General features: G+C 69.7%; 75 protein-coding genes and 4 tRNA genes. 19 read left to right on the top strand and 60 right to left on the bottom strand.

The window, feature by feature from the left end:
• The 7 genes from MTQ12_RS07130 to MTQ12_RS07100 all read right to left on the bottom strand — a co-directional run.
• The coding region (locus tag MTQ12_RS07130; protein ID WP_247425435.1) for a cbb3-type cytochrome c oxidase subunit I at positions 1 to 277 on the bottom strand (277 nt) is incomplete at its 3' end.
• Between the two features lie 256 nt (positions 278 to 533).
• Positions 534 to 953 carry a nucleoside-diphosphate kinase gene (gene ndk, locus MTQ12_RS07125; protein ID WP_247425432.1) on the bottom strand — a complete coding sequence of 140 codons (420 nt, stop codon included), beginning with the start codon at positions 951 to 953 and terminating at the stop codon, positions 534 to 536.
• A 163-nt stretch (positions 954 to 1,116) separates the two neighbouring features.
• Positions 1,117 to 1,488 (bottom strand): DUF4233 domain-containing protein, encoded by a 372-nt coding sequence (locus MTQ12_RS07120; RefSeq protein ID WP_137319459.1) that lies wholly within the window; start codon positions 1,486 to 1,488, stop codon positions 1,117 to 1,119.
• Entirely contained in the window at positions 1,485 to 2,999 is a 1,515-nt protein-coding gene (locus tag MTQ12_RS07115; protein ID WP_247425430.1) for a folylpolyglutamate synthase/dihydrofolate synthase family protein, read from the bottom strand. Before MTQ12_RS07115 ends, MTQ12_RS07120 begins: the two co-directional genes overlap by 4 nt.
• Positions 2,996 to 6,322 carry an isoleucine--tRNA ligase gene (gene ileS, locus MTQ12_RS07110; protein WP_247425428.1) on the bottom strand — a complete coding sequence of 1,109 codons (3,327 nt, stop codon included), beginning with the start codon at positions 6,320 to 6,322 and terminating at the stop codon, positions 2,996 to 2,998. The genes MTQ12_RS07115 and ileS overlap by 4 nt, the downstream gene beginning before the upstream one ends.
• A gap of 481 nt (positions 6,323 to 6,803) precedes the next feature.
• Positions 6,804 to 7,556 carry an SDR family oxidoreductase gene (locus MTQ12_RS07105; protein WP_137319456.1) on the bottom strand — a complete coding sequence of 251 codons (753 nt, stop codon included), beginning with the start codon at positions 7,554 to 7,556 and terminating at the stop codon, positions 6,804 to 6,806.
• A 179-nt stretch (positions 7,557 to 7,735) separates the two neighbouring features.
• Positions 7,736 to 8,905, bottom strand: a complete 1,170-nt coding sequence (locus tag MTQ12_RS07100; protein ID WP_247425426.1) for an acyltransferase family protein — start codon at positions 8,903 to 8,905, stop codon at positions 7,736 to 7,738.
• Between the two features lie 82 nt (positions 8,906 to 8,987).
• On the opposite strand from MTQ12_RS07100, the gene valS reads away from it, so the two are divergent.
• On the top strand, positions 8,988 to 11,648 hold the full coding sequence (gene valS / locus MTQ12_RS07095; protein WP_247425424.1) for a valine--tRNA ligase: 2,661 nt from the start codon (positions 8,988 to 8,990) through the stop codon (positions 11,646 to 11,648).
• A gap of 89 nt (positions 11,649 to 11,737) precedes the next feature.
• Entirely contained in the window at positions 11,738 to 12,427 is a 690-nt protein-coding gene (locus MTQ12_RS07090) for an AIM24 family protein (protein ID WP_247425422.1), read from the top strand.
• A 70-nt stretch (positions 12,428 to 12,497) separates the two neighbouring features.
• On the opposite strand, the gene clpX is transcribed toward MTQ12_RS07090, so the two are convergent.
• The 4 genes from clpX to tig all read right to left on the bottom strand — a co-directional run bounded on the left by clpX (position 12,498) and on the right by tig (position 17,180).
• The gene (clpX, locus tag MTQ12_RS07085) at positions 12,498 to 13,778 is read right to left on the bottom strand and encodes an ATP-dependent Clp protease ATP-binding subunit ClpX (RefSeq protein WP_247425420.1); all 1,281 of its coding nucleotides are present in this window, start codon (positions 13,776 to 13,778) and stop codon (positions 12,498 to 12,500) included.
• Between the two features lie 246 nt (positions 13,779 to 14,024).
• Positions 14,025 to 14,672, bottom strand: a complete 648-nt coding sequence (locus tag MTQ12_RS07080) for an ATP-dependent Clp protease proteolytic subunit (protein ID WP_137319451.1) — start codon at positions 14,670 to 14,672, stop codon at positions 14,025 to 14,027.
• Between the two features lie 20 nt (positions 14,673 to 14,692).
• Positions 14,693 to 15,316, bottom strand: coding sequence for an ATP-dependent Clp protease proteolytic subunit (locus tag MTQ12_RS07075; RefSeq protein ID WP_295687608.1), 624 nt, complete (start codon positions 15,314 to 15,316; stop codon positions 14,693 to 14,695).
• A gap of 298 nt (positions 15,317 to 15,614) precedes the next feature.
• Positions 15,615 to 17,180, bottom strand: a complete 1,566-nt coding sequence (tig, locus tag MTQ12_RS07070; RefSeq protein ID WP_247425418.1) for a trigger factor — start codon at positions 17,178 to 17,180, stop codon at positions 15,615 to 15,617.
• A gap of 302 nt (positions 17,181 to 17,482) precedes the next feature.
• Here tig and MTQ12_RS07065 point away from each other — a divergent pair, with 302 nt between their 5' ends.
• Positions 17,483 to 18,529: an NAD(P)-dependent alcohol dehydrogenase gene (locus MTQ12_RS07065; RefSeq protein ID WP_247425416.1), complete on the top strand. Its 1,047-nt coding sequence runs from the start codon at positions 17,483 to 17,485 to the stop codon at positions 18,527 to 18,529.
• Positions 18,530 to 18,599: 70 nt separating this feature from the next.
• Here the strand turns inward: MTQ12_RS07065 and MTQ12_RS07060 are convergent.
• A tRNA-Pro gene (locus MTQ12_RS07060) sits at positions 18,600 to 18,673 on the bottom strand.
• A gap of 129 nt (positions 18,674 to 18,802) precedes the next feature.
• On the opposite strand from MTQ12_RS07060, the gene MTQ12_RS07055 reads away from it, so the two are divergent.
• Positions 18,803 to 18,873 (top strand) — tRNA-Gly (locus tag MTQ12_RS07055).
• 71 nt (positions 18,874 to 18,944) lie between these two features.
• On the opposite strand, the gene MTQ12_RS07050 is transcribed toward MTQ12_RS07055, so the two are convergent.
• Both MTQ12_RS07050 and MTQ12_RS07045 read right to left on the bottom strand, forming a co-directional pair.
• A complete protein-coding gene (locus tag MTQ12_RS07050) occupies positions 18,945 to 20,540 on the bottom strand; it encodes a sodium:solute symporter family protein (RefSeq protein ID WP_247425414.1) in 1,596 nt (531 codons plus the stop codon).
• Positions 20,541 to 20,572: 32 nt separating this feature from the next.
• Positions 20,573 to 22,171, bottom strand: a complete 1,599-nt coding sequence (locus tag MTQ12_RS07045; protein ID WP_247425411.1) for an amidohydrolase — start codon at positions 22,169 to 22,171, stop codon at positions 20,573 to 20,575.
• 124 nt (positions 22,172 to 22,295) lie between these two features.
• On the opposite strand from MTQ12_RS07045, the gene MTQ12_RS07040 reads away from it, so the two are divergent.
• The gene (locus MTQ12_RS07040; RefSeq protein ID WP_348983853.1) at positions 22,296 to 23,141 is read left to right on the top strand and encodes a CPBP family intramembrane glutamic endopeptidase; all 846 of its coding nucleotides are present in this window, start codon (positions 22,296 to 22,298) and stop codon (positions 23,139 to 23,141) included.
• Positions 23,142 to 23,355: 214 nt separating this feature from the next.
• Here MTQ12_RS07040 and MTQ12_RS07035 read toward each other — a convergent pair whose 3' ends face one another.
• Together MTQ12_RS07035 and MTQ12_RS07030 are read right to left on the bottom strand one after the other, a co-directional pair.
• Positions 23,356 to 23,823: a ribose-5-phosphate isomerase gene (locus tag MTQ12_RS07035; protein WP_247425408.1), complete on the bottom strand. Its 468-nt coding sequence runs from the start codon at positions 23,821 to 23,823 to the stop codon at positions 23,356 to 23,358.
• A 67-nt stretch (positions 23,824 to 23,890) separates the two neighbouring features.
• On the bottom strand, positions 23,891 to 24,496 hold the full coding sequence (locus MTQ12_RS07030) for a DsbA family protein (protein WP_247425405.1): 606 nt from the start codon (positions 24,494 to 24,496) through the stop codon (positions 23,891 to 23,893).
• A gap of 168 nt (positions 24,497 to 24,664) precedes the next feature.
• On the opposite strand from MTQ12_RS07030, the gene pepN reads away from it, so the two are divergent.
• The 3 genes from pepN to MTQ12_RS07015 all read left to right on the top strand — a co-directional run bounded on the left by pepN (position 24,665) and on the right by MTQ12_RS07015 (position 29,097).
• A complete protein-coding gene (gene pepN / locus MTQ12_RS07025; RefSeq protein ID WP_247425403.1) occupies positions 24,665 to 27,325 on the top strand; it encodes an aminopeptidase N in 2,661 nt (886 codons plus the stop codon).
• A gap of 178 nt (positions 27,326 to 27,503) precedes the next feature.
• Positions 27,504 to 28,577: a mechanosensitive ion channel family protein gene (locus MTQ12_RS07020; protein ID WP_247425401.1), complete on the top strand. Its 1,074-nt coding sequence runs from the start codon at positions 27,504 to 27,506 to the stop codon at positions 28,575 to 28,577.
• 46 nt (positions 28,578 to 28,623) lie between these two features.
• Positions 28,624 to 29,097, top strand: a complete 474-nt coding sequence (locus tag MTQ12_RS07015) for a globin (RefSeq protein WP_137319441.1) — start codon at positions 28,624 to 28,626, stop codon at positions 29,095 to 29,097.
• Positions 29,098 to 29,142: 45 nt separating this feature from the next.
• On the opposite strand, the gene MTQ12_RS07010 is transcribed toward MTQ12_RS07015, so the two are convergent.
• On the bottom strand, positions 29,143 to 29,841 hold the full coding sequence (locus MTQ12_RS07010) for a hypothetical protein (RefSeq protein ID WP_247425399.1): 699 nt from the start codon (positions 29,839 to 29,841) through the stop codon (positions 29,143 to 29,145).
• Between the two features lies 1 nt (position 29,842).
• A complete protein-coding gene (locus tag MTQ12_RS07005) occupies positions 29,843 to 30,379 on the bottom strand; it encodes an acyl-CoA thioesterase (protein ID WP_247425397.1) in 537 nt (178 codons plus the stop codon).
• A 242-nt stretch (positions 30,380 to 30,621) separates the two neighbouring features.
• Here MTQ12_RS07005 and MTQ12_RS07000 point away from each other — a divergent pair, with 242 nt between their 5' ends.
• Positions 30,622 to 31,503, top strand: coding sequence for an acyl-CoA thioesterase II (locus tag MTQ12_RS07000; RefSeq protein ID WP_137319438.1), 882 nt, complete (start codon positions 30,622 to 30,624; stop codon positions 31,501 to 31,503).
• A gap of 123 nt (positions 31,504 to 31,626) precedes the next feature.
• Here MTQ12_RS07000 and ettA read toward each other — a convergent pair whose 3' ends face one another.
• The 5 genes from ettA to MTQ12_RS06975 all read right to left on the bottom strand — a co-directional run bounded on the left by ettA (position 31,627) and on the right by MTQ12_RS06975 (position 38,177).
• Complete coding sequence (gene ettA / locus MTQ12_RS06995; protein WP_247425395.1) at positions 31,627 to 33,309, bottom strand: energy-dependent translational throttle protein EttA; 1,683 nt, start codon at positions 33,307 to 33,309, stop codon at positions 31,627 to 31,629.
• 66 nt (positions 33,310 to 33,375) lie between these two features.
• A complete protein-coding gene (locus tag MTQ12_RS06990; protein ID WP_247425393.1) occupies positions 33,376 to 34,047 on the bottom strand; it encodes a hypothetical protein in 672 nt (223 codons plus the stop codon).
• A 77-nt stretch (positions 34,048 to 34,124) separates the two neighbouring features.
• Positions 34,125 to 34,748: a single-stranded DNA-binding protein gene (locus tag MTQ12_RS06985; protein WP_247425391.1), complete on the bottom strand. Its 624-nt coding sequence runs from the start codon at positions 34,746 to 34,748 to the stop codon at positions 34,125 to 34,127.
• 136 nt (positions 34,749 to 34,884) lie between these two features.
• Entirely contained in the window at positions 34,885 to 36,468 is a 1,584-nt protein-coding gene (locus MTQ12_RS06980; RefSeq protein ID WP_247425389.1) for a GTPase, read from the bottom strand.
• Complete coding sequence (locus MTQ12_RS06975) at positions 36,465 to 38,177, bottom strand: dynamin family protein (protein WP_247425387.1); 1,713 nt, start codon at positions 38,175 to 38,177, stop codon at positions 36,465 to 36,467. Before MTQ12_RS06975 ends, MTQ12_RS06980 begins: the two co-directional genes overlap by 4 nt.
• Before the next feature lie 212 nt (positions 38,178 to 38,389).
• Here MTQ12_RS06975 and MTQ12_RS06970 point away from each other — a divergent pair, with 212 nt between their 5' ends.
• Positions 38,390 to 38,599: a hypothetical protein gene (locus MTQ12_RS06970; RefSeq protein WP_247425385.1), complete on the top strand. Its 210-nt coding sequence runs from the start codon at positions 38,390 to 38,392 to the stop codon at positions 38,597 to 38,599.
• 193 nt (positions 38,600 to 38,792) lie between these two features.
• Here the strand turns inward: MTQ12_RS06970 and MTQ12_RS06965 are convergent, their stop codons facing one another.
• The 6 genes from MTQ12_RS06965 to MTQ12_RS06940 all read right to left on the bottom strand — a co-directional run bounded on the left by MTQ12_RS06965 (position 38,793) and on the right by MTQ12_RS06940 (position 44,526).
• A complete protein-coding gene (locus tag MTQ12_RS06965) occupies positions 38,793 to 39,752 on the bottom strand; it encodes an HNH endonuclease (protein WP_247425383.1) in 960 nt (319 codons plus the stop codon).
• 273 nt (positions 39,753 to 40,025) lie between these two features.
• Positions 40,026 to 40,098, bottom strand: a tRNA-Arg gene (locus MTQ12_RS06960).
• A gap of 95 nt (positions 40,099 to 40,193) precedes the next feature.
• A complete protein-coding gene (locus MTQ12_RS06955; protein ID WP_247425381.1) occupies positions 40,194 to 42,041 on the bottom strand; it encodes a pyruvate kinase in 1,848 nt (615 codons plus the stop codon).
• 158 nt (positions 42,042 to 42,199) lie between these two features.
• Positions 42,200 to 42,511, bottom strand: coding sequence for a thiamine-binding protein (locus tag MTQ12_RS06950; protein WP_247425379.1), 312 nt, complete (start codon positions 42,509 to 42,511; stop codon positions 42,200 to 42,202).
• A gap of 41 nt (positions 42,512 to 42,552) precedes the next feature.
• Positions 42,553 to 43,740 (bottom strand): acetyl-CoA C-acetyltransferase, encoded by a 1,188-nt coding sequence (locus MTQ12_RS06945; RefSeq protein ID WP_247425377.1) that lies wholly within the window; start codon positions 43,738 to 43,740, stop codon positions 42,553 to 42,555.
• A gap of 291 nt (positions 43,741 to 44,031) precedes the next feature.
• Entirely contained in the window at positions 44,032 to 44,526 is a 495-nt protein-coding gene (locus MTQ12_RS06940) for a DNA starvation/stationary phase protection protein (RefSeq protein WP_247425374.1), read from the bottom strand.
• A 336-nt stretch (positions 44,527 to 44,862) separates the two neighbouring features.
• Between MTQ12_RS06940 and MTQ12_RS06935 the strand changes: the two genes are divergently transcribed.
• A complete protein-coding gene (locus MTQ12_RS06935; protein ID WP_247425371.1) occupies positions 44,863 to 46,464 on the top strand; it encodes a cell division protein in 1,602 nt (533 codons plus the stop codon).
• Between the two features lie 99 nt (positions 46,465 to 46,563).
• On the opposite strand, the gene MTQ12_RS06930 is transcribed toward MTQ12_RS06935, so the two are convergent.
• Positions 46,564 to 46,869, bottom strand: coding sequence for a hypothetical protein (locus tag MTQ12_RS06930; protein ID WP_247425370.1), 306 nt, complete (start codon positions 46,867 to 46,869; stop codon positions 46,564 to 46,566).
• 29 nt (positions 46,870 to 46,898) lie between these two features.
• Here MTQ12_RS06930 and nucS point away from each other — a divergent pair, with 29 nt between their 5' ends.
• The 3 genes from nucS to MTQ12_RS06915 are packed head-to-tail and all read left to right on the top strand — an operon-like array spanning position 46,899 to position 49,076.
• On the top strand, positions 46,899 to 47,594 hold the full coding sequence (nucS, locus tag MTQ12_RS06925) for an endonuclease NucS (RefSeq protein ID WP_247425369.1): 696 nt from the start codon (positions 46,899 to 46,901) through the stop codon (positions 47,592 to 47,594).
• 28 nt (positions 47,595 to 47,622) lie between these two features.
• A complete protein-coding gene (locus MTQ12_RS06920; protein ID WP_247425368.1) occupies positions 47,623 to 48,690 on the top strand; it encodes a pirin family protein in 1,068 nt (355 codons plus the stop codon).
• Entirely contained in the window at positions 48,687 to 49,076 is a 390-nt protein-coding gene (locus MTQ12_RS06915; RefSeq protein ID WP_247425367.1) for a GNAT family N-acetyltransferase, read from the top strand. The genes MTQ12_RS06920 and MTQ12_RS06915 overlap by 4 nt, the downstream gene beginning before the upstream one ends.
• Positions 49,077 to 49,153: 77 nt before the next feature.
• Here MTQ12_RS06915 and MTQ12_RS06910 read toward each other — a convergent pair whose 3' ends face one another.
• From MTQ12_RS06910 to MTQ12_RS06800, 23 genes are all read right to left on the bottom strand, one after another.
• Positions 49,154 to 50,086, bottom strand: coding sequence for a hypothetical protein (locus MTQ12_RS06910; RefSeq protein WP_247425366.1), 933 nt, complete (start codon positions 50,084 to 50,086; stop codon positions 49,154 to 49,156).
• A 273-nt stretch (positions 50,087 to 50,359) separates the two neighbouring features.
• Positions 50,360 to 51,664, bottom strand: coding sequence for a UDP-N-acetylglucosamine 1-carboxyvinyltransferase (murA, locus tag MTQ12_RS06905; RefSeq protein WP_247425365.1), 1,305 nt, complete (start codon positions 51,662 to 51,664; stop codon positions 50,360 to 50,362).
• On the bottom strand, positions 51,664 to 52,128 hold the full coding sequence (locus MTQ12_RS06900; protein ID WP_137319423.1) for a DUF2550 domain-containing protein: 465 nt from the start codon (positions 52,126 to 52,128) through the stop codon (positions 51,664 to 51,666). The genes murA and MTQ12_RS06900 overlap by 1 nt, the downstream gene beginning before the upstream one ends.
• Positions 52,129 to 52,148: 20 nt before the next feature.
• Positions 52,149 to 52,406, bottom strand: a complete 258-nt coding sequence (locus MTQ12_RS06895; RefSeq protein ID WP_137319422.1) for a F0F1 ATP synthase subunit epsilon — start codon at positions 52,404 to 52,406, stop codon at positions 52,149 to 52,151.
• 4 nt (positions 52,407 to 52,410) lie between these two features.
• Complete coding sequence (atpD, locus tag MTQ12_RS06890; protein WP_137319421.1) at positions 52,411 to 53,865, bottom strand: F0F1 ATP synthase subunit beta; 1,455 nt, start codon at positions 53,863 to 53,865, stop codon at positions 52,411 to 52,413.
• Positions 53,866 to 53,900: 35 nt separating this feature from the next.
• Positions 53,901 to 54,848, bottom strand: coding sequence for a F0F1 ATP synthase subunit gamma (locus MTQ12_RS06885; protein WP_247425364.1), 948 nt, complete (start codon positions 54,846 to 54,848; stop codon positions 53,901 to 53,903).
• Positions 54,849 to 54,885: 37 nt separating this feature from the next.
• Positions 54,886 to 56,544: a F0F1 ATP synthase subunit alpha gene (atpA, locus tag MTQ12_RS06880; protein ID WP_137319419.1), complete on the bottom strand. Its 1,659-nt coding sequence runs from the start codon at positions 56,542 to 56,544 to the stop codon at positions 54,886 to 54,888.
• Positions 56,545 to 56,646: 102 nt separating this feature from the next.
• Positions 56,647 to 57,453: a F0F1 ATP synthase subunit delta gene (locus MTQ12_RS06875; protein WP_137319418.1), complete on the bottom strand. Its 807-nt coding sequence runs from the start codon at positions 57,451 to 57,453 to the stop codon at positions 56,647 to 56,649.
• Positions 57,453 to 58,013 carry a F0F1 ATP synthase subunit B gene (locus tag MTQ12_RS06870; RefSeq protein ID WP_137319417.1) on the bottom strand — a complete coding sequence of 187 codons (561 nt, stop codon included), beginning with the start codon at positions 58,011 to 58,013 and terminating at the stop codon, positions 57,453 to 57,455. Before MTQ12_RS06870 ends, MTQ12_RS06875 begins: the two co-directional genes overlap by 1 nt.
• 21 nt (positions 58,014 to 58,034) lie before the next feature.
• Positions 58,035 to 58,268 carry an ATP synthase F0 subunit C gene (gene atpE, locus MTQ12_RS06865; RefSeq protein ID WP_137319416.1) on the bottom strand — a complete coding sequence of 78 codons (234 nt, stop codon included), beginning with the start codon at positions 58,266 to 58,268 and terminating at the stop codon, positions 58,035 to 58,037.
• Positions 58,269 to 58,353: 85 nt separating this feature from the next.
• A complete protein-coding gene (gene atpB / locus MTQ12_RS06860) occupies positions 58,354 to 59,145 on the bottom strand; it encodes a F0F1 ATP synthase subunit A (protein ID WP_247425362.1) in 792 nt (263 codons plus the stop codon).
• A 271-nt stretch (positions 59,146 to 59,416) separates the two neighbouring features.
• The gene (locus MTQ12_RS06855) at positions 59,417 to 59,830 is read right to left on the bottom strand and encodes a hypothetical protein (protein ID WP_247425360.1); all 414 of its coding nucleotides are present in this window, start codon (positions 59,828 to 59,830) and stop codon (positions 59,417 to 59,419) included.
• Complete coding sequence (locus MTQ12_RS06850; protein ID WP_247425358.1) at positions 59,827 to 60,933, bottom strand: MraY family glycosyltransferase; 1,107 nt, start codon at positions 60,931 to 60,933, stop codon at positions 59,827 to 59,829. The genes MTQ12_RS06855 and MTQ12_RS06850 overlap by 4 nt, the downstream gene beginning before the upstream one ends.
• Positions 60,934 to 61,584, bottom strand: coding sequence for an L-threonylcarbamoyladenylate synthase (locus tag MTQ12_RS06845; protein ID WP_137319412.1), 651 nt, complete (start codon positions 61,582 to 61,584; stop codon positions 60,934 to 60,936).
• Complete coding sequence (gene prmC / locus MTQ12_RS06840; RefSeq protein WP_247425355.1) at positions 61,584 to 62,468, bottom strand: peptide chain release factor N(5)-glutamine methyltransferase; 885 nt, start codon at positions 62,466 to 62,468, stop codon at positions 61,584 to 61,586. Before prmC ends, MTQ12_RS06845 begins: the two co-directional genes overlap by 1 nt.
• Positions 62,469 to 62,474: 6 nt before the next feature.
• Positions 62,475 to 63,569, bottom strand: a complete 1,095-nt coding sequence (prfA, locus tag MTQ12_RS06835) for a peptide chain release factor 1 (protein ID WP_137319410.1) — start codon at positions 63,567 to 63,569, stop codon at positions 62,475 to 62,477.
• A gap of 3 nt (positions 63,570 to 63,572) precedes the next feature.
• Positions 63,573 to 65,618 (bottom strand): transcription termination factor Rho, encoded by a 2,046-nt coding sequence (gene rho, locus MTQ12_RS06830; protein WP_247425353.1) that lies wholly within the window; start codon positions 65,616 to 65,618, stop codon positions 63,573 to 63,575.
• A gap of 362 nt (positions 65,619 to 65,980) precedes the next feature.
• A complete protein-coding gene (gene thrB / locus MTQ12_RS06825; protein ID WP_137319408.1) occupies positions 65,981 to 66,961 on the bottom strand; it encodes a homoserine kinase in 981 nt (326 codons plus the stop codon).
• Positions 66,961 to 68,049 carry a threonine synthase gene (thrC, locus tag MTQ12_RS06820; RefSeq protein WP_137319407.1) on the bottom strand — a complete coding sequence of 363 codons (1,089 nt, stop codon included), beginning with the start codon at positions 68,047 to 68,049 and terminating at the stop codon, positions 66,961 to 66,963. Before thrC ends, thrB begins: the two co-directional genes overlap by 1 nt.
• A gap of 43 nt (positions 68,050 to 68,092) precedes the next feature.
• Positions 68,093 to 69,403: a homoserine dehydrogenase gene (locus MTQ12_RS06815; RefSeq protein WP_247425351.1), complete on the bottom strand. Its 1,311-nt coding sequence runs from the start codon at positions 69,401 to 69,403 to the stop codon at positions 68,093 to 68,095.
• A 7-nt stretch (positions 69,404 to 69,410) separates the two neighbouring features.
• A complete protein-coding gene (gene lysA, locus MTQ12_RS06810; RefSeq protein WP_247425349.1) occupies positions 69,411 to 70,847 on the bottom strand; it encodes a diaminopimelate decarboxylase in 1,437 nt (478 codons plus the stop codon).
• Positions 70,848 to 70,849: 2 nt separating this feature from the next.
• Positions 70,850 to 72,487, bottom strand: coding sequence for an arginine--tRNA ligase (gene argS, locus MTQ12_RS06805; protein ID WP_247425348.1), 1,638 nt, complete (start codon positions 72,485 to 72,487; stop codon positions 70,850 to 70,852).
• A 154-nt stretch (positions 72,488 to 72,641) separates the two neighbouring features.
• Complete coding sequence (locus tag MTQ12_RS06800; RefSeq protein WP_247425346.1) at positions 72,642 to 73,463, bottom strand: DUF4352 domain-containing protein; 822 nt, start codon at positions 73,461 to 73,463, stop codon at positions 72,642 to 72,644.
• Between the two features lie 166 nt (positions 73,464 to 73,629).
• Between MTQ12_RS06800 and MTQ12_RS15175 the strand changes: the two genes are divergently transcribed.
• From MTQ12_RS15175 to MTQ12_RS06785, 3 genes are all read left to right on the top strand, one after another.
• Complete coding sequence (locus tag MTQ12_RS15175; protein ID WP_175406935.1) at positions 73,630 to 74,910, top strand: histidine kinase; 1,281 nt, start codon at positions 73,630 to 73,632, stop codon at positions 74,908 to 74,910.
• A 14-nt stretch (positions 74,911 to 74,924) separates the two neighbouring features.
• Positions 74,925 to 75,623 carry a response regulator transcription factor gene (locus MTQ12_RS06790; protein WP_217494842.1) on the top strand — a complete coding sequence of 233 codons (699 nt, stop codon included), beginning with the start codon at positions 74,925 to 74,927 and terminating at the stop codon, positions 75,621 to 75,623.
• A gap of 215 nt (positions 75,624 to 75,838) precedes the next feature.
• Entirely contained in the window at positions 75,839 to 76,654 is an 816-nt protein-coding gene (locus MTQ12_RS06785) for a hypothetical protein (protein WP_247425344.1), read from the top strand.
• A 134-nt stretch (positions 76,655 to 76,788) separates the two neighbouring features.
• On the opposite strand, the gene MTQ12_RS06780 is transcribed toward MTQ12_RS06785, so the two are convergent.
• The 5 genes from MTQ12_RS06780 to MTQ12_RS06760 all read right to left on the bottom strand — a co-directional run bounded on the left by MTQ12_RS06780 (position 76,789) and on the right by MTQ12_RS06760 (position 82,266).
• Positions 76,789 to 76,864, bottom strand: a tRNA-Arg gene (locus tag MTQ12_RS06780).
• Positions 76,865 to 76,960: 96 nt separating this feature from the next.
• Positions 76,961 to 77,914, bottom strand: coding sequence for a M15 family metallopeptidase (locus MTQ12_RS06775; RefSeq protein WP_247425342.1), 954 nt, complete (start codon positions 77,912 to 77,914; stop codon positions 76,961 to 76,963).
• A gap of 293 nt (positions 77,915 to 78,207) precedes the next feature.
• A complete protein-coding gene (locus MTQ12_RS06770) occupies positions 78,208 to 79,263 on the bottom strand; it encodes a hemolysin family protein (protein WP_137319400.1) in 1,056 nt (351 codons plus the stop codon).
• A complete protein-coding gene (locus MTQ12_RS06765; RefSeq protein ID WP_137319399.1) occupies positions 79,260 to 80,579 on the bottom strand; it encodes a hemolysin family protein in 1,320 nt (439 codons plus the stop codon). The genes MTQ12_RS06770 and MTQ12_RS06765 overlap by 4 nt, the downstream gene beginning before the upstream one ends.
• 232 nt (positions 80,580 to 80,811) lie before the next feature.
• Positions 80,812 to 82,266 (bottom strand): GuaB1 family IMP dehydrogenase-related protein, encoded by a 1,455-nt coding sequence (locus MTQ12_RS06760; RefSeq protein WP_247425340.1) that lies wholly within the window; start codon positions 82,264 to 82,266, stop codon positions 80,812 to 80,814.
• A 98-nt stretch (positions 82,267 to 82,364) separates the two neighbouring features.
• Between MTQ12_RS06760 and MTQ12_RS06755 the strand changes: the two genes are divergently transcribed.
• A complete protein-coding gene (locus MTQ12_RS06755; RefSeq protein WP_247425338.1) occupies positions 82,365 to 86,225 on the top strand; it encodes a multifunctional oxoglutarate decarboxylase/oxoglutarate dehydrogenase thiamine pyrophosphate-binding subunit/dihydrolipoyllysine-residue succinyltransferase subunit in 3,861 nt (1,286 codons plus the stop codon).
• Positions 86,222 to 86,830 carry a GDSL-type esterase/lipase family protein gene (locus tag MTQ12_RS06750; protein ID WP_137319396.1) on the top strand — a complete coding sequence of 203 codons (609 nt, stop codon included), beginning with the start codon at positions 86,222 to 86,224 and terminating at the stop codon, positions 86,828 to 86,830. The genes MTQ12_RS06755 and MTQ12_RS06750 overlap by 4 nt, the downstream gene beginning before the upstream one ends.
• A 295-nt stretch (positions 86,831 to 87,125) precedes the next feature.
• Here the strand turns inward: MTQ12_RS06750 and rsrA are convergent, their stop codons facing one another.
• Together rsrA and MTQ12_RS06740 are read right to left on the bottom strand one after the other, a co-directional pair.
• Positions 87,126 to 87,419: a mycothiol system anti-sigma-R factor gene (rsrA, locus tag MTQ12_RS06745; protein ID WP_137319395.1), complete on the bottom strand. Its 294-nt coding sequence runs from the start codon at positions 87,417 to 87,419 to the stop codon at positions 87,126 to 87,128.
• Positions 87,412 to 88,050: a sigma-70 family RNA polymerase sigma factor gene (locus tag MTQ12_RS06740; RefSeq protein ID WP_175407042.1), complete on the bottom strand. Its 639-nt coding sequence runs from the start codon at positions 88,048 to 88,050 to the stop codon at positions 87,412 to 87,414. The genes rsrA and MTQ12_RS06740 overlap by 8 nt, the downstream gene beginning before the upstream one ends.
• Positions 88,051 to 88,160 lie beyond the last annotated feature (110 nt).

Here is an 88,160-nt window from a genome sequence, read left to right as displayed (position 1 = left end):
GCAGCATGATCGTGCCGTGCATGGTGAACAGCTGGTTGTACTGCTCCTTCGTCTCGATGATCTGCATCCCGGGCTCGAACAGCTCGAGCCGGATGAGCAGCGCCATGACGCCGCCGATGCAGAAGAACGTGAAGGACGCGATGAGGTACATGTACCCGATGGTCTTGTGGTCCGTCGAGGTGATCCACTCGACGAACGGTGCGCGCCGTCGCACGGGTGGCCGCTCGGGTGTCGGTGTGCGTCGTCCGGTGTCGGGGATCTCGGTTGCGCTCGTCATGACCGCGCCTGCTTCCATCGGCTGGAATGTGCGCGACGGGTCGGCGGTGGCCCTCCTCGCGCGGCCCGGAGATCGACCGGGGGCCATTCCGGTTCCTCGAGCTTCCCACCCGGGCACCGGCCGGTCTACGGATCGGACGCCTCGGACGCGAACTGCGCGGTATCCCGCAGAAACCGCGCAATGCCGCGCAGTTCGTGGGATACCGCGCAGTCCGGCGCGGGGCCGGCGCATGAGTGCGCGCCGGCCGGTGGGCGTCTCAGCCCTCGGGGAACCAGATCGCGATCTCGCGCGCGGCGGATTCGTCGGAGTCGGAGCCGTGGACGAGGTTCTTCTGCACGTTCAGCCCCCAGTCGCGGCCGAGGTCGCCGCGGATGGTGCCCGGGGCCGCAGTCGTCGGGTCGGTGGTCCCGGCGAGCGAGCGGAAGCCCTGGATGACCCCGTGGCCGGATGCGACGAGCGCGACGAGCGGCCCCTCCGACATGAACTCGACGAGCGGCGGGTAGAAGGGCTTGCCCTCGTGCTCGGCGTAGTGCGCGGCGAGCTGTTCGGGGGTGGCCCGGAGGAGCTCGAGGCGTTCGACGGTGTAGCCCTTGGTCTCGATGCGGGCGATGATCGCTCCGATCAGTCCGCGTTCGACGCCGTCGGGCTTGACGAGCACGAGAGTGCGTTCGGTCACGAGGGGTTCTCCTTCAGGGATCTCGGTTTCGCAGGCGGCGGCCGGTGTGCGGCGCCGCGATCAGTCTAGGACATGCAGGGCCCGGCGCACCGGGCGAGACGGCCTCGGGCCGGTGCACCGGGCGAGACGGTCCCGGTCGGGCGCACCGGGGCCGCGCCGGCGCTCAGCGGCCCCAGGCGGTGAGCTCGCGATCCATCCGCCGCCCCCAGTAGACGGCGACCGCCCACATCACCCCGAACACGGCCCCGACGAAGAACAGCGAGGTCATGACGAATCCGGCGGCGAGGATGAGGATCTGCGCGAGCCAGCCGAGCGCGATCCCCGCGCTGCGCTGTCCGCGACGCCGTGGCAGGGTCGCCACCGCAAGGATGCACAGTGCCGCGAGCGCAGTCGCACCCCCGATCACCCAGCCGAAGGGCACGGGCCGCAGCCCGAAGCCGGCGAGCGCGGCGAAGTAGATGACGAGCACCTCGGAAACGAGCACGGTCGCGCACAGCAGCGGGATCTTCGACTTCTGGGCGGCCGCGCCGGTCATGAGGCGTCCTTCCGGCCGAGCAGCGTGCGCGCCTCGGCGACGGTGGTGAGCGAGCCGGTGACGACGATGCCGACTCCCGGTTCGCCATCGGCGAGTGCGAGGTCGATCGCCTCCATGAGGGCCGCGTTCATGTCCTCGGCGCCGATGACATCATCGGGGTCCCACCATTCGCCCGCCGCCGCGGCGAGCTCCTCGCGCGGCAGTGCGCGTTCGGAGCGGGCCTCGGTGACGACCACCCGGTTGGCGAAGCGGTGGACGTGCTCGAGCACGCCGTGGAGGTCCTTGTCGCCGAACATCGCGAGCACGGCGACGACCTCGCGGAAGTCGAAGGCCTCCTCGATGGTGTCGGCGAGGACGCGGGCGCCGTCCGGGTTGTGCGCACCGTCGACGAGGATCGTCGGCTCGCTCCGGAGGATCTCCGCGCGTCCCGGCGAATCGACCTGGGAGAACCCCTGGGCGACGGTCTCCGCATCGAGCGGCTTCTCCCCGTCGGACAGGAACCGCTCGCAGATGGCGAGCGCGAGCGCGGCATTGTGCACCTGGTGCGCTCCGTGGAGCGGGAGGAACAGGTCCGGGTTGATCCCGAACGCGCCGCGGAGCGTGACGAGCTGGCCGTCGACCGCCTGCTGCCGGGAGATCACGGCGAAGTCGCTGTCCTCCCAGGCCGCGCTCACTCCGCGCTCCTCGATCTGCGCGGTGAAGGCGGCTGCGGCCTCCGGGTCCTGCCGGGCCAGCACGGCAACCGGGTCCGGGGCCGGACTCGGGTCGACGGTGCGGTCGAGGATCCCGGCCTTCGTCGTGGCGATCGCGGTGAGATCGGGGCCGAGGAACGCGGTGTGGTCGAGGCCGACGGGGGTGAACCCGCACACCTGGGCGTCGGCGACGTTCGTCGAGTCCCATTCCCCGCCCATCCCGACCTCGAGCACCATGACGTCGACGGGGGCGTCGGCGAACACGGCGAGGGCGAGGACGGTGAGGGCCTCGAAGTACGTCAGCCGGGCCCGGCCGGCCGCCTCGAGCTCGGCGTCGACGACGGCGAGCACCGGCGCGATCTCGTCGTGCACGCGCACGAACACCGGTTCGGGCACCTCGGCGGAATCCACCGCGATGCGCTCGGTGACCCGGTGGAGGTGGGGGCTGGTGAAGCGGCCCACGCGCAACCCGTGCGCGGTGAGCAGCGCATCGACCATCCGGACGGTCGAGGACTTGCCGTTCGTGCCGGTGATGGTGATGACCGGCGCCGCGGTGTGGACGTCGCCGAGCAGCTCGCAGGCCCTGCGCGTCGCGTCGAGCCGCGGTTCGACCATCGTCTCGCCGGCCCGCGCGAGCAGCTCGGCGTAGACGCGGGCGAGGTCTGCGGTGCCGCGCGCGTCGGCGGGTAGCGGGCGGTCCTCGGAGGTCCCCGTCACCGCCTCGACGGCAGGGGCGTCCGGGTCGTCGGGCAGGAGCGGGGCGAGCTCGCCGCCGGGGAGACCGTCGGGAAGCTCCTCGGGGAGGTGCTGATCCGTCATGCGCGGCTCACCTGCAGGCGCGCATCGGGGTGGAGCTCACCGGCCGGGAACACGCCCTCCTCGGACTCCGGCAGCGGTGCGGCGGTGAGCTCGAGCCGCTCGGTGAGCGTCTCCCCCTGCACCAGCTCGGTATGGGCGCGGAGGTGGTCGAGCGCGGGCTCGGGGGCGGAGATCGTCACCCGGATGCGGTCGGAGACGTTGAGGTCGAGCTGCTTGCGGGCGTTCTGGATCGCGCGCACGGTGTCGCGCGCCGCACCCTCCGCCTCGAGCTCGGGGGTCACGGCGGTGTCGAGGGCGACGAAGCCGGAGTCCATCGCGGCGAGCGCGGCATCGGCGCCCCCGGCGTCGGCGACCTCCTCGAGCGTGTACTCGCCGTCGACGAGCTCGATGCCTCCGGCGGTCACGACCCCGTCGACCACCGACCAGTCGCCGGTCTTCGAGCCCTTGATCGCCTGCTGCACCTGCTTGCCCAGGCGCGGGCCGGCCGCGCGGGCGTTGACGGTGAGCTTCTGCTCGAGGGTGAAACCAGCGGCCGCAGCCTTCTCGAGCGGCAGCACGGTGACCTGCCGCACGTTGAGCTCGTCGGCGATGATCGCGGTGAAGTCCTCGCCGAGCGCGGTGTCGGTGGCGACGGTGAGCCCGGCCAGCGGCAGCCGCACGCGCAGGCTGTTCGCCTTCCGCAGGCTCGAACCGGTGGAGCACACGTCCCGGGTCCGGTCCATCGCGGCCACGAGCTCGGGGTCGGCGGTGAACAGGGAAACATCCGGGTAGTCCTGCAGGTGGACGGAGCGCTCGCCGGTGAGGCCGCGGTAGATCTCCTCGATGGTGAACGGGATGAGCGGGGCGGCGGCACGGAGGAACGCTTCGAAGCACGTGTAGAACACGTCGAAGGACTCGCGCGTGTCCGGGGTGCCGTCCCAGAACCGGCGCCGCGAGCGGCGCACGTACCAGTTGGTGAACATGTCGAGGTGCTCGCGCACCATGTCGCAGGCGCCCCAGATGTCGTAGGTGTCCATGCGGGCCTCGAAGGCGCGGAGGAAGTCGTGCGTCTTCGCCAGCAGGTAGCGGTCGAGCACCCGGGTCGACTCGTAGCGGGGGCGGGCGGCGTAACCGGTCTTCTCACCCGAGTCGGAGTCCGCGGAGTTCGCGTAGGTGGCGAAGAAGTGCCAGGCGTTCCACAGCGGCAGGATGACCTGGCGCACGCCGTCGCGGATGCCCTGCTCGGTGACGACGAGGTTGCCGCCGCGCAGGATCGGGCTCGACATGAGGAACCAGCGCATGGCGTCGGAGCCGTCGCGGTCGAGGACCTCGTTGACGTCGGGGTAGTTGCGCAGGCTCTTCGACATCTTCTGGCCGTCGGAGCCGAGCACGATCCCGTGGGAGATGCAGTTGAGGAACGCCGGGCGGTCGAACACCGCGGTGGCGAGCACGTGCAGGGTGTAGAACCAGCCGCGGGTCTGGCCGATGTACTCGACGATGAAGTCGCCCGGGAAGTGGTGGTCGAACCAGTCGCGGTTCTCGAACGGGTAGTGCACCTGGGCGTAGCTCATCGACCCGGAGTCGAACCACACGTCGAGGACGTCGGTGACGCGGCGCATCGTCGACCTCCCCGTCGGGTCGTCGGGGTTGGGCCGGGTGAGCTCGTCGATGAACGGCCGGTGGAGGTCGGGCTCCCCGGCCTCGTTGCGCGGCAGCCGTCCGAAGTCGGCCTCGAGCTCGGCGAGCGAGCCGTAGACGTCGGTGCGCGGGTGCTCGGGGTCGTCGGACACCCACACCGGGATCGGCGAACCCCAGAAGCGGTTGCGGGAGATCGACCAGTCGCGGGCGTTGGACAGCCACTTGCCGAACTGACCGTGCTTGACGTTCTCCGGCACCCAGGTGATCTGCTCGTTGAGCTCGACCATCCGGTCCTTGAAGGTCGACACCGCGACGAACCAGCTCGACACCGCGCGGTAGATCAGCGGGGTGCGGCAGCGCCAGCAGTGCGGGTAGGAGTGTTCGTAGGTCTCGTGGCGCACGAGCAACGCGCTGCGCCCGGCGAGCGGACCGGTGTGATGCTTGAGGTCGGCGATGATCGGCTTGTTCGCGTCGAACACCTGCTGGCCGGCGTAATCGTCGACGGGGTGCTCGAAGCAGCCGCTGTCATCGACGGGACGCGCCGCCCGGATGCCGTAGGTGTCGGTGAGGACCTTGTCCTCCTCACCGAAGGCCGGCGACTGGTGGACGATGCCGGTGCCGTCCTCGGTGGTGACGAAGTCGGCCTCGAGGATCGTGTGCATCCGCTCGCCGAACTCCTCCTGGCGTCCCTCGAAGTACGGGAAGGGCGGCTCGTAGCGGCGGCCGGCGAGCTCGGGGCCGGGCACGGTGGCGACGACCTCGGGCTCGGCGCCGAGCTCGCTGGCGTAGGCGGCGAGGCGCTCGCGGGCGAGGACGAGGACATGCCCCTGCAGCTCGGGGGCGGCGTCCTCGCCGGGGAGCACGGCGACGTACTCGACCTCGGGGTTCGCGGCGACGGCCTGGTTGCTCGGCACCGTCCATGGGGTCGTCGTCCAGATGAGGACGTACTGCTCGGCGGAGTCGACCTCGGCGCGGCCGGTGCCGAGCTCGACGGGATCGAGGAGCCGGTAGCCGATCGTCACCGAGGGGTCCTGACGCATCTTGTAGACGTCGTCGTCCATCCGGAGCTCGTGGTTGGACAGCGGGGTCTGATCGCGCCAGCAGTACGGCAGCACGCGGTAGCCCTCGTAGACGAGGCCCTTGTCCCACAGCTGCTTGAACGCCCAGATGACGCTCTCCATGTACTCGACGTTGAGCGTCTTGTAGTCGTTGTCGAAGTCGACCCAGCGACCCTGCCGGGTGACGTACTCCTGCCATTCGTCGGTGTACTTGAGGACCGAGGCGCGGCAGGCGGCGTTGAACTCCGCGATGCCCATGTCGGAGATCTGGGACTTGTCGGTGATGCCGAGCTGGCGCTCCGCCTCGAGCTCGGCGGGCAGTCCGTGGGTGTCCCAGCCGAAGCGGCGCTCGACCCGCTTGCCGCGCATGGTCTGGTAGCGCGGCACGACGTCCTTGACGTAGCCGGTGAGGAGGTGGCCGTAGTGCGGCAGGCCGTTGGCGAAGGGCGGCCCGTCGTAGAAGACGAACTCGTTCTCCCCGTTCTCACCGGCGGGCCGGTTGTCGATCGAGGCCTGGAAGGTGCCGTCCTCCTCCCAGAACCGCAGTACATCGGCTTCGATGGCGGGGAACCGCGGAGAGGCGGTGAGCCCGAAGGCGGAGGTCGACTTCTTCGGGTAGAGCGGAGCGGAATCGTGCTGTTCGGTCATGAGCGTCCCTCGGGGTTCGTCCGGTTCGATGGTGTGTCGGTTCGATCCGTGCGAGGACGACATCACTGCCGCGGTACCACCCCGCTTATCCGCGCACCCGCCGGGTCGAACCCGGACCTCCGACCTGCCCGGACCGATGTCGGGGCAGATGATCGGTCCGCGGCTCCGGTGGGGAGCGGATCGCTCATTCCTGCAGGCTGTGACGGGCCCACCCGTCCGGTTCTACTGGGCCGCGGCGCCACGCCCGAGGCGGACGCGCGCGGCTGTTCTTCCGAATGCTCCCCGGTGATGGCCGGATCAGCGCAGTTCCTCAGTCTAGCGCACGGCCGCACGGGGTCCAGTCCACCGTCGCGCCCGCGCGCCCGCTGCCGAACTGCGCGGTATCCGACGACCGCCGCACAATTGCGCGCGCGGATTCGGATACCGCGCAGTTCGAGCCCGCTGGGCCGGCCGGGACCCCGCCCCGGAGTCCATGCGGGCCTCAGAGGCCCTGGTGCCTGGCGACCTTGTGCTGGGCGGCCTGGGCGATCGGGCGGATGACCATGAGGTCCACGTTGAAGTGGTGCGGCCGGGTGAGCGTGTAGACGACGGCGTCGGCGCAGTCCTCGGCGGTGAGCGGGTTCTCCACGCCCTCGTAGACCTTGTCGGCCTTCTCCTGGGATCCCAGCCGCTTGCGGGAGAACTCCTCGGTGGCGACCATGCCGGGAGCGATCTCGATGACCCGCACCGGCTGCCCAGCGAGCTCGAGGCGCAGGGTCGCGGCCGTCGAGTGCGAGCCGTGCTTCGCCGCGACGTACCCGCCGCCGCCCTCGTAGGCCTGGTGGCCGGCGGTCGAGGACATCACGACGATGTCGCCGCGCCCGGACTCGACGAGCGCAGGCAGCAGCGCCTTGACGCACCGCACCACGCCGAGGACGTTGATGTCGAACATCCGCCGCCAGCCGTCGACGTCGGCCTCGGCCACGGTGTCGGTACCGAGCGCGAACCCGGCGTTCGCGACGAGCGCGTTGACGGGGCCTTCGGCGACGACCTGCTCGGCCATCCGGGCGACGTCGGCGTCGCTCGTCATGTCGGCGACGACGACCTCGGCCCCGGTCTCGGCCGCGAGCTCGGCGAGCCGGTCCTCGCGGCGGGCGACGGCGACGACGTCCCACCCCTCCCGGCGGAGGCGGCGGACGGTGGCCGCTCCGATTCCCGAGCTCGCTCCGGTGACGACTGCGCGCAGAGTGGACATGGCTCCTCCGTGTTCCTGGTGGTCGAGTTCCCGGTCACCCGCGGTCACGGGTTCGGCGGTCCTGCGGCCAGCCTACCGGGGTGCGCCGCCGGTGGGCGGAACCGTGCCCGAAGCGCCCGCGGCCCGGCAGGATCCTCGCACGCCCGAGGCGCCCGCACCTCGGCCCCGGCCCGCACGCTTCAGCACCCGGGCGTCCTGAGGTCGGAGGGCCCGACGCCGGTCGACCCGGTGCCCGGCGCACCGTCGGCGCGGGAGTCCTCGGCCGCGAGCCGGCGCATCCAGCGGCGCGGCGGCCGGCCCTCCCCGAACGCCGCGCGGAGGAGCGGGGTCCTCAGCGCGATCATCGTGAGCACGGTGCACACGAGGGTGTAGACGATCGGCATGACGAGGCCGTGGAGCGCGACGTCGCCGAGGCTCGACGGGCCGCCGATGAGCTCGCGCATGGGGAACAGGAGCAGCGGGTGGAGGAGGAACACGCCGAACGAGTACGGGTACAGGCGAGTGAGGAGCCCGAACCCCGAGCGCATGGAGAAGTGGAGGAGGAGGTAGGCGGCGAGCGACATCGCCACGACCATGGGCGAGAGGTACTCGTAGGAGAACTTCCACGGCTTCTCCCCCGGGCCGAACCCCGCCCACAGGAAGGTCGACAGCACACCGGAGGCGAACACGAGTGCGGCGATCACGGCCTGCCGGCGGGTGAGGATCCAGTCGCGCAGCACCCAGCCGAGCACGTAGTAGCCCATCATCGGCAGGAAGCGGGTGGCCGCGTTGGACTCCCCAACCCCGAATGCCGAGGCGAAGATCCCGTCGGCCATCCCGATCCCGAGCAGGATGAGCGCGGTCCCCCACTGGACCCGCCGCGAGCCGTGCGTGGACAGGAGCCGCATGAACGGCGTGAGGAGCGTGAGCCCGGCGAGCACGTAGAGGAAGTAGAGCTGGACGAACGGCGAGCCCGAGGCGATCGCGAGGATCGGATCCCAGTCCGACTCCCGACCGCCCATGTAGTAGAGGCGGAACAGGACATAGATCACGGTCCACACGACGAGCGGGATCCCGATCCGGAAGACCCGCTTGAGGAGGAACTCGCGTGGTCGGCCGCCCTTGGCCGGATCGAGGGCGAGCGCGCCGGCGATCATGAGGAACACCGGGACGGACCAGCGGGCGGAGGAGTCGATCGCATTGGCGAGCCACCACGCGCTCGTCCCGAGATCGGTGTACCGGGTCTCCACGGTGTCGCCGATCGCGTGGATCGCCACGACAGCGATGATCGCCAGCGACCGGGCGGGGTTCATCCAGCCGGTCGAGGTGGGCGGGGGGTTGTCCTCCCCCACGCGTCCGAGCAGTGCCATGCCACCATCGTGCCACGGCAGCGCGCCGCGACGGTGCCGCCTGTTTGGATTGCACCTGCACCGGTGCGAGAATCTGAGCACTATGACTCAACCTGCCTCGCGCACACATGACTCGGTGCATCTCCCGGACAAGCCGGCCCTCGAGGGCCTCAAGGACAAGTGGGACGCGAACTGGGGTGAGTCCGGCGTCTACGCCTTCGACCCCGACACGCAGCGCGACGCCGTCTACTCCATCGACACTCCCCCGCCCACCGCCTCGGGCTCCCTGCACGTGGGGCACGTGTTCTCCTACACCCAGACCGACATCATCGCCCGCTACCAGCGGATGACGGGGAAGAACGTGTTCTACCCGCTGGGCTGGGACGACAACGGCCTGCCCACCGAGCGGCGGGTGCAGAACTACTATGGCGTGCGGTGCGAACCGAGCCTGCCCCACGACCCGGGCTTCGAGCCGCCGGCCAAGCCGGCGAAGAACCCGCGGGACTTCGTGCCGGTGTCCCGGCAGAACTTCATCGAGCTGTGCGAGCAGCTGTCCGCCGACGACGAGAAGGTCTTCGAGGACCTCTTCCGCTCCGTGGGCCTGTCGGTCGACTGGAAGTACACCTACCGCACGATCGACGACACCTCGCGCGCGGTGAGCCAGCGGGCGTTCCTCGCCGACCTGGCGGGCGGCCACGCCTACTCCACCGATGCGCCGACGATGTGGGACGTGACCTTCGGCACCGCGGTCGCCCAGGCCGAGCTCGAGGACCGCGAGAAGGAGGGCGCCTACCACCGGGTGGCATTCCACCCGGCCGCCGCCGACGGCACCGCCGACACCTCCGCCGACCCGATCGTCATCGTCACTTCGCGCCCGGAGCTCATCCCCGCCGTGGTCGCGCTCGTCGCCCACCCCGACGACGAGCGCTACCGGCCGTACTTCGGCACCACGGTGGTGTCCCCGCTGTTCGGCGTGTCCGTCGAGGTCCGCGCCCACGAGCTGGCGAAGGCCGACAAGGGCACCGGCATCGCCATGGTCTGCACCTTCGGCGACCTCACCGACGTCACCTGGTGGCGCGAGCTCGACCTGCCCACCCGCCCCGTGATCACCCGCGAGGGGCGTCTGGCCCGCGAGGTCCCCAAGTGGATCGCGGACTCGCCCAAGGCCGATGCGGCCGAGCTCTACACGCAGCTCGCCGGCAAGACGACCTTCACCGCCCGCAAGGACATCACCGAGCTCCTCCGGGAATCCGGCGACCTGCTCGCCGACCCGGAGCCGATCACCCACCCGGTGCCCTTCTACGAGAAGGGCGACAAGCCGCTCGAGGTCGTCACCAGCCGCCAGTGGTACATCCGCAACGGCGGGCGCTCGGCCGAGCTCCGCGATGCGCTCATCGCCCGCGGCCGCGAGGTCACGTGGTACCCCGGCTTCATGCGCTCGCGCTACGAGAACTGGGTCGAGGGCCTCAACGGCGACTGGCTCGTGTCCCGGCAGCGCTACTTCGGCGTGCCGATCCCGCTGTGGTACCGGCTCGACGCCGACGGCAGCCCGGACTACTCCGCGCCGATCGTGCCCGAGGACGCCGCGCTGCCCGTCGACCCGCAGGCCCAGGCTCCCACCGGGTTCAGCGAGGATCAGCGCGATCAGCCCGGTGGCTTCACCGGCGACCCGGACGTCCTCGACACCTGGGCGACCTCCTCGCTCACCCCGCAGATCGTCGGGGGCTGGTCGCGGGACCAGGCGCTGTTCGACACGGTCTTCCCGTTCGACCTGCGGCCGCAGGGTCACGACATCATCCGCACCTGGCTGTTCTCCACGGTCGTCCGGGCGAACTCGCTCAACGACTCCGTGCCGTGGCGCAGCACCGCGCTGTCCGGCTGGATCCTCGACCCGGACCGGAAGAAGATGTCGAAGTCGAAGGGCAACGTCGTCGTGCCGAGCGACATCCTCGAGGAATCGAAGCCCGGCTTCGGTCCGGACGCGGTGCGCTACTGGGCGGCGAGCGCACGGTTCGGCGCCGACACCGCCTACGACGTCGCGCAGATGCAGATCGGCCGGCGGCTGGCGATGAAGCTCCTCAACGCCTCGAAGTTCGCGCTCGCGCAGGGCGTGCACGCAGGCCTCGTGGGCCGGGCGGACCTCGTCACCGAGCCGCTCGACCGGGCGCTGCTCACCGCGCTGCGGGCGACCGTGGCCGACTGCGGCACCCACATGGCCGCCTACGACTACTCGCACATGCTCCGCGCCGCGGAGTCGTTCTTCTGGGAGTTCACCGACGACTACGTCGAGCTCGTCAAGGACCGCTCCTACGGGGCGGACGGCGAGGCCGCGCAGCTGTCGGCCCACGCCACGCTCGCCACCGCGCTCGACGTGCTGCTGCGGCTCTTCGCACCGATCACCCCGTTCGTCACCGAAGAGGTGTGGTCGTGGTGGCAGGAGGGCTCCGTCCACCGTGCCGCATGGCCCGCGCCGGAGGCGCTGCCGGAGTTCCCCGCCGCCGAGGCGCCGGCCGGCATGCTCGCCGACGTCGCCGCGGTGCTCGGCGAGGTGCGCCGGACGAAGACCGAGGCGAAGGTCTCGCAGAAGACGGAGATCACCCGCGCCGTCGTCACCGCCGAACCGCGGATCATCGAGCTCATCGCACGCGCCGAGGCGGACCTGCGCGCCGCCGGCCGCGTGAAGGACTGGGAGCTGCGTGCCGTCGAGGGCGCGGAGCTCGCCGTGACCGAGGTCGAGTTCGCTGTGGCGGATCCGCAACGCTGAGGTCTCGTCCTCGGGGTTCCGGGGATCTAGTCTGGGGAGTGCGAGCACCTGCTCGCACTCCCCTTCTTTGTCGTCACGAGGAGCCCCTGATGCGAAGCGAACTCTTTGCCAAGCGCAATGCCGAACAGGAGAGCAACCAGCGCTGGACGATGCAGTCGTCCAAGATGCTGCGCGCGCTCGTCACCCCCGATGCCCCGATGGTCGCCACGAAGGGCGCGATGGTCGCCTACCAGGGCAACGTCGAGTTCACCCACCAGGGCTCCTCGTCCGTCGGTCAGTTCCTCAAGAAGGCGATGACGAACGAGGACACCCCGATGATGCGGGTCGAGGGCCACGGTGAGGTGTTCTTCGCCCGGCAGGCCGCGAACATCTTCATGATGCAGCTCGAGGGCCAGCAGGACGCCCTCACAGTGAACTCCTCGAGTCTGCTCGCCTTCGATGCGGACCTCGCCTGGGACATCAAGCGGATCAAGGGCGTCGGAGCGCTCGCCGCCGGCGCCGGCCTGTTCAACCTCGAGATGTCCGGGACCGGCACCGCTGCGGTGTGCTGCCAGGGCGATCCGATGATCCTCGACTGCTCGCGCACCCCGACCTTCGTCGACCCGCAAGCCGCCGTGTGCTGGTCGGCCAACCTCGCGCCGAACATCAAGTCCGCGGTGAGCGTGGGGTCGTTCTTCGGCCGCGGGTCCGGGGAGAGCTTCCAGCTCGTGTTCCACGGTCCCGGCTTCGTCGTCGTGCAGCCCTCGGAGGGCTACGGTCAGGCCGTCGCCACGCAGTAATCCGGGGAGACAGCGGATGCCCGGTGCGGACCGTGCGGTCCACGCCGGGCATCCGTTCTCCGCTGTCCGGTCAGGCGGACTTGGGCCTGCGCTGCTGGGGTTCGGAGTCCTTCTTCGGCACGATCGTCGGGGCGGCGTTGCTCTCCACCACCGCCTTGGTGACGACCACGGAGCCGACGTCGTCGCGGCTCGGGATGTCGAACATCACCGGCTGGAGCACCTCCTCCATAATCGAACGGAGGCCGCGCGCACCGGTGCCGCGCAGCAGTGCGAGGTCGGCGATCGCCTCGAGCGCCTCAGGCTCGAACTCGAGCTCCGCCCCGTCGAACTCGAACATCTTCTGGTACTGCTTGACGAGCGCGTTCTTCGGTGCGGTGAGGATCGACATGAGCGCCTCGCGGTCGAGGTTCGACACCGTGGCGAGCACCGGCAGGCGGCCGATGAACTCCGGGATCAGCCCGAACTTGAGCAGGTCCTCCGGCATGAGCTCGGAGTAGAGGTCGTCCTCGTCCTGCTTGGACTGGATGAGAGCCCCGAAGCCGATGCCGTGCTTGCCCTTGCGGGAGGCGATGATCTCCTCGAGGCCGGCGAAGGCGCCGGCGACGATGAAGAGCACGTTCGTCGTGTCGATCTGGATGAAGTCCTGGTGCGGGTGCTTGCGCCCGCCCTGCGGAGGCACCGAGGCCTGTGTACCCTCGAGGATCTTGAGCAGCGCCTGTTGCACGCCCTCGCCGGACACGTCGCGGGTGATCGACGGGTTCTCCGACTTCCGTGCGATCTTGTCGATCTCGTCGATGTAGATGATGCCGGTCTGCGCCCGCTCGACGTCGAAGTCGGCGGCCTGGATGAGCTTGAGGAGGATGTTCTCCACGTCCTCGCCGACGTAGCCGGCTTCGGTCAGCGCGGTGGCATCCGCCACGGCGAACGGCACGTTGAGGCGCTTCGCGAGGGTCTGGGCGAGGTAGGTCTTGCCGGATCCCGTGGGGCCGACGAGGAGGATGTTCGACTTCGCGATCTCGACGCCGGAATCCGCGTCCGACCCGGAGTCGGTGAGCGCGCGGATGCGCTTGTAGTGGTTGTAGACCGCGACAGCGAGGGCCTTCTTCGCCGGCTCCTGGCCGACGACGTACTCCTGGAGGAAGTCGTAGATCTCGCGCGGGCGGGGCAGCTCCGTCTCCTCGACCTCTGCGGTCGATTCGTTGAGCTCCTCCTCGATGATCTCGTTGCACAGACCGATGCACTCATCGCAGATGTAGACGCCCGGCCCGGCGATGAGCTTCCGGACCTGCTTCTGGGACTTCCCGCAGAAGTTGCACTTGAGCAGGTCAGCACCCTCAGTTCCGCGAGCCACTGTCACAACCTTTCAGCGGGGCATGTGCCCCCACGACTATCCCTGTTCGGATGAACACCTCAACAGCATTCCACATCCCGCTGACACGGCGCCGGACCCGGCTCCGGAGGCGTGTCGAGGAACCGGGCCCGTGGCCGGCGACGGCCGTCTTCGCGACGGCGCCGGGTGCGCGACGGGGCGCGGACCTCTGCGGTCCGCGCCCCGGGTCCCCGGCGCCGTTCGCGGCGTCGGGGAGGAGACCGATCCTCAGCGCACGGCCTTGCGCGAGGTCAGCACCTGGTCGACCAGACCGTAGTCGAGCGCCTGGTCGGCGGTGAGGAACAGGTCGCGCTCGATGTCGCTCGACACCTGCTCGGCCGTCTTGTTCGAGTGGGACGCCAGGGTCTCCTCGAGCCAGGTCCGCATGCGCAGCACCTCGGCGGCCTGGATCTCGATGTCCGAGGCCTGCCCGTGCCCCTGCCCCTGCATGGACGGCTGGTGGATGAGCACGCGGGCGTTGGGCAGCGCGAGGCGCTTGCCCTTGGTGCCCGCCGCGAGCAGCACGGCTGCCGCGGAGGCCGCCTGGCCCAGGCACACCGTCTGGATCTCCGGCTTGACGTACTGCATGGTGTCGTAGATCGCGGTGAGCGCGGTGAACGAGCCGCCCGGCGAGTTGATGTAGAGGGTGATGTCGCGGTCGGGGTCCTGCGACTCGAGGACGAGCAGCTGGGCCATGACGTCGTCGGCCGACGTGTCGTCGACCTGCACGCCGAGGAAGATCACGCGGTCCTCGAACAGCTTGGTGTACGGATCCTGCCGCTTGAAGCCGAACGGGGTGCGCTCCTCGAACTGCGGCATGACGTAGCGCGAGGTCGGCATCTGGCCGGCGGCGGCCCACGGTGAGAGATTCGTCATTCTTCTGACTCCTTGGTTCTTCAGTTGAGCGCGGACTCGCCGGACATGTCCTCCGAGCCGGTGATGACCCGGTCGATGAACCCGTACTCGCGGGCCTCCTCGGCGGTGAACCAGTGGTCGCGGTCGTTGTCCTTGAGGATCTGCTCGAGCGACTTCCCGGTCTGCTCGGCGGTGAGCTCGGCCATCTGCTTCTTCATGTGGAGGATGAGCTCGGCCTGGATCTTGATGTCCGTGGCCGTGCCGCCGATCCCGCCGAGCGGCTGGTGCATGAGGATGCGCGCGTGCGGGGTGGCGTAGCGCTTGCCCTTGGCGCCCGAGGACAGGAGGAACTGTCCCATCGAGGCGGCCATGCCCATGGCCACGGTGCCGACGTCGGGCTTGACGTGCTGCATGGTGTCGTAGATCGCCATGCCGGCCGTCACCGAGCCGCCGGGCGAGTTGATGTAGAGCCAGATGTCCTTGTCCGGGTCCTCCGCGGCGAGCAGCATCATCTGAGCACAGATCATGTTGGCGTTCTCGTCCCGCACCTCCGAGCCGAGCCAGATGATGCGCTCCTTGAGAAGGCGGTTGAAGATGTGGTCATCGAGGCCCAGTCCCCCGGTTCCGCCTGCGGAAACCGGTGAGGCGAACTCGTGTGTGCTCACGTTTCACTCCTGTTGTCTGTTGCTGTCCTGTACTGGACTCTAACCGCTGCATCCGGGGATTTAGTCCCCGACCGTCCGGTGTTCGCCCTCAGCGTGATCGGCCCCGGCGCGGCCGTGACCGGGCCGGACGCTGCACGCGCGGCAGCACGCGCCGAACCGTCCGGAAGGCGTCTGCCCCCGGGCCCGGAATGGGCCAGAGCGAGGTGACACGAGAGTGCCCGGACGACGACGGCGGGCACGGTGTGCACCGTGCCCGCCGTCGGGTGACCGGACCGCCTCGCAGCGGACCGGCGCGAACTCACTCGGAGTCGGAGTCCGCCTTCTCGTCCTTCTTCGCCGCGGCCTTCTTGGCCGCCGGCTTCTTGGCGGCGGCCTTCTTCGCCGGCGCCTTCTTCTTGGGCGCGTCCTCGGCATCGGCCTCGGCGTCGTCCTTCTTCGCGGACTTCTTCGGAGCGGCCTTCTTGGCCGGGGCCTTCTTCTCGGCCTTCTCCTCGGAGTCGGCCTTCTCGCCGGAGTCGGACCCCGCCTCGGCGTCGGTCGACTCGACAGCCGCCTCGACCTCCTCGGAGTCCTCCTCGTCCTCACCCGGGGCGGTGGTGAACGCGGTCATGTCGACGGTGCTGCCGTCGGCATCGACGACCTTCGCCCCGGCGAGCACCTCGGCCAGGGCCTTGCGGCGCGCAACCTCGGACACGATGGCCGGGACCTGGTTGTTCGAGTCGAGCGCCTGCGCGAACTCGTTGGGGTTCATGCCGTACTGCTGGGCCGCGGAGATGATGTACTCGATGAGCTCCGGCTGCGAGACGTCGACGTTCTCGGCCTCGACGACCGCGTCGAGCACGAACTGGGTGCGCAGGGTCTTCTCCGTCTCCGCGGTGACCTCGGCGCGGTGCTCGTCGTCCTCGAGCCGGTTCTCCTGCTCGAGGTGGCGGTGCACCTCGTCCTCGACGAGCTTGGCCGGGACGGGGACATCGAGCTTCTCGATGAGGAGCTCGAGGACCTTGTCGCGCGCCTGCACGCCCTGGTCGAACTCCTTCTGCTTCGCGGCCTGCTCGCGCAGGTCGGCCTTGAGCTCGTCGATCGTGTCGAACTCGCTGGCGAGCTGCGCGAAATCGTCGTCGGCCTCGGGGAGCTCGCGCTCCTTGACGGCCTTGAGGGTGATCGCGACGAGGCCGGCCCTGCCGGCGTGCTCGCCCCCGGCGAGAGTGGACTCGAAGGAGGTCTCCTCCTCGGCGGACAGCCCGTCGAGCGCCTCGTCCATGCCCTCGAGCATGGTGCCGGCACCCACCTGGTAGGAGATGTCGGAAGCCGAGTCGACCTCTTCGCCGTCGACCGTGGCGGTGAGGTCGAGGGTGACGAAGTCGTCCTTCTGCGCCGGGCGGTCGACGGTCTTGAGGGTGCCGAAGCGGCTGCGGAGGTCGGTGAGCTCCTTCTCGACGTCCTCGTCGGAGACCTCGAAGGTGTCGACCTCGACGCTCAGGGTGTCGTAGGCGGGGAGCTCGATCTCGGGGCGGACGTCGACCTCGATGGTGAAGGTGAGGTCGCCCTCCTCCGTGCCGTCGAGGCCGGGGATCGCGGTGACCTCGACCTCGGGCGAGCCGAGCGGGCGGAGCTCGTGCTCGTCGATGGCTTTGCGGTAGAGGTCGTCGAGGCTGTTGTTCACGGCCTCCTGCAGGACCGCCGGGCGACCGACGCGCTGGTCGATGATCCGCGCAGGGACCTTGCCGCGGCGGAATCCGGGGATGGAGACCTGCTTGGCGATCTCCTTGTACGCCGCGTCGATGCTCGGCTTGAGTTCGGCGTAGGGCGCTTCAACGCTGAGCTTGACCCGCGTGGGGTCGATGTTCTCGACGGAGCTCTTCACAGTAAACCTCTCGTTGGGACAGAAGGTAGGGGGATCCGGCTCACTCGCCGGATTGCAGACCGCCCTACAGCCTATCCCAGACCGTTCGACGGGCGAAAATCCGCCGCAGCAGGGTCCGCGGCGGCCACCCGCCCGACCACGGAGTGAACACCGGATGTCGACGATCCGAACGCACGCACACATGCGCATACGTCGCTCTAGGGTGGAGGTGATCGCGGTTCCCGAGCCACCGGGCCCGGCGGCTGCGATCGGGCCGGCGACACCGGCCCGCCCCGGAACGCATCAACAGGAGTGAGGCACCCATGCGCGCGATCGTGTTCGAGGACTACAAGACCTTCCCGACCCTCAAGGAGATCGACCGACCCACTCCGGGCCCCGGGGAGGTGCTGCTCAAGGTCGCCGGCGCAGGCGCCTGCCACTCCGACGTCGCGATCTACGACGTGTTCGAGGCCGACACCCCGGGCCGCGTGCCGCCCTCGTTCGTGCTCGGCCACGAGAACTCCGGCTGGGTCGAGGAGCTCGGCCCCGGGGTCGAGGGGTTCGAGAAGGGCGACGCCCACCTCGTCTACGGACCGGTCGGCTGCGGCCGGTGCAAGGCCTGCTCACGCGGGCAGGACACCTACTGCGAGAACCAGGCGACGAACCCCTACATGGGCATCGGGCTGGGCCGCGACGGCGGGATGGCGGAGTACGTGTCCGTCCCCGCCCGCAACCTCGTGCCGCTCGGGGATGCCGACCCGGTGGCCGCCGCTCCCCTGTCCGATGCCGGCCTCACCCCGTACCACGCGATCAAGCTCGCACTGCCGCACCTGGCCGGCGGCGGGAAGTCCGCGCTCGTCATCGGCCTGGGCGGGCTCGGTCAGATCGGGGTGCAGATCCTCCGCGCGCTCACCGGTGCGACGATCATCGCCACCGACATGAAGCCCGAGGCGATGGCCCAGGCGGAGAAGTACGGTGCGGTGACCGTGCCGGGCGGGGACGATCAGGTCGATCGGATCCGCGAGCTCACCGGCGGTCGCGGGGTGGACGCGGTGTTCGACTTCGTCGGCGCGGCTCCGACGATCGGGATCGCGATGGCCTCGGTCGCGGTGCAGGGCCGGGTGACGATCGTCGGGATCGACGGCGGCGCACACCCCTGGTCGTTCTTCACCGCGCCCTACGAAGCGGAGCTGACGAGCACGTACTGGGGCACGATCGAGGACCTCCACGAGGTCGTCGCGATGTACCGCGCCGGTCAGATCGTGCCGGAGGTCGAGCGCTTCTCGCTCGACGACGGGCTCGAGGCGTACCGGAGGCTCCAGGCCGGCGAGCTCTCCGCCCGCGCCGTCGTCGTCCCGCACGGCGGCTGAGGATCCTGATCGTCGGGAGCCGGCGATGCACGAGGGCCCGCGGACCGTTCGGTCCGCGGGCCCTCCGCCGTCGGGGTGACAGGATTTGAACCTGCGACCCTCTGCTCCCAAAGCAGATGCGCTACCAAGCTGCGCTACACCCCGGGGTCCTCTCGAATCATAGTCAGCGCGCTCTCGATTGCCCTAATCACCCGGGCCGGATCACCCGGGCCGATGGGGATGCAGGTTTTGCCAAACCGCCCGCCTCTGGTCTAGAGTCGGTCTCGCACATTCGGGGATGTAGCTCAATGGTAGAGCCTCAGTCTTCCAAACTGATGGTGCGGGTTCGATTCCCGTCATCCCCTCGCAACAGAAGCGCCGCTGGTGACAGCGGCGCTTCTGCATTCTCGGGTACCCACCTCGGGACCCGGCGGGGTCACTGCGGGCGACGGCCCGGTTCCATGGACGCAGCCGCCGAGGTGCCGGCCGCCCGGCCATCTCCACGCGCACCCGCATCCGTGCCTCCGGTCCCGCTCGCCTCGTCTCCCGCGCCGTCCGACCGCTCGGAATCGAGCACCAGGCGCGTCTCCTCGGGCGGCAGTCCGGCGAACTCGACGAGCCGCCTGCGGTCGACGAAGTGGAACACGAGGTACGTGGCGATCGACAGTGGGAACCCGAGGAACACCGGGTGGATGCCGAACGGCCCGCCCAGCAGGGTCCAGCCGATCGACACGACGAGTCCGACCCACATCGAGATGATGGCCCCGCGGCCCGAGACCCGCGTGAAGTAAAGGGCGACGATGGCGGGGAACAGGAGGCCGGACACGAGCATGGCCGTTCCGGTCACCCACAGCTCGACGAGCACCGGCACCGCGAGCGCGAGGACGAGCGCGATCACCGCAGTGATGACGACCGCGATCCGGCTCCAGCGCAGGAGCGCCTTCTGCGAGGTGTCCTTGGCCAGTCGGGGTTTGATGACGTCGTTGACGATCGACGACGCGCCGCACATGAAGAACGAGTCCGCGCACGAGATCACCGTCGCCATGAGAGCGACGATGAGGATGATGACGACCTCGAAGGGGAGCAGCTCGGCGATGAGCTCGTAGTACACGAGGGTCGGGTCCTCGGATTCGAGTCCGATGCCGAACCGGGCCCAGACGCCGATCCAGATCACCATGACCATCGTTGCGGTCATGAGCGCCAGCGCGATCCAGTACCCCTTGATCACCGTCTTGAGGTCCTTGCCCGCCCAGGCGCGCTGCCACAGGTCCTGCCGGACGAGCTGGTAGGCGCCGACGGTGAGCGCGTAGACGGCCACCTCGGCGAAGCCGATCCCCATCGGATCCATGAGCTGACCGAGCCCCTGGGCCTCGGCGTTGGCCTGCACCTGGCTGAAGTCCCCGGCGACGACGAGGACGAGGACGAACAGCCCGAACACCGCGATGGTCTGCAGGGTGCCGTGGAACGCGTCCTGCCACACCACGGCCTTGAGCCCGCCGAACACCGTCTTGATCGTGAGCATGACGGCGGAGATGATGATCGCCGCGGTCATGGGGATGTTGGCGATGAGGTTGAGGATGAGGCCGATCGACACGAACTGCATGCCGGTGATCGCGCAGTAGGCGGTGAGCACGGCGATCGTCGTCGGGATGCGGGCCGCGGAGCCGAAGCGGTGCGCGGTGAAGTCGCCGATCGTCACATAGTTGTTCTTCTCCCCGAGCACCCGGATGCGCTTGATGAAGAAGACCGCCATGAGCACGCTGGCGAGGATGATGCCGGCGTTGAACCACTGCTGACCCATGCCGAGCGAATAGCCGTTGGTGATGAGGCCGAGCAGGATCGAGCCGCCGATCGCGGTGCCGACGTAGGTGAGGATGAGGGGGAACAGCGTCACGCTGCGCGAGGCGACGTTGTAGTCCTCGTAGGTCTTGATCTGCTTGAGTCCGATCCACACCGAGACCCCGATGAGGAAGAAGAAATAGGCGATGGTGATGACGGTGAGGATGACCTGCTGGTCTCCTGAATAGAGCATGAGTGCGTCCTCTCGGCGGTGTCCGGTGGGCGTCAGTTCGGTGAGACGGGCTCCCCCGCCAGGTACACCCCGGTCGGGGTGAAGTCCTTGAGCTCCTCGACGTCGACCTCGAACGGGCTGCGCTCGTAGACGCCGAAGTCCGCGTGCGCTCCGACGGCGATCGTGCCGAGCGTGTCCTCTTCGAACGTCGCATAGGCGGCGAGCGAGGTGTAGGCGGCGAGCGCCTCGGCCACGGTGATGTTCTGCACGGTGTCGAGCACCTGGCCCGAGGAGCTCTTCCGGGTCACGGCGCCGTAGATCCCCTCCCACGGATTGCCGTTGGTGACAGGGACATCGGAGTTGCCCGGTGCCACGATCCCCCGATCGATGAAGGTGCGGTGGGGGTAGACCCGCTCCATCCGCTCGGTTCCGAGGACGTCGAGGTAGCTGTCGCCGATGTGATAGACGAACCCGACGGAGGAGGCTGCGATGATGCCGTGGCGGGCGAGCGCATCGAGGTTCTCGTCGCTCGGCAGGGTGCAGTGCTCGATCCGCGCCCGCATCTCTTCGACCCGGCCCATCAGGCCGGTGCCCTCGAGCGCACGCAGCGCCTGGTCGATCGCGGCGTCCCCGATCCCGTGGATCGCCGGACGCAGGCCGTGCTCGAGCGCGCGACGCACGGCCGCCGTGATCTCCTCGTCGTCGTAGTAGAGGATCCCGGTCTCGTCGCTGTGCTCATAGGGGCATGTCAGCGCGGCGGTCTGGCCTCCGACTCCCCCGTCGAGCACGAACTTCATTCCCTGGATCCGGACCATGTCGTCGCCGAGGCCCGAGGTGATCCCGGCGCCCACCGCGGCGGACAGGAGCCCCTTCATCCCCATCTGGTCGAGCGCCCACAGCCACGGTCGGACCCGGACGCCGAGCCGGTCGGCGCGGTTGAGGGCGGTGTAGAGGCGCATCTCCGCAGAGCCCGTGGACATGTCGTTGACGGTGGTGACTCCCCATTCGGCGAACTTCGCCTGGGCGAGCGCGAATCCGCGTTCGAGCATCTCCGGGGTGTAGGCGGGAATCTGCAGGAGGTCCTGGGCGGCCTCCTGCAGGATCCCGGTGGGCTCCCCGGTGTCGGGGTCGCGCACGAGCCGTCCGCCCGCCGGGTCCGCGGTGCTCGCGTCGATCCCCGAGAGCTCGAGCGCCTTCGAGTTCGCGAGTGCGATGTGCCGGCAGCCGCGGATGAGGACGACCGGGTGATCGGGGGCGACCGCATCGAGATCCTGCCGGGTGGGGACCCTCCGGTCGTCGAGGTAGCCCTCGAGCCAGCCCGCCCCGCGGATCCAGCCGTCGGCCGGAGGATCCTGTACGGCCGCGGCGACCGCGTCTTGGATCGCGGCGATCGACCCCGCGCTCTGCGGCGTCACATCGACCTCGAGAAGCGTTCGCGCGAGCATCGCAGGATGGCCGTGGCTCTCGATGAAGCCGGGCAGCAGGTACTGCCCGGCGAGGTCGACGGTCCGGGAGTCGGGGTCGGCCCGAGTCCAGTCCGGGGCGGCCTCGTCGATCGAGCGGACCCGGCCGTCGACCACCGTGACGGTCCGCGGTGGCGAGAACGAATCCCCTTCGAACACCCGGGCATTGGCGAAGATCCTGACGGTCACATGCTCTCCTTCGTCGACGTGTGACCAAGGTAACACGGGTGATCCGACCGTCGGAGCACAGTGCTGGGCCGGTGCCGAGGCCCCGGTCGCCGTGCCCGGCGGCCCGACCTGCGACACTGGGACGGTGAGCTCATCCTTCGAATCCCGTACAGCGTCCCCCGGCAGCACACTCCCGAGCCGGCACGGTGCGTTCTCGCTCGGGTCGCTCGCGACCCTGCTGGTCTCCATCGCTGCCGTGCTGCTCTTCGGCTTCATGTCCGACTGGGGCTATCTCCCGCTCGTCGCCGGGGTCGCGCTCGGGTTCGTCGCGGCGGCCTCGCTCGGCCGCGACCTGCTGCTCATCGCGCTCGCGCTCGGCCTCATCAGCCTGATCTCCGTCGAGGCGGACATCACCTGGGGCAACATCGCGCTCATGGGTGTCGTGCTGTCCGGGGCCGTCATCATCCCGTACGTCATCAGCCGGTACGGGTACAAGGACCGGGCGATCGTGTTCCCGCGCCGTCAGGGCCGCCCGTGGTCGAAGCTCGAATGGGGCTGGCTGTTCGCAGTCCTGTTCCTCGGCTGGCTCATCCTGCCGCGCTACTTCATCTCCTCCGGGGTCTATCAGAACTGGCCGGCGGTGGAGACCCCGAGCGAGATCATCCGGCTGTTCCTCGGTGTCAATGCCGTCGGCATCTGGGACGAGCTCTTCTTCATCTGCACGATCTTCGCGCTCCTCTACCGCCACTTCTCGTTCTGGACCGCGAACGTGCTCACCTCGATCATCTTCGTGTCGTTCCTGTGGGAGCTCGGCTACCAGTCGTGGGGGCCGCTGCTCACCATCCCGTTCGCGCTCGTCCAGGCGGTGATCTTCACCCGCACAAAGTCCCTGCCGTACACGATCACGGTGCACCTGCTGTTCGACTTCATCGTGTTCCTCACCATCGTCCACGCCCATCACCCGGAGTGGATCCCGATCTTCTGGTATTGATCGCCTTCCGGGGCGGATCGCCTTCCGGGGCGGAGTGCCATCCGGGCAGAACGCCATCCGGAACTGATCGAGCGGCCAATGATGGCCGCCCCCGCACCGGTTCCCCTCCCCGAAACGGCGATATCCTGCGGTTCCATTCTCAAGAACCGCAGGAAATTGCCGTCTCAGGAACCGCAGGATATCGCCGTTTCGCGGTGGAGCGGGAAGGCCGGGGTCAGACGGTGCCGGTGTCCTCGAAGGAGCGGATGATCCCGATCCGGCGCTCGTGGCGCTCGTCGGCGGAGAACGGCTCGGCGAGGAATGCGTCGACGATCGCGAGCGCCTCGGCCTCGGGGTGCTGGCGGGCACCCACGCTCACCACCCAGGCATCGTTGTGCTGCCGGGCGAGCTGCGCGGTGTCGGTGTTCCAGGCGAGGGCCGCCCGTGCGCCGCGGACCTTGTTCGCCGCGATCTGCTCACCGTTGCCGGAGCCGCCGATCACCACGCCGAGCGAGTCGAGGCCGGACTCGCGGTCGGCCACCACGCCCTGCGCCGCCTCGATGCAGAACGCCGGGTAGTCGTCGAGCGCGTCGTACTCGAGCGCGCCGTGGTCGACGACCTCGTGCCCGCCCTCGGCCAGGTGGCGCTTGAGCGTCTCCTTGAACTCGTAGCCGGCGTGGTCGGTCCCCAGATGAACTCTCATGTCTCCCCCATCGATCGAAGCCGTCGGTCGGGCCGCGGCTCCGCGGTCGTGCGGCCACCGGTGCCGATCAGTCGAAGATCGGGCCCTCGGTCCGGGTGCGCTTGAGCTCGTAGAAGCCGGGCGTGGAGGCCACGGCGAGCACTCCGTCGAACAGTGTACCGGCCGCCTCGCCCTTGGGCGCCGGGGTGACCACGGGGCCGAATAACGCGGTGTCGCCGACCGCGACGACCGGGGTGCCGACGTCCTCGCCGACCTTGGAGATGCCCTCCTGGTGCGAGGCGCGCAGCTGCTCGTCGTAGTCCGTGGAATCCGCTGCGGCGGCGAGCTCGGCGGGCAGGCCGACCTCGGCGAGCGATTCGGCGATGACCGCGGCGTAGTCGGTGCTGCCGCCGGGATGGATCCGGGTGCCCATCGCGGTGTAGAGGGCAGGGACGACGTCCTCGCCGTGCTGGTCCGCGGCGGCGACGATCACGCGCACCGGGCCCCAGGCCCGATCCATCTTGGCGCGGTAGTCCTCGGGCAGGTCCCGGCCCTCGTTGAGCACCGCGAGGCTCATGACGTGGAAGCGCACCTCGACGTCGCGGACCTTCTCGACCTCGAGCGCCCAGCGGGAGCTCATCCAGGCCCAGGGGCAGGTGGGGTCGAACCAGAAGTCCAGGGTGGTCGTCGACATCGATCGGTCCTCTCTGCGGGCCCGCGGGTCCGGCTCTCCGGCCCGCTCCCGCGCGCAACGGTGACGGTGGGTCGCGGGGCCCCGCGCCTCGGCGGCGGCGTCCGCACTTCGTGGAACAATGATCCAGCAGTGATCATTCCACACCCGACCCGCCCGGGAGGCCCATCGATGCCGCAGCACAACCTCACCCGCGCCGAGGCGCAGACCCGCGCCGCGCTGCTCTCCGTCCAGTCCTACGACATCACGCTCGTGCTCGACGGGCAGGGCGAGGACTTCCGCTCGGTGACGCGGGTGACGTTCTCCGCCGAGGAGGGCGCTGCGACGTTCATCGACGCGATCACCACGCACGTCGAGTCGATCACCCTCAACGGCGAGGAGCTCGATCCGACCGCGCTCGTCACCCCGGGCCGGATCGAGCTGCCGGGGCTCGCCGCGGAGAACGTGCTCACCGTCGACGCCCGCTTCGCGTACATGAACACCGGCGAGGGCCTCCACCGATTCGTCGACCCGGTCGACGACGAGACCTACCTCTACACGCAGTTCGAGGTGCCCGACGCCCGCCGCGTGTTCCCGGTTTTCGAGCAGCCCGATCTCAAGGCGTCCTTCTCCTTCACCGTGCTCGCCCCGGACCACTGGACCGTCGTGTCGAACTCCCCCACCCCGCAGGCCGGGGACGCCGCGGAGCCGGCCGCCCGGCTCGGGATCGACGCCACCGGCCTGAGCACCTGGCAGTTCGCCCCCACGCCGCCGATCTCGAGCTACATCACCGCGATCATCGCCGGGCCCTACCGCGGCGTGTTCTCCTCCCTGCGCAGCTCCGACGGGGAGGACGTCGAGCTCGGCGTCTACTGCCGCGCCTCGCTGTTCGAGCACCTCGACGCGGACGACATCCTCGACATCACCCGCGCGGGCTTCGAGTTCTACGAGCGCATCTTCGGCACGCCGTACCCGTTCGAGAAGTACGACCAGCTCTTCGTCCCCGAATTCAATGCCGGGGCGATGGAGAACGCCGGTGCGGTGACCTTCCTCGAGAACTACGTGTTCCGCTCCCGCCCCACCCGGGCGATGGTCGAGCGCCGCGCGGTGACGATCCTCCACGAGCTCGCGCACATGTGGTTCGGCGACCTCGTGACGATGCGCTGGTGGAACGACCTGTGGCTCAACGAGTCCTTCGCGGAGTTCATGTCGACGCTCGCCACCGCGGAGGCGACCGAGTTCACCGATGCGTGGACGACCTTCGCCACCTTGGAGAAGGCCTGGGCCTACCGGCAGGACCAGCTGCCGAGCACCCACCCGATCGTCGCGCCGATCGAGGACCTCGCCGACGTCGAGGTCAACTTCGACGGCATCACCTACGCCAAGGGCGCATCGGTGCTCAAGCAGCTCGTCGCCTGGGTGGGACGCGAGGAGTTCTTCACCGGCGTGCTGCGGTACTTCGAGTCGCACGCCTGGTCGAACACCGAGCTCTCCGATCTCATGGTCGAGCTCGCCGAGGCCTCCGGTCGCGACCTCTCGGCGTGGACGGCCCTGTGGCTCGAGGAGTCCGGGGTCACCCTCATGCGGCCGCGGCTCGAGCGCGCCGCCGACGGCACCGTGTCCGCGCTGTCGATCGAGCAGACGCCGGTCGAGCTGCCGGGGCAGCCCGTGCCGAGCCTGCGCCCGCAGCGCATGGGGGTCGGCCTCTATTCCCTCGGGACCGACGGCATCTTCGCGCGTACGGAGTTCCACGAGATCGACATCGACGGCCCCACCGCGCAGGTGCCGCTCTCCGGGACCGGGGGCACCGGCGCAGAGCGCGCCGGGACCGGGCACGCCGGGGTCGAGGCGGCTCCCGTCGTCGTCGTGGTCAACGACGCCGACCTCGCCTATGCGAAGGTCCGCTTCGACGAGCTCAGCCTGCGCACCGCGATGAAGCACCTCAGCGGCTTCACCGACTCGCTCACCCAGCTCATGGTGCTCTCCACGGTGTGGGACATGGTGCGCGACGGGGAGCTCTCCGCCCGCGCCTACATCGACATGCTGTGCACCCATCTGCCCGCTGTCACCCATTCGACCGGTCTGCTCGTGCAGATGCGCCAGCTCACCACCGCGCTCACCGCCTACCTGCCGCCGGCCGATCGGCCGCAGGCCCGCGCACAGGTGGCCGCCGCCCTGCAGCGGATGATGCATGCCGCGCCCGCAGGCTCGGACCAGCAGCTCCAGTTCTTCCAGGGCTTCACCGCCCACGCCTGCACCCCGGAGCAGCTCGACGAGCTCGCCGCGGTCCTCGACGGGCAGGACGAACCGCTGCCGGGGCTGAGCCTCGACACCGACCTGCGCTGGTCGGTCGTCGTCGCGCTGGCCGCCGCCGGGCGCCTCGACGCCGCCGGGGTCGAACGCTGGCTGGCCGAGGACGACACCGCCACCGGGCGGCGCAGCGCGCAGACCGCACTCGCCGCCCCGGCCACCCCGGAGGCGAAGAGCACGGCGTTCACGCGCCTGGTCGACGACCGGTCGCTGCCGAATGCGACCGCGCAGGCGATCGCCCGGGGGTTCCGCCTGGGCCTGGAGACGGAGTCGGGAGAACCGGTGGCCGCGCTCGCACCGCTCGAACCGTTCGCCGCGGAGTACTTCGACCGCGTCGCCGGCTGGTGGGAGACCCGCACCCTGGAGATCGCACAGCTCTTCACCCTCGAGCTCTACCCGCCGGCCTCGCAGTCCACGGTCATCGCGACGCTCGCGTGGCTTCAGTCGCACCCGGCCGCACCGAAGGGACTGCTGCGACTCATGCGGGAGAACCTCGATACCGCCGAGCGCACCCTGCGCTGCCAGGCGGCGGCCGGAAGCTGAGGCCGGCGGCCGACGCCCGGGGTGAGATCGCTCACGACGGACCCGCGCAGTCCGACCTGCGACCGGCCGTACGGCCTGGTCAGGACGCACGGCCGGGATCCGGACCCAGCGCGTCCTCAGACACCGCGGACCGCGTGCCGCTGATACTCAGAGACCGTCCCTAGAGTGGGTGCACGTTATGCAGACTCCAGCTGAACAGGTCCGCGACGCCGTCACGGACACCGTCGACAAGACCACCGAATTCGACTACTGGGCGTTCTTCCTCGGCACCCCGCTGCGCATCCTCGTCATCGTCGTCGTGGCGATCATCCTCAACGTCGTCGTGCGCAAGCTCATCCGCCGGTTCGCCCAGTCGATCGCCGACGGCTCGACCGCGGCGACGGAGAAGAAGCGGTTCCCCGCCGGGGAGAGGCCCGCCGAGCAGGACCCCTCGGTCCGGGCGCGGCGCGCCCAGCGCGCCAAGACCGTCGGGTCGATGCTGTCGTCGATCGCGACGATCCTCATCACTGTGCTCGCAGTCCTCATGGTGCTCACCGAGCTCGGCTTCAACCTGGGCCCGGTGCTCGCCTCTGCCGGTATCGCCGGTGTCGCGATCGGCTTCGGCGCGCAGACCCTCGTCAAGGACTACCTGTCCGGATTCTTCATCGTCGTCGAGGACCAGTACGGGATCGGCGACTCGGTGGACCTCGGTGAGGCGATCGGCATCGTCGAGGAGGTCGGGCTGCGCACCACCCGGGTGCGCGGGGTCGACGGCACCCTGTGGCACGTGCGCAACGGCGAGATCCTGCGCGTGGGCAACCAGTCGCAGGGCTGGGCACGCGCGGTGATGGACATCCCGCTGCCCTACAGCTCGGACCGCGCGACGATCGATGCGGTCATCGCCGACGCCGTCGCCGCCCTGCGGCGCAATCCCAAGATCGCCGAGGCGATCCTCGAGGATCCCGAGATCTGGGGTGTCGAGGCGATCAGCGGGGAGTCGATGACCATCCGGACGGTGATCAAGACCGAGCCGAACGAGCAGTGGGCCGTCGCACGCGCCTTCCGCGGGGAGATCAAGAATCAGCTCGACCGCCGCGGCCTGCGCATCCCGCTGCCGCAGCAGACGGTGCTGCGCACCCTGCCCGACCCCGCCCATGCCCACAAGGACCCCGATGCGGAGACCGAGTCCGGGGACGTCGGCACGGGGACGACGAGGAAGAGCACGACCGGCTCGGGCGTCGCCGATGGCGGCTCGACGAAGCCGATAGGCTGAGCGGACGTCCCCGCACCGAGGGACGTCGACGACCGGAAGGGCCCCGATGATCGACCACGTGTCGCTGCAGCGACCGGACAGCTTCTTCGCCATGATCGGCGGGCATGCGACCTTCACCGCACTCGTGGACACCTTCTACGCGGAGGTCGCGGCCGACGAGTACCTCATCGCGATGTACCCGGAAGGTCATGAGCTCACCGGCGCCAAGCACCGCCTGCAGACCTTCCTCGAGCAGTATTTCGGCGGGCCGACGACGTACCAGGAGGAGCGCGGCCATCCGAGGCTGCGGATGCGCCACTTCCCGTTCCCGGTGACCCCCAAGGCCCGCGACCACTGGCTGCGCCACATGCGCACCGCGATGGACACGATCGCCCTGCCGCCGATGTACGACGCGATGATGTGGGACTACTTCCAGCGCGCGGCGACCGCGATGCTCAACACGCCGGCCGAACACGACGAGCCGGCCACCGGCACCTGCCCGGCCTCGGGTCCCGGCCCTGGAGGTCCGCAGGACCGCTGAGCCGGCGACCCCGCCGACGGGGCGGGCGCGCCGCGAGGGGCGGCCTCACCCGCGATGACGGGTGAGCACGTGCCCGACCGGGGTGGACAGCCGCAGCCACGTCCCGCAGCCGCGCACCTCGACCGGCGCTCCCTCGACCAGGAATCCGAGCCCGTGGAGCGCGAACGCCGCCCCGGAATCGGGGTCGACCGTGGGGCGCTCCCCGGGCACCGGTCCCGATGCCGCCGTGCCGGCCGCCTCGTGGAGCGACCGCGACCACACGCGTCGGCGCAGTGCGCTCACCGCGGGCCCACCGGCGGCCTCCGGACTGCCGGCGGCGACCTCGGCGATGCCGGCCTCGGCCGCGCGCACGACGATCCCGGCGTCGAGCGACCCGAGCGGCTCCCACGGTCCGCGCGGCGGAGCGATCCCCGCCCACGCGGCGTGCACCTCCTGCGGCGGCACCGGCACGTGGAGCAAGCCCTGTGCCCGGGCCCGGGCGAACCGGTCGGTGAGCGCGGCGAGCGGCACCACGGCATCGAGCCCGTCGAGGTCGGATGCGGGCAGGGGCACGATCCGCATCCCGAGCGTCAGGGGCGTGGTGTCGCCGAGGCCGTGCGGGTACAGCGGGGAGACCGTGAGCACGAGGCGCGCCCCGTGCACGGTGAGGCGCATCGCGCCGTCCGGATCGAGGCGCTGAGCGCGCTGCGTGAATACCTCCCAATCGCGCAGGTCGTGGGCATCGGTGAGTCGGAGATCCGGCATCTCAGCGCCTGCGCAGCGGCACGCGGTCGCCGACGACGGCGCGCAGCTGCACGGTCTCGGACTCCGTGAGCCGGCGCGCACGGCCGGTGTCGGCGTCGACCATCGCGATGACCGATTCCGCCACGGTGTAGGCGCGCGAGCCGTCGGGTTCGGCGATGACATAGCCGACATCGACGGTGGCGGGGCCGACGGCGGAGATCACCGTGTCGACCGCGATCGGGCCGGTCCGGTACGGGATCGGCTCGCGGTACTCGATGCGGTGGGAGAAGACGAGGATGTCGGTGTCGCCCGAGGCGTCGCCGAACACCGGCGGGATGCCCGGCCCCAGGACGACTCCGGAGACTCCGGGGGCGGCCGGTGCGGCGGCGTCCCGGTTCGCCGTGGGCGAGCCGAACGCGCGCACGCGGGCCTCCTCGAGGATGCGGAACTGGGCGACGTTGTTGATGTGCCCGTAGGCGTCGAGGTCTCCCCAGCGCAGCTCGATGAGCACCCGGGTGAAGGGGCCGCGCAGCAGGGGGTCGGTGAGCGTGGAGTCCATTCCCCCATTGTGCCAGCCGCGCACCGACGACACGGCCGTCACCGCACCGCTGTCCTCTCGGCACCGACTCCGGCGGGCAGCGGTGCGGTCCGGAGTCGGGACCCTCGCGCACCACGCGCCGACGGCGCGATTAGACTCGATGTGATCTGCGTTGCAGGACGGCTCCCGCGTCGTCCACACCACCCGTCATGGGCGGCCCGCACCCGAACCGCCGCGGACCGCCCCGAGCCCCCTGGAGCACGATGAATCATTCCGAGAACGTCGCCGCACTGCGAGGCGTCCTGCAGCTCTCCCCGACCGACCCGATCCACGAGAGCCGGGAGACGGAGTTCTTCGAGGGGCAGAGCCAGTTCAAGCCCGACGGCCGGGTGTTCGGCGGCCAGGTGCTCGCCCAGTGCGTCATGGCCGGCGGTCTCACTGTCGCGGACGACCGCCCGATCCATTCCCTCCACGGGTACTTCCTCCGCACCGGCGACGCCACCCGGCCGATCGTGTTCGGGGTGGAGAACCTGCGCGACGGCGGCTCGTTCTCGGCCCGCCGGGTCCACGCATACCAGGACGGGCAGCCGATCATGTCGGTGATGTCGTCCTTCCAGCTCGTGCAGGAGGGATACGACCACGGGGACGACTTCCCCGCCGGGATGCCCGATCCCGAGGACTGCCCGCAGATCAAGGACCTCGTCGGCTCGGTCGACCTCCCGCATGTGCAGGAATGGCTGGTCAAGCGACCGTTCGATGTGCGCCCGGTCGAGCCGTCCCTCTACCTCGCGCATCAGGGCGACGAGGTCTCGCACCAGCACGTGTGGATCCGCGCCTCGGCCGAGTTCCCGGCCGACCCGCTCCTCAATGCCGCCGCCCTGGCGTATGCGAGCGACTTCAATCTCCTCGAGCCCGCGATGCGACGTCACGGGCTCGCCTGGCAGGAGCCGGGCCTGCGGCTCGCGAGCCTCGACCACGCGATGTGGTGGCACCGTCCGATCCGCGTGGACGAGTGGATGCTCTATTCCCAGAACTCCCCGTCGGCCGAGGGGGGACGCGCGCTCGGTGCCGGCCGGATCTTCGCCCGCGACGGGCAGCTCCTCGCCACGGTCGCGCAGCAGGGCATGATGCGCGTCAAGCGCTGACCGGGACGTCGATCCTCGAAGGTTCCTGACCGTCGAACCGCAAGGAATCGACAGGTCACAGCACTGCAGCGCCCCCGGGATCCATAAGGCTCCCAGGGGCGCTGCAGTGCACCACCGAGGTGGTCAGTCGCGGGTCAGGCGACGGTGGGTGACGCGGTGCGGCCGGGCCGCCTCCTCGCCGAGGCGCTCGACCTTGTTCTTCTCGTAGGACTCGAAATTGCCCTCGAACCAGTACCAGCTCGACGGGTTCTCCTCCGTACCCTCCCAGGCCAGGATGTGGGTGGCGACGCGGTCGAGGAACCACCGGTCGTGGGACACGACCACGGCGCAGCCCGGGAACTCGAGGAGAGCGTTCTCGAGCGAGCCGAGGGTCTCGACGTCGAGGTCGTTGGTCGGCTCGTCGAGCAGGAGCAGGTTGCCGCCCTGCTTGAGCGTGAGCGCGAGGTTGAGGCGGTTGCGCTCACCGCCGGAGAGCACGCCGGCCTTCTTCTGCTGGTCCGGTCCCTTGAAGCCGAAGGCGGACACATAGGCGCGCGAGGGCATCTCCACCGCACCGACCTGGATGAAGTCGAGTCCGTCGGACACGACCTCCCACAGGCTCTTGTTCGGGTCGATGCCGCCGCGGGACTGGTCGACGTAGGAGATCCGCACGGTGTCGCCGATCTTGAGCTCTCCCCCGTCGATCTCCTCGAGTCCGACGATCGTCTTGAACAGCGTGGTCTTGCCGACGCCGTTGGGGCCGATGACGCCGACGATGCCGTTGCGAGGCAGCGAGAACGACAGCCCGTCGATGAGCGTGCGGTCGTCGAAGCCCTTGACGATGTCCTTGGCCTCGATGACGATGTCGCCCAGGCGCGGGCCCGGCGGGATCTGGATCTCCTCGAAGTCGAGCTTGCGGGTCTTCTCCGCCTCCGCGGCCATCTCCTCGTAGCGGGCGAGGCGGGCCTTCGACTTGGTCTGGCGGGCCTTCGCGTTCGAGCGCACCCACTCGAGCTCCTCCTTGAGCCGCTTCTGCAGCTTCTGGTCCTTCTTGCCCTGGACCTTGAGGCGCTCGGCCTTCTTCTCGAGGTAGGTCGAGTAGTTGCCCTCGTAGGGGTAGAGGTGACCGCGGTCGACCTCGGCGATCCACTGCGCGACGTGATCGAGGAAGTACCGATCGTGGGTCACGGCGATGACGGCGCCGGGGTACGAGGCGAGATGCTGCTCGAGCCAGAGCACCGATTCCGCGTCGAGGTGGTTGGTGGGCTCGTCGAGGAGGAGCAGATCCGGCTTCTCGAGGAGCAGCTTGCACAGTGCCACACGGCGGCGCTCACCGCCGGAGAGGACGGACACGTCGGCGTCCGGCGGCGGACAGCGCAGGGCGTCCATCGCCTGTTCGAGCTGGGAGTCGAGGTCCCAGGCATCAGCGGCATCGATGGCTTCCTGGAGCTTGCCCATCTCCTCCATGAGCGCGTCGAAGTCGGCGTCCGGGTCGGCCATGAGGGCGGAGATCTCGTTGTAGTGGTCGACCTTGGCCTTGATCTCGCCGACGCCCTCCTCGACGTTGCCGAGAACGGTCTTCTCCTCGTTGAGCGGCGGCTCCTGGAGGAGGATGCCCACGGTGTACCCGGGGCTCAGCCGGGCCTCGCCGTTCGACGGCTGGTCGATGCCGGCCATGATCTTGAGGATCGTCGACTTGCCGGCGCCGTTGGGCCCGACCATGCCGATCTTCGCTCCGGGATAGAACGACATCGACACGTCGTCGAGGATGACTTTGTCACCGTGCGCCTTGCGCGCCTTGTGCATGGTGTAAATGAATTCGGCCATAGTGACACCAGGCTATCGGCTCGGCGAACCGGCGGCGAATCAGGAGCGAGGTACGCGCCCGCCGGATCAGTTGCCGCCGAGCTCCGGAGGTCCGTCTCCGGAATCGCCGGAGCCGCCGTCGGAACCGCGGCCGGAGTCACCGGTGCCGTCGTCGCTCCCCGAGCCGCCGGAGTCCCCGCCGGATCCCGAGCCGCCGGTGTCCTCACCGGGTGATTCCGTGGCCTCGTCGCGCGGGCGGTTGATGTCCTCACCCGGGATGTGGCCGGCGCCGTTGTCGGAGTCGTCCTCGCCGCGCTCCTCGCCGGAGGGCGCGTCCACGCCCTCGGGACGCTCCACCGCACCGTAGAGACAGGTGTCGACGGATTCGCTCGGCGGCATGAGACGAGCGGTGGCCGCTCCCCCGCGGATCTCCCCGACGACGCAGCCGTCCTCGACGCGCACCCCGAACATCTTCGCCGGCACCTCGTTGCCCAGCGGCGATTCGTCGAGGGTCGTCTCGATGTCCTCGGGGTCGTAGCCCGCCTCGATGAGGGCGTCGAAGAGCTCCTGCGAGTTCGGCAGCGATTCCTCGTCCCCGGTCAGCGGTTCGAGCGCGGCGATGACCTCGTCGACGACGGCGGGCTCCTCGGTGGGCTGGGCCGGTCCCGGGTCGACCGGCTGCTGGAACAGGGAGCACCCGGTGAGGGCCAGGGACGAGAGCAGCAGCACTGGTGCTGCCGCACGCGCGTGGAACGTCATGGATCTCCTTCGCAACCGGCACCGACTCGCCTGCACCACTGTAGCGCCTCGGCGGGCCGGCACCGGATCACGGAGTATCAGAACGGCGCGTCCTCGTCCGCGGTCGTCTGCCCTGCCTCCGCGCCGACGAGCACCGGGCCGGAGTCCCCGCCCTCCGCAGGGCGACCCCCGGCACCTTCCGGTGCCCGATTACCGATCGGATCCCCCGTGTCCCCGGCCGGGTGATCGGGTCCGGGCTCCCAGGAGTCGCGGCCGGCGGGAGGGGGCTCGGACAGCCCGCCCCACGCGGTGCCTCCCGAACCGGCTTCCGGTTCCTGGTCCTCAGCACCGGCTGCCCGGCGCCGGGAGTTCCGACGACTGAAGGATCCGGTGCCGAAGCGCAGATTGTGCCCGATGGCGTCGGCGATGAGCTCCACCGCGGTGCCGGACTTCTCTCCCGATGTCCAGTCGCGCACCCGGAGACGTCCGACGACGATGACGGGGTCGCCCTTCGACAGCGAGCACGCGCAGGCCTGGGCGATCGCGCCGTAGGCGGAGACGTCGAACCAGCTCGTCTCGCCGGATTCGTACGAGCCGGTCTCCGCGTTGAAGTAGTCGTGGTTGACGGCCAGCCGGAACCCGACGAAGGGTCGGCCGTCGGTGAGGGTGCCGGTGCGCGGGTCGCTGCCGATGGTGCCGATGAGATGATTCGTGGTCTTCACCGTTCTCGTCCTTTCGAGTGGAGGTGGGTCCACGCTCGCCCAGCGCGCCGGCCGGCGCCAGGGACGGAAACGGCCTGTGGAGGAGCACTCGCTCCTCCACAGGCCGCAGTCACCGAGAACGGCGCGTCATCCCCAGTCAGCGCAAGCCGTCGTAGACCGCCTTGTGCTCGCCGAGGATCGCGGTGATCGGTTCGAGGTAGGAGCCCGCCGCGGCGCGCTGCACCGCCTCGCGCAGGCGCGCATCGACCTCGGCGCCGGCCTCGCGCGCACCCTTGGCGCGCGCCGAGGCGGCGGTGACCGAGGTGATGATCGAGCCGATGATCCCGATCCCGAGCAGCGCCCCGGGGATGATCCACAGCCACGCGGAGCCGTCGAAGAGGACGCCGGAGAACATGAGCACGAGCTGCACCACGAGCCACAGCGCACCGACGACGGTCGCGAGGAAGAACAGGATCTGGAAGAAGCCGGCGACTCCCCACCAACCGGGCGTGCGCCGTTCGATGTCCACGGCGGTGACCGCGGAGTCGAGCGTGTAGGTCAGCTCCGCCGTGCTCTGCTTCTCCGCGTGGGAGACCGCGTGGCGCCACTGCAGCGGGAGCGAGCGCACCGCCTCGGCGACGAGCTCGTGGGCGGCGAGGTTGACCCGCGCGCTCTGCGTGCGCGTGGTCTCCGGGACGGCGGCCCGGATGAGGTCGTCGCGATCGCCTCCGTGCTTGGCGCCGAGCGGGTCGGCCTGCCCGCGCTGGGCCAGGGCGAGCGGCGGGTAGCCGGTCTTCCGGTAGGCGCGGCGCTGGTAGTCGTCCCGCACGGTCTGCGCGACGGCCTCGACGCCGGCGGCGTCGACCATCGCATCGACGAGGCGGTCCGCGCCCGGCAGTCTCGTCGGGTCGGACAGCGGTTCGCCGAGCTCGGAGCGCATCTGTGCGGCGAGGGAGCGCATGTCCGCGAGCAGGCGCTCCGAGGCGGCCTCCTTCGCCGACACCGTCTGCGTCAGGGTCTCGCGCAGCTGCGGGACCCCTTCGCGGGTGACGGCTGAGGCGAGCTGGATCCGCGCCCCGTCGAGCCCGTCCTGGGCGAGCAGCTGCCGCAGGTGGTCGTGGCAGGCCTCGCGCTCGGCGGTGGTGAGCGTGTCGATCTGGTTGAGCACGACGACCATGTTCGTCGTGTGCTCGGCGAACTGGGAGAGGTAGTGCGAATGGAGGGAGAAGTCGGCGTACTTCTGCGGATCGACGACCCAGAACACGACGTCGACGAGTCCGACGAGGCGATCGGATTCGATCCGGTGCTCGGCGGCGGTGGAATCGTGGTCGGGCAGATCGAGGAGGATAAGGCCGTGGAGGGATTCCTCGTCGTCGCCGTCGAGCGCACTCTCGCGCCAGGTCCGGTTGTCGACGGGCACGCCCAGCCAGGACAGCAGCTCCTCGCCGCCCTCGCCCCACACGCAGGCCGTCGGCAGCGAGGTCGTGGGGCGGCGCACGCCGACCCGCGCGATCTCGAGCCCGGCGACGGCATTGAAGAGCGAGGACTTGCCCGAGCCGGTGGAGCCGGCGAAGGCGACGACGGTGAAGTCCTCACCGAGGTTCATCCGGGCATCGGTCTTCTCGAGCAGCTCGCCGGCGCGCTCCACGGTGGCGCGGCCGAGGCGGCCCTCCTCGAGGTCGAGGGCACGGCGGATGCCGGCGGCCAGCCGGCTGATGGCCTCGTGGGTCTGCTGGCTCACAGGGTCTCCTCCAATCGGTCTCCGGCCCCGCGCAGCACGCCGGCCTGGCGCGGCGGCACCGCGGTGTCGGTGAGCGCCTGGTCGAAGGGAGCGCGGTGCCGTTCGAGCACCGTCGTCGCCCGTTCGACGAGCTGCTCGCGGGCGGTCTGCGCGAGGTCGCGGGTCACCTGGTCACCGAAGATCGTGTCGAGGAGCTTGCCGGCGACCACGGCGGTGCCCCCGGCGATGCCGGCCTCGGCACCGGTGAGGCCGCCCGTGCCGGCGAACACGGCGAGCATGAGGACGGCGCTGACGCCGTTGACGCCGAAGGTCAGGATCCGGGCCTTGGCGCGCTTGCTCTGGCCGACCTCGCGCACGAGGTCGTTGACCCCTGATGACCAGTCGGCGACCATCCGGCCGACCTCGGCGTCGAACTGCGGGGGCAGGGCGGCCATCGCCGGGCGGTCCTCGACGAGCGCGGCGCCCTCGGGATAGGCCTGCCAGCGCTCGGCGGTCTCCGCCACGGCGCGCACGGTCTGTTCGCGGATGAGCAGGGCCACACTGCTCTCGATCGCCTGCTCGAGGGGCTCGGCGGCGTCGCGCTTGCCGGTCACGGCGGCGGTGATGCGGTCGCGCACACGCGCGACGGTGGGCTCGAGCCCCCGGAAGAACTGGCCGGTGCCGACGAAGTCCTGCCAGCGGGCGAGGACCTCGCCGCGCAGCACCCGGCCGTCGGCGAGGGACTCGGTGAGCTCGACGGCGCTGCGCCCGAACTCCTCGTCGACCACGGTGCGCAGGCGCTGATGCGCGTCCTCCTGGCCGGACACGATGTCGGCGAGATCCCGGACCCTGGCCGGGACGGCGGCGAGCGCGCCGGTGAGCGTGCGGGAGATGACGCGGTCGCGGGCGGTCGCGTTCATCCCGAGGTTGAGGATCCACGAGCGCACCGGGAACACTGCAGCGTCGGGCAGCAGGCCGTCGGTGAGCTCGAGCTCGGGGATGGTGAAGATCGGGGCGGAGCCGAGGCCGGAGTCCGAGAGGAGACCGGAGAGGTGGTGGCGCACCTCGCGGTTGGCCTGCGGGGGGACGCGGTCGAGCACCATCGCCACCGTCGTGCCGCGCTCGACGGAGGTCTTGAGGAGCTCCCACGGCACGGCGTCGGCGTAGCGGGCGGCGGTGGTGACGAACAGCCAGAGATCTGCCGCGGCGAGCAGCTGCCGGGCCAGGGTGCGGTTGGATTCGAGCACGGAGTCGATGTCCGGCGAATCGAGCAGAGCGAGACCGCGCGGCACCCCCTCGTGGGCGACGAGGCGCACCTGCGGCTGCTCGAGGTCGGTCTCCGCGCGCACGACGCGCTGCAGTGCGGGCAGGATGCGGTCGGAGGTGAAGTACTCCCGATCCTCCGGATTGTGGACGAGGACCGGCCAGCGGGTGGTGGGGCGCAGCACGCCGGGGTTGGACACCTCGGATCCGACGATCGAATTCACCAAGGTCGACTTGCCGGCACCGGTGGAGCCCCCGACGACGACGAGGAGCGGAGCGTCGGTGTCCGACACCCGCGGGAGCAGGTAGTCGGTGAGCTGGTCGTCGATGTCCCGCTGCAGTGCGCGACCGGCCTGCGCGTCCGCGGTCTGCAGGGGGAACCGCGATTCCCGAACCCGTCTGACCAGGTCGGAGAGCGCCGGCGCCACCCCGGGCGCGAGGGCATGGAGATTCGATCGGGTAGTCACGGCTCCACTCTGGCGGTTTTCGGCGCCCGTCACCACTCACCACGCCGTCCGCGCCGATTCGCGCGTTCTCGAGCGGATTCCGCCCGCCGCGTCACGGTTGCCCGATCAGCGCCAAGGGTGTGGTGTGCGTCACAATTTCCAGCGAACTCCCAGGTGCAGAACGATCGTTCGAGCGTAGTGTTCAAGCACCACACCGAAAGGGGTTGATTCCGATGACGGGATCGCGTTTCTTCCAGGCCGCTGCGGCCATGTCCTTCCTCGCCCTCCTGCTCGTCGTGTTCGGCGGGGTCAGCGTCCTCTTCGTCGATGTCGCCTTCTTCATCCAGGCGTTCGCGCTGCTCGCCGCGCTCGCCGGGATCGGCCTCGCGATAAGTGAGCGGCTCGCGTTCTGGGGCAAGCCCGCCAGCCCGTACCTCGCCTGAGGGCACGGCGGGTTCAGAGAAGGCTGCGCGGTCCAGGACTATCGCTGTCAATCGCCCCGGTTCCAGTGATACTTCCCCAATCAGGATTCGACGCTGCGGCATGCAGCAATTATCGGGCATATCGTGCTTAAACATCCGCAAACACTGGATCCGAAGACATGGAATTCTGTTGCATAGAAATCGAACCGTGCGATCATCGATTCGGAACAGGTGCGACCAATGGGGACCCAGGGGTGGGCACCAGTGTGTCTCCGATGAGAGCAAGAAGACCCGCGTCGAACGCTGTGTGATGGTTCGCGCAGAGGATCAGGATGTTTGCTGTAGTCGCAGCCCCTCCTTCAGCGTCGGCTTTGATGTGCGCCGCTTCAAGAACCTGTGGAACTTCGAGACCGCAATACCTACAGCTTGTTCCGTGACGACGGAGTGCAGCTTCTCGCAACTGGCTCTGGTGCAACCGATGTTTCGTAATGCGATAGATATATCGTCGTTCGAACTCAGCATCTTCTTCGGTGTTCAATTCTGTGACTTGGGCAAGACCTGAGGAGTCAGATGAATCAGGTGGAGTTCGGACGCTTAGAAGCTCACCCAGATAAGAATTGTGCCAATCACCGCGCCGTGGACCCCGCCGTTGCCGGAACGTTTTGACAAGCGCATTTCTCGCTCCAGATTCGGAGAGAATGGCATAGAGAAGCCCGAGCGTCTTGCCGTGGATCCCAACGTCCCCATTTTCACTTTCGCTATACAAGAGGTCGTCGATTTCAGGAATTTCATCGGCAAGGCTTGGCGGCACACGAATACCCCATTCATAAACCTTGCCCGAACGAGACTCGAACCACACGTAGAAGAGCTCGATCTTACCACTACTGATCGTCGCGAAACGCTGAAGCTCAGTGGGACCAGCCCAACTGGGCATCGCAGATACCGACCAGTTGTCGGTGTCTGTTAGTCCGATTGCTCCAACGTATGCCCGCAACATGGCGAGCGCGATCGGAGCGTCCGGCATAGAAAGCGCGTAGACGAAAGAGGCATAGGAAGCGGTACCCCCTCGCGAGCCTCGCTTGAAGATCCACGTCTCTTCCCCGATCCCGATTTCCAGATCGGCGATCAGCTTCCTCTCATCCGCAATCAATGAGTCGAGTTGTGATGTGTTCATACTGCATTCTCCAGACCCAGAGCTGTAGATCGTTCCTCCAAAAGATCCATCCATCAGACTACCTATCGGGAACGTGCCTACTTGCGACTGTAATGGCGCCGCACTTCGCGACGCACGAATCCGAGGCAGGAAATTCCCCGCGCATTTGATCATTGCAACGGAACGGCAAAGAACCGAAATCGCTTGATTTGATCATCGCACAGCTGAAACTATGTCGCTTGTGTGTCACACATACTGGATTAGCCGAACGGTCAGGCCTCGTTCCTGGTGCTGCGCCCCCAGCAGGATTCGAACCTGCAACCTACGGATTAGAAGGCCGTTGCTCTATCCATTGAGCTATGGGGGCCGGGCCGCACGGAGCGGCGCCACTCAGGCTACTACACGGCCCTTCCCCGCCGGGCACGGCCTCACAGCGGCCGGGACCTCACGGCGACGACGACCTCACAGCGACCACGACTCGAGCTGCCGGAGCATGTCGCGCTTCTTGCTCGTGTGCTCGCCCATCCGCGACAGGATGTCCGACAGCGCCTCGATCGCCTCTTCGATGTAGGGGCCCTTGTTGAGCATGACGCACTCGGCGCGTTGCGCCATCGCCGCGTCGGTGATCTCAGCGCGCGACGGCAGCCCGGACTTCGCGAGGCTCTCGAGCACCTGGGTCGCCCAGATCACCGGGACGTGCGCGGCCTCGCACAGCCACAGGATCTCCTCCTGGAGCTCGGCCATCCGCTCGAACCCGGCCTCGACCGCGAGGTCGCCGCGGGCGATCATCACCCCCACGTCCTGCCAGCGCATCGCCTCGAGCAGCATCCGCGGCAGCTCCTCGAACGCCGCGACGGTCTCGATCTTGAGCGTGATGTCGACGTCCTCGGCCTGTTCCGCGGCGAGCGCGTCGATGAGCTGGGCGACGTCGGCGGCGGAGCGGACGAAGGACAGGTTGACCATGTCCGCATGCGCGGCGACGAACGGGATGTGGGAGCGGTCGGCATCCGTCAGCGCCGGGATGCCGATCGTCGTGTCCGGCAGGTTGATGCCCTTCTCCGCCTTGAGCTTCGCCCCGCGCGGACCCGCGCTCGTCACCCGCAGCTCGAGCGCGTCGGTACCCCCGGCGGTAACGACGGCGCCGATCCGGCCGTCGTCGATCCACACCTCGTCGCCGATCGCCGCGTCGTCGAACACCTCCGGCAGCGAGCAGCCGATGACGAAGGGCGGGTCGGTGACTGCGGGGCGCGGCTCCATCGAGCGGGTGAGCACGATGGTGTCGTCGAGGTGCACTCGCATACTCTGCTCGACACCGGGCAGCGGGCCGACGGTGAGGACGGCGTCGAGCGCGTGCACCTCGGTCCCGGTCATCCAGTAGATCGTCTTGTCCGCCGACAGCAGGATCCCGGCCGAGCCGCGGGCCTCGATGCGCAGCCGACGGTGCGAATCCCGGGCGTCGGTGAGACGGACCTCATCGCCCTCGTCGAGGCGGGACAGCGCCTCGGTGATCGCTCCCGCGTCCCCGGCGAGCGGCAGCGCCTCGGCGTCGAGAGCGCCCTCGATGCCGCGGGCCGCCTGGTCGTCGACCCTCCCCAACCACACGAGAGAGCGCTCGACGACCCGTCCGGAGACGTCGCGCTCCGGGCGGATCTTGAGGACGGGCGGCCCGGGCAGGAGCGGACCGGTGCGGAGCTTCGGACCGGCGAGGTCCATCGCGATGAGCGGAGGGGATGTGCGACCGGGACCGCGCTGGGCGCGGATCGCTGCGATCATCGCGGTCCACGTGTCCTCGTCGTCATGTGCGCAGTTGATCCGCGCGAGGTCCATCCCGGCGGCGGCCATCGCCGCGACGAGGTCGCCGTCGTGGGCCGACTCGGTGGGCATCGTCACCATGATGCGGGTCCGGCGATCGGCCGGTTCCGGGCCGAGGAGCCGCGCGGTGTCACGCGCCAGGATCTCCCGGCCGGCCACCGGGGTGAGCGCCTGCGGATCCGGGTCCGGAGCCTGTCCGAGCTGGGCGCGCAGCGCGGTGAGGACCACGTCGAGGTGTCCGAGCACCCCGGCTTCCATCCGGCCGAGCGAGGACACCCCGACCTCGGCGAGCCGGTCCTGGAGCCCGCGGATGTCGAGCGCCCGCAGCGCGACGTAGTGCACGAGGTTCCGCGCGGATTCCCGGTGCCGGTCGCGCACGCGGGCGATGAGCTCCGCGCTGCGCGCCTCCGCGGCGAGCACAGCGGCGCGCACCTCGGCGACCTCGCTGATGAGGGATTCGACGCGCTGTGCAGCGGGGATTGTGTGGTCAGTGGTCATACGGCAGCACCTCCAGCACGGGAGCGTAGTGCTCCGAGGTCAACGGGAGGTGAACGGCGCGTGCGCGCGGACGGGGCGGCGCAGGGGACGTCCCCTGCTCCGCCCCGTCCACAACGGCCCGGCGCGAGCGCGGCGAATCGGCGCGAGCGCGCCCCGGTTCAGCCGGCGCGCTCGTCGAGCGCCTTCTCCAGCCGATCGAGCTTGCCGGTGAGCTCACCGGTGTACCCGGGCCGGATGTCGGCCTTGATGACGAGCGAGACGCGCGAGCCGAACGCCCCGACGGCCTCGGTGGCCTCCTTGACCACGGCGAACACCTCGTCCCACTCGCCCTCTATGGTGGTGAACATCGAGTCGGTGCGGTTGGGCAGACCGGACTTCCGCACGACCTCGACGGCCGCGGCGACGGCGTCGTGGACGGAGCCGGTGGGGTCGTCGCCGCCCGAGGGGGCGACGGAGAATGCGAGGAGCATGATCGATCCTTCCTTCGGAGAACGTCGGTACGCGGGGTGCGTCAGGTCGCGGGGACCTCGAGGACGAGCGCGTCGCCCTGGCCACCGCCGCCGCACAGTGCGGCCACGCCCTTCCCACCGCCGCGCCGCTGGAGCTCGAGCGCGAGGTGGAGTGCGACACGGGCGCCCGAGGCGCCGATCGGGTGGCCGAGCGCGACGGCGCCGCCGTTGACATTGACCTTCGAGTCGTCGATCCCGAGGTCCTTAATGCTCGCCAGGCTCACCGCCGCGAACGCCTCGTTGATCTCGTAGAGATCGAAGTCCGCCGGGCTCATGCCCTCCTTCTCCGCGGCGGCCTTGATCGCCTGCGAGGGCTGGTGCTGCAGCGTCGAGTCCGGCCCGGCGGTCCAGGCGTGCGAGCGGATGACGGCGAGGATCGGCAGACCGAGCTCCTCGGCCTTCTCCCGCGAGGCCACGACGACTGCGACGGCCCCGTCCGAGATCTGGGAGGCGGAGCCGGCGGTGATCGTGCCGTCCTTGCGGAAGGCCGGCCGGAGCTTCCCCAGGGATTCGGCCGTGGTGTCCGGGCGCACGCCCTCGTCCTCGCTCACCACGGTGTCGCCCTTGCGTCCGCGGATGGTAACCGGGGTGACCTCATCGGCGAAGCGGCCCTCCTGCCATGCGGCGGCGGCGCGCTGGTGGGACTGCGCGGCGTAGGCGTCCTGCTGCTCGCGAGTGAACTCGCCGTCGCCGCTGTTCGCGGACTCGGTGAGACCGCCCATCGCCTCGTCGGTGAAGGCGTCCCACAGTCCGTCGTAGTCCATGTGGTCGCGGACGGAGATGGTGCCGTACTTGTAGCCCGCGCGCGACTTCTCGAGCATGTGGGGGGCGTTCGTCATGGATTCCTGGCCGCCGGCGACGACGAGGTCGTACTCACCGGCGCGGACGAGCATCGCGGCCTGGGTGATCGCGTTGAGCCCGGACAGGCAGAGCTTGTTGACGGTGATCGCCGGCGTGGACATCGGGATGCCGGCCTGGGCGGCGGCCTGCCGCGCCGGTCCCTGCCCGCAGCCGGCCTGGAGGACCTGGCCCATGATGACGTATTCGACTGCCTCGCGTGCCACGCCCGCGCGGTCGAGGGCGCCGCCGATCGCCTCGGCGCCGAGGTCGACGGCGCTGAGCGATCCGAGTGCTCCGGACATCCGCCCCTGCGGGGTGCGCGATCCGGCGACGATGACGGCTTCGGTCATGTTCTCCTCCTTGAGCAGCCGACCGGCGGGGCGTCCCCGGCGATCGGGCGATGATGGTGGGTGCGTCCGGCACCCGGCCGGCCGCGCGGCGCACCGGCCCTTCGGCGCGCTCCCGTGCTCCGTCCAGGGTATCCGAGGACGTGATGGCCGACACAACCGCCAGCCGAGGCGGCCCGCGGACCGGCACGTGTCCGATCGGGATCAGGCCGGAACCGCACGCACCCGCCCCACCGGTGACGGCGGAACGGGTGCGTGCAGGAAGCGTGGGACGGCCGGGGGCCGCCAGGGCGGTCAGCCCTTGAGGTTGCCGGCACCGTCGTCGAGGTGCGCGCGGAGGAACCACTGGAACTGCTCGAGCTCCCGGGTCTGGGCGGTGAGGAGGTCCTCGCTCATCGGATCGATCTCCGCGGTCGCGGCGACGGCCTCGCGGTGGGCGGCGTTGACGTCGTCGTAGACGGCGTCGAGCGCGGCGATGTGCGCCTGGGTGCCGGCCCGGTCGAGCTCGTACTTCATGCCCGGGCGATCCCAGGCCACGCGGCTCGGCACACCGTTGGGGCTGCTGCCGAGAGCGGCGATCCGCTCGGCGATCTCGTCGGCGAAGCCGCGGACGAGCTCGACCTGCGGGTCGAGCATCTCGTGCACGCCGATGAAGGCGGGCCCGACGACGTTCCAGTGCGCGTGCTTGAGGATGAGGTGCAGTGCGTTCATCGCATCGAGCCGCTCCTGCAGGATGCCGGCGACCTTCTCGCCTTCGGCCTCGCTGAGTCCGGGAAGGGTGTAAGCCATGGGTGTTCTCCTCTGCTGCGTGTGACGGATGGACGGGTGAGCACTTCCGCCGTGGCACTCGAGCGGCCGGCGGCGTCTGCGCTCTCGATCGGTTCAACACGGACCGCGGTGCCGGTATTCCGCCCGCACCGCCCGCCCCCGGGTGAGATCCCTCGCATCCGCACCGGTGACGCCCAGGCCCCGGGTGCGATCCGCCGGGTCGTGGCCGATCGGGCACATCCGCTCGGAGGTCATACCCATGAATCCTCGGTAGAGTGGACCGAGAAGCTGAAGAGCACCGGTGAGACAAGGATGGGAGTCGAGAGCGTGACGCCTCCGGAAGAGTTCCGCACTGCAATGCGCGGATACGAGAAGAATGAGGTCGATGCCCGGATCGGGCAGCTGCAGACCGAGATCGATTCGCTGCGCAAAGCGCTGGCAGATGCACGGAGCCAGGTGATCACCGCCGATCGCGCCAAGCTGCAGATCGCCGGCGAGCTGTCCGAGGCGAAGCAGCAGCTCAAGAAGGCCGCGAACGACAGCGCCGAGGCGTCCGGCCCTCCCGGCAGCCGGATCGACCACCTGCTCAAGATCGCGGAGTCCCAGGCCCGCGAGACCCTCGCGCAGGCGACCGCGGACGCGGAGACGATCCGCAACAAGGCCCGCGCCGATGCCGCGAGCCAGCGCGCCCGGATGCACACCGAGAGCAACGACGTGCTCAACAAGGCCCGCTCCGAGGCCGAGGCGATCACCGCCTCGGCGGAGCTGCGTGCCGAGGAGACGATCAAGGCCGCGGACTCCCGTGCCGAGGAGCTCAAGGCCACCGCTGCACGCGAGGCCTCCCAGCACACCGACTCCGCGCAGGCGGAGGCCGAGCAGAGCCGCGAGACCGTCAAGCGCGAGATCGCCGCGCTGCGTGCGGACGCCGAGAAGGAGGCCGCCGACATCCGCGCGAAGGCGAAGAGCGAGGCGGACTCCATCCTCGCTGCCGCCCACGCCGAGCAGGAGAAGGCGAAGAAGGCCGCGAACGACCTCGAGGTCGAACTCGCCGACAAGCGCCAGCAGGCGGAGAAGTCGGAGAAGGAGCGCTTCGACAAGGCCACGGAGGAGAACGCGAAGCTCATCTCCGAGGCCCAGGCCCGCGCCAAGAAGGCCGACGAGGAGGCCAAGGCCGCCGCAGAGCGCGCGGAGACGACCCGCAAGGAGGCCGTCGAGAAGGCCGACCGCATCATCGCCGACGGACGGAAGCGCTCGCAGGAGCTCATCGCCGAATCCCGTGCCACCGCCGAGGCGACGATCGAGGAATCCGCCGCCGAGGCCAAGCGCAACGTGTCGAGTGCCCAGTCGCAGGTCGACCTGCTCACCAAGCAGCGCCGCACCATCACCGCCCAGCTCCAGCAGCTGCGGTCGATGTTCGCCGCTCCCGGACTCTTCGACGGCGTCGACATGACCGAGGACAAGTCGGATCAGGAGGCCGCCGCCGCGCTCCCCACCGAGAAGATCGCCTCCGGCTCCGAGCTCGACGACCTCACCGCACCTGCGGATGCGGAGAGCGCCGCGGCCGCGGCGCAGGAGTCCGGCACGACCGACGGCTCCGGCTCCTCGGGCGCTGCCGGCACCACCGGCGGCGGGGCGCAGAAGCCCGGGGCGCGGAAGCTCGATGAGAAGCCTGCCGGCACGCCCGGCGCCTCGGGCTCCTCGCAGACCGGCGGCCAGCAGCCGAGCGACCGGAAGAACGACGGTGAGAAGCCTGCCCCCGCGCGGCAGTCCGAGGGCGGAACGAAGGCCGATGGCACCGCGAAGCCCGATGGCACCGCGAAGCCCGCCTCCGGGTCGAAGGGTTCCGCGAGCGGTTCCGGCGGCTCGGGGCCGGCCGGCGCCACGGCGGGTGGAAAGGCTCCGCAGGGCGGCCGACCCGCCCGCGACCCGAAGTCGCGCGACTTCAACCGGCTGCGCTGAGACGGGCGGACACCGACCCGACCCCCGCACCGCGGACGATCCCGCCGTTCATGTCGAACGGCGGGATCGTCGTGTCCGGGGTGTACGGGGCGGCTGTGCTCAGCGGCGCCGGCGGCGGGCGTTGAAGCAGGAGGTGTGCCAGTGGCGCCGGAACGAGACGCCGGCGGCCACCGCGAACTCGTCCTCGGAGCGCCAGGCGACGGTGTGGGCGATCGATGCCGGGAGGTCCTGCCGGCAGCCCGGGCACACGTAGGTCTTCCCCGAGCTGGTCCCGCGGACGTGCTGCACCACCCACTGTCCATCGGGTTCGTCGTGCACGCGGCGCAGGGAGTTGAGGGACAAGCTCAGATCGCGCGGCTCGCGGGACCACTTGTTGGACCGGCGGGAGGAGGACGAACGTGGCATGGCCCGATTCTCTCACGTAGGGTTGCAGGGTGCGTGTGGTGATCGCGAAGTGCAGTGTCGACTATGCCGGAAGGCTGACGGCTCATCTGCCGACGGCTGACCGGGTCCTCATGATCAAGGCCGACGGCAGCGTCCTCGTCCATTCCGACGGCGGATCCTACAAGCCGCTCAACTGGATGACCCCGCCGTGCACCCTGAGCGTGACGGAGCCGGACGAGGACCAGCGGGCAGCCGGGTTCACCGAGATCTGGACGGTGACCCAGGCGAAGACCGACGACCGCCTGGTGATCTCGATCGCCGAGGTGATCTCCGAGACCGTGCACGACCTCGGCGTCGATCCCGGTCTCGTCAAGGACGGGGTCGAGGCGCACCTCCAGGAGCTCCTTGCCGAGCACATCGAATCGCTCGGCACCGGGTACCAGACCGTCCGCCGGGAGTACATGACCGCGATCGGGCCCGTCGACATCCTCGCGAAGGACGCGCTCGGCACCTCGGTCGCGATCGAGATCAAGCGGCGTGGGGGGATCGACGGTGTCGAGCAGCTCACCCGCTACCTCGAACTCCTCAATCGCGATCCCCTCCTCTCCCCCGTCAGTGGGGTCTTCGCAGCGCAGGAGATCAAGCCCCAGGCCCGTGCGCTCGCGGAGGACCGCGGCATCCGCTGCGTCGTCCTCGACTACGATGCGCTGCGCGGGATGGACGACCCCGAGACCCGGCTCTTCTGAGACCGCCGGCCGCTGCCGAAGGAGCCCGATGACGAATCCCGAGATCGACCCGGCTGAGTACGAGTGCGCACACGTCACCTGCGCCGATGCCATCGACATCATCACCGCGCGCGAGGTGCCGCTCGGCGGGCTGCGGGCGATGACCGTGCGCCGCACCCTCCCCCAGCGCAAGCGCTCGCTCATCGGCCCCTGGTGCTTCGTCGACCACTTCGGTCCCGACGATGTCGCCGCCACCGGGGGCATGCAGGTCGCCCGCCACCCGCACACCGGGCTCGCCACCGTGACCCTGCTGTTCCACGGCGAGATCGAGCACATCGACTCCACCGGCTTCTCCAACATCGTGCGGCCCGGCGAGGTCAACCTCATGATCGCCGGCTCCGGCATCTCCCACTCGGAGTTCTCCTCCGATGCCACCGAGCAGCTCCACGGCGTCCAGCTCTGGTACGCGCTGCCCGACGCGCTGCGCAACGGGATGCCGGAGTCCCAGCACTTCGTCCCCACCTGGGCCGAGGTGCCCGGCGGCCGGGTGCTCACCTACCTCGGCTCCTTCGCCGGGCAGAGCTCGCCCGTGGACACCCGTGTGCCCGCGCACGCCGCGGAGATCCTCGTCGATGCGGGGCAGACCGTCGAGGTCGACCTCGATGCCTCCTGCGAGCACGGTGTGCTGCTCGACTCCGGTGCGCTCACGCTCGGCGTGCGCGATCACGAGCAGACGGTGGCGCCGGACGAGCTCGCGTACCTCCCGTCGGGTCCGGATGCGCTGAGGCTCACCGCCGGGCCCGAGGCGCCCGCCCGGGTGATCGTCGTCGGCGGGCGGCCGTTCGGGGAGAGCATCGTCATGTGGTGGAACTTCGTCGGACGCAGCCACGACGAGATCGTCGCCTACCGTCGCGCGTGGCAGACCGAGATCGGTCGCGCCGAGGACGACGGCGCCGCGGAGCCGCTGGGCGACGGCGAGGGCGGTGACACCACCGCCGAGCCTGTGGGCGACGGCGTCGAGGGGCCGCGGTTCGGCACCTTCCCGCCCGACCAGCCCGAGCCGATCCCGGCGCCCCCGCTCCCCCGCGTCCGCATCAAGCCCAGGAGGCAGTCATGAGCGATCCTGTCATCGAAGTCACCGACAACCCTGCCGAGCACCGCTACGACATCACCGTCGACGGCGCGCCGGCGGGGTTCTCGGCCTACCGCGACACCACGGCGCCCCGCGGCGGCGGGAGCGGATCCGGTGAGGGGGACGCCCCCGGCGGGGGTTCCTCGGACCCGGCGCAGCAGCGGATCCTCTACCACACGGTGATCGACGAGGCCTTCTCCGGCCGGGGGCTCGCCTCCCGGCTCACCCGGGACGCGATCGCCGCCGCCGTGGCCGAGGGCTTCCGGATCGTCCCGCTGTGCCCCTACGTCAAGTCGTGGGTGGGCAAGCACGACGAGTTCGCCGACCACATCGACCCGGCCAGCAGCGCCCACCTCGCCCTCTTCTCCTGACAATTTCCGAAGGTTCCTGAGAGCGATTCCGCGCGTCTGTGCGATCTCACGATGCAGGACCTCACGGACCCCCGACCTCATGCCCCGAATCCCCGGACCGTCGGCGAGGCGTCCAGGGCAGCGGCCGTGAGCGCGACGACCTCGGCCTCGGGCATGTCCTTCGTCACCCGGATACGTCGCCAGCCCTCCGACTCGAACGCCTGACCGCGCTCGATGTCGACCGCCCACTGGACGGGGTCGGCCCGGTGGTGCTCCCCCTCGTACTCGACGGCGAGTCGCTGCTCGACGTAGCCGACATCCGGATGGATCGTCCGACCGAGCGCTCGGATGTGGACGGGAGGATGGACGACCGGCTCCGGGAGCCCGCCGTCCACAAGCACGAGTCGCAGAGAAGTCTCGCGCGGCGAATCCACCCCCGGCCGCGCGCGGTCGAGCGCGGCGCGGAAGGTCGACCTGCCGCGGTACCGGACCGGCGCCTCGGCGACGGCGCGGAGCGAATCCAGGGTGGCGCTCGCCTCTCCGTGCCACGTGCCAAGCAGGCAGTCGAGGGCGATGGTCATGTCGCGCACGCCGAGCATCCCGGCGATCTGCCGCAGCGTCTGATCACGTGCGACGATCCGCAGGTCCCACTCCTCGACGACATCGAGCAGCTCCGCCGAATGCCCTTTGACGCCTCGGCGGCGGATCGGCACGACGCCGATCATCGAGGTCACGTGGCTGTGGCGGAGCAGGTGCTGCGGGACCGCCATGCCGTGGAGGACCGCCGCCGAGGTGTGGCTCGCGGCACAGTCCGGCCGCACGTGCTGGAGGCCGAGCTGGCGCAGATGGATGGTCTTCCAATCCTCATCGGCCCAGTCGGGGATCTCGATCGTCTTCCGCCACTCCGGGTGCTCGCGCACGCCGTGATGCGGTGCACGGACATGTCCGCGCGCGGTGACGGAGTACGAGGACAGGTCGTAGGAGTCGTGATCGTCGGGGTTGAAGTACAGGGGGATCCGGTGTGCAGCCATGCCGGCACGCTAGACAGAGCGTCGCCCCGGCACCAGTGCGCGCCCCGGCCTGTGGACTGTTGCGGGCGCCGGCTCACGATTGTGACACCAGGACGCCGCGGCTGTGACCTCGCGACGCGGGCGATGACATCGGGGGCGCCTTCGCCACCGGGGAACTCCACCGGTCGCTGCGCTGCGACCAGCACCCGGACCCGTCACGGGACACAGTCGGCGGCGCGCTGACCTTGCGAAGAATCGCGGAAACGCTCTTAGGAATCTTCGGAAATTGAGGTCTCAGGGGCGGTCGAAGTCGAGGAGATCGGGCTTCTCCACCCGCTCGACCTGCGCACCGAGCGCCTGGAGCTTCTCCACGAAGTACTCGTAGCCACGATCGATGTGATCGACACCGGAGATCTGCGTCTGCCCGGTCGCGGCGAGCCCCGCGAGCACCAGACCCGCCCCGGCCCGGATATCCGAGGCCTCGACCTCCGCCCCGGAGAGCTGCGGCACCCCGGTGATGAGCGCGTGGTTGCCGTCGATCGACACCTCCGCGCCGAGCCGGGCGAGCTCGTTGACGAACCGCCAGCGCGCCTCGAAGAGGTTCTCGGTCAGCAGCCCCACACCGTCGGCCACCGCGTTGAGCGCGATGACGAAGGGCTGGAGATCCGTGGGGAAGCCGGGGAACGGCAGGGTCGACACCCGGATGCTGCGCGGCCGCTCGGTGCCGCGCACCCGGAACGCGCCGCCGGGGTTGTCGGTGTCGCAGTCCGCGACCTCCGCCCCGGCGTCGCGGAGCTTGTCGACGACGATCGGCAGCAGGTCGAGGGACGCGCCCTCGACGGTGAGGTCGCCCCCGGTGATCGCGGCGGCGAACGCCCAGGTCCCGGCGACGATCCGGTCCCCCACGCAGCGGTGCTCCACCGGTTGCAGGCGGGCGACGCCGTCGACGGTCAGGGTCGAGGTGCCGATCCCGGAGATCCGTGCGCCCATCGCCACGAGCATCCGGCAGATGTCGACGATCTCCGGTTCGCGCGCCGCGTTCTCGATGACGGTCCGGCCCTCGGCGAGCGTCGCGGCCATGACGAGGTTCTCCGTCGCCCCGACCGAGGGGAACGCGAGGTGGATGTCCGCCCCGCGCAGGCCGTCGGGCGCCTCGGCGATGAAATATCCGTGGTCGAGGTGGACGGTCGCCCCGAGGAGCTCGAGGCCGGCTTTGTGGAGGTCGAGCCCGCGCGAGCCGATCGCGTCGCCGCCGGGCAGCGCCACGTGGGCGGCGTGCATCCGACCGGTGAGCGGGCCGAGCACGGAGATCGAGGCGCGCATCGCGCGGACGAGCTCGTAGTCCGCCTGGATCCCGGCCTCCTCGGGCACGTCGATCGCGACCGTCCCGGCCTCCGGGTCGTAGTCGATCCCGCAGCCGAGGCGTCCGAGCAGCTCGCACATGATCGACACGTCGAGGATGCGCGGCACATTGGTGATCACGGAACGGCCCGGGGCGAGCAGGGTCGCCGCCATGAGCTTGAGCACGCTGTTCTTCGCCCCGCGGACCTCGACGGAGCCGGACAGCACAGCGGGGCCGTGGACGGTCAGGACCTGCATCAGGTGAATCGTCCCATCGTAAGATTGGAGCCGGGAGGAGCCGACTCGAGCCAGGAGGAGAAGGCCGAGAGCGCCTCGGAGTCGAGGGCGAGGAGCACGTCCCGGGGATCCCCGTCATGGGTGCCGTAGCGGCACGTGATGATCTGAGCATCGGGCAACACCGCGTACTGCTCGTCCGGATCAGGCGCATTCCGCGCGGTGATCTCGAGATCCGAGCGCGGCAGCAGGAAGGCGGGGCGCCGGCCGAGGCTGAACACGGGGTACCACGCGAGAGCGGTGACGGTGAACACCCCGACCCCGAGACGCCAACGTGGGCGACGGGTACCGTCGCCCACGCGGGTGGAGCAGTCGAATGCGCCCGACAGACGGGTGATCGAGCGGCGTCGCATCGAGAACAGTGCGACGACGAGGATCGCCAGCCCTACCAATGAGAGCAGAACAATCAGTAGGGAGGAGGGGTTCACGTCTGCCAGTGTAGCGAAGCTCAGACGAGTTCGGCCTGGTCGGCGACCACGGTCACGCGATCGTTCTCCACGGACAGGAACCCGCCATCGGCCTGCGCCGTGAGGTGCTCGCCGTCCGCGGTCACGATGCGCACCTGCCCGCCGGCCACGATGCCGAGCACCGGCTCGTGGCCGGGCAGGATGCCGATCTCGCCCTCGGTGGTCTTGGCCACGACCCGGCGGGCCTCGCCGGACCACACAGCGTGCTCGGCGGCGACCACGGTGACCTGGAGACTCATCGGATCAGCCCTTCTTCTGGAGCTCGTCGTAGTTGCGCAGCACGTCGTCGATCGCGCCGACGTTGAAGAACGCCTGCTCCGGGATGTGATCGAAGTCGCCGTTGCAGATGCCGCGGAAGCCCTCGATGGTGTCCTTGATCGACACGGTCGAGCCCTCGACACCGGTGAACTGGAGCGCGGTGTAGGTGTTCTGGGAGAGGAACTGCTCGATCCGGCGCGCGCGGTGCACGGTGAGCTTGTCCTCCTCCGAGAGCTCGTCGACGCCGAGGATCGCGATGATGTCCTGCAGCTCCTTGTTCTTCTGCAGGATCTGCTTGACCTCGGTCGCCACGTCGTAGTGCTCCTGACCCACGTAGAGCGGGTCGAGGATGCGCGAGGACGAGGCGAGCGGGTCCACGGCCGGGTAGAGGCCGCGCGAGGCGATGTCACGGCTGAGCTCAGTCGTCGCATCGAGGTGCGCGAAGGTCGTCGCCGGGGCCGGGTCGGTGTAGTCGTCGGCCGGGACGTAGATCGCCTGCATCGAGGTGATCGAGTTGCCGCGGGTCGAGGTGATGCGCTCCTGCAGGACACCCATCTCGTCGGCCAGGGTCGGCTGGTAGCCCACGGCCGAGGGCATGCGGCCCAGCAGCGTGGAGACCTCGGAGCCGGCCTGGGTGAAGCGGAAGATGTTGTCGATGAAGAGGAGCACGTCCTGGTTCTGCACATCGCGGAAGTACTCCGCCATGGTCAGACCGGTGAGCGCGACGCGCAGGCGGGTGCCCGGCGGCTCGTCCATCTGGCCGAAGACGAGCGCGGTCTTGTCGAGCACGCCCGACTCGTCCATCTCGAAGATCAGGTCGTTGCCCTCACGGGTGCGCTCGCCGACTCCGGCGAACACCGACACACCGCCGTGGTCCTGGGCCACACGCGTGATCATCTCCTGGATGAGCACGGTCTTGCCCACGCCCGCGCCGCCGAACAGGCCGATCTTGCCGCCGAGCACGTAGGGGGTGAGGAGGTCGATGACCTTGATGCCGGTCTCGAACATCTGGGTCTTCGACTCGAGCTGGTCGAAGTTCGGCGCGCTGCGGTGGATCGGCCAGCGTTCGGTGATCTCGTAGGGCTCGTCGATCATCGAGCCGTTGAGGACGTCACCGGTGACGTTGAAGACCTTGCCCTTGGTCACGTCGCCCACGGGCACGGTGATCGGGGAACCGGAGTCGACGACCTCCTGGCCGCGGACGAGGCCGTCGGTCGGCTGCAGGGAGATCGCGCGGACGATGCCGTTGCCGAGCTGCAGCTCGACCTCGAGGGTGACCTTGCGGGTCCCCTCGGACAGCGTGACCTCGGTGGTCAGCGCGTTGTAGATGGCCGGCACGGAGTCGAGCGGGAACTCGACGTCCACGACGGGGCCGATGACGCGGGAGATCCGGCCAACGGTCCCCTGTGCCTGGGGGGTTTCCGTAACTGTGGCAGTCATGGTCTTCTTTCTTCTCTGCTCTCGTAGGTGACCGGTCACTCGCCGCCGGAGGCGGCGAGGGCGTCGGCACCGCCGACGATCTCAGTGAGTTCCTGAGTGATCTCGGCCTGGCGGGCCGTGTTGGCCAACCGGGTGTAGGTCTTGATGAGTTCGTCGGCGTTGTCCACCGCAGTGTTCATCGCCTGCTGGCGAGCCGCCTGCTCCGCCGCCGAGGCGTTGAGCAGGGCGGCGAGGATCCGCGAGTCGATGTAGCGCGGGAGCAGCGCATCGAGCACTTCCTCCGCACTCGGCTCGAACTCGTAGAGCGGGAACACCTGATCCTGCTCGAAGCTCGGCGCGGTCGGCTCGGTGCGCACCTCGGGCACGCTCGAGTCGTCCTCCGCCTCGACGACCTCGAGCGGGATGAGCCGACGGTACTCCGGCTCACGGGCGATGCTCGAGATGAAGCGGGTGTAGACGAGGTAGATCTCGTCGACGCCGCCGTCGGCGGTGTCGGTGAGGAACGCCTCGACGAGCTGCTCGCCGATCTCACGGGCGTGAGCGGCCTCCGGCGCCTCGGAGAACCCGGTCCACGCCCGGGCGAGCTCGCGCTCCCGGAAGGTGTAGTAGGTCTCCGCCTTGCGGCCGACGGTGTACAGCGACACCTGCTTGCCGTCCTCGCCGAGCATGCGGACGAGCTCCTCGGCCTCACGGATGACGTTCGCCGAGTAGGCGCCGGCGAATCCGCGGTCGGGGCCGATCACGACCACCGCGGCCCGCTGCGCGTTCTCGGGCTCGGTGGTGAGGGTGTGATCGACGTTCGACTGCGTGGCGACGGCGGACACCGCACGGGTGAGCGCATTCGCGTACGGGCTCGCGGCCTGCACGCGTCCGATCGCCTTCTGGATCCGGGACGCAGCGATGAGCTCCATGGCCTTGAAGATCTTCCGCAAGGACTTCGTGGAGTTGATCTTCGCCTTGAAGACCCTCTGCTGGGCTCCCATCAGATGTTCCTTTCGCTAGCGAGCGTCATGGGGTCGGTCAGGCTTTCTTGGCCGAGGACCCGCGCGACTGCTTGACGATCTTCTCCTGCTGCACCTCGTCGGCCTGGGCGGAGTCGAACTCCTCCGAGCCGGCGTGGATGCCCGCATCCGAGGACGGCTGGAAGCCGGCCTTGAAGTCGGTGATCGCCTGATCGAGCTCGCTGATGATCTCATCGGAGAGCTTGGCGGTGAGATCACGGATCGTGTCGAGCAGATTCGTCTTCCGCTCGAGGTGCTCGTGGAACTCCGCTTCGAACCGCAGCACGTCCTCGACCGGGATGTCGTCGAGGTGACCCTCGGAGCCGGCCCAGATCGACACGGTCTGCTTCTCCGCCGACATCGGGGAGAACTGGTTCTGCTTGAGCAGCTCGGTGAGGCGGGCGCCGCGGGCCAGCTGCTGCTTGGTCGCAGGATCGAGGTCCGAGGCGAACATCGCGAAGGCCTCGAGCGAGCGGTACTGCGCGAGCGAGATCTTCAGCGTGCCCGACACACCGCGCAGCGGCTTCGTCTGGGCGGAGCCGCCGACGCGCGACACCGAGATGCCGACGTCGACCGCGGGGCGCTGGTTCGAGTTGAACAGATCCGACTGGAGGAAGATCTGGCCGTCGGTGATCGAGATGACGTTCGTCGGGATGAAGGCTCCGACGTCGTTCGCCTTGGTCTCGATGATCGGCAGGCCGGTCATCGAACCGCCGCCCATCGCGTCCGACAGCTTGGCGCAGCGCTCGAGCAGGCGGGAGTGGAGGTAGAACACGTCGCCCGGGTAGGCCTCACGACCCGGCGGACGGCGCAGCAGGAGGGAGATCGCACGGTAGGCCTCGGCCTGCTTCGACAGGTCGTCGAACACGATGAGGACGTGCTTGCCCTCGTACATCCAGTGCTGGCCGATGGCCGAGCCCGCGTAGGGGGCGAGGTACTTGAAGCCGGCGGGGTCGGAGGCCGGGGAGGCGACGATCGTGGTGTACTCGAGCGCACCCGACTCCTCGAGGCTGCGGCGCACCGAGGCGATGGTCGAGCCCTTCTGGCCGCAGGCGACGTAGATGCAGCGGACCTGCTTCTTCGGGTCGCCGGACTCCCAGTTGGCCTTCTGGTTGATGATCGTGTCGAGCGCGATCGCGGTCTTGCCGGTCTTGCGGTCGCCGATGATGAGCTGGCGCTGTCCGCGGCCGATCGGGATCATCGCGTCGATGGCCTTGAGGCCGGTCTGCAGCGGCTCCTTGACCTCCTTGCGGTCCATGACGCCGGCGGCCTGGAGCTCGAGCTCGCGGCGGCCGGTGGAGGCGATCTCGCCGAGTCCGTCGATCGGGTTGCCGAGCGGGTCGACGACGCGTCCGAGGTAGCCGTCGCCGACCGGGATCGACAGGACCTCGCCGGTGCGGTAGACGTTCTGCTCTTCGGCGATGCCTTCGAAGTCACCGAGGATGACGGCACCGATCTCGCGCTCATCGAGGTTCTGGGCGAGGCCGAGGGTGCCGTCCTCGAACCGGAGGAGCTCGTTCGCCATCACGCCGGGCAGGCCCGAGACGCTGGCAATGCCGTCACCGGCGGTGATGACCTTGCCGACCTCGGTCTTGTCTCCACCCTGCGGGTTGTACGATTCGACGAACTTCCCCAGGGCGTCCCGGATCTCCTCCGGACGAATTGTCAGTTCCGCCATCTGGTTTCCCTGCTTCCTTGTTTTCGAAGAGCGTCCCCGAGGTGGTCGGGTGGACCGCTCCATACCGTGTATGTGTGCCCGAGGTGCGCGGGCGGTGGTGTGTCAGCCGGCGAGCCGGCGACGGGCGTCTGCCAGACGATCCGAGATCGTCGAGTTCATCACCTCATCGCCGACCTGCACGCGCACTCCGCCGACGACTTCGGGATCGACGTGCACGTTGAGGACCAGCTCCCTGCCATAGGAGGCGGAGAGCGCTGCGGTCAGACGGTCCTGCTGTTCGGGGCTCAACGGCTGGGCGACCGTCACCTCGGCGACGGAGCGCTGCTGGCGCGCCGCGAGCACCTCGGAGTAGGTGTCCAGCGTCTCCGAGACCCGCAGGCCGCGCGGGTGCGCTGCTGCCTGGGAGGCGAGACGGACGGTGTCGGTCGAGGCTTTCGAGCCGAGCAGGTCCGCGACGAGCGCACGCTTGGACTCCGCGGGCGCGGCGGACTCGAAGGCCCAGCCGAGCTCGTGATCGGATTCCAGCAGGCGGCTGAAGCGGAACAGCTCCTCCTCGACCTGCCCGAGCCGGCCGGCGGTCTGGGCCTCGGCCGCGACCGCCGTGACGCCGGCGACCTCGAGCGCGGTGACGTAGTCCTGCGCCCGTGCCCAGTGACGGGCGGCCGCGGCGAGGGCGATGTCGAGCGCGCGCTCGTCCACCGAATCGGCGAACAGGCTCGTGAGCACACCGCGCTTGCGCTCGGCTTCGATCGCCGAGTCCGCCATGGCACGGCGCAGCTGGGTGTTGTCCGCCAGCACCGAGACCATGCCGAGCAGGCCGTCGGCCAGCGCGGCACCGGAACCCTGCCCGAGGGCGGTGTCCAGGTCCTGCAGCGTGAGGGCGAGTGAGCTTCTGCTCGACTGGAGCATCAGTACTCCTTCACCGGCTGAGCCGCAGGGGTCTGCGCTTCGAGGTCGGCGATGAAGCGGTCGACGACGTTCGCGGCGCGCTGGTCGTCGCGCAGGCTCTCGCCCACGATCCGCGAGGCCAGATCGGTGGCGATGCCGCCGACCTCACCGCGCAGCGAGACCATCGCGGCCTGCCGCTCGGCCTCGATCTGCGCCTTGGCCTGCGCGATGATGCGCTCGGCCTCGTCGTTGGCGTTCTGCTTCATCTCTGCCAGGATCTGCGCGCCCTCTTCCTGGGCCTCGGCCCGGAGCCGTGCGGCCTCGGCGCGACCGTCGGCGAGCTGCTTCTGGTACTCGGCGAGGGCCTCGTCGGCCTCCGCCTGCACCCGCTCAGCCTTCTCGATGCCGCCTTCGATGGCCTGTGCGCGCTCGTCCAGGATGTCCCTGAACTTCGGCAGCACGAGCTTCCAGAAGGCGAAGAAGATTATGGCGAAGCAGACCGCTGACCAGATGATGTCATAGGTCGCCGGCAGCAGGGGGTTGGCAGTCTCTCCTGCTGCAAGCACTGAAATCGGGGTCATGTGATCGCTCTGCTTCCGTTATCAGACGGCGAAGATGAAGTGTGCGGCGACGCCGAGGAACGCCAGGAGCTCGACGAACGCGATGCCGAGGAACATGGTGGTGCGCAGCTGACCGGAGACCTCCGGCTGGCGGGCCATGCCCTCGACGGTCTTGCCGACGAGAATGCCGATGCCGATACCCGGGCCGATGGCCGACAGGCCGTATCCGACGGTCGAGATGCTGCCGGAGACTTCGGCGAGAATGGTGGTGTCCACGTGGGTTCTTCCTTCCGATTACTGAAATCCGACTGGTGGGTCGGACTCGTTCCTAGCCGTTGGTTGACAGGTTCAATGGGCCGGCTCAGTGGTCCTGGGACACGCTGAGCTGGATGTAGGCGGCGGTGAGCAGCGCGAAGATGTAGGCCTGCAGGATCGCGACCAGGATCTCGAACAGCGTGAACGCGAAGCCGCCGATGAAGGTGAGTGCGCCGAAGGCCGCCCAGGCCCCGCCGAGCTCGACGATGAAGTACTGGGTGGCCGCGAAGCACAGCACCAGGAGGAGGTGTCCGACGAGCATGTTGAACGTGAGTCGGAGGGTGAGGCTGAGCGGGCGGGCGATGAAGGTCGAGACCGCTTCGATCGGGGTCACGAGGAGGTACATCGCCTTGGGCACGCCGGCCGGGAAGAGCTGGCTCTTGAGGTACTGGCCGCCGCCCTGCGCCTTGATGCCCGCGCCGATCATGACGACGTAGGCGACGAGGGCCATGACGAGCGGCATGCCGATGTTCGCGTTCGAGGAGATGTTGAGGAACGGGATGATGCCGGTGATGTTGAGAGCGAAGACCGACAGGAAGATCACCGCGATGAGCGGGAAGAAGCGGTCGCCGTCCTTCTTGCCGAGCATGTCGTAGGCGATGCCCTTGCGGACGAAGTCGAGCACCATCTCCGCGATCGACTGACCGCGCCCCGGGACGAGCTTGGGGTTGCGCAGGAGCCACACGAAGAGCAGCACGAGCAGCAGGCTCACGAGGATCCGGATGATCATGATCCGGTTGAGCTCGAACGGAGTGCCCGCGAACAGAACTGCCGGTGGATAGAACTCCTCGAGACCGGGGGCGTGGAAACCGCCTCCCTCGCTCGCTGCGAGAAGCATTGTCGGTGACAAGGCAGCTGGAGTGAACAGGGCTGACTCCTGACGACTCGGCGGGGCGAACCGGGCTCCCGATTGACCACCATGGACGAACACTGACCGGCGAGCGCACCTCGATCCCGGACGGGATGGGAGGTGGGGCTGGCGCCTGTGAAATCTGCACGGTGTGCGCTCAGGCACTCCACGGCGATTCCACAGTCACTCTACCAACCGTAGAGGGCCAGACCAAACCGGATCGCCGCTCCGGGCGGGGTGCCCCCGGCCCTCCGGGCGCCTACTTCGGGTCGATGATCGGGAGGCGGGCGCGCTGCACCGTGACGACGTCGACGATGAGGGAGGCGAAGGCACCGACGGCGAGTGTGACGAAGAGCACCCAGGGATCGTAGAAGTCGAGGTTCCGCAGGCTCGCGGTGAGCGCGATGAGGCCGGCGACCTTGAGGAGGAAGCCGCCGAGCACGGCTCCGGCCATGACCACCGGCGAGGAGTCCGCGGTGAGCAGCATGAGGAGCGCGGTGATCGCGAAGAACACGAATGCGGTGGCCGCGCCGATGAGGGCGCCCCACACCCCCGGCATGCCGGCGACGAGATACCCGACGATCGTGGCGATGACGGCGATGACGGCGGTGATGAGCAGACCGCGCACGATGATGCCGCGCATGATCGTCCGGACGGTGTCGTGGGCAGTCATATTTCCTCCTTGGCCCGCAGACGGGCACGCAGCGGGTAGAACGTCAGGATGAGGGTCACGGCGATCGCGACGAGGAGCACGGAGATCACGGTGCCCGGCGGGAGCATGAGGAAGGAGACCGTGCCGAAGGCGAAGATCGCCGTCCACAGGTAGAGCAGGAGCACGGCGCGGGCGTGGGAGTGGCCGAGCCGGAGCATGCGGTGGTGGAGGTGCTTGGCGTCGGCGGAGAACGGCGACTGGCCGGCGAGCATGCGGCGCACCACCGCGAGCATGAGATCGAGCAGCGGCAGGAACATCACCGCGACCGGGAGGATGATCGGGAGGAAGGTGGGGAGGACGCGCTCGCGGCCGAGCAGCGCCGGGTCGACCTGGCCGGTGACGCGGATCGTCGAGGCGGCGAGGAGCAGGCCGATGAGCATCGAGCCGGAGTCGCCCATGAAGATCCGTGCGGGGTTGAAGTTGTGGGGCAGGAAGCCCAGGCAGGCGCCGACGAGCACGGAGATGATGAGGGACGCGAGGTTGGCGTAGCTGTCCGGGCTCGTGTCCACGGCCAGTCCGTAGGAGTAGACGAAGAACGCCACTCCCCCGATCGTCACCACTCCGGCGGCGAGCCCGTCGAGGCCGTCGACGAAGTTCACCGCATTGATCGTCACGAGCACGACGAGCACCGTGACGATGATCGACATCCGGGGCGAGCCGATGATGACCTCGTTGAACGGGATCGAGAGCATCGCGACCCCGTTGAGCGCCATGAAGCCCGCGGCGAGCGTCTGCCCGGCGAGCTTGGTGATCCAGTGGAGGTCCCAGATGTCGTCGATGACGCCGAGCAGGCAGAGCATCGCCGCGGCCCCGGCGATCCCGATGACCGGCGCGGGCTGTTCGAAGAGCTCCTCGAGGAACGGGGTGCGGGAGGCGAAGAGCAGCCCGACCATGACGCCGGCGAAGATCGCGACCCCGCCGAGGCGCGGTGTGGGCACCGAGTGGACGTCGCGTTCGCGCAGGGGCGAGAAGATCAGTCCCCGCTCCGCGATGCGCCGGACCATCGGGGTCACGAGGTAGGTGGTGATCGCAGCGATCACCACGATGAACAGGTAGGCGCGCACTCAGCCGTCCACATCCACGAGGTCCGGCACGACCTCGAGAAGCTGCCCGTGGGTGATCGGGCCGGAGCGGACGAGGCGCGGGGGTCGCGCGGTCATGTCGACGATCGTCGAGGACCTCCCGCCGAGCACCGGGCCGCCGTCGAGGTAGACGTCGACGGCATCGCCGAGCATCGATTCGGCCTGGTCCGCGGTCGAGGCGGCCGGGGATCCCGTGGTGTTCGCGCTCGACACCGCGAGCGGCCCGGTGAGGACGAGGAGCTCGCGCGTCCGGTCCTCGTCGGGCATCCGGATCGCGACCGTGCCGTGGGTGTCGCCGAGGTCCCAGTCGAGGAACGGCTGGGCGGTGCAGATGATCGTGAGCGGACCCGGCCAGAAGCGCTTCGTCAACGTGAGGATGCGTTCGTCGGCGACCTCGGCGAGCCCCATGAGCGCCTCGCGCCGGCCGACGAGGACCGGCGGCGGCATGTCCCGGCCGCGGCCCTTGGCGGCGAGGAGCTTCGCCACCCCCTCCGGGGAGAAGGCGTCGGCGGCGATGCCGTACACCGTGTCGGTGGGGAGCACGATGAGCCCCTGGGCGCGCACGACGCGGGCGCACTCCTCGAACACGAGATCACGGACATCGTCGTTGCGGACGTCGAAGGTGCGTGACATCAGCTCTCTTCCGGTAGTGCGGCGGTCGTGAAGCGGTCCCTGTCAGTGTAATCGCGGTGGGTGCGCGCACCGGTGAAGCCGCTCGCCGTGAGCAGGGTGCGCAGCGCCGCACCCTGGGTGTCGTCGTGCTCGACGACGATCGTGCCGCCGGGTCGGAGCACCCGGACGCCGGCGCGCACCACTGCTGCCGGCAGCTCCATGCCGTCGGCGCCCCCGCCGAACAGCGCGCTCGCCGGGTCGTGCTCCCCGACCTCGGGGGCGTCCGGCGTGCGTCCGGCGGGGATGTAGGGCGGGTTGGAGACGAGGACGTCGAAGGCGCCGATCTCCGGGAGTTCGCGGATGTCGGCGGCGAGCAGCGTGACCGTGCTGCCGGCGGCTGCCACGGCGTGCCGGTGGGTGTCGACATTGCGATGCGCGGCGGCGAGCGCGGCTTCTTCCTTCTCCACCGCGACGACGGTGCTGCCGGGCACCTCGGTCGCGACGGCGAGGGCGATCGCGCCGGAGCCGGTGCACAGATCGAGGATGCGCGGCCGCTCGATGCCGCGGGCGGCGGCGATCACCTGATCGACGAGGAGCTCGGTCTCGGGGCGCGGGATGAAGACCCCCGGGCCGACAGCGAGCTCGAGGTAGCGGAAGGCGGCGGAGCCGGTGATGTGCTGGAGCGGCTCGCGGGCGCAGCGGCGCTCGAGCAGGTCGGCGAGGCGGGCGCGCACGGGCTCCGGGACGGCGGTGCCGCGCAGGGAGCGCAGCCCGAGCTCACCCGGGGTGCAGTCCCAGGCGTGGGCGAGGAGCAGCCGCGCGTCGGCCGCCGGCGAGGGCACTGCGGCCTCACGCAGCCGGTCGGCCGTGACGGCGAGCACGGCGTCGGGGGTGGGAGCGGGCATCAGGGCTCAGCCGATCGCGTCGAGCCGGCGGGCGCGCTCGGCGGCCCGGGAGGACTCGATGACCGGGTCGAGCTGGCCGGACAGCACCTGGTCGAGGTTGTGGGCCTTGTACCCCGTGCGGTGGTCGGCGATCCGGTTCTCCGGGAAGTTGTACGTGCGGATCCGCTCGGAGCGGTCGACCGTGCGCACCTGGGTGCGGCGCAGGTCGTTGGCGGCGGCGGCCGCTTCCTCCGCCTGGCGGGCGAGGATCCGGGCGCGCAGGATGCGCATCGCGGCCTCGCGGTTCTGGAGCTGCGACTTCTCGTTCTGGCAGCTCGCCACGATGCCGGTGGGCAGGTGGGTGATCCGGACGGCGGAATCGGTGGTGTTGACGGACTGGCCTCCGGGTCCCGAGGAGCGGTAGACGTCGATCCGGAGGTCGGAGTCCGCGATCTGGACCTCCTCGGGCTCGTCGACCTCGGGGAAGACGAGCACGCCGGCGGCCGAGGTGTGGATCCGGCCCTGCGATTCGGTCACCGGTACGCGCTGCACGCGGTGCACGCCGCCCTCGAACCGCAGCCAGCCGTACACTCCCCCGTCCTTCGACTTCACAGCGAGGGTGACGTCCTTGCTGCCACCGAGGTCGGAGGCGGTCCGGTCGAGGATCTCCGTCGTCCAGCCGCGGGAGTCCGCCCACCGCTGGTACATGCGCAGGAGGTCGGAGGCGAACAGCGCGGATTCCTCGCCGCCCTCCCCCGCCCGGATCTCGATGAGGGCGTCGCGGGCGTCGTCGGGGTCGCGCGGCACGAGCAGCTCGCGCAGGCGGGCGAGCAGCGCGCTGCGACGCTCGGTGAGCTCCTCGACCTCAGCGGCGAAGGACGCGTCCTCCGCGGAGAGCTCGGCCGCGGCGCCGAGATCGGCGTCGACGGCGGTGAGCTCGCGCCAGCACTCGGCCACCTGGTCGAGCTCGGCGTAGCGCCGGGTCAGGCGCCTCGCCGACCCGGGGTGCTGGTGCACCTCCGGGTCGGCGAGGTCCTGCTCGACGCGCGCGTGCTCGTCGAGGAGCGAGCGCACCGTCTGGGTGAGCGATTCGATGTCCGCGCCGGCATGCCCTGCGCTCATCGATCAGTACTCGTCGGCGGCGGACTTCGGCAGCGGAGTCGTCTTCTGCACCTGCATGAGGAACTCCGCGTTCGAGCCGGTCTCCTTGAGCTTCGACAGGAGCAGCTCGAGCGACTGCTGCTGCTCGAGACCGGACAGCACGCGACGCAGCTTCCACATGATCTTCCGCTCCTCCGGGCTCATGAGGTTCTCCTCACGACGGGTGCCCGAGGAGTTGACGTCCACGGCCGGGTAGATGCGCTTGTCCGCGAGGTGGCGGCTGAGGCGCAGCTCCATGTTGCCGGTGCCCTTGAACTCCTCGAAGATCACCTCGTCCATCTTCGACCCGGTCTCGACGAGCGCGGTGGCGAGGATGGTGAGCGAGCCGCCGCCCTCGATGTTGCGCGCGGCACCGAAGAACTTCTTCGGCGGGTAGAGCGCATTGGCGTCCACACCGCCGGACAGGATGCGTCCGGACGCCGGCTGGGCGAGGTTGTAGGCGCGCCCCAGGCGGGTGATGTTGTCGAGGAGCACGACGACGTCCTGGCCCATCTCGACGAGGCGCTTGGCGCGCTCGATGGCGAGCTCGGCGATCGTCGTGTGGTCGTCCGCCGGGCGGTCGAAGGTCGAGGCGATGACCTCGCCCTTGACCGCGCGCTCCATGTCGGTGACCTCTTCGGGGCGCTCGTCGACGAGCACGACCATGAGGTGCACCGCGGGGTTGTTCGCGGTGATCGCGTTCGCGATCTGCTGCATGATCATCGTCTTGCCGGCCTTGGGCGGCGCGACGATGAGGCCGCGCTGACCCTTGCCGATCGGGGCGACGAGGTCGATGATGCGTCCGGAGATCTGCTTCGAGGTGGTCTCCATCCGCAGGCGCTCCTGCGGGTAGAGCGGGGTGAGCTTGGAGAACTCGACGCGCCGTTTGGCGTCCTCGACGCTCAGGCCGTTGACGGAGTCGAGGCGCACGAGCGCATCGAACTTCTCGCGCTTGCCGGAGCGCTGCTCGCCCTCGCGGGACTGGCGGATCGCGCCGACGACGACGTCGCCCTTGCGCAGGCCGTTGCGCTTGACCATGTTCGCCGAGACGTAGACGTCGTTCGGCCCCGGGAGGTAGTTCGTCGTGCGCAGGAAGGCGTAGTTGTCGTGGACATCGAGGATGCCGCCGACGGGGATGAGCACGTCGTCGGGCCGGAGCTCCGGCTCGTCGAAGTCGTTGCGCCCACCGCGCCGCTTGCGGTCGCGCCCCCGGTTCCGGCCGCGCCGGTCGGAGTCGCGGTCGTGGCGGTCGTTCCCGCGGTCCCGGTTCCGGCCGCCGCGGTCGTTGCGGTCGTTCCGGTCATTGTTCCGGTCATTGCGGTCGTTGTTCCGGTCATTGCCGCGATCGTTGCGATCGTTGCCGCGATCGTTGTTGCGGTCATTGCGGTCGCGGTTGCCGTTCCGGTCGCCGCCCCGCTCGTTGCGATCGCTGTTCCGCTCGCCGCCGTGGTCGTTGTTCCGGTCGTTCCCACGATCACGGTTCCGGTCATCGCTGCGGTCGCTGCCGTGGTCGCGCTTGTCGCCGCCCTGGTCTCCCCCGCGCTCGGCGCGGGAGTCGCCCTGGTCGCGGTTCTCGTCGCGGTCGCCGCCGCGGCGTCGACCGCGGCCGGGCTGCTCGCCGCGCTCCTCGGCGGGGGTGCCGGACTCGGCACCCTGCCCACGGGTCTCACCGGCCTGCGCGGCATCGCCGCCGCGACGGCGCGGCGAGCGGCGCGAGCGCTGCTCGCCCTCGGTCTGCTCGGCACCCTGCATGTTCCCGGTGGGGGCCTCGGGCGCGGAGGCGGGGGTCGTCGGGGCCTCGGGCGCCTCGGCAGCGGGAGCGGCGGGCGCCTCGGCGGCCTGCGAACGGCGGGCCGGGGCGGCGCTCTGCCGTCCGCCGGCGGAGTTGATGGCGTCGATGAGGTCGCTCTTGCGCAGACGCCGGTATCCCTTGATACCCAGACCTGCTGCCATCTCCTGGAGCTGCGGGAGCCGCAGTGCGGTCAGGCTTCCCGTGCGGGCGGCAGAGTCATTGTTCGTGGTCTCAGTCACGAAGGTTCCTTCTCCCTCGTTCGGCTGCGGGGAAGTCGTACATGGATTCCGCAGCGATGGACGGCGCGCATGACACTGCACGCTCTCAATGGAGTACCCTGAAGATTTCAGATGCGGTACGAAGAATGTTCCCGGCGAATCCGCTTCGATACGGTAACGATCCGAGCAGAGCCACGCTCGACGGAGTCGATCCGAACGGACCTGACAGCTCACGACTTCTCGTGAGGGAACGGCTCCAGCCTACACTTCGACACCGGTCAGCGCGAATCGGACCCGCCGTGCACCGCTCGGCTCCCCCACCCTGCTCCCCGCCGGCTGGGCGGCTGGCCTGGGAGCCCTCCGTGGAGCCCCGGGCGGTGTGCTCAGGACTCGTCGACGACCGTGGTGAGGACCCCCACCGGCGCGATCGCGGTCGCGAGGATCCGGGCGGGATCGCCGCGCAGCACGGCGGCCACGCGCTCGGCGAGGTCGTCACCGGTGCCGAGCACCGCGACGGTCGGGCCGGCACCCGACACGACGGCCGCCAGACCGGCGGCACGCAGCGCGTCGACGCGCTCGAGAGACTCGAGCATCGCCGGCCGGCGGTAGTTCTGGTGGAGGCGGTCGACGGTCGCCTCGAGGAGCATCCCCGGGTCATGGGAGATCGCATAGGCGAACAGCCCGGCGATCGCGGAGTTCGCCGCCGCATCGGTGTGCGGGACCGTCTCCGGCAGCAGGGACCGGGCGATCGCGGTGTCGAGCCGGGTTTCGGGCACGATGAGCACCGCGCGCACGCCGTCGGCCACGGGGACCGACACCGACTGCGCGGCACCGCCGATGTCGGTGAAGCTGATCGTCACTCCCCCGAACAGCGCCGGCGCGGCATTGTCGGGATGACCCTCGAAGTGCGTCGCCCAGGCCAGCCGGCCGGCGGCGGTCTCCGGCTCGCATCCGGCGGCCTGCCCGATCGCGTCGGCGATCGCGATGCCGGCGACGACGGCGGAGGCCGAGGACCCCATGCCGCGCGACTGCGGGATGACGTTGCGGGCCTCGAGCTCGAGGCGGTCGCCGAGCTCGAGCCCGCGCGCGGCGAGCACCTCGCGGGCGACCCGGTGGATGAGGTGCGCGGTGCTCCGGGGCAGCACGTCCGCGCCCTCGCCGGAGACGGTGACACAGGCCTCGGGGTCGATGGGTGCGGGCGTGATCCGGGCGCGCACCGCATCGCGGATGTCGAGCGCCATGCCGAAGCTGTCGTAGCCGGCGCCGAGGTTCGCCGAGGTGGCGGGCACCTCGACGAGCACCTCGAGGCCGGCCGGGATCCGGTCACCGCGCACGGAGGAGTCGGCAGGCGTGCCCACCGGCATCAGCCCTCCTCGAGTCCGAGCGCACGGGCTGCCGACACGGCGTCGACCGACACCCGGGTGGGCTCGAGATCCGCGCCGTCGGCGGTGCGGATCGCCCACTGCGGGTCCTTGAGCCCGTGCCCGGTGACCGTGCACACGATCGTCGCTCCGGACGGCACCTCTCCGGCGTCGGAGCGCTTGAGCAGACCGGCGATCGAGGCCGCCGAGCCCGGCTCGACGAAGATCCCCTCGGTCGAGGACAGGAGGCGGTGCGCGGCGAGGATCTCGTCGTCGGTGACGGAGTCGATGAGGCCCTCGGACTCGTCGCGGGCGGCGATCGCCTGCTCCCACGAGGCCGGGTTGCCGATCCGGATCGCGGTCGCGACGGTCTCCGGCTCGTCGACCGGGTGACCGAGCACGAGCGGGGCGGCACCCGCGGCCTGGAAGCCCCACATCCGCGGGCGGGAGTCCGCCAGGCCGAGCTCCGCGTACTCGCGGTAGCCCTTCCAGTAGGCGGTGATGTTGCCGGCGTTGCCGACGGGCAGGACGTGGATGTCCGGGGCCTGCCCGAGCCGGTCGACGACCTCGAACGACGCGGTCTTCTGGCCCTCGATGCGGTCGGGGTTGACCGAGTTGACGAGGTGCACCGGGTAGGCCTCGGAGAGCTTGCGGCACAGGGTGAGGCAGTCGTCGAAGTTGCCATCGATCTCGAGGAGCTCTGCGCCGTGCGCGACGGCCTGGCTCATCTTGCCCACCGAGATCTTGCCGGCCGGCACGAGCACCGCGCACGTGAGCCCGGCCTTCGTCGCGTAGGCCGCCGCCGAGGCCGAGGTGTTCCCGGTCGAGGCGCAGATCACGGCCTTGGCACCGTACTCCACGGCCTTCGAGATCGCCATCGTCATGCCGCGGTCCTTGAAGGAGGCGGTCGGGTTCATGCCCTCGTACTTGACCCACACCTCGGCACCGGTGCGCTCGGACAGGCCGGCGGCGTGGATGAGCGGCGTGCCGCCCTCCCCCAGGGTGACGGCGGCGGTGGTGTCGGCGATGTCGAGGAGGCCGCGGTACTCCTCGATGACTCCCTGCCACTGGTGGCGGTGCTGTGCGTTCATGGGGTTCCTTCCGGACATGTCGGGCGGGCGGGGCGCGGGCGGCTCAGTGGCCCTCGATGCGCAGCACCGAGGTCAGGGCGTTGACGACGTCGAGCGCGGCGAGCCGGTCGACGGTGCGGCGCAGCGCGGCATCGGTGCCCGAGTGCGTGGCGATGACGAGCTTGGCGCGCTGCTCGGTGCCCTCGGGCTCGTCGACGACCTGGGTCTGCTGGACGAGCTCGATCGACACCTGCTCCGAGGCGAACACCTCGGTCACCCGGGAGAGCACCCCGGGCCGGTCGAACACGTCGAGGGTGATCTGGTAGCGGGTGGTGATCGCGGAGATCGGCAGCACCGGACGGCGCACCGCGACCGCGCGCTCGTACTGGCCGCGGCCGCCGAGCACCTTGCGGCGGCCGACCGACACGACGTCGCCGAGCACGGCCGAGGCGGTCGGCGCCCCACCGGCGCCCTGGCCGTAGAACATGAGCTCGCCGGCGGCCTCGGCCTCGACGAACACCGCGTTGAACGCGCCGCCGACGCCGGACAGCACGTGGTCGCGCGGGAGCAGCGCGGGGTACACGCGGGCGGAGACTCCCGGGCCCTCGGGCGAGTCTGCGAGCTCCTCGCAGATCGCGAGCAGCTTGATGGTGAAGCCCTGCGCACGGGCGGTCTCGATCATGTCAGCGGTGACGCCGGTGATGCCCTCGACGTCGACGTCGTCGATGGTGACGGGGGTGTGGAAGGCGATCGCGGCGAGGATCGCGGCCTTCGCGGCGGCGTCGTGGCCGCCGATGTCCGCCGTCGGGTCCGCCTCGGCGAAGCCGAGCTCCTGCGCGGTGCGCAGCGCGGTGTCGAAGTCCCACCCCTCGGAGTCCATCTGGTCGAGGATGTAGTTCGTCGTGCCGTTGACGATGCCCATGACGCGGGTGATCCGGTCACCGGCGAGCGAGTCGCCGACGGGGCGGATGATCGGGATCGCCCCGGCGACCGCGGCCTCGTGCTCGAGGCGCACCTCGGCGGAGTCCGCGGCCTGCATTAGCTCGCCGTAGGACTCCGCGAGCAGCGCCTTGTTCGCCGTCACCACCGAGGCCCCCGAGCGCAGCGCCGCGAGGATGAGCTCGCGGGCGGGTTCGATGCCGCCCATGAGCTCGATGACGATGTCGGCACCGGCGATCGCGGCCTGGGCGTCGGTGGTGAGGAGCTCCGCGGGGATGCCGGGGCGCTCCTTGTCCGCGTCGCGCACGGCGACGGCGGTGAGCTCGAGGCGCGCTCCGGTGCGCTGGGCGAGATCGTCCCCGTTCTCGAGGATCCGGCGGGCGACCTCGGTGCCGACGACACCGCAGCCGAGCATGGCGACGTGCAGAGATTTCATAGGGTTCTCACTCTTCGGGATCGGTCCCGGGCGCGAACCCGGGGTCGGTGGCGAACATGTCCTGATAGCTCTCGGGGCGGATCGCCCAGCGGACCTCGGCGCCCTCGACGGCGAGCACCCCGGGGCGGGGCACGTGGTTGTAGTTCGAGGCGAGCGGTCGGCAGTAGGCGCCGGTGCCGGGCACCGCGATGAGGTCGCCGGCGGTGATGTCGGCCGGCAGGTACTCGTCGCGGACGACGATGTCCCCGCTCTCGCAGTGCTTGCCGACGACGCGAACGACGACGGGCGGTTCGGCCGAGGCGCGATTGGCGAGCGTGCACGAGTAGTCGGCGTCGTAGAGGGCGGTGCGGATGTTGTCGCTCATCCCGCCGTCGACGCCGACGTAGCAGCGCACTCCGCTGCCGGTGTCGACGGGTTTGACCGTGCCGGCCCGGTAGAGGGTGAACATCGCCGGGCCGGCGATCGCGCGACCGGGCTCGAAGGACACGAGCGGCATCGCGCTGCCGTGCTCGGCACACGCCTTGGCGACGAGGTCGGCGAGCTGCTCGGCGATCTCGGCGAACGGGGTCGGGGTGTCCTGCGAGGTGTACTGGATGCCGAATCCGCCGCCGAGGTCGACCTCGGGCAGGGAGACCCCGTGGGCCCGCTCGAGCTGGGCCCTCAGGCCGATGATCCTGCCGGCGGCGACCTCGAACCCGGCCTTGTCGAAGATCTGCGATCCGATGTGGCTGTGGAGCCCGAGGAGTTCGAGCTCGGGGGCGTCGATGATCTGCGCCGCAGCCGCGGCGGCGTCCCCGCCCTGTAGGCTGAGCCCGAACTTCTGGTCCTCGTGGGCGGTCGCGATGAAGTCGTGGGTGTGCGCCTCGACGCCGACGGTGATGCGGAGCATGACGGGTGCGGTGATGCCGCGGGCGGCCGCGGCAGCGGCGACCCGCGGGATCTCGTCGAAGGAGTCGATGACGATGCGGCCGATCCCCCAGTCGAGGGCATAGGCGATCTCCTCGTCCGACTTGTTGTTGCCGTGGAGGCCGACGAGCGCGGGGTCGAAGCCGGCCCGCTGCGCGACCATGAGCTCGCCCAGCGTGCAGCAGTCGAGGCCGAGTCCGGCCTCGGCGATCCAGCCGGCGGCCGCGGTGCAGAGGAACGCCTTGCCGGCGTAGTAGCCGCGGGCACCCGGGCCGACGCGCTCGAAGGCGCGGGAGAAGACGGTGGCGAACTCGGCGGCGCGGGCTCGGAAGTCGGCGACGTCGAGGACGTACATCGGGGTGCCGTGCGCGGCGGCGAGGTCGACGACCGAGTGCCCGGCGATGCGCAGCACCCCGTCGTCGCCCTTGGTGACGTTCGCCGACCACAGGCTCGGCATGAGCGCGTTGACGTCGTCGGGGAACGGCAGCCAGACCGGGGACGGGACGGCGTGGAGACTGCCGGCGATGTGTGCGGGCACCCCTACATCCTCTCAGGCGCGCCGACGCCCAGGAGCCCGAGTCCATTGGCCAAGACGGTCGCGGTGGCCCGGTCGAGCATGAGGCGCGAGGAGTGCACAGGGGTGATCTCCTCATCGGTGCGCGGGGTCACGCGGCAGGCGTCGTACCACTTGTGGAACAGTCCGGCGACGCTCTCGAGGTAGCGCGCGATCCGGTGCGGCTCGCGCAGCTGCGCGGCCTGGGCGACGACGCGCGGGAAGTCGGCGAGCGCGGCGAGCAGCACCGTCTCCGTCGGGTCGGTGAGCGCGGCGGGGTCGAACGCCTCGGTGGTGATCCCGGCGGTCACGGCGTTGCGCTCGATGCTGCATGCGCGGGCGTGCGCGTACTGGACGTAGTAGACGGGATTGTCGTTGCTCGCCGAGCGGAGCACCTCGGGGTCGAGGGTGAGCGGCGAGTCCGCCGGGGTGCGGGCGAGCGAGTAGCGCACGGCGTCGGCGCCGAGCCAGTCGATGAGGTCGCGCAGCTCGATGATGTTGCCGGCGCGCTTGGAGAGCTTCGCCCCGTTGATCGAGATGAGCTGGCCGATGAGGACCTCGATGTTCGTCTCCGGATCGTCGCCGGCGGCCGCCGCGATCGCCTTGAGCCGGCCGATGTAGCCGTGGTGGTCGGCACCGAGGAGGTAGATCTTCTCGGTGAAGCCGCGGTCCTTCTTGTCGAGGTAGTAGGCGGCGTCGGCGGCGAAGTACGTGGGCTGGCCGTCGGCGCGGATGAGCACCCGGTCCTTGTCGTCGCCGAAGGTCGTGGTGCGCAGCCACACCGCTCCCCCGTCCTCGTAGACGTGGCCCTGCTCGCGGAGCCGGGCGGCGGCCTTCTCGATCGCACCGGAGGCGTGCAGGGACGCTTCGGAGAACCACACGTCGAAGTGCACGCCGAAATCCTGCAGCGTGCTGCGGATGTCGGCCATCTGCAGGGCGTAGGCGCGGTCGCGGACCTCGGCGCGGGCCTCGTCCTCGGGGGCCTCGGCGAGTGCGGGCCGCTCGGCGCGGATCGCCTCGGCGATGTCGGCGACGTACTGCCCCGGATAGCCGCCCTCGGGGACCGCGCGACCGTGCATGCGGGCGAGGACAGAGTTCGCGAAGGTGTCCATCTGCGAGCCGGCGTCGTTGATGTAGTACTCACTGGCGACCTCGGCCCCGGCGGCGCGGAGCACACGGGCGATCGCGTCGCCGAGCGCGGCCCAGCGGGTGTGGCCGAGGTGGAGCGGACCGGTGGGGTTGGCGGAGACGAACTCCATGTTGACGACGTGTCCTGAGAGTGCGTCACCGGTGCCGTAGGACTCTCCGGCGGCGACGATGTCCGCCGCGAGGCGCCCGGCGGCATCGGCGGCGAGGGTGATGTTGAGGAAGCCGGGTCCGGCGACGTCGACGGCGTCGATGCCGGAGCGGGCGCGCAGCCGCTCGGCGATCTGCTCGGCGAGGTCGCGCGGCTTGAGGCCGGCCCGCTTGGCCGTCTGCAGGGCGATGTTCGACGCCCAGTCGCCGTGGTCGCGGTTCTTCGGGCGCTCGACGACGATCGTGTCCGGCTCGGTGATCGCGAGGCCGGCGGCGTTGAGTTCGGCGATGACGGCGCTGATGGCCGACTTGAGTTCTTCAGGAGTCACCGTCTCAGGGTATTACCCGCAGGGCCGCGGGTGCGAGCCGGGTGGGGAGGGTGCGCCGGCGGGGGGTGCACGGATCCGGTCGGCGGCACCGACCCGGCCGGCGGTGCAGTGCCGCCGGCCGGGTCCCCGGTCGATGTCCCGAGGGCTGCGGCGCTCAGCCGATCGCGATCTCGATCGGCTCGTCGAACAGGCCGCCGCGGAACACGAGGGTTTCGGGCTCCACGCCCTCGGGCACATCGAACAGCACGATCCCGTCGACCGTGTTGCCGGGATTGATCTCCTCGAGGAAGGAGTTGCTGTCCTCGAGGTACATCGCGGAGCCCTCGTCGGCGGCGTACGTGCGACCCTCGGCATCGGTGAGCTCCACATCGCTGGAGAAGAACATCACCGGCGAGTCGCCGACGTTCGTCACCTCCATGCTCACGACGACGAACTGTCCCTGTGCCTCTGCCCCGAACATGTCGTCACCGACCGAGGAGACCCCGGACTCGACATCGGAGACGGTCACCTCGAAGTCCCCGCTCGCGACCGGCTCGCCGATGCCCGCGGACTTCTCCTCCGGCGCCTCGGCCGCGGCCGCGTCCTCCGCGGCATCCTCGCCGCCACCCTCTTCTTCCGCCGGGGCGCGCTGCTCCACATCCTGCTCTCCGGCGGCGTCCTGACCGGCGTCAGAGGCCTGCTGCTCGCCGCCTCCTCCCGCGCAGCTGCCGACGATGACGAGGAGCACGACGACGCCCACCCAGAACCACCAGCGCTTGAAGATCGACTTCCGCTTCGGCGGCGCCGGGTGGGGCGCGCCCGGGGGCATGCCGTAACCGTTCGGGCCGGGCTGCGGGCCTGCGCCCCACGGCTGCTGGCCGGACGGCACGGGATGCCCGTACGGGGGGCGGGGCGGACCCTGCGGATCGTGGCGGCCTCCGGCGTGCGGGTGGTGCCCGCCCGGGTGTCCGGGCTGCGGGGGCTGGTTCTGTGACATGGGATCTCCTCGAGGTTCGGGTGCGGGCCGGCGAGCCGACCGTGCGATGGTGCGGACGAGACCCATCGTCGGTCGCCCGCTGCTTGCCCCACATCAGCCGATCGGCTCGACCGCACCGACCGATCGGCTGATGGCCGTGTCCGGACCCCGCACTACGGTGGGGATCGTGAATAGCCTTGCCGCGCGGATCGTGCGCCTCTCCCTGCGCACCCTGTGGGACATCGTGTTGTACCTGCTGGGTGTCCTCCTCACGTTCCTCAGCATCGAGGGCGTGCCGGGCGCCACCTCCGGACCGGGGCTCCCGACCGACCTCGGGATCGTCGTCCTGCTCCTCGCCTGCCTGCTCTGGCTCACCGTGTTCCTGCGTCGACGCTTCCCCGTCGTGCCGCTCGTCGCAGGTGCCCTCCTCACGCTCGTCGGCATGGACTACTGGCTCGTTCTCATCGGCGCCTTCCACGCTCTCGCACGGCTGCGCGGATGGCCGGCGATTGCCGCGGCGGCCGGCGCGGGGGTGCTCGTCGTGTTCGCGACGGTGCGCGACCTCGTCCGCGATCCCCAGTCGACGATGATCGGCTCGCTCTTCGGGGTCGCGGGCACACCGGACACGCCCGGCAGCGGGGCGGTCGCCGCGATCGTCGTCCTCATCGTCGCGGCGATGTCGGTCGGCACCACCGGCGGGCTGGCGCTCCTCGTCCGCAGTCGGCGCGAGACCGCCACCGCACGCACCCGCGTCGAGGCCGTCGACGCTCGCAACGCCGATCTCAGCTCGGAGCTGGCCCGCACGTCCGAACGGGACCGGCTCGCCACGGAGATCCATGATGCGCTCGCCCATCGGCTGTCGGTGATCTCCCTGCAGTCGGGGGCGCTGGAGACGGCGACGCACACTTCCGACCCTGCGCTCGCTCACGCCGCGCGCGTGCTGCGGGGCCAGGCGCACGCCTCGCTCGAGGATCTGCGCGGTCTGCTCGGGGATCTGCGGACCGGCGGCCCGGCCTCCTCCACCGGTCCGACCGAGGCACCGGCCACCGCCTCCATGCGCGCACTCCCCCGCCTCGTCCGCTCGCTGCGCGAGGCCGGGACGGCGGTGGACGCCGTCGTGCTGCTCGACGGCACGGAATCGGCCCCCGCCGCGCTCGATCGCAGCATCTACCGGATCGCGCAGGAATCCCTGACCAACGCGCTCAAGCACGCGCCGGGCGCACCGATCTCGCTGTACGTCGAGGGTGCGCCGGGATCGGATATCAGGATCCGGGTGTCGAATCCGATCGGCGGACCAGTGGACCCGGTGCTGCAGGGCTCGGGTGCGGGCTCCGGGATCGCAGGCATCCGCGAGCGGGTGCGCCTGCTGTCGGGCGCGTCGTGGATCGGCGTCCATGAGGACTGCTTCGTCGTCGACGCGACGCTCCCGTGGCCCATCGAGGCCGCGCAGGCCTGGCGCGGGGTGTGACCTATATTCGAGAGGTGACCGCCGCCCCTGAACCGCCCCCGCGGCCCGCCGCGATCCGGGTCCTCGTCGTCGACGACGACCCGTATTCGCGAGCGGGCATCCGGGCGATCCTGCAGCAGGCGCCGGATCTCGAGGTCGTCGGCGAGGCGGCGGACGGTGCCGAGGCGATCGACCGTGCCTCCGCGCACTTCCCCGACGTCGTCATCATGGACATCCGGATGCCGGGGATGGACGGCATCACCGCGACCGCCGCGCTCGTCAACGCCGTGCGCCCTCCGCTCGTCGTGGCGCTCACGAGCTTCGACAGCGAGGACGCGGTGTTCCGGGCGCTCGAGGCCGGAGCGGTCGGCTTCCTCCTCAAGGACACCCCTCCGGCGGACCTCGTGGGTGCGATCCGCACCGTGATGGCCGGTGACGCGTTCCTCTCCCCGCGCGCCACTCTCCACCTCATCCGAAGGTTCGGGGTCGGTGGGCGATTCACGGTGCAGCACGATGCCCAGCGCCTGCTCGGCACCCTCACCGAGCGCGAGCGGGAGGTCGCCGAGCTCGTGGCCGAGGGCCTGACGAACCGGCTCATCGCCGACCGGCTGTTCCTGTCCGAGGCGACGGTCAAGGTGCACCTGGGACGCGTCATGCTCAAGCTCGCCGCCGATACCCGGGTGGGTGTCGCGATCGCGGTCGAACGGGCCCGCCCCGGCGGCCGGCGCCGCTGAGAACCGAGCTGCCGCGCGGGAGGCATCGATGGCCGGCGGAGGCGCCGACTCGTGGCCGAGGCGGCGGGCGGACGGCACGTCCGGACCATCGCGCGGCCCAGGCTCTGCGCCGTTCATCGCGTGCCCGTTCGCCGCTCGTTCAAGGTTCATTCATCGGGCCAGCACATCCAGAGCATGTAATGGCGGTGGATCACTCGCTCACCGTAAGGGGAATCATGAAGAAGTCTCTGGTCCTGGCACCTGCGATCGCACTCGCTCTCACCGGTCTCGGCGCGCCGGCGATCGCGGCCGCCTCCATTCCGGCGTCCGCTGCCGCAGCGGCGGCCGAGGTCGTCTTCCCGAAAATCACCACCTCGGACATCACCTACACCGAAGGCGACGACGACGCCACCATCAGCATCACCGGCACCGCCACACCCAACACCCCCGTCGACATCCGCCAACTGGCGATCATGACCACCTCCGGCAACACCTACTACGTCAAATCCGCCGTCCCCGAGGTCACCACCGACGACACCGGCGCATGGACCCTCGAACTGCCGCTGTCGACCACCTTCGGCGCCCAATACCGCAACGACATCCACCGACAGCTCTCCAACACCGACGACAGCCTCGACGAAGTCGTCACCGGCGACACCCTCTCGATCATGGTCAGCGCAGCAGGCAAGAGCAGCAACACATTCATCACCCTCACCGTCGACGACGCACCCGAAGAACCCGCCGAACCCGGTCACGGGGTCCGAGTCGATGCGCCGGCGGAAGTCACGCGGAAGGACCTGAAGAAGGGTTTCGTGATCTCGGGTACGAACTCCACCGGAGAGCACATCATGGTCTCCGTCCACCCCTCGAACGATGACCGCAAGCCCACGACATTCCGTTTTCCCGGATCCAAGACGGAATGGGCGAAGACGTTCAAGAACATCAAGCACACCGCGGGCGTGGAGCCCGGCGACACGCTGACCGTCGAAGTCCGCTATGCCAAGGGCGACAGGTCCGTCATCACCACGGAGACCATCGTCGTCACCGAGTGATCGCCGCGCTGCGCTTCCGATCGCCGACCGCTCTCGTCAAGCAGTGCCCCCGCCCCGTTCAGGGGAAGCATCTCCGGCAGTGAAAATGCGAAATCCCGCGGTTCCGTTCTCAGGAACCGCGGGATTTCGCGATGTGGTGCCCGCGACAGGATTCGAACCTACGACCTTCTGCTCCGGAGGCAGACGCTCTATCCACTGAGCTACGCGGGCGGGCAACTCGACAATACTAGCACTCACCGAAGGGGTGCGTGCGCCGAGTGTGCGAATGTGACCGACATGACGCCGGGCACGCGGTGCGAACCGGGCTCAGGCGCCGCGGATCGACTGCCGGGCCGGGACGTATTCCCAGTGCCAGGGCTCGTACTTGCTCGACTTCGCCCAGTCCGGGTTCTCCCAGCCGTACTTGCCGGCATTCTTGACGAGCCATTCGTACTGCTCGCCCGAGGCGGTGGCCGCACCGCCGCCGAAGTCGAGCGCGATCCCCCAGCCGTGGAGCGAGGTGCCGGGGCGGGCGGCGAGACCGGGCTTGCGACCGGCCACGGAGACCTGCGACTCGAGCGTCCGGTAGGAATCGGTGATCGCCATGTCCTTGCCGGTGTCGGCCTTGTACGCGGCGTTCATCTCCGCGAAGGAGACGGCGGCGTCGGCGCGGAGCTTGTGCCCGCCGATACCGATCTCGCACAGCCACTCGTCGGGGATCTGCCCGTTCGATGCGTCCCCTGCGGGAGCTTCGCCGGAGCAGCCCGGCAGCACGGTGCGGGTGACGGAGCGGGACGCGGCCTCGGCCTTGCGGTCCTGGGCGCTCGGCACGCCGCCGGCGTAGGCGTCGGCCTCGCCGGCCGCCTTGTCGCCCTCCTCGGCGTCGACCTGCGGGTCGACGGACTCGGCGCCGATCGCCTCGACGGCGTCGGTGCTGATCTCCTGGGCGGCGGCGACCTGCGTGCTCGGCATGTTCGAGCTCAGCAGCACGCCGGCGATCGCGGTGCCGGCGACGGACACGGAGGCCATCGCGGTGACGGTGGTGACGCGGCGGCGCTTGAGAGCGCGGACGGCGCTGCCGTCGGAGCCGCGGGTCGCGATGGACCGGGCACCGACGGTGCCGGAGGAGCGGCGCTCCACGAGGTCCTCGGTCCGCGGCGCCGGGCTCGCAACGGCCGAGCGCAGGAACGGGAGCTTCCGTTCCGCCCGGCGGGCCGCCTCTTCCTGCTTGCGCAGATCACGACGACGCACGAGTGCCGGCGCGGTGGTTTCCTGACCCACTCCACAACTCCAAACTGACGACTGCAGGTTCTGCGATGCCGGCGCACGAGCACACGACGACATCTGCGCACGGTGTGGCGGAGGGGAAGGATCCGACCGTGCACCAGGTATGTCACAACACTATAACGAGAAAGTGACGGAATGACACATTCCCGTGACCCGGTCCGGGGCCGAGGCGCTCGGACAGTGCCGCGACCGCCCCCGATACCCGCGGAATCACGGGGATGTCACCGATTTGTCACAATTATCGCATCACTGTGATCACCGGCGTGCCGGGGTGTGTCGAGAGGCCCTCAGCGGCGTGAGCGCGGCCCGCGCTGCATCGCGTCGTGGACCTCCCCGACGAGCTCCTCGAGCACGTCCTCGAGGAACAGCACGCCGACCGCGACACCGGCGGCGTCGAGCACCCGTCCCACATGGTTGCCGGCGTCCTGCATGACGCCGAGCGAGTCCTCGATCTCGTCCCCGGCGGTGAGCGTGACGAGCGAGCGGTAGCGCTTCGCCGGGATCTCCGCCTCGTAGTCGGCCGGGGTGTCGGCGTAGAGCACATCCTTGATGTGGATGTAGCTCTCCGGCGCGCCGTCGGCGTCGAGGAGGATGTAGCGGGAGAAGCCGGTGCGGGCGACGAGCCGCTCGATGTCGGACGGGGTCGCACCGGCCTGAAGCGTGATGACGCGGTCCATCGGCACCATGACGTCCCCGATCGACTTGTCGGAGAACTCGAGCGCGCCCTTGAGCAGCCCGGTGTCGTCGCTGAGGAGCCCTTCGCGCTGGGACTCGACGACGATCGACTGCACCTCTTCGACCGTGTAGGCGGCGTTGACCTCGTCGCGCGGCTCGACTCCCATCAGGCGCAGGATCCCGTTCGCGATCGCGTTGAGCGGGCGGATGACGAAGCCGAACACCTTGGACAGGAACACGAGCGGCGGCGCGAGCAGCATCGCGGCCTGCCGCGACACGGCGAGTGCGATGTTCTTGGGGATCATCTCGCCGATGACCACATGGAGGTACGTCACCGCCGACAGCGCGATGATGAAGGCGACGACGTCGGACATCGTCGGCGGGATGCCGAGGAACTCCATCGGGCCGGCGAGCAGGTGGTGGATCGCCGGCTCCGCGACATTGCCGATGAGCAGCGAGCACACGGTGATGCCGAGCTGGCAGATCGCGAGCATGATGGAGACGTGCTCCATCGCGTAGAGCGCTGTCCGAGCCGATTTCGACCCGGCCGCGGCCCGCGGTTCGATCTGCGAGCGCTTGGCCGACACGATGCCGAACTCCGCGGCGACGAAGAAGGCGTTGGCCAGCAGCAGGACCACGAGCCAGACGAGACCCATCCAGTCGCTCATGACGCACCCCCGAATCCGCTCGCGAGGTAGTCCGGGATGAGGCGCAGCCTCTCGATCCGACGGCCGTGCATCCGCTCGACGACGAGGCGCGCCTCGGGCAGGCGGACGCTGTCGCCCTCGACCGGGATCCGGCCGAGCGTGAGCATGACGTAGCCGGCCATGGTCTCGTAGTCGGGGTCCTGGGGCACCTCGAGGCCGATCACCGAGCTCACCTCGTCGGGACGCAGCCGGCCCGGGACCACCCAGCTGCCGTCGCGCACCGGACGCACGCTCACACGCAGCCGGTCGTGCTCGTCGACGACCTCGCCGACGAGCTCCTCGACGACGTCCTCGAGCGTGACGACCCCGGCGGTACCGCCGTACTCGTCGATGACGAGCGCCATCTGGCTGCCGCGCATCCGCAGCTCCATGAGGAGCGGATCGAGCGGCATCGTCTCCGGCACCTGCGCGACCTCGCTCATGAGACCGGCGGCGAAGGCGTCGGGCCGGTTGGCCAGCGGCACCGCGACGGCCTGCTTGACGTGGACCATGCCGACGATGTCGTCGCGCGAGTCCCCGACGACCGGGAACCGCGAGAAGCCCGTCTGCCGGGCGGTCTCGACGATCTCCGCGGCCGTGGTGTCGCGGTTGACGCTGATCATCGAGGTGCGCGGAGTCATGACGTCCTCAGCGGTGCGCTCGGAGAAGCTCAGCGTGCGGGTGAGGAGGTCCGCGGTCTGCTCGGCCATCGTGCCCTCCTGCGCGGAGTGGCGCACGAGCGCGGTGAGCTCCTCCGGGGAGCGTCCGGCGGTGCCCTCCTCCTGCGGCTCGATGCCCATCGCGAGCAGGGCCTTGTTCGCGGTGCCGTTGAGCACGGCGATGACGGGCCGGAACACCACGGAGAAGATGTACTGGAGCGGGACGAAGATCTTGCCGGTGATGAGCGGGGCGGAGATCGCGAGGTTCTTCGGCACGAGCTCACCGACGATCATCGAGAGGAAGGTCGAGATGAGGAGGGCGAGGGTGAGGCTCGCGGTCGACGCCGCGGACTCCCCGAGGCCGAAGCCCTCGAACATCGGCGACAGGAGGACGCCGAGCGAGGGCTCCATGAGGTAACCGGTGAGGAGGGTGGTGAGCGTGATGCCCACCTGCGCCGACGACAGCTGGGTCGAGAGCTGGGTCATCCCCTTCTTGAGGTACGAGGACCCGCGCTCACCCCGTTCGACGGACTGGTCGACGGTGTGCTTGTCGAGGGTGAGGAGGGAGAATTCGGCGGCGACGAACACGCCGGTGCCGAGGATCAGCAGGAGCGCGAGGGCGAGGAGGAACCACTCCATCTCAGTGACGGTCCCCCTGGCTCGACGGCCGGTGCGCGGTGCGCTGCGGATGCGTGTGATCGTGCGGGGGATGGACGGGGCTGCCGGCTCGAGGCCGGCCGGGACTGTCACTGGTCATGCGCAGTATCCTAACGAACCCCGTCCACCGGCCCCGCGCCGGGAAGACGGCCGGAACCGGTTCACGGCAGACTCACAGACTGCGGTAGCGGCCGCCGGATCGCGCCCTGCGGGCTCACCAGCTCCGGTCGAGCGGGCGGCCCTCCTCGTACCCTGCCGCCGATTGGATCCCGACGAGCGCCCGGTCGGCGAACTCGGCGAGCGTGCGCGCGCCGGCGTAGGTGCACGAGGAGCGCACTCCCGAGGTGATCTCGTCGAGCAGGTCCTCGACGCCGGGGCGCTCGGGGTCGATGAACATCCGGCCGCTCGAGATCCCCTCCTCGAACAGGCCCTTGCGCGCGCGATCGAAGGCGGACTCGGTGCGGGTGCGGGCGGCGACCGCCCGGGCCGAGGCCATGCCGAAGCTCTCCTTGTACTGGCGTCCGGAGGGGTCGACGAGCAGATCGCCGGGGCTCTCGAGGGTTCCGGCGAACCACGAGCCGACCATCACCTGCGAGGCGCCGGCGGCGAGCGCCAGGGCGACGTCTCGGGGGTGCCGCACTCCCCCGTCGGCCCAGATGTGGGCACCGAGGCCGCGGGCGGCGGCGGCGCATTCGGCGACGGCGGAGAACTGGGGGCGGCCGACCGCGGTCATCATCCGGGTGGTGCACATCGCCCCGGGCCCGACCCCGACCTTGACGATGTCGGCGCCGGCCTCGACGAGATCCTCCACCCCGGCGGCGGTGACGACGTTGCCGGCCACGACCGGCACCCCGAGCTCGAGGCCGTCGATGGTGCGCAGCGCCTCGAGCATCTTCTCCTGGTGCCCGTGGGCGGTGTCGACGACGAGGACGTCGGCCCCGGCCTCGACGAGCGCCTGCGCGCGGTGGCCGACGTCGGCGTTGACGCCGATCGCCGCGGCCACCCGGAGCCGGCCCTGCGCGTCGAGCGCCGGGGTGTAGATCGAGGCGCGCAGCACCGACTGCGCGGTGAGCGCCCCGACGAGCACGCCGGAATCGACGACGGGCACGAAGTCGCGCCGCGCCTCGGTCATCCGTTCGTACACCCCGGACAGGTCGGACCGCTCCACGGAATCGAAGCGGGAGGCCTCGACCGGTTCGAGCGGCGGCTCCATCACTGCGCTCACCGAGGTGAAGCGGTCGACGCCCTCGAGCGAGTCGCGCGAGATCGTGCCGAGCACGCGCTGGTCCTCGTCGACGACGACCGCGTGGCCGTGCGCGCGCTTGGGCAGGAGGTGGAGGGCGGAGAGCACGGTGTCCTGCGGGGACACCCGGACCGGGGTCTCGTAGACGGGGTGCCGGGCCTTGATCCACGCGAGGGTGTCCGCCGCGACGGAGAGCGGGGTGTCCTGCGGGAGCACCGCGAGCCCCCCGCGACGGGCCATGGTCTCGGCCATCCGACGGCCGGACACCGCGGTCATGTTCGCCGCGACGAGCGGGATGGTCGTGCCGGTCCCGTCGGCGGAGGAGAGATCCACGTCGAACCGGCTCGTCACGTCCGAGCGGCTCGGCACGAGGAACGCATCGGCGTAGGTGAGCTCATGGGAGGGTGTTCCGGTGATGAAGCGCATAGACCCATTCTCCATTCTCCTGGCGATTTTGCACGGTCGAAGCGCTAGGCTGGGGAGGACGTCAATCACTTCAGATGAGGAAGAGGGCGATTCTCGCCGTGTCCGTAAACACCCCCAACCGCAGCGTCGAGGACTTCGGGTCCAACGAGTGGCTGGTCGAGGAACTCTACGAGCAGTTCAAGTCCGACAAGGATTCCGTCGACAGTTCCTGGTGGCCGTTCTTCGAGCAGTACGAGGCCGAGGGCGGGCAGGGCTCCCCGGCGGCCGGGAACGGTGCTCCGACGAAGACGTCGGGGAAGTCGAACCAGAAGTCGTCCTCGGCGCAGAAGTCCTCCGCGAAGAAGTCCTCCTCGGACTCTGCGGAGCCCGGGGCCTCGAGCAGCGCCTCGAAGAGCAGCTCGTCCTCGGCCGCCGCCAAGACCGGGAACGCCGCCAAGGGTGAGAAGGGCGCGGATTCCGGGGATGCGAAGAAGCTCGACTCGCACAAGGGCGTGACGCCCTCGGTCAACGAGTCGGAGACCCCGAAGGCGGAGTCGAAGTCCGCGGCCTCGAAGAAGGAGTCGAGCGGCACGCGGGAGAAGTCCGCTCCGCAGGAGACCGTCGAGGACGTCGTGACGAAGCTCCGCGGTCCGGCCAAGCTCATCGCCGAGAACATGGACCAGTCGCTCACCGTCCCGACGGCCACCTCGGTCCGCTCGCTGCCGGCGAAGGCGCTCATCGACAACCGCATCGTCATCAACTCCCACCTCAAGCGCACCCGCGGCGGCAAGGTCTCCTTCACCCACCTCATCGGGTTCGCGGTGATCCGGGCGCTCAAGGCCTTCCCGAGCCAGAACGTGTACTACGAGGTGCAGGACGGCAAGCCCGTCATGGTCAGCCCGGGTCACGTCAACTTCGGTCTCGCGATCGACGTCCCCAAGAAGGACGGCACCCGCACCCTGCTCGTGCCCAACGTCAAGAAGGCCGAGACCCTGACCTTCAAGCAGTTCGTCGACGCCTACGACGACCTCGTCGAGCGGGCGCGGATCGGCAAGCTCGCCGCCGACGACTTCGCCGGCACCACGGTGTCCCTGACGAACCCCGGCGGCATCGGCACCGTCCACTCCGTGCCGCGCCTGACCAAGGGCCAGGGCTGCATCATCGGCGTCGGCGCACTCGAGTACCCCGCCGAGTTCCAGGGCGCCAGCCAGGAGACCATCAACCGCCTGGCGATCTCCAAGGTCGTGACCCTGACCTCGACGTACGACCACCGCGTCATCCAGGGTGCCGGCTCCGGCGAATTCCTCAAGCTCGTCCACGGCTACCTGCTCGGCGAGGACGGCTTCTACGACGACGTCTTCGAGTCGCTGCGCCTGCCCTACACGCCGGTGCGCTGGGTGCCGGACCTCGACGCCGGCGACCAGACCGACGTCAACAAGTCCGCCCGCGTCATCGAGCTCATCGACGCCTACCGCACGCGCGGTCACCTCATGGCGAACATCGACCCGCTCGTCTACCGCCAGCGCAGCCACCCGGACCTCGACATCAACTCCCACGGCCTCACCCTGTGGGACCTCGAGCGCGAGTTCCCCACCGGCGGGTTCGGCGACCGGCCGCTATTGCCGCTGCGCAAGATCCTCGGCGTCCTCCGCGACTCGTACTGCCGCACCACCGGCATCGAATACATGTACATCGCCGATCCCGAGCAGCGCCGCTGGTTCCAGCAGAAGCTCGAGGTCCCCCACGAGGAGCTCACCCGCGAGGAGCAGGGCCACGTGCTCGGCCGCCTCAACGCCGCCGAGGCGTTCGAGACCTTCCTGCAGACGAAGTACATCGGACAGAAGCGCTTCAGCCTCGAGGGCGGCGAGTCCGCGATCGTCATGCTCGACAAGATCCTCAGTCAGGCGGCCGACGCCGGCATGGACGAGGTGACGATCGGCATGGCCCACCGCGGCCGCCTCAACGTGCTCACCAACATCGCGGGCAAGAGCTACGCCCAGGTGTTCCGCGAGTTCGACGGCACCCAGGCCCCGGACAGCTTCCAGGGCTCCGGCGACGTCAAGTACCACCTCGGCCAGGAGGGCTCCTACACCTCGCCGGACGGCAACTCGACGAAGGTCTACGTCGCGGCCAACCCGAGCCACCTCGAGACCGTCGACCCTGTGCTCGAGGGCATCGCGCGCGCCAAGCAGGACGAGATCGACGCCGGCAACGCCGGATTCTCCGTGCTGCCGGTGCTCGTCCACGGCGACGCGGCCTTCGCCGGTCAGGGAGTCGTCGCGGAGACTTTGCACCTGTCCGAGCTGCGCGGCTACCGCACCGGCGGCACCGTGCACGTCATCATCAACAACCAGGTCGGCTTCACCACCCCGCCGGCCTCGGCCCGCTCCTCGTACTACTGCACCGACGTCGCGAAGACGATCAGCGCGCCGATCCTGCATGTCAACGGCGATGACCCGGAGGCCGTGTACCGGGCCGCCGAGCTCGCCTTCGAGTACCGCCAGGAGTTCAACCGCGACATCGTCATCGACCTCGTGTGCTACCGCCGCCGCGGCCACAACGAGGGCGACGATCCATCGATGACACAGCCGGTGATGTACTCGCTCATCGAGTCGAAGGGCTCGGTGCGCAAGGTCTACACCGAATCGCTCGTCGGCCGGAAGTGCATCTCCGAGGAGGAGGCGCAGGAGGCGCTCAAGGACTACCAGTCCAAGCTCGAGGCCGCCTTCGCCGAGACCAAGGAGGCGGAGAAGCAGGCCAAGGAGGCCGCGAAGCTGCCGCCGCGCCCCGAGCGCCCGGCCGACCTCGAAGCGGACAACCCCTTCGAGACCGCCGTGCCCTCGCAGGTCATCGAGCGGGTAGGCGATGCCCACCTCGAGGTCCCGGACGACTTCGCGGTCCACAAGAAGCTCAAGAGCCTGCTCCAGAAGCGGCAGGAGATGTCGCGCTCCGGCGGCATCGACTGGGGCTTCGCGGAGCTGCTCGCCTTCGGCTCGCTCCTCATGGAGGGCATCCCCGTCCGCCTCGCCGGCCAGGACTCCCGCCGCGGCACCTTCACGCAGCGCCACTCGGTCCTCATCGACCACGACAACGGCAACGAGTGGACGCCGCTGTCGAACCTCACCGAGGACCAGGCGAAATTCTACGTCTACGACTCGCTGCTCAGCGAGTACGCGGCGGTGGGCTTCGAGTACGGCTACGCGGTGGAGCGCCAGGATGCGCTCGTGCTGTGGGAGGCGCAGTTCGGCGACTTCGCGCAGGGCGCGCAGTCGATCATCGACGAGTTCATCTCCTCCTCCGAGCAGAAGTGGGCGCAGACCTCCGGTGTCGTCATGCTCCTGCCGCACGGCTACGAGGGCCAGGGCCCGGACCACTCCTCGGCCCGGATCGAACGGTTCCTCCAGCTGTGCGCGGAGAACAACATGACCGTCGCCTACCCGTCGAACGGCGCCTCGTACTTCCACCTGCTGCGCCGCCACGCGCACACGGACCGCAAGCGGCCGCTCGTCGTGTTCACTCCGAAGTCGATGCTGCGGCTCAAGTCCGCGGCGACCACGGTCGAGGACTTCACCTCCGGCCGGTTCGAGCCGGTGCTCCCGGACACCACTGTGGATGCCTCGGGCGTCGATCGGGTGGTGTTCGTCTCCGGCAAGCTCTACTGGGACCTGCTGGCGCAGCGGGAGAAGCTCGAGGACACCCGCACCGCGCTCGTCCGCGTCGAGCAGCTCTACCCGCTCGACGAGGAGGGGATCGCAGCCGCGCTCGCGCCGTTCGGCGACGACGTGGAGCTCGTGTGGGCGCAGGAGGAGCCGGAGAACCAGGGCGCCTGGCCGTTCATGGCCCTCGATCTCGTACCGCTGCTCGGCGGCCGCGAGATGCGGATCGTGTCCCGCGTCGCCTCGGCGTCCCCGGCGACCGGTCTCAAGAAGGTCCACGACCTCGAGCAGGCCGACCTCGTCGAACACGTCTTCGCACGGTGACGCAGCAGCGGACGACCACGGTCGTCGTGATCGGTGACGAGCTCGTCGCCGGTCACGGCGACGCCCGCTGCCTGGGCTGGACGGGCCGTGTCGCCGCCCGCACCCTGCCGTCGCTGCCGGACTCCCGGTTCTACGCCCTCGGGGTGGCCGGTGAGGACTCGGTGGGCATGAGCCAGCGCGGGATGGCCGAGGCGCGCCTGCGGTTCGACCCGCACACGCAGAACCGCCTCGTGCTCGCACCGGGCCCGCACGACATCGATGCCGGCCTGTCGACGGCGCGCTCGCGCCTCAACCTCGCCAACGCGCTCGACTCCGCGCTCGGGTCCGAGGTCCTCACCTTCGTCGTCGGGCCTCCCCCGTCGCTCGACCGCGACCGCAACCGGCGCCTCGAGGAGCTCAACGCGGGCTTCGCCGATGTCGCGCTGCGCCGTGGGATCGCCTATGTCGACACCTTCACGCCGCTGCGGGAGCATGCCGCCTGGCAGCGCGAGCTCACCGCGTCCGGCACCGGGCTGCCCGGGCAGGAGGGGTACGGGCTGCTCGCCTGGCTCGTGCTGCACCGCGGCTGGTTCGACTGGCTCGGGGTGCGCGACACCGCCGGCTGAGTCCGTGCTGTGGCGCCCCTGCGCCAGGTATGGAAGAATAATGAGGTCGAACAGAAGGAGTGACGATCATGAGCAAGCGAGGCCGCAAGCGCCGTGACCGCAAGAAGCGCGGAGCCAACCACGGCAAGCGTCCCAACGCCTGAGGCGCACGGACGGCTGCGCTGAGGCGCGGTGCACACAGCGGCGGGGCCGGGAGCAATCTCCCGGCCCCGCCGCTGTGCTGTGCGCTGTTGCAGAATGCTGTTCGCACACCTGTAGCCGCTCTTCCGCAGCGCGCAGGCCGATGCGACGTCCCTCAGCCCATCCGACGGTGGACGGTGATCGTCGTCTGCTCCATCACGATGCGCGCACGGATCCGCTCCTTGAGCCCGTCCGGCGCGGCGTCGTTGCAGCACGAGCGGCGTACGAGCTCCTTGAGGAGCGCCTCGACGGCGTACTCCTCGCGGCAGTCGTGGCAGGTGTCGATGTGCTCGCGGATGGCGGAGATCTCCTCGCCGGAGAGCTCGCCGTCGAGGTAGTGGTAGATCCGGGTCAGGCTCTCCTGGCGTCCGGATCGGCAGCAGTCGTCGTCCCGACGGAGCTCACTCATCGTCGGCCTCCTTCCGGGTTCCGAATCCGCGTTCGGCGGCGTAGCCGGCGAGCATCTCGCGCAGCTGCCTGCGCCCGCGGTGCAGTCGTGACATCACCGTGCCGATGGGAGTGTCCATGACCTCGGCGATCTCCTTGTACGGCAGACCTTCGACGTCCGCGTAGTAGACGACCATCCGGAAGTCCTCGGGGAGCTGGCTCAGCGCATCGGTGACATCGCTGTCCGGGAGCCGGTCGAGCGCCTCGAGCTCCGCGGACCGGCCGCCGGAGGAGGTGTGCGAGGCGGCGCGGTGGATCTGCCAGTCCTCGATGTCCTCCCCGCTCGATTCGAGCGGCTGCCGCTGCTTCTTGCGGTAGTTGTTGATGAAGGTGTTCGTGAGGATGCGGTAGAGCCACGCCTTGAGGTTCGTGCCGGGGGTGTACTGGTGGAAGGCGGCGTAGGCCTTCGTGTACGCCTCCTGGACGAGATCCTCCGCGTCCGCGGGGTTGCGCGTCATGCGCAGCGCCGCCGCGTACAGCTGGTTGACGTACTCCAGCGCGTCGCGTTCGAAGCGGGCGGAGCGTTCGGCGTCGGTCTCGGCTGCCACGTCGACGGTGTCGTCGACCACGGGCGATGTCGATTCAGTCATCATCGACCATGATACGCCCGTCGCCCCGGCGTCGGGGGTGCGCACCGGGGTTCCGGTGCGCGCGCTGCGCTCTGCGAGCATCGTCGCCGTCATCCGCTCCACTTCCTCTCCGC

This window comes from Brevibacterium sp. R8603A2 (assembly GCF_023072605.1).
Classification (GTDB): domain Bacteria; phylum Actinomycetota; class Actinomycetes; order Actinomycetales; family Brevibacteriaceae; genus Brevibacterium; species Brevibacterium pityocampae.
This window is presented reverse-complemented; position numbering and strand designations above follow the sequence as displayed.

What these genes read in the sequence shown, in the direction of transcription:
- MTQ12_RS06950 (WP_247425379.1), bottom strand. Translation starts at nt 42,511, where the DNA reads ATGCTCCTCGCATTCTCCGTCGCCCCCTCGGGCGGCGACGACCCCACC.
- MTQ12_RS06970 (WP_247425385.1), top strand. Translation starts at nt 38,390, where the DNA reads ATGACGGGATCGCGTTTCTTCCAGGCCGCTGCGGCCATGTCCTTCCTC.
- ileS (WP_247425428.1), bottom strand. Translation starts at nt 6,322, where the DNA reads ATGACCGAACAGCACGATTCCGCTCCGCTCTACCCGAAGAAGTCGACC.
- MTQ12_RS06740 (WP_175407042.1), bottom strand. Translation starts at nt 88,050, where the DNA reads ATGATGACTGAATCGACATCGCCCGTGGTCGACGACACCGTCGACGTG.
- MTQ12_RS06935 (WP_247425371.1), top strand. Translation starts at nt 44,863, where the DNA reads ATGCGCGGATACGAGAAGAATGAGGTCGATGCCCGGATCGGGCAGCTG.
- MTQ12_RS07105 (WP_137319456.1), bottom strand. Translation starts at nt 7,556, where the DNA reads ATGTCCACTCTGCGCGCAGTCGTCACCGGAGCGAGCTCGGGAATCGGA.
- valS (WP_247425424.1), top strand. Translation starts at nt 8,988, where the DNA reads ATGACTCAACCTGCCTCGCGCACACATGACTCGGTGCATCTCCCGGAC.
- MTQ12_RS06855 (WP_247425360.1), bottom strand. Translation starts at nt 59,830, where the DNA reads ATGACTGCCCACGACACCGTCCGGACGATCATGCGCGGCATCATCGTG.
- MTQ12_RS07010 (WP_247425399.1), bottom strand. Translation starts at nt 29,841, where the DNA reads ATGCCGGATCTCCGACTCACCGATGCCCACGACCTGCGCGATTGGGAG.
- atpA (WP_137319419.1), bottom strand. Translation starts at nt 56,544, where the DNA reads ATGGCGGAACTGACAATTCGTCCGGAGGAGATCCGGGACGCCCTGGGG.
- MTQ12_RS06760 (WP_247425340.1), bottom strand. Translation starts at nt 82,266, where the DNA reads ATGCGCTTCATCACCGGAACACCCTCCCATGAGCTCACCTACGCCGAT.
- rsrA (WP_137319395.1), bottom strand. Translation starts at nt 87,419, where the DNA reads ATGAGTGAGCTCCGTCGGGACGACGACTGCTGCCGATCCGGACGCCAG.
- MTQ12_RS06895 (WP_137319422.1), bottom strand. Translation starts at nt 52,406, where the DNA reads ATGAGTCTCCAGGTCACCGTGGTCGCCGCCGAGCACGCTGTGTGGTCC.
- MTQ12_RS07000 (WP_137319438.1), top strand. Translation starts at nt 30,622, where the DNA reads ATGAATCATTCCGAGAACGTCGCCGCACTGCGAGGCGTCCTGCAGCTC.
- MTQ12_RS07020 (WP_247425401.1), top strand. Translation starts at nt 27,504, where the DNA reads ATGCAGACTCCAGCTGAACAGGTCCGCGACGCCGTCACGGACACCGTC.
- MTQ12_RS06930 (WP_247425370.1), bottom strand. Translation starts at nt 46,869, where the DNA reads ATGCCACGTTCGTCCTCCTCCCGCCGGTCCAACAAGTGGTCCCGCGAG.
- MTQ12_RS07005 (WP_247425397.1), bottom strand. Translation starts at nt 30,379, where the DNA reads ATGGACTCCACGCTCACCGACCCCCTGCTGCGCGGCCCCTTCACCCGG.
- MTQ12_RS06955 (WP_247425381.1), bottom strand. Translation starts at nt 42,041, where the DNA reads ATGACCACTGACCACACAATCCCCGCTGCACAGCGCGTCGAATCCCTC.
- thrC (WP_137319407.1), bottom strand. Translation starts at nt 68,049, where the DNA reads ATGAACGCACAGCACCGCCACCAGTGGCAGGGAGTCATCGAGGAGTAC.
- MTQ12_RS06785 (WP_247425344.1), top strand. Translation starts at nt 75,839, where the DNA reads ATGAAGAAGTCTCTGGTCCTGGCACCTGCGATCGCACTCGCTCTCACC.
- ettA (WP_247425395.1), bottom strand. Translation starts at nt 33,309, where the DNA reads ATGGCCGAATTCATTTACACCATGCACAAGGCGCGCAAGGCGCACGGT.
- MTQ12_RS06815 (WP_247425351.1), bottom strand. Translation starts at nt 69,403, where the DNA reads ATGAAATCTCTGCACGTCGCCATGCTCGGCTGCGGTGTCGTCGGCACC.
- MTQ12_RS07100 (WP_247425426.1), bottom strand. Translation starts at nt 8,905, where the DNA reads ATGGCACTGCTCGGACGCGTGGGGGAGGACAACCCCCCGCCCACCTCG.
- thrB (WP_137319408.1), bottom strand. Translation starts at nt 66,961, where the DNA reads ATGCCGGTGGGCACGCCTGCCGACTCCTCCGTGCGCGGTGACCGGATC.
- MTQ12_RS07080 (WP_137319451.1), bottom strand. Translation starts at nt 14,672, where the DNA reads ATGACGAATCTCTCACCGTGGGCCGCCGCCGGCCAGATGCCGACCTCG.
- MTQ12_RS06940 (WP_247425374.1), bottom strand. Translation starts at nt 44,526, where the DNA reads ATGGCTTACACCCTTCCCGGACTCAGCGAGGCCGAAGGCGAGAAGGTC.
- MTQ12_RS07035 (WP_247425408.1), bottom strand. Translation starts at nt 23,823, where the DNA reads ATGAGAGTTCATCTGGGGACCGACCACGCCGGCTACGAGTTCAAGGAG.
- prfA (WP_137319410.1), bottom strand. Translation starts at nt 63,569, where the DNA reads ATGAGCGCAGGGCATGCCGGCGCGGACATCGAATCGCTCACCCAGACG.
- MTQ12_RS06770 (WP_137319400.1), bottom strand. Translation starts at nt 79,263, where the DNA reads ATGAGCGACTGGATGGGTCTCGTCTGGCTCGTGGTCCTGCTGCTGGCC.
- atpB (WP_247425362.1), bottom strand. Translation starts at nt 59,145, where the DNA reads ATGCTTCTCGCAGCGAGCGAGGGAGGCGGTTTCCACGCCCCCGGTCTC.
- MTQ12_RS07065 (WP_247425416.1), top strand. Translation starts at nt 17,483, where the DNA reads ATGCGCGCGATCGTGTTCGAGGACTACAAGACCTTCCCGACCCTCAAG.
- MTQ12_RS07030 (WP_247425405.1), bottom strand. Translation starts at nt 24,496, where the DNA reads ATGTCGACGACCACCCTGGACTTCTGGTTCGACCCCACCTGCCCCTGG.
- MTQ12_RS06910 (WP_247425366.1), bottom strand. Translation starts at nt 50,086, where the DNA reads ATGGCTGCACACCGGATCCCCCTGTACTTCAACCCCGACGATCACGAC.
- MTQ12_RS06870 (WP_137319417.1), bottom strand. Translation starts at nt 58,013, where the DNA reads ATGACCCCGATTTCAGTGCTTGCAGCAGGAGAGACTGCCAACCCCCTG.
- atpD (WP_137319421.1), bottom strand. Translation starts at nt 53,865, where the DNA reads ATGACTGCCACAGTTACGGAAACCCCCCAGGCACAGGGGACCGTTGGC.
- MTQ12_RS06800 (WP_247425346.1), bottom strand. Translation starts at nt 73,463, where the DNA reads ATGTCACAGAACCAGCCCCCGCAGCCCGGACACCCGGGCGGGCACCAC.
- murA (WP_247425365.1), bottom strand. Translation starts at nt 51,664, where the DNA reads ATGCAGGTCCTGACCGTCCACGGCCCCGCTGTGCTGTCCGGCTCCGTC.
- prmC (WP_247425355.1), bottom strand. Translation starts at nt 62,468, where the DNA reads ATGCCCGCTCCCACCCCCGACGCCGTGCTCGCCGTCACGGCCGACCGG.
- MTQ12_RS06765 (WP_137319399.1), bottom strand. Translation starts at nt 80,579, where the DNA reads ATGGAGTGGTTCCTCCTCGCCCTCGCGCTCCTGCTGATCCTCGGCACC.
- MTQ12_RS07015 (WP_137319441.1), top strand. Translation starts at nt 28,624, where the DNA reads ATGATCGACCACGTGTCGCTGCAGCGACCGGACAGCTTCTTCGCCATG.
- MTQ12_RS06845 (WP_137319412.1), bottom strand. Translation starts at nt 61,584, where the DNA reads ATGTCACGCACCTTCGACGTCCGCAACGACGATGTCCGTGATCTCGTG.
- MTQ12_RS07120 (WP_137319459.1), bottom strand. Translation starts at nt 1,488, where the DNA reads ATGACCGGCGCGGCCGCCCAGAAGTCGAAGATCCCGCTGCTGTGCGCG.
- MTQ12_RS06915 (WP_247425367.1), top strand. Translation starts at nt 48,687, where the DNA reads ATGAGCGATCCTGTCATCGAAGTCACCGACAACCCTGCCGAGCACCGC.
- MTQ12_RS06875 (WP_137319418.1), bottom strand. Translation starts at nt 57,453, where the DNA reads ATGCTCCAGTCGAGCAGAAGCTCACTCGCCCTCACGCTGCAGGACCTG.
- pepN (WP_247425403.1), top strand. Translation starts at nt 24,665, where the DNA reads ATGCCGCAGCACAACCTCACCCGCGCCGAGGCGCAGACCCGCGCCGCG.
- MTQ12_RS06965 (WP_247425383.1), bottom strand. Translation starts at nt 39,752, where the DNA reads ATGAACACATCACAACTCGACTCATTGATTGCGGATGAGAGGAAGCTG.
- MTQ12_RS07050 (WP_247425414.1), bottom strand. Translation starts at nt 20,540, where the DNA reads ATGCTCTATTCAGGAGACCAGCAGGTCATCCTCACCGTCATCACCATC.
- MTQ12_RS06920 (WP_247425368.1), top strand. Translation starts at nt 47,623, where the DNA reads ATGACGAATCCCGAGATCGACCCGGCTGAGTACGAGTGCGCACACGTC.
- MTQ12_RS07090 (WP_247425422.1), top strand. Translation starts at nt 11,738, where the DNA reads ATGCGAAGCGAACTCTTTGCCAAGCGCAATGCCGAACAGGAGAGCAAC.
- MTQ12_RS06945 (WP_247425377.1), bottom strand. Translation starts at nt 43,740, where the DNA reads ATGACCGAAGCCGTCATCGTCGCCGGATCGCGCACCCCGCAGGGGCGG.
- MTQ12_RS07115 (WP_247425430.1), bottom strand. Translation starts at nt 2,999, where the DNA reads ATGACGGATCAGCACCTCCCCGAGGAGCTTCCCGACGGTCTCCCCGGC.
- MTQ12_RS06990 (WP_247425393.1), bottom strand. Translation starts at nt 34,047, where the DNA reads ATGACGTTCCACGCGCGTGCGGCAGCACCAGTGCTGCTGCTCTCGTCC.
- MTQ12_RS06885 (WP_247425364.1), bottom strand. Translation starts at nt 54,848, where the DNA reads ATGGGAGCCCAGCAGAGGGTCTTCAAGGCGAAGATCAACTCCACGAAG.